104 protein-coding genes, 1 tRNA gene, 1 rRNA gene and 1 riboswitch are annotated in these 115,343 nt (G+C 48.5%); of the genes, 51 read left to right on the top strand and 55 right to left on the bottom strand.

Annotated features, from left to right (window positions below; translation table 11 throughout):
* Nucleotides 1-89 precede the first annotated feature (89 nt).
* From rny to G499_RS0109300, 3 genes are all read right to left on the bottom strand, one after another.
* Nucleotides 90-1,670, bottom strand: coding sequence for a ribonuclease Y (gene rny, locus G499_RS0109310; RefSeq protein WP_026999719.1), 1,581 nt, complete (start codon nt 1,668-1,670; stop codon nt 90-92).
* A gap of 137 nt (nt 1,671-1,807) precedes the next feature.
* A complete protein-coding gene (locus G499_RS0109305) occupies nt 1,808-2,104 on the bottom strand; it encodes a cell division protein ZapA (RefSeq protein ID WP_026999718.1) in 297 nt (98 codons plus the stop codon).
* A gap of 101 nt (nt 2,105-2,205) precedes the next feature.
* Nucleotides 2,206-2,502 carry a hypothetical protein gene (locus G499_RS0109300; RefSeq protein WP_026999717.1) on the bottom strand — a complete coding sequence of 99 codons (297 nt, stop codon included), beginning with the start codon at nt 2,500-2,502 and terminating at the stop codon, nt 2,206-2,208.
* Nucleotides 2,503-2,704: 202 nt separating this feature from the next.
* On the opposite strand from G499_RS0109300, the gene G499_RS0109295 reads away from it, so the two are divergent.
* From G499_RS0109295 to G499_RS0109255, 8 genes are all read left to right on the top strand, one after another.
* Nucleotides 2,705-4,759 (top strand): thioredoxin domain-containing protein, encoded by a 2,055-nt coding sequence (locus G499_RS0109295; RefSeq protein ID WP_026999716.1) that lies wholly within the window; start codon nt 2,705-2,707, stop codon nt 4,757-4,759.
* Between the two features lie 165 nt (nt 4,760-4,924).
* Nucleotides 4,925-5,626, top strand: coding sequence for a leucyl/phenylalanyl-tRNA--protein transferase (gene aat / locus G499_RS0109290; protein ID WP_035727090.1), 702 nt, complete (start codon nt 4,925-4,927; stop codon nt 5,624-5,626).
* Between the two features lie 246 nt (nt 5,627-5,872).
* Entirely contained in the window at nt 5,873-7,669 is a 1,797-nt protein-coding gene (locus G499_RS0109285; RefSeq protein WP_026999714.1) for an acyl-CoA dehydrogenase family protein, read from the top strand.
* Nucleotides 7,670-7,999: 330 nt separating this feature from the next.
* Nucleotides 8,000-9,028 (top strand): ribose-phosphate diphosphokinase, encoded by a 1,029-nt coding sequence (locus tag G499_RS0109280; protein WP_245576720.1) that lies wholly within the window; start codon nt 8,000-8,002, stop codon nt 9,026-9,028.
* Between the two features lie 42 nt (nt 9,029-9,070).
* Nucleotides 9,071-9,388 (top strand): hypothetical protein, encoded by a 318-nt coding sequence (locus G499_RS0109275; protein ID WP_026999712.1) that lies wholly within the window; start codon nt 9,071-9,073, stop codon nt 9,386-9,388.
* A gap of 126 nt (nt 9,389-9,514) precedes the next feature.
* Entirely contained in the window at nt 9,515-9,961 is a 447-nt protein-coding gene (locus tag G499_RS0109270) for a DUF3592 domain-containing protein (protein WP_026999711.1), read from the top strand.
* On the top strand, nt 9,954-10,451 hold the full coding sequence (locus G499_RS0109265) for a hypothetical protein (protein ID WP_026999710.1): 498 nt from the start codon (nt 9,954-9,956) through the stop codon (nt 10,449-10,451). The genes G499_RS0109270 and G499_RS0109265 overlap by 8 nt, the downstream gene beginning before the upstream one ends.
* Before the next feature lie 125 nt (nt 10,452-10,576).
* Nucleotides 10,577-11,107 (top strand): hypothetical protein, encoded by a 531-nt coding sequence (locus G499_RS0109255; protein WP_026999709.1) that lies wholly within the window; start codon nt 10,577-10,579, stop codon nt 11,105-11,107.
* On the opposite strand, the gene G499_RS0109250 is transcribed toward G499_RS0109255, so the two are convergent.
* Nucleotides 11,088-11,735, bottom strand: coding sequence for a phosphoribosylanthranilate isomerase (locus tag G499_RS0109250; protein ID WP_051296125.1), 648 nt, complete (start codon nt 11,733-11,735; stop codon nt 11,088-11,090). The two genes, G499_RS0109255 and G499_RS0109250, sit on opposite strands and share 20 nt — an antisense overlap.
* 212 nt (nt 11,736-11,947) lie before the next feature.
* On the opposite strand from G499_RS0109250, the gene G499_RS0109245 reads away from it, so the two are divergent.
* Nucleotides 11,948-12,571 carry a hypothetical protein gene (locus G499_RS0109245; protein WP_026999707.1) on the top strand — a complete coding sequence of 208 codons (624 nt, stop codon included), beginning with the start codon at nt 11,948-11,950 and terminating at the stop codon, nt 12,569-12,571.
* A 138-nt stretch (nt 12,572-12,709) separates the two neighbouring features.
* Here G499_RS0109245 and G499_RS0109240 read toward each other — a convergent pair whose 3' ends face one another.
* The 4 genes from G499_RS0109240 to G499_RS19400 are packed head-to-tail and all read right to left on the bottom strand — an operon-like array spanning nt 12,710 to nt 18,547.
* A complete protein-coding gene (locus tag G499_RS0109240; protein ID WP_026999706.1) occupies nt 12,710-14,179 on the bottom strand; it encodes an efflux transporter outer membrane subunit in 1,470 nt (489 codons plus the stop codon).
* Nucleotides 14,180-14,200: 21 nt separating this feature from the next.
* Complete coding sequence (locus G499_RS19405) at nt 14,201-17,368, bottom strand: efflux RND transporter permease subunit (protein ID WP_051296123.1); 3,168 nt, start codon at nt 17,366-17,368, stop codon at nt 14,201-14,203.
* A gap of 41 nt (nt 17,369-17,409) precedes the next feature.
* Entirely contained in the window at nt 17,410-17,553 is a 144-nt protein-coding gene (locus tag G499_RS22410) for a hypothetical protein (RefSeq protein WP_483782863.1), read from the bottom strand.
* Nucleotides 17,495-18,547 (bottom strand): efflux RND transporter periplasmic adaptor subunit, encoded by a 1,053-nt coding sequence (locus G499_RS19400; RefSeq protein ID WP_161627724.1) that lies wholly within the window; start codon nt 18,545-18,547, stop codon nt 17,495-17,497. Before G499_RS19400 ends, G499_RS22410 begins: the two co-directional genes overlap by 59 nt.
* Before the next feature lie 189 nt (nt 18,548-18,736).
* On the opposite strand from G499_RS19400, the gene G499_RS0109225 reads away from it, so the two are divergent.
* The 4 genes from G499_RS0109225 (at nt 18,737) to G499_RS21805 (ending at nt 21,916) form a co-directional block, all read left to right on the top strand.
* Nucleotides 18,737-19,123: a hypothetical protein gene (locus tag G499_RS0109225; protein WP_026999705.1), complete on the top strand. Its 387-nt coding sequence runs from the start codon at nt 18,737-18,739 to the stop codon at nt 19,121-19,123.
* A 485-nt stretch (nt 19,124-19,608) separates the two neighbouring features.
* The gene (locus tag G499_RS0109220) at nt 19,609-20,598 is read left to right on the top strand and encodes an alpha/beta hydrolase (RefSeq protein WP_035727087.1); all 990 of its coding nucleotides are present in this window, start codon (nt 19,609-19,611) and stop codon (nt 20,596-20,598) included.
* A gap of 131 nt (nt 20,599-20,729) precedes the next feature.
* The gene (proC, locus tag G499_RS0109215) at nt 20,730-21,545 is read left to right on the top strand and encodes a pyrroline-5-carboxylate reductase (RefSeq protein WP_026999703.1); all 816 of its coding nucleotides are present in this window, start codon (nt 20,730-20,732) and stop codon (nt 21,543-21,545) included.
* Between the two features lie 203 nt (nt 21,546-21,748).
* The gene (locus tag G499_RS21805; RefSeq protein ID WP_154658388.1) at nt 21,749-21,916 is read left to right on the top strand and encodes a hypothetical protein; all 168 of its coding nucleotides are present in this window, start codon (nt 21,749-21,751) and stop codon (nt 21,914-21,916) included.
* A 41-nt stretch (nt 21,917-21,957) separates the two neighbouring features.
* Here the strand turns inward: G499_RS21805 and G499_RS0109210 are convergent, their stop codons facing one another.
* The 5 genes from G499_RS0109210 to G499_RS19395 all read right to left on the bottom strand — a co-directional run bounded on the left by G499_RS0109210 (nt 21,958) and on the right by G499_RS19395 (nt 26,710).
* Nucleotides 21,958-22,266 (bottom strand): hypothetical protein, encoded by a 309-nt coding sequence (locus G499_RS0109210; RefSeq protein ID WP_026999702.1) that lies wholly within the window; start codon nt 22,264-22,266, stop codon nt 21,958-21,960.
* Between the two features lie 19 nt (nt 22,267-22,285).
* Nucleotides 22,286-23,386, bottom strand: coding sequence for an o-succinylbenzoate synthase (locus G499_RS0109205; protein ID WP_035727152.1), 1,101 nt, complete (start codon nt 23,384-23,386; stop codon nt 22,286-22,288).
* A gap of 174 nt (nt 23,387-23,560) precedes the next feature.
* Entirely contained in the window at nt 23,561-24,235 is a 675-nt protein-coding gene (locus G499_RS0109200; protein WP_026999700.1) for a pseudouridine synthase, read from the bottom strand.
* A gap of 293 nt (nt 24,236-24,528) precedes the next feature.
* Nucleotides 24,529-26,046: an outer membrane protein assembly factor BamB family protein gene (locus G499_RS0109195; protein ID WP_026999699.1), complete on the bottom strand. Its 1,518-nt coding sequence runs from the start codon at nt 26,044-26,046 to the stop codon at nt 24,529-24,531.
* 37 nt (nt 26,047-26,083) lie between these two features.
* Nucleotides 26,084-26,710: a DUF7935 family protein gene (locus G499_RS19395; RefSeq protein WP_211231605.1), complete on the bottom strand. Its 627-nt coding sequence runs from the start codon at nt 26,708-26,710 to the stop codon at nt 26,084-26,086.
* A gap of 83 nt (nt 26,711-26,793) precedes the next feature.
* Here G499_RS19395 and G499_RS0109185 point away from each other — a divergent pair, with 83 nt between their 5' ends.
* Entirely contained in the window at nt 26,794-27,090 is a 297-nt protein-coding gene (locus G499_RS0109185; RefSeq protein WP_026999698.1) for a HesB/IscA family protein, read from the top strand.
* A 10-nt stretch (nt 27,091-27,100) separates the two neighbouring features.
* Here the strand turns inward: G499_RS0109185 and G499_RS0109180 are convergent, their stop codons facing one another.
* A complete protein-coding gene (locus G499_RS0109180; protein ID WP_026999697.1) occupies nt 27,101-27,928 on the bottom strand; it encodes a transglutaminase-like domain-containing protein in 828 nt (275 codons plus the stop codon).
* A gap of 622 nt (nt 27,929-28,550) precedes the next feature.
* Between G499_RS0109180 and G499_RS0109175 the strand changes: the two genes are divergently transcribed.
* Entirely contained in the window at nt 28,551-29,414 is an 864-nt protein-coding gene (locus G499_RS0109175; protein WP_026999696.1) for a glycosyltransferase family protein, read from the top strand.
* Nucleotides 29,415-29,609: 195 nt separating this feature from the next.
* Here G499_RS0109175 and G499_RS19390 read toward each other — a convergent pair whose 3' ends face one another.
* Nucleotides 29,610-30,242: a leucine-rich repeat domain-containing protein gene (locus tag G499_RS19390; RefSeq protein WP_051296122.1), complete on the bottom strand. Its 633-nt coding sequence runs from the start codon at nt 30,240-30,242 to the stop codon at nt 29,610-29,612.
* Between the two features lie 204 nt (nt 30,243-30,446).
* Entirely contained in the window at nt 30,447-31,976 is a 1,530-nt protein-coding gene (gene guaA / locus G499_RS0109165; protein ID WP_026999695.1) for a glutamine-hydrolyzing GMP synthase, read from the bottom strand.
* 295 nt (nt 31,977-32,271) lie between these two features.
* Between guaA and G499_RS0109160 the strand changes: the two genes are divergently transcribed.
* Both G499_RS0109160 and G499_RS0109155 read left to right on the top strand, forming a co-directional pair.
* The gene (locus G499_RS0109160; RefSeq protein WP_026999694.1) at nt 32,272-32,829 is read left to right on the top strand and encodes a SiaB family protein kinase; all 558 of its coding nucleotides are present in this window, start codon (nt 32,272-32,274) and stop codon (nt 32,827-32,829) included.
* 24 nt (nt 32,830-32,853) lie between these two features.
* Entirely contained in the window at nt 32,854-33,231 is a 378-nt protein-coding gene (locus G499_RS0109155; RefSeq protein ID WP_026999693.1) for a DUF1987 domain-containing protein, read from the top strand.
* 159 nt (nt 33,232-33,390) lie between these two features.
* On the opposite strand, the gene G499_RS0109150 is transcribed toward G499_RS0109155, so the two are convergent.
* The gene (locus tag G499_RS0109150) at nt 33,391-33,828 is read right to left on the bottom strand and encodes a peptidylprolyl isomerase (protein ID WP_026999692.1); all 438 of its coding nucleotides are present in this window, start codon (nt 33,826-33,828) and stop codon (nt 33,391-33,393) included.
* A gap of 266 nt (nt 33,829-34,094) precedes the next feature.
* On the opposite strand from G499_RS0109150, the gene pheA reads away from it, so the two are divergent.
* On the top strand, nt 34,095-35,171 hold the full coding sequence (gene pheA / locus G499_RS0109145) for a prephenate dehydratase (protein ID WP_026999691.1): 1,077 nt from the start codon (nt 34,095-34,097) through the stop codon (nt 35,169-35,171).
* Here pheA and G499_RS0109140 read toward each other — a convergent pair.
* Complete coding sequence (locus tag G499_RS0109140) at nt 35,163-35,552, bottom strand: hypothetical protein (RefSeq protein ID WP_161627723.1); 390 nt, start codon at nt 35,550-35,552, stop codon at nt 35,163-35,165. The two genes, pheA and G499_RS0109140, sit on opposite strands and share 9 nt — an antisense overlap.
* 338 nt (nt 35,553-35,890) lie before the next feature.
* Here G499_RS0109140 and G499_RS0109135 point away from each other — a divergent pair, with 338 nt between their 5' ends.
* Nucleotides 35,891-36,250 (top strand): MmcQ/YjbR family DNA-binding protein, encoded by a 360-nt coding sequence (locus G499_RS0109135; RefSeq protein WP_026999689.1) that lies wholly within the window; start codon nt 35,891-35,893, stop codon nt 36,248-36,250.
* 40 nt (nt 36,251-36,290) lie between these two features.
* Nucleotides 36,291-36,503: a PD-(D/E)XK nuclease family transposase gene (locus tag G499_RS0109130; protein WP_026999688.1), complete on the top strand. Its 213-nt coding sequence runs from the start codon at nt 36,291-36,293 to the stop codon at nt 36,501-36,503.
* Nucleotides 36,504-36,813: 310 nt separating this feature from the next.
* On the opposite strand, the gene G499_RS0109125 is transcribed toward G499_RS0109130, so the two are convergent.
* The 10 genes from G499_RS0109125 to rsfS all read right to left on the bottom strand — a co-directional run bounded on the left by G499_RS0109125 (nt 36,814) and on the right by rsfS (nt 47,018).
* On the bottom strand, nt 36,814-37,380 hold the full coding sequence (locus G499_RS0109125; protein ID WP_026999687.1) for an anthranilate synthase component II: 567 nt from the start codon (nt 37,378-37,380) through the stop codon (nt 36,814-36,816).
* Between the two features lie 18 nt (nt 37,381-37,398).
* On the bottom strand, nt 37,399-38,820 hold the full coding sequence (locus G499_RS0109120) for an anthranilate synthase component I family protein (RefSeq protein WP_026999686.1): 1,422 nt from the start codon (nt 38,818-38,820) through the stop codon (nt 37,399-37,401).
* A 257-nt stretch (nt 38,821-39,077) separates the two neighbouring features.
* Nucleotides 39,078-39,154 (bottom strand) — tRNA-Ile (locus G499_RS0109115).
* A gap of 185 nt (nt 39,155-39,339) precedes the next feature.
* Nucleotides 39,340-40,026 (bottom strand): hypothetical protein, encoded by a 687-nt coding sequence (locus G499_RS19385; RefSeq protein ID WP_051296121.1) that lies wholly within the window; start codon nt 40,024-40,026, stop codon nt 39,340-39,342.
* A 286-nt stretch (nt 40,027-40,312) separates the two neighbouring features.
* Nucleotides 40,313-41,134, bottom strand: a complete 822-nt coding sequence (locus G499_RS0109105; RefSeq protein ID WP_026999685.1) for an outer membrane beta-barrel protein — start codon at nt 41,132-41,134, stop codon at nt 40,313-40,315.
* 380 nt (nt 41,135-41,514) lie between these two features.
* Nucleotides 41,515-42,801, bottom strand: coding sequence for a citrate synthase (locus G499_RS0109100; RefSeq protein WP_026999684.1), 1,287 nt, complete (start codon nt 42,799-42,801; stop codon nt 41,515-41,517).
* A gap of 293 nt (nt 42,802-43,094) precedes the next feature.
* Nucleotides 43,095-43,916, bottom strand: a complete 822-nt coding sequence (locus G499_RS0109095) for a UDP-2,3-diacylglucosamine diphosphatase (RefSeq protein WP_245576719.1) — start codon at nt 43,914-43,916, stop codon at nt 43,095-43,097.
* Entirely contained in the window at nt 43,906-44,547 is a 642-nt protein-coding gene (locus tag G499_RS0109090; RefSeq protein ID WP_026999682.1) for a LutC/YkgG family protein, read from the bottom strand. Before G499_RS0109090 ends, G499_RS0109095 begins: the two co-directional genes overlap by 11 nt.
* A complete protein-coding gene (gene ftsH / locus G499_RS0109085) occupies nt 44,547-46,577 on the bottom strand; it encodes an ATP-dependent zinc metalloprotease FtsH (RefSeq protein ID WP_026999681.1) in 2,031 nt (676 codons plus the stop codon). The genes G499_RS0109090 and ftsH overlap by 1 nt, the downstream gene beginning before the upstream one ends.
* A gap of 60 nt (nt 46,578-46,637) precedes the next feature.
* Nucleotides 46,638-47,018 carry a ribosome silencing factor gene (rsfS, locus tag G499_RS0109080; RefSeq protein WP_026999680.1) on the bottom strand — a complete coding sequence of 127 codons (381 nt, stop codon included), beginning with the start codon at nt 47,016-47,018 and terminating at the stop codon, nt 46,638-46,640.
* Nucleotides 47,019-47,058: 40 nt separating this feature from the next.
* On the opposite strand from rsfS, the gene G499_RS0109075 reads away from it, so the two are divergent.
* From G499_RS0109075 to G499_RS0109060, 3 genes are all read left to right on the top strand, one after another.
* Nucleotides 47,059-47,817 carry a biotin--[acetyl-CoA-carboxylase] ligase gene (locus G499_RS0109075; RefSeq protein ID WP_026999679.1) on the top strand — a complete coding sequence of 253 codons (759 nt, stop codon included), beginning with the start codon at nt 47,059-47,061 and terminating at the stop codon, nt 47,815-47,817.
* A 150-nt stretch (nt 47,818-47,967) separates the two neighbouring features.
* Nucleotides 47,968-49,026 (top strand): PorP/SprF family type IX secretion system membrane protein, encoded by a 1,059-nt coding sequence (locus tag G499_RS0109070; RefSeq protein WP_026999678.1) that lies wholly within the window; start codon nt 47,968-47,970, stop codon nt 49,024-49,026.
* A gap of 263 nt (nt 49,027-49,289) precedes the next feature.
* Entirely contained in the window at nt 49,290-51,509 is a 2,220-nt protein-coding gene (locus G499_RS0109060; protein WP_026999676.1) for a PP2C family protein-serine/threonine phosphatase, read from the top strand.
* Between the two features lie 6 nt (nt 51,510-51,515).
* On the opposite strand, the gene G499_RS19380 is transcribed toward G499_RS0109060, so the two are convergent.
* From G499_RS19380 to trpD, 5 genes are all read right to left on the bottom strand, one after another.
* The gene (locus tag G499_RS19380; RefSeq protein WP_035727083.1) at nt 51,516-52,337 is read right to left on the bottom strand and encodes an SDR family NAD(P)-dependent oxidoreductase; all 822 of its coding nucleotides are present in this window, start codon (nt 52,335-52,337) and stop codon (nt 51,516-51,518) included.
* 20 nt (nt 52,338-52,357) lie between these two features.
* Complete coding sequence (locus G499_RS0109050; protein ID WP_245576718.1) at nt 52,358-52,795, bottom strand: septal ring lytic transglycosylase RlpA family protein; 438 nt, start codon at nt 52,793-52,795, stop codon at nt 52,358-52,360.
* A gap of 125 nt (nt 52,796-52,920) precedes the next feature.
* The gene (locus tag G499_RS19375; protein WP_035727081.1) at nt 52,921-53,544 is read right to left on the bottom strand and encodes a metallophosphatase domain-containing protein; all 624 of its coding nucleotides are present in this window, start codon (nt 53,542-53,544) and stop codon (nt 52,921-52,923) included.
* Nucleotides 53,545-53,563: 19 nt separating this feature from the next.
* Nucleotides 53,564-54,331, bottom strand: a complete 768-nt coding sequence (gene rlmB / locus G499_RS19370; RefSeq protein ID WP_035727079.1) for a 23S rRNA (guanosine(2251)-2'-O)-methyltransferase RlmB — start codon at nt 54,329-54,331, stop codon at nt 53,564-53,566.
* Nucleotides 54,332-54,579: 248 nt separating this feature from the next.
* Nucleotides 54,580-55,575 carry an anthranilate phosphoribosyltransferase gene (gene trpD, locus G499_RS0109035; RefSeq protein WP_026999674.1) on the bottom strand — a complete coding sequence of 332 codons (996 nt, stop codon included), beginning with the start codon at nt 55,573-55,575 and terminating at the stop codon, nt 54,580-54,582.
* Between the two features lie 151 nt (nt 55,576-55,726).
* Between trpD and G499_RS19365 the strand changes: the two genes are divergently transcribed.
* A complete protein-coding gene (locus G499_RS19365; protein ID WP_051296120.1) occupies nt 55,727-56,701 on the top strand; it encodes a DMT family transporter in 975 nt (324 codons plus the stop codon).
* Nucleotides 56,702-56,804: 103 nt separating this feature from the next.
* Here the strand turns inward: G499_RS19365 and G499_RS0109025 are convergent, their stop codons facing one another.
* Nucleotides 56,805-57,578, bottom strand: a complete 774-nt coding sequence (locus G499_RS0109025) for an SDR family NAD(P)-dependent oxidoreductase (protein WP_035727075.1) — start codon at nt 57,576-57,578, stop codon at nt 56,805-56,807.
* A 220-nt stretch (nt 57,579-57,798) separates the two neighbouring features.
* On the opposite strand from G499_RS0109025, the gene G499_RS0109020 reads away from it, so the two are divergent.
* The gene (locus tag G499_RS0109020; protein ID WP_026999672.1) at nt 57,799-58,434 is read left to right on the top strand and encodes an O-methyltransferase; all 636 of its coding nucleotides are present in this window, start codon (nt 57,799-57,801) and stop codon (nt 58,432-58,434) included.
* Between the two features lie 6 nt (nt 58,435-58,440).
* Here G499_RS0109020 and G499_RS0109015 read toward each other — a convergent pair whose 3' ends face one another.
* Both G499_RS0109015 and G499_RS0109010 read right to left on the bottom strand, forming a co-directional pair.
* Nucleotides 58,441-58,725, bottom strand: coding sequence for a hypothetical protein (locus G499_RS0109015; RefSeq protein WP_154658386.1), 285 nt, complete (start codon nt 58,723-58,725; stop codon nt 58,441-58,443).
* A gap of 74 nt (nt 58,726-58,799) precedes the next feature.
* Nucleotides 58,800-59,036, bottom strand: coding sequence for a hypothetical protein (locus G499_RS0109010; protein ID WP_026999670.1), 237 nt, complete (start codon nt 59,034-59,036; stop codon nt 58,800-58,802).
* 119 nt (nt 59,037-59,155) lie between these two features.
* Here G499_RS0109010 and G499_RS0109005 point away from each other — a divergent pair, with 119 nt between their 5' ends.
* Nucleotides 59,156-59,485, top strand: coding sequence for a cyclic nucleotide-binding domain-containing protein (locus G499_RS0109005; protein ID WP_026999669.1), 330 nt, complete (start codon nt 59,156-59,158; stop codon nt 59,483-59,485).
* Between the two features lie 285 nt (nt 59,486-59,770).
* Nucleotides 59,771-60,640 carry an alpha/beta hydrolase gene (locus G499_RS0109000; RefSeq protein ID WP_051296119.1) on the top strand — a complete coding sequence of 290 codons (870 nt, stop codon included), beginning with the start codon at nt 59,771-59,773 and terminating at the stop codon, nt 60,638-60,640.
* A 27-nt stretch (nt 60,641-60,667) separates the two neighbouring features.
* Here the strand turns inward: G499_RS0109000 and G499_RS0108995 are convergent, their stop codons facing one another.
* Together G499_RS0108995 and G499_RS0108990 are read right to left on the bottom strand one after the other, a co-directional pair.
* Nucleotides 60,668-60,886: a hypothetical protein gene (locus G499_RS0108995; RefSeq protein ID WP_026999667.1), complete on the bottom strand. Its 219-nt coding sequence runs from the start codon at nt 60,884-60,886 to the stop codon at nt 60,668-60,670.
* Between the two features lie 302 nt (nt 60,887-61,188).
* Nucleotides 61,189-64,923 (bottom strand): hypothetical protein, encoded by a 3,735-nt coding sequence (locus G499_RS0108990; RefSeq protein WP_026999666.1) that lies wholly within the window; start codon nt 64,921-64,923, stop codon nt 61,189-61,191.
* A 253-nt stretch (nt 64,924-65,176) separates the two neighbouring features.
* Here G499_RS0108990 and G499_RS0108985 point away from each other — a divergent pair, with 253 nt between their 5' ends.
* The 9 genes from G499_RS0108985 (at nt 65,177) to G499_RS0108945 (ending at nt 76,622) form a co-directional block, all read left to right on the top strand.
* The gene (locus G499_RS0108985) at nt 65,177-68,578 is read left to right on the top strand and encodes a fibronectin type III domain-containing protein (protein WP_026999665.1); all 3,402 of its coding nucleotides are present in this window, start codon (nt 65,177-65,179) and stop codon (nt 68,576-68,578) included.
* Between the two features lie 256 nt (nt 68,579-68,834).
* On the top strand, nt 68,835-69,389 hold the full coding sequence (locus tag G499_RS19360; RefSeq protein ID WP_211231604.1) for an Eco29kI family restriction endonuclease: 555 nt from the start codon (nt 68,835-68,837) through the stop codon (nt 69,387-69,389).
* Complete coding sequence (locus tag G499_RS19355; protein ID WP_051296118.1) at nt 69,376-70,587, top strand: DNA cytosine methyltransferase; 1,212 nt, start codon at nt 69,376-69,378, stop codon at nt 70,585-70,587. The genes G499_RS19360 and G499_RS19355 overlap by 14 nt, the downstream gene beginning before the upstream one ends.
* 339 nt (nt 70,588-70,926) lie before the next feature.
* Nucleotides 70,927-72,006, top strand: a complete 1,080-nt coding sequence (locus G499_RS0108970; RefSeq protein ID WP_081413739.1) for an RluA family pseudouridine synthase — start codon at nt 70,927-70,929, stop codon at nt 72,004-72,006.
* Between the two features lie 54 nt (nt 72,007-72,060).
* Nucleotides 72,061-72,510 carry a YbjN domain-containing protein gene (locus G499_RS0108965; RefSeq protein ID WP_026999663.1) on the top strand — a complete coding sequence of 150 codons (450 nt, stop codon included), beginning with the start codon at nt 72,061-72,063 and terminating at the stop codon, nt 72,508-72,510.
* A gap of 63 nt (nt 72,511-72,573) precedes the next feature.
* The gene (gene gldF / locus G499_RS0108960; protein WP_026999662.1) at nt 72,574-73,302 is read left to right on the top strand and encodes a gliding motility-associated ABC transporter permease subunit GldF; all 729 of its coding nucleotides are present in this window, start codon (nt 72,574-72,576) and stop codon (nt 73,300-73,302) included.
* Entirely contained in the window at nt 73,275-74,948 is a 1,674-nt protein-coding gene (locus G499_RS0108955) for a hypothetical protein (RefSeq protein ID WP_026999661.1), read from the top strand. Before gldF ends, G499_RS0108955 begins: the two co-directional genes overlap by 28 nt.
* 55 nt (nt 74,949-75,003) lie before the next feature.
* Entirely contained in the window at nt 75,004-75,651 is a 648-nt protein-coding gene (locus G499_RS0108950; RefSeq protein WP_035727071.1) for an acetyltransferase, read from the top strand.
* Between the two features lie 59 nt (nt 75,652-75,710).
* Nucleotides 75,711-76,622: a hypothetical protein gene (locus G499_RS0108945; RefSeq protein WP_026999659.1), complete on the top strand. Its 912-nt coding sequence runs from the start codon at nt 75,711-75,713 to the stop codon at nt 76,620-76,622.
* Between the two features lie 69 nt (nt 76,623-76,691).
* Here G499_RS0108945 and G499_RS0108940 read toward each other — a convergent pair whose 3' ends face one another.
* The 4 genes from G499_RS0108940 to G499_RS22010 form a co-directional block, all read right to left on the bottom strand.
* A complete protein-coding gene (locus G499_RS0108940) occupies nt 76,692-77,072 on the bottom strand; it encodes a hypothetical protein (RefSeq protein ID WP_026999658.1) in 381 nt (126 codons plus the stop codon).
* A gap of 195 nt (nt 77,073-77,267) precedes the next feature.
* Complete coding sequence (locus tag G499_RS0108935; protein WP_026999657.1) at nt 77,268-77,741, bottom strand: DUF4920 domain-containing protein; 474 nt, start codon at nt 77,739-77,741, stop codon at nt 77,268-77,270.
* Between the two features lie 131 nt (nt 77,742-77,872).
* Complete coding sequence (gene deoC, locus G499_RS19350) at nt 77,873-78,544, bottom strand: deoxyribose-phosphate aldolase (protein WP_035727066.1); 672 nt, start codon at nt 78,542-78,544, stop codon at nt 77,873-77,875.
* 18 nt (nt 78,545-78,562) lie between these two features.
* On the bottom strand, nt 78,563-78,715 hold the full coding sequence (locus G499_RS22010) for a hypothetical protein (protein ID WP_211231603.1): 153 nt from the start codon (nt 78,713-78,715) through the stop codon (nt 78,563-78,565).
* Between the two features lie 16 nt (nt 78,716-78,731).
* Between G499_RS22010 and G499_RS0108925 the strand changes: the two genes are divergently transcribed.
* Nucleotides 78,732-79,157 carry a hypothetical protein gene (locus G499_RS0108925; RefSeq protein WP_026999656.1) on the top strand — a complete coding sequence of 142 codons (426 nt, stop codon included), beginning with the start codon at nt 78,732-78,734 and terminating at the stop codon, nt 79,155-79,157.
* Between the two features lie 345 nt (nt 79,158-79,502).
* Here G499_RS0108925 and G499_RS0108920 read toward each other — a convergent pair whose 3' ends face one another.
* The gene (locus tag G499_RS0108920; protein ID WP_026999655.1) at nt 79,503-79,898 is read right to left on the bottom strand and encodes a hypothetical protein; all 396 of its coding nucleotides are present in this window, start codon (nt 79,896-79,898) and stop codon (nt 79,503-79,505) included.
* A gap of 161 nt (nt 79,899-80,059) precedes the next feature.
* On the opposite strand from G499_RS0108920, the gene G499_RS0108915 reads away from it, so the two are divergent.
* The 3 genes from G499_RS0108915 (at nt 80,060) to gap (ending at nt 84,329) form a co-directional block, all read left to right on the top strand.
* Nucleotides 80,060-82,234, top strand: coding sequence for a tetratricopeptide repeat protein (locus G499_RS0108915; RefSeq protein WP_026999654.1), 2,175 nt, complete (start codon nt 80,060-80,062; stop codon nt 82,232-82,234).
* Nucleotides 82,235-82,305: 71 nt separating this feature from the next.
* Nucleotides 82,306-83,190, top strand: a complete 885-nt coding sequence (locus G499_RS0108910) for a hypothetical protein (protein WP_026999653.1) — start codon at nt 82,306-82,308, stop codon at nt 83,188-83,190.
* Nucleotides 83,191-83,333: 143 nt separating this feature from the next.
* The gene (gene gap, locus G499_RS0108905; protein WP_026999652.1) at nt 83,334-84,329 is read left to right on the top strand and encodes a type I glyceraldehyde-3-phosphate dehydrogenase; all 996 of its coding nucleotides are present in this window, start codon (nt 83,334-83,336) and stop codon (nt 84,327-84,329) included.
* 348 nt (nt 84,330-84,677) lie between these two features.
* Here the strand turns inward: gap and G499_RS0108890 are convergent, their stop codons facing one another.
* Both G499_RS0108890 and G499_RS0108885 read right to left on the bottom strand, forming a co-directional pair.
* Nucleotides 84,678-86,063 carry a C1 family peptidase gene (locus G499_RS0108890; protein WP_026999651.1) on the bottom strand — a complete coding sequence of 462 codons (1,386 nt, stop codon included), beginning with the start codon at nt 86,061-86,063 and terminating at the stop codon, nt 84,678-84,680.
* A 43-nt stretch (nt 86,064-86,106) separates the two neighbouring features.
* Nucleotides 86,107-88,350, bottom strand: coding sequence for a tetratricopeptide repeat protein (locus tag G499_RS0108885; RefSeq protein ID WP_026999650.1), 2,244 nt, complete (start codon nt 88,348-88,350; stop codon nt 86,107-86,109).
* Nucleotides 88,351-88,757: 407 nt separating this feature from the next.
* Here G499_RS0108885 and G499_RS0108880 point away from each other — a divergent pair, with 407 nt between their 5' ends.
* From G499_RS0108880 to G499_RS0108870, 3 genes are all read left to right on the top strand, one after another.
* Nucleotides 88,758-89,285 (top strand): NUDIX hydrolase, encoded by a 528-nt coding sequence (locus G499_RS0108880; RefSeq protein ID WP_026999649.1) that lies wholly within the window; start codon nt 88,758-88,760, stop codon nt 89,283-89,285.
* 202 nt (nt 89,286-89,487) lie between these two features.
* The gene (locus G499_RS19345; RefSeq protein ID WP_051296117.1) at nt 89,488-90,306 is read left to right on the top strand and encodes a hypothetical protein; all 819 of its coding nucleotides are present in this window, start codon (nt 89,488-89,490) and stop codon (nt 90,304-90,306) included.
* A gap of 43 nt (nt 90,307-90,349) precedes the next feature.
* Nucleotides 90,350-91,399: a 2-dehydropantoate 2-reductase gene (locus G499_RS0108870; RefSeq protein WP_051296116.1), complete on the top strand. Its 1,050-nt coding sequence runs from the start codon at nt 90,350-90,352 to the stop codon at nt 91,397-91,399.
* Here the strand turns inward: G499_RS0108870 and G499_RS19340 are convergent.
* The 6 genes from G499_RS19340 to G499_RS0108840 all read right to left on the bottom strand — a co-directional run bounded on the left by G499_RS19340 (nt 91,386) and on the right by G499_RS0108840 (nt 100,757).
* The gene (locus G499_RS19340) at nt 91,386-93,299 is read right to left on the bottom strand and encodes an acyl CoA:acetate/3-ketoacid CoA transferase (RefSeq protein WP_051296115.1); all 1,914 of its coding nucleotides are present in this window, start codon (nt 93,297-93,299) and stop codon (nt 91,386-91,388) included. The genes G499_RS0108870 and G499_RS19340 overlap by 14 nt on opposite strands.
* A gap of 256 nt (nt 93,300-93,555) precedes the next feature.
* Complete coding sequence (locus G499_RS0108860) at nt 93,556-94,812, bottom strand: glycosyltransferase (protein ID WP_026999647.1); 1,257 nt, start codon at nt 94,810-94,812, stop codon at nt 93,556-93,558.
* A gap of 76 nt (nt 94,813-94,888) precedes the next feature.
* On the bottom strand, nt 94,889-95,269 hold the full coding sequence (locus tag G499_RS0108855; RefSeq protein WP_035727060.1) for a nuclear transport factor 2 family protein: 381 nt from the start codon (nt 95,267-95,269) through the stop codon (nt 94,889-94,891).
* A gap of 134 nt (nt 95,270-95,403) precedes the next feature.
* Nucleotides 95,404-96,363: an SPFH domain-containing protein gene (locus G499_RS22305; protein ID WP_245576716.1), complete on the bottom strand. Its 960-nt coding sequence runs from the start codon at nt 96,361-96,363 to the stop codon at nt 95,404-95,406.
* A 30-nt stretch (nt 96,364-96,393) separates the two neighbouring features.
* On the bottom strand, nt 96,394-97,926 hold the full coding sequence (locus G499_RS22300; protein ID WP_245576709.1) for a hypothetical protein: 1,533 nt from the start codon (nt 97,924-97,926) through the stop codon (nt 96,394-96,396).
* Nucleotides 97,927-98,318: 392 nt separating this feature from the next.
* On the bottom strand, nt 98,319-100,757 hold the full coding sequence (locus tag G499_RS0108840) for a heavy metal translocating P-type ATPase (protein ID WP_026999645.1): 2,439 nt from the start codon (nt 100,755-100,757) through the stop codon (nt 98,319-98,321).
* A 687-nt stretch (nt 100,758-101,444) separates the two neighbouring features.
* A riboswitch (SAM riboswitch) is annotated at nt 101,445-101,556 on the top strand.
* Between the two features lie 155 nt (nt 101,557-101,711).
* On the opposite strand from G499_RS0108840, the gene metH reads away from it, so the two are divergent.
* The 3 genes from metH (at nt 101,712) to G499_RS0108825 (ending at nt 107,445) form a co-directional block, all read left to right on the top strand.
* On the top strand, nt 101,712-105,479 hold the full coding sequence (metH, locus tag G499_RS0108835; RefSeq protein WP_026999644.1) for a methionine synthase: 3,768 nt from the start codon (nt 101,712-101,714) through the stop codon (nt 105,477-105,479).
* A 464-nt stretch (nt 105,480-105,943) separates the two neighbouring features.
* Nucleotides 105,944-107,020, top strand: a complete 1,077-nt coding sequence (locus tag G499_RS19330; protein ID WP_051296114.1) for an alpha/beta hydrolase family protein — start codon at nt 105,944-105,946, stop codon at nt 107,018-107,020.
* Nucleotides 107,021-107,103: 83 nt separating this feature from the next.
* On the top strand, nt 107,104-107,445 hold the full coding sequence (locus tag G499_RS0108825) for a hypothetical protein (RefSeq protein WP_026999643.1): 342 nt from the start codon (nt 107,104-107,106) through the stop codon (nt 107,443-107,445).
* On the opposite strand, the gene G499_RS0108820 is transcribed toward G499_RS0108825, so the two are convergent.
* Nucleotides 107,432-108,004, bottom strand: a complete 573-nt coding sequence (locus G499_RS0108820) for an acyl-CoA thioesterase (protein WP_026999642.1) — start codon at nt 108,002-108,004, stop codon at nt 107,432-107,434. The genes G499_RS0108825 and G499_RS0108820 overlap by 14 nt on opposite strands.
* Before the next feature lie 277 nt (nt 108,005-108,281).
* On the opposite strand from G499_RS0108820, the gene G499_RS0108815 reads away from it, so the two are divergent.
* From G499_RS0108815 to G499_RS0108800, 4 genes are all read left to right on the top strand, one after another.
* Nucleotides 108,282-109,034: a phosphodiesterase gene (locus G499_RS0108815; RefSeq protein WP_026999641.1), complete on the top strand. Its 753-nt coding sequence runs from the start codon at nt 108,282-108,284 to the stop codon at nt 109,032-109,034.
* A 101-nt stretch (nt 109,035-109,135) separates the two neighbouring features.
* On the top strand, nt 109,136-109,558 hold the full coding sequence (locus G499_RS0108810; RefSeq protein ID WP_211231602.1) for a hypothetical protein: 423 nt from the start codon (nt 109,136-109,138) through the stop codon (nt 109,556-109,558).
* 275 nt (nt 109,559-109,833) lie between these two features.
* On the top strand, nt 109,834-110,679 hold the full coding sequence (locus G499_RS0108805; RefSeq protein WP_026999639.1) for an SPFH domain-containing protein: 846 nt from the start codon (nt 109,834-109,836) through the stop codon (nt 110,677-110,679).
* Nucleotides 110,680-110,685: 6 nt separating this feature from the next.
* Nucleotides 110,686-110,883 (top strand): type II toxin-antitoxin system antitoxin, encoded by a 198-nt coding sequence (locus G499_RS0108800; RefSeq protein ID WP_026999638.1) that lies wholly within the window; start codon nt 110,686-110,688, stop codon nt 110,881-110,883.
* Between the two features lie 20 nt (nt 110,884-110,903).
* On the opposite strand, the gene G499_RS0108795 is transcribed toward G499_RS0108800, so the two are convergent.
* Nucleotides 110,904-111,878 (bottom strand): radical SAM protein, encoded by a 975-nt coding sequence (locus tag G499_RS0108795; protein ID WP_026999637.1) that lies wholly within the window; start codon nt 111,876-111,878, stop codon nt 110,904-110,906.
* 244 nt (nt 111,879-112,122) lie between these two features.
* Entirely contained in the window at nt 112,123-112,947 is an 825-nt protein-coding gene (locus G499_RS0108790; RefSeq protein WP_026999636.1) for a 2,3,4,5-tetrahydropyridine-2,6-dicarboxylate N-succinyltransferase, read from the bottom strand.
* Nucleotides 112,948-113,193: 246 nt separating this feature from the next.
* Here G499_RS0108790 and G499_RS0108785 point away from each other — a divergent pair, with 246 nt between their 5' ends.
* Nucleotides 113,194-114,939: a phospho-sugar mutase gene (locus tag G499_RS0108785; RefSeq protein ID WP_035727058.1), complete on the top strand. Its 1,746-nt coding sequence runs from the start codon at nt 113,194-113,196 to the stop codon at nt 114,937-114,939.
* 162 nt (nt 114,940-115,101) lie between these two features.
* Here G499_RS0108785 and rrf read toward each other — a convergent pair.
* Nucleotides 115,102-115,214 (bottom strand): 5S ribosomal RNA (rrf, locus tag G499_RS0108780).
* Nucleotides 115,215-115,343: the final 129 nt, after the last annotated feature.

Here is a 115,343-nt window from a genome sequence, read left to right as displayed (position 1 = left end):
GCTCTTCCAAACAATAAAACCCGTCTGGAAACATTGTTTCCCAAACGGGTTTGTTTTTTTACCCAAGAAGTAGATTATCTCTTGAGCCACTATTTGGCATAACTCACGGCGCGCATTTCGCGGATGACCGTTACTTTTACTTGACCCGGGTACTGCATTTCCGTTTCGATTTTCTTAGAGATTTCAAAAGACAGCATGCTCGCTTGCTCATCCGATACGTGGTCGGCATCTACAATGACACGCAGCTCTCGTCCGGCTTGAATGGCATAACATTTTGTAACCCCATTGAAGGAGAGCGCCAGCGCTTCTAGGTCGTGTAGGCGTTTGATGTATGACTCCATCACCTCGCGTCGAGCGCCCGGGCGTGAGCCGGAGATAGCATCACAGGCCTGTACGATGGGCGAGATGAGCGAAGTCATTTCGATTTCGTCGTGGTGAGCACCAATAGCATTACACACCTCTGGGTGTTCTTTATACTTTTTGGCCAGCTCCATCCCAAGGATGGCGTGTGGGAGATCGGTTTCGTCTTGGTATACCTTGCCGATATCGTGTAAGAGGCCGGCACGTTTGGCCAGTTTTGCGTTTAGCCCTAGCTCCGAAGCCATCACTGCGCAAAGCTTGGCTACCTCGCGAGAGTGTTGGAGTAGGTTTTGGCCATACGAAGAACGGAAGCGCATCCGCCCAACGAGCTTGATGAGCTCGATGTGTAGGCCGTGAATGCCTAGGTCGATCACCGTACGCTCTCCAAGTTCTAAGATTTGCTCTTCGATGCTTTTCTGTGTTTTGGCCACTACCTCTTCGATGCGGGCAGGGTGAATACGCCCATCGGTAACGAGGCCTTGTAGGGCTTGGCGGGCAACCTCTCGGCGCACAGGGTCAAAGCCTGAAATAATGATGGCTTCGGGGGTGTCATCCACAATGATTTCTACTCCGGTGGCGGCTTCGAGCGCACGGATGTTACGCCCCTCGCGGCCAATGATTTTACCTTTTACATCATCGCTATCGATATGGAAAATCGACACACAGTTTTCGATGGCGTGTTCGGCAGCCGTGCGTTGGATTGTTTGAATGACGACCTTTTTTGCTTCCTTGGTGGCAGTCAGGCGTGCTTCTTCCAGCGCGTTTTTGATATCGGAGGCGGCTTGTGTTTCGGCCTCTTGTCGCAGCGCCTCCATCAGTTGTTGTTTGGCTTCTTCGGCGCTGAGATGCGCTATTTTCTCCAGTTGTTTTACTTGCGAGAGTCGCAAGCGTTCGGCCTCTTCTTTTTTCTTATTGACCAAATCGGCTTGCTCTTGCAAGCTTTCTTTGAGGGCATTCAGCTCCGCCTCGCGGCGTTTGGTCTGTTCCATCAGCTTGGTGAGGTTTTGCTCCCGTTGTTTGAGCTTGTTTTCGTTGCCGATGATTTGGTTTTTCTTGCGGTTGGCTTCTTCTTCAAACTCGGCCTTGAGTTTCAGAAACTTCTCCTTGGCTTCGAGCAGGCGGTCTTTCTTTTGGTTTTCGCCATCTTGCACAATGCTTTTGGCTTGCATTTTTGCCTGTTCGATTAACTGTTGGCCTTTGGCTTCGGCTTCTTGCTCTTTGCGTTTGAGTACTTTCTTGAGCAAGCTGCGGTCTATCGCGATTCCTATCACGATAGAAATGAGGGCAGTGAGGGTTATATATACTATCATTGACGGGGAGTGGACTTTTAAATCATTCTACCATAATACACCATAGGTGGTAGCGGTGCGATCCCGATAACAACGACAGAACGAATGAAGAGAGGATGAGAACAAACTAAAAAACTAATACAAGTACCCGCTGAGGCCTAGTCCAATTTGAGGGCTGAGGTAATCAGCTCGTCCCATTTTTGAAGCTTTTGATTCAGGAGCGATTGGGTCGATTCGCTTTCTGTCTGCTGCCCCAGCAGCGCTACCATACAATCAAAGGCCACCATTGCGAGCAGGTCTTGGCGATCTTCGATTTGATAATTCTCGCGGTAGCTTTGGATGCGTTCATTGAGTTGTCGACCAGCTTTGCGGAGCAATTCTTCAGTATCGACACTGGTACGCATCGGGTATTCCCGTTCAGCAATTTTTATTTTTATAGAAAGCTTTTCGCCCATACTTGCATCGCTTCTTTCAACGATTAATAAACTAAATAGTGCTAAGCGTGATTTGGTTGAAGCGTCATACCTTAAATAAGACCAAACCACAAAAGCATATATTATTTACCCAAAAGGGCAATACACTTGTCTACTTCGTCGATATATTCGTCTAGTTTCTTTTTAAGTTCTACGGTATCTTCTGTTCCGGTTGCTATTGAGGCAACAATACTACTAAAATTTTCTTGATTATGAAAAGTATCTAATTCTTCTTTTTGTTTTTTGACGGTTTCTTGTAGTTGAATATTTTCTTCTACCAATCGTTCGTTCTCTTTTTGGTAGGTATTGCACTTGATGACCAGTTTATGGAGCTTTTTTTCGAGTGCTTGCAATTGCTCTACTAATATTTCTTGAGACATAGGGCTTGCAAGGGGTTTTTAGGTGAGAGAGAATAATAGGCAATAAAGCAAAAATACAGGTTGTAACCTAGAAATGCAATTAAAATTTGCAATATAGCCAAAACCTGCTTTATACTGCCCCTCGTGTCGTCTTGTTTGTATGGTGAGTGTTTGTACTGCTCGCCCCTATTTATTATCTTGAGCCATATTTAGCCACACCAATATGAAACCCAATAGCAGCCCCAACCGACTCATCCACAGTGCCAGCCCTTACCTCCAACAACACGCCTACAACCCCGTCGATTGGTATCCTTGGGGCGAAGAGGCGCTCCAACGTGCCAAAACAGAAGACAAACCGCTGTTGCTCAGTATTGGGTATTCGACCTGCCACTGGTGTCATGTGATGGAAGCCGAATCTTTTGGCAATGAAACTGTAGCTACTTTGATGAACCAACACTTTGTCTGTATCAAAGTAGACCGCGAAGAGCGCCCCGATATTGATACGGTGTATATGGATGCGGTATCGGCCTTGGGGCAGCGGGGCGGGTGGCCGCTCAATGTGCTCCTAACCCCAGAGGGCAAGCCTTTTTATGGAGGCAGTTATTTCCCTCCTGAAGAATGGATAGCGCTTTTGGCCAATGTGGCAGACGTTTTCCAGACGCGCCGCCAAGAGCTAGAGGATAGCGCAGAGGAGTTGGCAAAGGCTATTCAAAGTAGTGAAGTGCAAAAATACCAGCTCTTTCCGGCTGCAGTACAAACATACAAGCCCGAAGTCCTCAGGGAGATATTCCAAAAACTGGCCGAAGATTTTGACCCTGAATATGGGGGGCTGCGCCAAGCGCCCAAATTCCCAACGCCTACGCTCTATTGGTTTTTGATGTATTATTACGAAGCTACCCAAGACCCGATGGCCAGGCATCATCTCTTACTTTCGCTAGAACGGATGGCCAAGGGGGGGATTTATGACCCTGTCGCCGGCGGATTTACCCGCTATTCGGTAGATGCGTCTTGGTTTCTGCCACATTTTGAAAAAATGCTCTACGATAGTGCCCAATTACTCGGCCTGTATGCGCGTGCCTATACCCTTGAGCCTAGTCCGCTATTCGCTCAGGTCGTAACTGATACCGCCGATTTCTTGTTGCGGGAGCTACAAGCACCACAAGGGGGCTTTTATACCGCCGTCGATGCTGCTATTGATGGGGTAGAGGGGAAATATTATTGCTGGACTTATGCCGAGCTACAGGCCTTGTTCTCCGAGGCAGATTTGGCACAGTTGGCAGCCTACTATGAGCTTCGCCCAGAAGGCAACTGGGAAGAGGGCAAGAATATTCTGTACAGTAAGGTCGATGATGAAGCCTTTGCCCAAGCTCATCGGCTAAGCCCTGAGGGCTTACAGGAGGTCAAAACCTTTTGGCACCACACCCTGCGCCAAGCACGCTCCCAACGCCCACGTCCACATACCGACCAAAAGCAGCTCTGTGCTTGGAATGCGCTCGCAATCACAGGATTGCTCACGGCCTACCGTGTCTTTGGCCAAGAACGCTGGTTGGAGGCGGCTCTCAGCTGTGCTCAAATGATTGAACAAACCTTGCGCAGCCCCAAAGGAACGCTGTACCGAAGCCCCAAATCTGATAATGGGCCGGCTATCGAGGCCTACCTAGAAGATTATGCCGCTCTCATAGAAGCGTATACTGCTTTGTACCAAACTACCTTCGACAGCTCTTGGCTTGCTAAGGCAGAGGCCCTTGTTCGGGGCGCACAAACACATTTTTGGGATGAGACTGAGGGGCTTTTCTTTTTTACTGCTGCCCATGCAGCCCAGCTTATTGCCCGCAAAAAAGAAATATTCGATGGGGTTATGCCTGCATCCAACTCTGCCATGGCGCTTAACCTACACCGCCTAGGCCTGCTGCTCGACAAGCCCCAGTGGCGCAAACAAGCCGCTGATATGCTCAGCCTAGTATCGCCTCAGCTCAGTACCAATGCCGAATACCTTAGCAACTGGGCCTGCCTCTATGCGATGTTGGCAGTGCCTACTGCCGAGGTCGCAATGGTAGTTGCCGACCCACAAACGGCCTCCCGCCAGCTTGACCGTCAGTTTGTGCTCAACTACCTTGTGGCCGCCAAAACACCTGATGCGCCCAGTGCGTTACCTCTCCTACACCAAAGGCAAGCCCTCAACGGACAGGACACCTACTATGTGTGTTTTGAACAAGCTTGTCAGTTGCCCGTACATACGCTCGAAGCAGTGCTAACCCAAATACAAAAGCGAAATTGACAACCTGTATACGACCTCTCTCTGTGATTGTCAGAACATACATTACCCAATTTTGATTCGGTATAAAGTAGGGATTTTTGCCAATATAAGCCTCAATCTCGACCATAGGCTTGCCATAATAGTTCCGTGGTAGGGTTATTGGCTCTGTTACACCAAACGATTACTATGTATTATTTCCTAGACCAAAACCTGTACTTCCCCCCCGTAGAGCTAGCCGACGAAGACGGCATTTTAGCCCTTGGTGGCGACCTCTCCCAAGAGCGCCTTTTGTTGGCCTACCGCTCGGGTATTTTCCCGTGGTATTCGCAAGGCGACCCCATCATCTGGTGGTCGCCCAACCCGCGCTTTGTCCTCTATCCAAAGAACCTGAAGGTTTCTAAAAGTATGCGCACAATTTTGCGCCAAGGGCGCTTCCGTGTCAGCTTCGACCAAGCCTTCGAGCAAGTCATAGGTGCTTGCCGCCACATCCCCCGCTCCGGCCAATATGGTACTTGGATTACCGACGAAATGCTACAAGCCTACCTAGACCTACACCACCAAGGCTACGCACACTCCGTAGAAGTATGGCAAGATGAGCAACTCGTCGGGGGGCTGTATGGAGTCAGTATGGGAAGGGTCTTTTTTGGCGAATCGATGTTCAGCAAGGTCAGCAATGCCTCTAAAGCAGGATTCTTGACACTGACCCAAAAACTCGCCCAACTCGACTTCCAACTCATCGACTGTCAGGTACATACTACCCATCTCGAAAGCCTAGGCGCTATACATATTCCTCGAACAACATTTGTGCAACAACTTCACCATCTCTTGCGAATTCCTACTTGGCGCGGGAACTGGCAAAGCCTAGAACAGGTAGGTATCGATTATTGATGATGTCGGAATCAATACCAAGATTCAAATCATTAAAGGATTGGATAGATTTGATTTTCAGGGATTTTCAGCGTACATTACCCAAACTAATGCTGACTAGGTGTTACTTCCAAACTACCTCCCCCATAACACACAAACAATTTGGATATACAGCCAGTCTAACAAATCAAGGATATAGTATGCACGCATACCATATTTTTTGTATATTTGCCTACCCTCATTCCAAACAAAAAATCATTACTCTATATGCAAGCAATAGAAAATAAAGAGTTGGTCAAAGGCGGTGAATTTCTTGTCAAAGATATTCCTGCGACACAGGTATTTATCCCCGAAGAGTTTGACGAAGAGCAGCGGATGGTAGCGCAGTCTTGTCTCGATTTGTTGGATAAGGAGGTTTTGCCTATCCTTGATAAAATTGACAAGGCCGAAAGCCCCGAGCTGATGGCCTCGCTATTGGACAAATCAGCCGAGCTGGGGCTTCTGGCCACTGGTGTTCCTGAGGCATACGAAGGTTTTGGGATGAACCTCAACGCTACAATGTTGGTAACAGACTACCTTGGCGGCGGTCATTCGTTTACGGTGGCCTTCTCGGCACATACCGGTATCGGCACGCTCCCCATCCAGTATTATGGTAACGAAGCCCAAAAAACCAAGTATTTGCCCAAACTAGCCACTGGCGAGCTCAAAGCCTGCTACTGCCTCACTGAGCCTGATTCTGGCTCGGATGCCAACTCAGGCAAAACACGCGCAACCCTCTCTGCCGACGGCAAACACTATGTCATAAATGGGCAGAAGATGTGGATTACCAATGCCGGTTTTGCTGATTTGTTTATTGTATTTGCCAAAATAGACGATGACAAAAATCTGTCGGCCTTTATTGTAGAAAAAGACTTTGGTGGCATCACGATGAACGCCCCCGAGCACAAAATGGGCATCAAAGGCTCTGACACACGCCAAGTTTTTTTCAACGACTGCCACGTGCCGGTCGAAAACCTACTTTCGGAGCGCGGCAATGGCTTCAAGATTGCCGTCAACATCCTCAATATTGGGCGCATCAAGCTAGGGGCTTCTAATGTTGGTGGTGCACGCGCAGCCCTCAACCACGCCATTCGTTATGCCAACGAACGTAAACAATTTGGGACGGCCATTGCCAACTTCGGTGCTATCAAACACAAACTGGCAGAGCAGGCCGTGCGTATCTACGCCAGCGAATCGGCTGTATACCGCGCCGGGCAAAATATAGACGACTGCATCGAGGCTTTCCAAGCCCAAGGGATGGAAGAGGCCGAAGCCAAGCTCAAAAGTTTCGAGCAATTTGCCATCGAGTGTGCCCTGATGAAAGTTCACGGCTCTGAAGTATTGGACTATTGCGTAGACGAGACCGTACAGGTTTTTGGTGGAATGGGCTACTCTGCTGACGCTCCGGCAGACCGCTGCTACCGCGATGCACGCATCAACCGTATTTTTGAAGGTACCAACGAGATCAACCGCATTCTCGCAATCAGTACCATCCTCAAGCGCGGCCTCAAAGGTGAGCTTGACCTGATGAGCGCCATCAAGGCTGTGCAAGCCGAAGTACGCCAAGGTATCGCCCCACGCCAAACTGATGGCACTGCGCTAAGCTATGAGGAGGCTGCCACCAAACAACTCAAAAAAGCGCTGTTGCTCATGATAGGCCATACCGTCCAGCACGTCGGAGAAGCCATCAAAGACGAGCAAGAGCTGCTTATCAGCCTAGCCAATATGTTGGTAGAGGTGTACGCCGCCGAGTCGGTAGTGTTGCGTACCCAGAAACTCATCCAACAACGCGGTACAGAGGCTTGTCAATACCAAGAGATGATGGCCAAAATTTATCTACAAGAGGCCGCCGACCAAGTCTACCTCAATGGCAAAGAGGTGCTCAGCGCCATTGCTCAAGGTGAAGCTTATGCCCAGGCCCTAGCCGCCTTACGCCAATATACTGAGCTGAACCCAATCAATGCCAAAGCCCTACGTCGTCAGATTGCCGACCGCCTGATTGCCGAAGGTAAATACGCTTTCTAGTCCCAAGCAAGCTGCTTTTGAGTAACTCAAAGGTTTTCCTATACGAGCCATTCCAATTTTGGAGTGGCTTTGCTTATTGCCTACGCCGCTGGACATTTTTCAAACCCACAGTTAAAACTGTGGGCTAAGTCTTATCTTATCCCCAAAAAAAATGAGGCCTCGGCTTGTCTCGGATCTCTAGCTCCGAGCTACTTTTCCAACAATGTCCAGTGGCGCACCTACAGTGTTAATTCGCGGTAGGGGCTATCTTTCCAAAAATATCTAGTAGCATAAACATCTTTTATACCCCCGCGCCTGCGTCAGTCTCAAGCCTGCCAATCTTTCAGGCTGATGCAGGTTTTGACTTCTGTCAGCGGGAATGGTACGATTCTGGTGGCAGATGAGCTATTGAGCATCACCCCTAGCATTGTTTTCAAGTCTATGAACCGACCCATACTCTTTGCCACACAGGCCTACCAATACCTTCTCGAAGAACTACTAGCCCAAGCCCCCGACCGATGGGAGCGCGGGGAAGTTACTGTCAAATACTTCCCTGATGGGGAGCGCTATCAGCGTATCCTGACCGAAGTAAGGCAGCGCACTGTAGTGCTTGTAGGAGGTACTATAGACGACCCCAACACTCTCGAACTCTATGACTTGGCCTGCGCCTTGGTCAAATATGGGGCTGAAACACTGACCTTGGTTGTCCCTTATTTTGGTTATGCGACAATGGAGCGTGCTGTCAAGCGCGGGGAAGTAGTAACTGCCAAAACCAGAGCACGTCTCTTATCTTCTATCCCCTATGCAGACAAGCACAATAGGCTAGTAATGATTGACTTACACGTGGCCGGGATGGAATATTATTTTGAAAACCACGTCCGCCCCGTACATCTCTATGCTAAGGAGCTGGTCATCGAAGCAGCCCGGGCTTTTGGCGAAACAGACTTTGTGCTGGCCTGTACCGATGCGGGGCGCGCCAAGTGGGTAGAGTCCTTGGCCAACGACATTGGCGTAGAAGCTGCCTTTGTGTTCAAACGCCGTCTAAGCGGCAGCCAAACCGCCATTACAGGCATCAATGCCGAAGTCCGTGGTCGCAAAGTTGTCATTTATGATGATATGATTCGCACGGGAGGCTCCCTAATCAATGCCGCCCAAGCCTACCACCAAGCCGGCGCAGAAGAAGTATATGCCATCACAACCCACGGGCTATTCAGCAATAACGCCCTCGAACGCCTCCAGCACAGCGGCTTGTTCAAACAAGTAGCCTGTACCAATACCCACGCCACCGTAGAACAGTGGAGAGACAACCCTTTTCTGTTGATTAAAAGTGTCGCCCCGTTGTTGAACCAATACCTCATCGAAGATACTCACAATTTTTAACCAACTTTTTCGTTAATCACCTAATTATCAATATCCAGTGTTATGAATGCAAATTTACTCCTCTCCCTGCTTTGTGGGATATACATCTGGTTGGGAGCCTCCGACATAACATCCAACAACCGGCAGGTTGTCTTTGTAAATCAAAGCGGCGAAGACCTCATCCGTATTGTCATTGAAAATGATAATGGCGAGACGTTTACTGTTTATGACCAAAAAACAGCCCTCAAACAAGGCGCTAACTTCAGCTATCAGCTAAATAGCCAAGAATGTACTTGGGAAGTACGTGTAAGTAGCGCTGCCGACAGTTGGAGCTACGGCCCCATCAACCTCTGTACAGAAAGCAAGATTATTCTGAATTGAGGCCTTCGACTAGGTTTTAGGGCTACAACTTTTGCGTCTATGCCTGCGTTTATGTAAATAGCATCAGCTCAGGCTTTGCCTCAAAACACGCTTAGAAACCCCACTGATTGGCCAAACACATGTACGATGGGTGGATACAAAAAAGCTTCTTTCGTCGGGATTGCCATCGTTATATTGGGTGGAGCCGTATTGGGTTATGGTCTGTGGTTTTTGGTTCAACAAATAAACCTCGAAGCTGGCGGAGAACTGACCACCGGACAGGTATTTGAAATCGAACACAAAGCCATTTACCAGTCGCCTTGGGTTAGATTTATAACCAAGGAAGGACAAGAAGTGGTTTTCAAAAGTGAGTTAGCACAAAATGTGGATATTTTCCCTTATAGCATTGGCCAAGAGGTAACGGTCATATACAATCCCCAAAATCCTCAGCAAGCCAAGATGTATGCTTTTTGGGAACGCCACTTTGAACCTGTATTTTTGAGCATTGTAGGGCTGTTTATGCTTTTCTTCGGCTTTTTTTACGCTGGCTTTTTTTGCGAAAAGCCTAAAAATATACCTCTAGTTTATGATTAGCTATATCGCCCTCATATTGCCCTTATTGTTGGGTTGGAGCAGCAGTGAACCCATTGATAGCGCCAAATTGGCCAATACTACTGCGTTGCGCCTGCAAGTGATTACATTAGAAAAATCTAAGGACACACACCGTACCGAGGAGCGTTGGGAGCTTCGGCAGTCGGTGCTTACTTATGAACAAGAGCACTACGGTCGTAATGCTGGCAAGCGCCCTACGTCTTTGCTGCAAACCAAACTGACCCCGGAGCAGGAAGAGGGGCTGCGTACGTGGCTAGAGCAAAATACCTTCTGGGTAGATAGCCGCATAGCGCCACCGCTCAGCCTCACTCCCCCATACCACGTAACCAGCATCCGGCTGGAGGTATCGCTGGCGCGCCAACCCTCCCGAATACTCAGCTGGTATGCGCCCAGCAGCGAAATAGCCCAACAACCGGACTACGACAAAGTGATGGCTTTGAAACAAAAGCTAGAAGCACTACTCCCCCATTAAAATATTCCTCCAATGTCTGTTGTTCAAAACCCAAACATCGACATCATCACAATGCTCGTGCCGGCAATCCTCTTTGTAGGTTTGGGCTTGGGAGTATTGCTGGTGGCATCCAACAACTCTAAAAAATGAACTCTTTAGCTCGCCTACTTTTTCTGTTTCTCATACTTTGGGCTGTGGATGCACACGCACAAGACACCCCGTGGGATACCTTGAGGACTGCCCAATACCAAATATGTTATCCTGCCGACTGGCAACTAGACCAAAGCGGTCTGATGGGTACCCACTTTATTGTTTTTGACCAAGTACAGCCCGATGGTTTCAGACCGAATGTCAACTTAACGGTACAGCAATTCCCCACAGAAAACGCTGTTGGCTTGGGGGAAATAGCCGAGCTTTCGCTCACACAAATCAAAAACTTTATCACGGATGCCAAAATATTGTATGCCAACTTCCGCCAACAAGACACCGACCAGTTGTATGAAGTCATCTTCTCTGGTACACAAGGCATACAAAAGTTGTTATGGCGGCAGCATTATTACCTCAAACAAGGAAAAATATACGTATTGACTTATACCAATACCTTGGAAGCATATATGCCCACACCCCAAACACAAGCTTTGGCCGAGGCTATATTGCTCAGTTTTGCGCTTCGGTAGTATGAAAGGTATCAAGTTGTTGGCGCAATTGTGCCAACAACTCGGTGTTTTTGAGTGCAGGAGCCAACTCAAAGCGGCTGTTGACATCTAGCCCCTGAAGCGGCCAGCGTTGTTGTTGGGCCAATAACAAGGCCTCCGCGATATTGTCCAAATCTAACCCACCACTCAACCAGAAAGGTGTTTTGAGAGGGTAGTCTTGCAATATCGACCAATCAAACCGCCTTCCTGTGCCACCGTGTTGAGCCGAGGGCGTGTCAAACAAAAAAGCAACTATGTATGGCTCATAGGCGGCCAAGGCCTGCCAATCAGTATCAGGGGTCGGCCCCCAAGCCTTCAAAATATTACAAGATTGGGGCAATAAAGCCCGCAAGCGAGCACAAAAATCGGAAGACTCTTGGCCGTGAAGCTGAACAAGCTCCAGCCCAAAAGCAGCTTGGTGCTCGATGATGGTGGCCTCTGCCGCATTGACAAAAACCCCGACCTTCTTTACCCCACCAAAATCAAGGGCAGAAAGCGCCGCCGCCTCTGAGAGGGGGACAAACCGAGGCGATTTGGGGTAAAAAATCAGGCCTAAGTACTGTGGCGCGGCAGCGCTTATCACGTTGGTGATGTTTTCGGGAGAACGCATCCCACAAACTTTCAGGGCAAACTTCATTGGCAAACAAACTCGCTGGACACAGAACGTAGCCCTATAGTACTACGTTCTGAAAATGTATGCTTAACTTTACCAAAGGTAATGCTTATACCTCAAGCAAACAACCTGTCGTTATGGATACGGTATGCTTTTTGACCAAGCCTATAAACCCTCATCGCTATTCACCACAAACAGCCCTAAGTCTTATGTTGTATACACTGATACCCCGCTCCTTACGCCCAAGTATATACCTGTTGTTGGCCGCAGTATTGTTGACTGGGTGCTTGCCCCCTCGCTGCCGTATCCCCTCTTGTGGTATTTTGGTAGACCATACCCACCCCAAATATGGCAAAGAAATCGCAGTGGTTACGAAGAATACCGTGGGCTTGAACAAACGCCAATCACGCCGTGCCAACCGGGATGCCAACCTCACAGGAATGGAACTGGGTCAGGGGCGGGCCAATGCCGAATCGCCCTACAAGATGTATCGTGGCTTGCCTTGGTTTTATTTTACTTTCCGCAAAAAAACAACAGCCTATGACGCACAACAAGCGCCCATAGGAAAGTTTAGGCCTATAGACGAGCGCGAGGTGCAGAAACACCGCCGGTATGTACAAATCAACCGCGAACGTAACCGCGCCTACGACCAACGCCTGCAAGCCAAACGCAAAAAAGAGCAAGCCAAGCAGGAGCGCCTAGCCGCCAAAAACGAAGCCAAGGATGCTAAAAACCTAGAAGCCCAACAAAAAAATAAGGATGAAGGGCCTAAGCGCCGCCGCAAAGACGAGTTTGAAGAAGGCATCAAGACCTTCGGAGGCGATGGGAATTAAGCGTCCCCTCAGCCGCTGCTTCATATTGCTCAAAATATAACATCCATTCCAACAACAGATTCCCCCATATCACAAACCCCGCCACTTTTTAGGAGTTGGCGGGGTTTATTGATGCTAGTCAATAGGCTGATTATAGGTTTACCAGCCCCCGCCGAGCGCTCGGTAGAGCTGTATGTACCCTTGGAATTGTTGTTTGCGAATATCGACGAAGCTCATTTGTGCTTCGAGCACACTTTTTTGCGCCACAATCACCTCTAGGTAGCTGGCATATCCGGTTACGAAGAGGTCTTGTGAGGTCGTAACGGCCTGATTGAGCACCTGCACCTCTTGTTGGCGGAGGCGTTCTACGGCGGCGAGGTTGTCAATGAGTTGGCGCTGGTTAAGCACTTCGGCGTAGGCTTGCAACAAGGTTTGTTGTACCTGTAGGGCGGCGATTTCGGCCTCGGCCTTGCTCACACTTTTTTGTACTTTTAGCTGGTATCGGTTGAGCAAAGGCGCTATCAGTCCGGCAAAGGCATTGTAAGCCAAGGAGGCCGGGGTGTTGAAAAGCACCTCTCCTCGGAAGGCATTGTAGCCGGCTTGGGCTTGGAGGTTGAGTGCCGGCAAGAAGGCCAACTGTGCCATACGCAGCTCGGCTTCATTGGCATTGAGCAACAACAAGGCCTGGCGGATGTCGGGGCGGCGCATCACCAGCTGTTCGGGGCTGCCTATATTGCCCAAATCGGGCAGGGCTTGGGCCATAAACCCTTGGCTGCGGGCAATGGGCTGAGGAAAGCGACCTAGCAAGTAGTTGAGGTAGTTTTCGAGCACCACAATCTGCTGCTGGAGGCCAAAGGCCAGGCTTTGGGTATTGTAGAGTTGGGCTTCGGCCTGTTGTACGGAAAGCGCCGTTACATTGCCCCCTTCTTTTTGAATGCGGATGAGCTGTAGCAAGCTCTCTTGTAGGGCGATGTTGCGATTGATTACGGCCAGCTCCTCGTCCAAGGCCATCAGCTCATAGTAGGCCGAAGCTACCTGTGCTACTACTTCGGTAGTGCTGAGGTTTTGTACTTCTTGAGAGGCCAACAAGCGCGCTTGGGCTGATTTTTTGGCTGCGCCCCACTTGCCCCAGATGTCTATTTCCCAGCTACTACGAAAGCCCAAGAAGAAATCAGGGACAGGGTTGGGAATCACACGGCTGCCCGTAACATTGGGGGAGAAATTGGTATCAAAATTACCGACTCCGTCGATGGTGAAATCACCGAAACGGGTAACTCCGGCAACAGCCAAGGCATCGAGTGTAGGGCGGCGAATGCCCTTGGCAAACTGTAGTTGGGCTTGTGCTTGCAAGATGCGCTGTTGGGCAATGCGCAGGTCTTGGTTGTTGCGCAGCGCCTCCGCAATCAGTGCTTTGAGGGCGGAGTCTGTAAAAAACTCCTCCCAAGGGCGCGCACCAAGGGTATTGCTGGTATCGGCCGCCGCACGATCGCCGTACCGCTCGGGCGTGCTGAGAGTGGCGGTGTCGAGGGTGATGGGTCTGAAGCTGTTGCAAGCGCTAAACAGCTGCAAGCCCATCAACAACAGCCCCAATATGGGGGCTATAATTGATTTTGGAAGTCTGAATGACATTTTTTGGGAATCAAAAAAGCGTTAAGCGTTGGTTTCTGTTAGGGTTGTTTCGGGCACTATATCGGCAGCGGAGGCATTGCGTTTCTTGCCTAGCTCGGCAAAGATGACATACAGCCCGGGAATGAGGAACACCCCGATGACCGTGCCGATGAGCATCCCTCCGGCGGCGGCCACTCCGATTGATTTATTCCCCAAAGCCCCTGCGCCAGAGGCGAGGCAAAGCGGAATCATCCCGGCAATAAAGGCAAACGAGGTCATCAGGATAGGGCGTAAACGCAAAGTAGCTCCTTCTACAGCAGCTTCAAAGGCCGATATCTGTTTCTTTTGTTGCTGCTGCATAGCAAACTCTACAATCAGAATGGCGTTTTTGCCCAACAAGCCGATGAGCATTACCAGAGCCACTTGGGCGTAGATATTATTTTGCAGCCCGGTGATTTGTAGGAAAAAGTAGGTTCCGAACACCCCTACTGGCAAAGACAACAATACGGCCATCGGAAGGGCAAAGCTCTCGTATTGTGCGGCTAAGATGAGGTACACAAACAGCAAACAGATGGCAAAAATATAGATGGTTTGATTGCCAGAAAGGATTTCCTCCCGTGTCATCCCCGACCATTCGATGCTGTAGCCCTTGGGCAATACCTCTTTGGCCACCGCTTCTACGGCCTTAATCGCCTCCCCACTGCTGTAGCCTTTGGCTGCATCTCCGTTGATCATTGCGGCTACATACATATTGTAGCGGGTGATTTGCTCAGGGCCATAGACGCGCTCCATCCGGGCAAAAGTGGCATAAGAGACCATTTCTCCCTGATTGTTTTTGACATAGAGCTGCATCAGGTCTTCGGGTTTGAGGCGGTACTCTGGCGAGGCCTGTAGCATCACCTTGTACATTTGCCCAAAGCGCACAAAATTGGTAGCATAAAAACTTCCGATGAGCACCTGTAGGTTGTCCATCGCTTTCTCCACAGTCAGCCCCTTTTTGGCTACCAAGGCCGGGTCGAGGTGTATGAGGTATTGTGGGAAACTGGCATCGAAACTCGTAAAAGCACCGGCAATCTCTTTGCGTTTGCGCAGGGCTTCTAAGAATTGTTGGGTAACCTCGGCGGTCTTGTTGAGATCAAGGAGGCCGGTTTGGTCTGTGAGGCGCAGCTCAAAACCGCCGGCATTCCCAAAGCCCGGTACGGCAGGTGGGGCAAAATATTCGATATTGGCTTCGCCCAAGTCCTTGGTTTTTTCGCGCAAGACCTGCATCAGGGCTTCGTCGGTGAGCTCGCGCTCGTCCCAAGGTTTGAGGTTAATCATTCCCATCCCATAAGAAGCACCATTGGCCTCGGTCAACAAACTGAAACCCGCCAGGGTAGAGACCGACTCCACCTCTTCGAGTTGGGCAGCCACTTGTTGGATTTTGCGGAGGGTTTCGGCACTGCGCTCCAGCGTAGCGCCGGCAGGCGACACCACATCGACATAAATCATCCCTTGGTCTTCATTCGGAATAAAGCCTGTAGGTAGTATTTGGCTCATCAGCCCCGTGCCCACGACAAAGGCCACCAAGACCAAGGCCGTTACCAGCTTGCGCCCGGCCAACTGTATCACGGTTTGGCGATACCCATTTTCCACCTTCATATACTGGCGGTCGAAGCCGCGCAAGAAACGGGCAAGGAGATTGCGCTTGGGTGGCTCGCCGTGGGTGTTTTTCATCCAAAGGGCACAAAGTGCGGGCGCAAGGGTCAGGGCGTTGATACCCGAGATGACGATGGCAAAAGCCAAGGTCAAGGAAAACTGCCGATAAAATACCCCTACAGGGCCGGAGAGGAAAGCCACCGGTACAAATACGGCAGACATCACCAAGGTAATGGCGATGATAGCCGCCGTGATTTCGCGCATCGCGATAAAGGTTGCCTCGTAGGCCGATACGTGCCGGGTGAGCATGGTGGCGTGGACAGCCTCCACCACCACAATGGCATTATCGACCACAATCCCGATGGCCAGTACAAGGGCAAAAAGTGTCAGCATATTGATAGAAAAACCCATCAGCTGCATACATGCCAAAGTACCAATCAAGGCCACTGGCACCGCCAGCGCCGAGATGACGGTGGCGCGAATGTCTTGTAAGAAGATAAACACAACCAAGAATACCAGCAAGAAAGCCTCAATCAAGGTCTTGATTACCTCGTGGATAGAGGCATCCAAAAAGCGCGACACATCGTAGGAGAGGCTATAATCTACCCCTGCCGGAAACTTGGTGGCCTTGAGCTCGGCCATCCGGTCTTTTACGTTCTGGATTACCTCGGAAGCGTTAGACCCCGGGCGCTGCTTAATCATAATCGAGGCCGAAGGTTGTCCATCAGTTTCTGACATCATATTGTAAGTAACAGAGCCTAGTTCTATTTCGGCTACATCCTTGAGGCGCAAGATAGATCCATCTTCATCAGCTCTGATTACGATATTGGCATACTCTTCGGGCTTGGTGAGCTTACCGGTATATTTGAGTACATACTCCTTGATTTGTGGTGCCCGAGCTGAGCTTTCGCCGGTTTTGCCGGGGGCGGCCTCGATGTTTTGGGCGCGTATGGCCGCAATTACCTCTTCTGCATCAAGTTTGTAAGCCACCAACCTATCAGGCTTGAGCCACACACGGATGGCATACTCCCGCGAGCCTAAGATTTCGCAAAAACCTACCCCATCAATCCTTTTAAGCTCTTGGAGGATATTAATATCGGTGAAATTGTAGATGAATTTTTCGTCTACCGTCGTGTCTTCGTGGGTGATGTTGAGGTACATCAACATACTGTTGACCTCTTTCTCGGTGCTCACTCCGGCGCGTATTACCTCTTCGGGCAGCTCATCAATAACAGTAGCTACACGGTTTTGGACACTTACGGCAGCCACATCAGGATCTGTTCCTACCTGAAAATAGACTTGTATCAGGGTAACACCGTTGTTGCTGACCACGGTGGTCATATAGGTCATTCCGGGTACACCGTTGATGGCGCGTTCGAGTGTTGTGGCGACGGCCTTCATCGCTACTTCGGCGTTTGCGCCATTGTATTTGGCCGTAACTGTAACAGAGGGCGGGGCGATGTCTGGGAATTGGGTAACAGGCAATGTAATCAATGCCAGCAATCCCAAAAGGACAAAAAAGAGCGAGATGACCAATGACAGGATTGGCCGCTTGATGAAAGTATCTACCATAAAGGCGTGATGATAATGTTTAAGTCAGTTGGAAGTACTGGTTATCGGCTGATGCTTTGGTAGAGGCTATCGAGATTGGCGGCTTTGGGGATGACCACATCGCCGTCGCGCACTTTTTGGATGCCCTCATAGAGGATTTTGTCGCCGGGTTTGAGGCCTGAGGCCACCAAATAAAAATTGGGCAGGCGCTGCTGGGGGACAAAAGCCCGCGACTGTACCTTGTTGTCTGACCCCTAGGACAAAGACATAGCTCTTGTCTTGGATTTCGAATACGGCACGTTGTGGCACTACCAGCGCCTTGTCGACAGGGGTCGTGATGATGACCTTGCCGGTGGCATTGTGGCGGAGGAGGTGGTCAGGGTTGGGGAATTTGGCTCTGAAAGCAATCGAACCGGTGCTGCTTTCAAAATCACCTTCTAAGGTTTCGATTTGCCCTTTGTATTCATAGATTGTTCCATCAGCCAACAACAGTTCTACGGTATTGATGTTGTTATCGCCTTCTTTTTTGAGGCGGCGCATATAGTGCAGGTATTGGGCTTCAGATACTTTGAAGTATGCATATACTGCTCCCAATGAGGAGATGGTCGTCAGGAGTGTGCCATCTTGTAAGAGGCTACCCTGCTTGAAGGGGATACGGTCGATAGTGCCATCAAAAGGTGCTTTGATGATGGTATGCGAAAGGCGGAGCGCAGCTTGGTCGGCCAGCGATTGTGCTTCTGCTACTTTGGCCTGTGCGGCGGCCATTTTGGCTTGCGCCATCGCCAACTCTGTGTTCGAGACGACCTTCTTATCTACCAATTGCTGGATACGGTCTACTTCGAGCTTGGCGGCTTGGGCTTCAGCCTTGAGTGTTTGTAGGTTGGCGGTAGCTGTTGCCAGCTGAGCGCGGTATTCCGAATCATTGAGTTGGAATAGCACTTGGCCTTGAGATACTTTTTGCCCTTCGTCTACAAATATCTTTTCTATAAAGCCCGATACCTTATTGCGTACTTCCACGTTCTGGACAGCCTCTATGTCGGCTACATACTCCTGTTTTACTTGAGTGTCTACGGTTTTCAAACTAATGACGGCAAGGCGCTCTTCTGCCTCTTTTTGAGGGGCTTTGCCACCACAGGCCTGTAATAATATTATGCATGTTATCAGGCTAAAAACGCCTAATTTGTTATGGGTGTTAATCATAATGATTTTCGTAACTAATATTTTCACAAATATACAATTACTGTGAGGAAAAAGTTTAACTACTGGCGCAACATTCGACAGGAACATTAAATATTTGGCAAACAGCCAGAAAGCAGTATTTTTTGTACTTGCGATGATAATTTGCTAGTTTTGGTCTCACAGCCATTATTCCTGCTGTGCTCAAGAGTTATGCGTCAGACATTCAACTTCCTCAGTATTTTGGCTTGCCTGTGGGTGCTTTTTTGGGTGTTTTTGGGTGTTTTTGAGCTCGGTGTCTCCCCAGAAGCGCTCGACCATCTACCGCGCAGCCTAGCTTTATTGGGCTGGGCTGGGTTAAGTATATTGGTCTTGGTATTGTGCCTGTGGAATATCGGCAGGCCTCGTGTGTTGGTGGGTTGGCTGTTGGTGCCCTGCGCTGGGCTGTGGGCTTGGCTATCAGGGGAGGCGCTTCAGCTGTGGAGCCAGTGGTCATCGTGGGCGCTCGTCGCTGGGTGGGTTTGGCTGTGGCTAGTATTGTTGTTGCTAAGCCTAACGACCATCTACCAAGCGCATAAGCCCAAAGTTCCTGAGTTTTAGATTATTTAGGCCAAAATACCTTCACGTGTCTGTTAATGAATGTGTTAGACTATCTCCAATGAAGATTAACTTGCGCCATTGATATTCTAAAAAAACTACCACACCTCAAGAAATCTCTTAATTCAAACAACTATTTGTAATTATAAATAAAAATTTATATTTATTGTGTAATATGTTAAAAAATCAATAAACCAACTAAACACTCGAAACCAAATCAATAAAACGTAACTACCTAGGTGATATTATTTGCCGTAAATCTCTTATTATCAAATAGTTATCTTTTGTTGTATAGTTCAGCTTTAAATAAGCTTATTTTATAAATCACTAATTATCAAGCAGTTGTATTTATGCCAAATTCCTAAAGTTGAAACCTATTTTCCTTCAAGTATCTAATAATCAAGCATTTGAATCTCCTGAATAGCTATCAAAATTAAAAACTAATAACTACTTGTACTTTTTCGCACCAAAACAAACCACACACCCCAATGACTTTCAAGCGCCTGTTACTCGTTTTTGTTATCCTATTTTCCTGCCTTAGTGTTGGGTATCTGATGGGTCCCAAGCCTCCTAAGCCCGATATCACGGTACAGCTGCCGGCACAGCCCTCAGACTTTGATGCGCTCGAAGAACAGATAGCCGCACACGAAGCACAATATAACCTAAAGCCTGATAACGAAGCACGCATTGTATGGGCAGACAGCACCCGCCGCAAAACCCCTTACAGTATTGTGTATCTGCACGGATTTTCGGCCAGCCAAGGCGAAGGCCACCCTGTACATCGGCGCTTGGCCGCCCAACTTGGCTGCAACCTCTACCTAGCGCGCCTAGCAGGCCACGGCCAAGGCGATAAGGATGCGATGAAACAACTTACCCCTGAGCAGCTGATCGCTTCGGCTGCCGAAGCGCTGGCCATCGGCCAACAACTGGGCGAAAAAGTGATTCTAGTCGGTACTTCTACCGGAGGCGCACTGGCCCTGCACCTAGCCGCACAAACCCCCGAGGCAGTGGCTGCGCTGGTACTCTACTCTCCTTTGGTAGTCTTTCGAAAACCTTACATTCACCTACTCAACAACCCTTGGGGAAGACAAATTGGAACAATGGCTCAAGGCGAATACATCCAAAATAACGGCACGGGCAAAATTGCCCAATATTGGTCACAACATTACCATCTCCAAGGAGTGATTGCCTTGACTTCCTTCGCAGAGGCAGTGATGACCGAAGAAACCTTCTCTAAAGTTACTCAACCCTGCTTTATGGGGTATTATTATAAAGACGAAGAAAACCAAGACCAGACCGTCTCGGTAGAAGCTGCCTTGCAAATGTTTGAAATGCTCGCCACCCCCAAGTCCCAAAAACGTGCACAAGCATTTCCCGATGCCGGAGCACACGTCATCGCCTCGCAATATACCAACCCACAGTACAAAAAAGTACAAGAAGCTACGGTAAAGTTCTTAGAAGAAGTGGTTTTCAAATAGCCTGTTGTCAGCAGTAGAAATGCGCTAGCTTTGATTTGCTAGATGCGAAATAATTTCCAGCACACACACTTCCCAAACTGTTTTTGATTGGGTATGAGCAGCTTTTATCAAACATAAATCTAATTACTACAATGGAAATACTTATCGCCGGAGTTGGCAGTATGGGCAAGACCTATGCAGACAGTTTCTTACAATCGCAAGCCATTACCAAAGACGACCTATTGTTGTTGGAGCATTCGGATGAAAAAGCTGATATGCTGCGCCAAGCGGGTTTCCCCCACGTGATTCAGCAAGCCGACGCTTCCGTCAGTGCAGTTCGATTGTTGATTCTGGCCGTCAAACCACAAGACACCGCCTCGCTCTATGCCCAACTACGCCCCTGGCTCAAACCCGAGCAGCTGGTGCTTTCTATTATGGCCGGTGTGCAGCTCTTCACCCTGCAACAAGCCTTGGGCATTTCCAAAATCATTCGGGCGATGCCCAATCTGCCCGCACAAATCGGGATGGGGATGACTGCTTTTACGGCTGATGCTTCTGTGAGCCGCCAAGAGCTGCTCTATGTGCACAACCTACTCAATACGACGGGCAAGTCGCTCTACTTTGATGAAGAACACAAGCTCGATGCCGTTACGGCGATCTCAGGCAGCGGCCCTGCCTATGTCTATTATTTTATGGATGCAATGATGCAGGCAGCCAAACAAATGGGCTTTAGCCATACCGAAGCCGAACTACTAGTAACCCAAACATTTATGGGAGCCGTACACCTCGAAAACCGCAGCAGCCTCAGTTGCCAAGAGTGGATTGGCCGGGTGGCTTCCAAAGGAGGGACTACCGAGGCCGCCCTCAAAAGTTTTGAGGCCGATGCCCTGCGCCAAAGCATCATCGAAGGGCTGGAAGAGGCCCGCAAACGGGCACAAGTCTTGGGCGGGATTATCCCCAAAGGATAACAAGCTAAATCAGGGGCATTTTTCCCAAAAAACAAAAAAACGGTGAAACAAAAAACTTTGGCAATTGGTTCTACTCATATGGACTAATTGTAGTAACTTGCTCTCCGAAAGCGTGAGCAATAGCTAGCAGTGATGTTGCCCTAGTGTTCAAAAGCCTTTTGGCTGATGATTATCCGATTCTTCCGCTTGCCCCTGATTGCCTTATGAGCCGAAAAACCAAAGATAAAGTAGCCCAAGCGGTAGCCCGCAAATCTAATGAGAAAGAGACTGTTACTTGTCAGTCTCCATTAATGTGTTGGGATGTGTTTATGATGTTTGTACACGAACGTAAAGAAAGTTGCCCCATACAAAAGCGGCGAAAGAAGTGTTAGCCCCCTTCGCCTTTGCCCCCTACCCTTCTCCATCTCAATGATTAGGCTTGTGAGCGGTATTGTTGCCTGTATTTTACCTTCTGAAGTGTCCGCTCAATCACCAACTCCGTAATCAAATCTGCATCTTGCGCAGCCAAGGCATTGACAAAAGCACATTCTTCGATATCTATGCGGTAGGCTGCTTGTAGCAACCTGTCAAAGTCTGTGTGCATTAGCTTTAGGATGATAGCGCGCAGGCTATCGCGCAGCTCATCTATTGATTGGATAGAACGACAAGCGATAGGCATTCCGGTTTCTTCAGCCACAAAGTGATTGTCTATCCAGTGGGCGGCTAATTGTAGTTGTTCCATTCTTCTCGCGATTGGTATTTTAGTTGCTATACGAAACCAACTGCGTTAAGTTTTGCCATTCTTTGTTTGGGTTGTAATAAAGGTGTTGATTTTGCAAACTCAGGGGGGCTTCTAGGTTATTATGATACAGCCCTCCAGTGCCTAGGCCCTGTGGTAGCGTAGGCTGATAGGTTGCACAAAACTGGGCGATAGCATTCAGGCCTATGTTTGATTCGAGTGCCGAGGTAATCCACCAGCCTATATTTTGTGCTTGCGCCAACTGAATCCATTCTGCCGTTTGCGCCAGCCCTCCCACAAGGGTAGGCTTCAAGATGATGAAGGCTGGCTGCACTTGCATCAGTAAGTTTTGTTTGGCTTCTGTAGTACGATGTACTATCAGCTCCTCGTCGAGGGCAATGGGCACAGGGCTTGTGCGGCATAGTCTGGCCATATCCGCTAACTGGCCAGCCATAATGGGTTGTTCGATAGAATGGAGTTGGTATTGTGCCAACCGCTGTAGTTTGGCTTCAGCCTCTTGAGGGCTGAATGCGCCATTGGCATCTACCCTGAGGGTAAGGCGATCCGGGCTATGTGTTTGGCGTAAGGCAGCCAAAAGCCCACACTCTTGTTCAAAATCAAGCGCCCCTATTTTCATCTTGACACATTCGAAGCCTAGGGCTATTTTGTCCTGTGCTTGTTGGTACATTTCGGGCAAGGTGTTCATCCACACCAAGCCATTGGTGAGCAACCCCTCCTTTCCTTGGGCAAAAGGTGTGTCAAAAATCAGTCTTTGTCCTCCGTTGAGCCAATCGAGCAAGGCCACCTCTAGCCCAAAGCGTAACGCCGGCCAGTCGTTATTGACAAGCTCTTTGGCCAAGACATATACCTCGTCAATGCTTTTGGGCGCATTAATGCCCCTCAGTCGCTGGCAAAGGTCTTGAATGGCTGTTTCGAGGTCGGGGCGGGCATCGGGGCTGAGGCCAAGCAAGGGCGCAACCTCTCCAACACCGACACAGTCGGGGTTTTGTGTCGTAGCCAATTGTAGGTAGTACACTTGATGGTGGTGTAGTATGCCACGTGAAGTGCCGGCAGCAAAACGAAACCGGAGGCGATGAGGTTGGTAGGTAGCAGTTAGGGTCATTGGGGACTGGGGGTTGGTCATCAAGGAGAGGCAGGTGTTTGGTATATCCGGTCAAAATCAGCTGGGGAGATATATGGTCTGAAAATCAAAACTAGTGAACCCTCAAGCCAAATAAACCTTGGGTATAACAAGCCCTGCTTCATCAAAAGTACAACCACAAAAGTAGGGTTGTGGTTATTTGCGAGGTTTGTTTTGAGGCCGTTTGTACTGTCGTTTGCCGGTATTTTTGGGCTTTGCATAGGTGCTGTTTTCGGGCGCTATACGACAAGCCTGATAGGCTTGTGCCTGTGAAAGGGGGTAGACTGCGGTCTGGCTAAAATCAAAATCTTGTAGTTTCAGGTCTTCAATGGCATTGCGCACCAACCTGAGTGTAGGGAAGCCTACTGCTGCTGTCATCCGGCGAACTTGCCTGTTTTTCCCTTCTACCAGCGATATTTCGAGCCAAGCCGTAGGGATGTTGGCCCTGAAGCGTATAGGAGGATTGCGCTCCGGTACGGGAGGCGCTTGGGCGAGCAGCCGGACTTTGGCCGGAAGGGTTTGATAGGGCTTTTGTTGTACGCTGATTGTTACCCCTTGGCGGAGTTGTTCGAGAGCCTCAGGGGTTGGCACTCCCTCTACCTGTACCCAATAGCTGCGCCAATGTTGCTTTTTGGGATTGAGAAGGGTTGTTTTGAAATAGTTGTCATTAGTGAGCAATAGTAGTCCCTCACTGTCTTTATCTAGGCGGCCTACCGGATAAACTTGAGGAGGGAAATCGGCTAGCTCGGCCAAGGTATGGTCTTCGGGGGCTTCAGGAGTAAATTGCGAAAGCACCAAAAAGGGTTTATATATCAGGTAGTAATATTGCACGTTGGGTCGCAGGGTTTTTGCTCAAGAGACTATTCAATAAATAATTTACCCATTTCCAGAGAGGGCAAAGTAGTGATATATGTATTCCTCATCCCTTCGGGTTGCAATGTTTATCGCACTTTAGGGCGTTGAGCGTGAGCTCCCTACGGAGCCGATTAATGGCGTGGCTTTTTTTGAATGCTCCAAAGAATATAGCCAATCCAGATTAGTTTGGGAAATGTATTACTAAAACTCCTTGATAATCAAGAGAATAAAATACTTTGAATCCTTAAATTTGGTATAATCATCCAATGTTATGGCCAAGAAGCCTCCCATTTGCCCCCTTCCAGCTCTAGGGAGTAGAGGCGTTGGAAGGTAATCAGCACCCTGTCAGGCAACCACAGTACTCCCAGCCATTCTTTTTGTTGTTCATTGCTAGATATCATTCCGGTGTAGGTATTTAGGGCTTGGCCACTACGCCAGTCCAGCTTCTGGAGCTTGACCTGTCCCTTTTCGGGCCCCTCTTGCAAGACATACAGAAACCCGCCTACGCTCTGAAAAGACCATTTCAAGCCTTCGGGTTGCTCGCTGATAGGGGCATTGGCGCGGACATAGTTGTTGGCATCAAGGGCGTAGTTCCAAATACGTTGACCATTTTGGACATTCAAACACCAAAGTTGGCCATAACTATCGTTTTGGAGATGTCGGGCTTTGACCAACAACATCCCGCTCACCTCCTGTAATGGCACAAGGCCATAGGTATCTGATTCGGCCAACTGCATCATCTGCCCATTGCGTGCATTGAAGCGTAGGAGCGCATGACGGCCTTCCATCTCTACACCCACATACAAAAACCGCTCTTGTACCACTGCCGCCAACACAGAGGTGTAGCGATGGAAGGTACGCACACGGCTTTTAGCCGGCAGTTTAGCCTCCCACTGTTGCTTTGTTCCGATGATGCGCCAGCAAGAAATTTCTTGTATCTCATCTTGACTATCAATAAGATAGACAAAATCTTTGAAAGGGTCAAAAAGCCATTGATACAGGGTAGCCGCCTTGCCTTTGGGCAAAGCCGGAGTAATGGCACGGGCTAGGCTGCCATCGCCAATATAGTGAAAGAAGACGGTGGTCTTGCCCTCGCGTATGTCCTGAAAAGCAAGGGTGTTTTTGACTAGCTCAAACCCTTGTTTGGCGGCAGGGGTATGCTGAATTTGCTGCTGCCATTGGACTTGCCCTGTATTGATATTGAAGGCCTTGAGTGCGCCATCTTGCGTAAGAACAAAAAGCGTCTCGCGCTCCAAGGTAAAACACTGCGTGCAAGCAGGGTCAATGCTTTGGCTCAGGTTCAGCTCCCACACTTGAGAGCCATCTGTGCGGCGAATCGATTGGAGCTTACGGTCAGCAATAATAAACAAGGCATCGGCACTGCCTGCCACCCTCAAACCTGCCAACTGATGTACATTGGCGTATCGCAATGGCTCTTGCCAAGCAATCTCGTATTGCGCGGCCTTTTTGTGGGTCAACAAAATAGGCAGTAGGCCATCATCAGGGGTTTGGTAGACCTTCTTAATCACCTCTGTTACAGGCGATGCCGTTACTTGGGAATGCAACAAGAGTATCTCCCGCTCTCCATTGCGTTGGGTAGAGGGCGGTAGTAGAATGGCACTGCCCCAAACTTGGGTGGGGCTTTGTCGGATGTATTTGTTGATATATGTCGAAAACCTACCGAAGTTGAAGTCGTTAGGAATCCAAAGCCAAGCTGCCAAAAGCAAGGCCAACATCGACAGGAGTATTTGGAGGCCGCCGGTACAGCCTACTTTTTCGCTGCTCATAAAGAGAGGGTATCAAAAAAATGGATTGTATAAACCACTAGGCCTTGGCTACGGCCTCCTGCGGAGAAGGCGTTTCTCCGGGTTGGTGAACACCGTTGGCAGAGGTGCGGGTAGCGGCAGGAATGTAGTATTGACGTAACTCTTCTTTCAGGGCTTCAAGCGCTTCTTGCGTAGGGTATACCCCTAGCTGGCTGGTGTTTTCAAATATACGTTTGGCCAACACCAAGGAGTCTGCCTCTTCGTCTACACCATTCATAGAGTTATTGATTAAGAAGATAATTTCTTCCATCCCCTTCTTAATCAGCAGCCACACTTCACTGCTCATATAGACTTGCTGGGAGAGGTTGTGGGCAAATTCGGCTCTGATTTCTTGGTTGAGCAAATACTGCAAAGCGCCGGCAGTAAGGCCTGGCTGGTTGATGCGGGGGATGAGCTGTGAAGGCGAAATACGCTCCAAAAACAGGGCCATCCGCTCATAAGCTTGCAAGCGTGTTGCCAAAAGCGTATCATTGCTTTTGAGCAAGAGTTCGGTTTGTTTAAGGCGTAGCTCGGTCTGGGTTTTTTCTAGCTCTTGTTGGATAAAAGATTTGACCGTCAAGTACATCGCATAGAGCACCAAGGCGGCTGGCAGGGTTATTTTGAGGAGTTCTAAGAGAAATTCCATCGTTTTATGGCTATTGGGTCGTGTCTGAAGCGTAGTTGCTGTATTTTTGCAAATTCAAAGGTAATAAAAAAATTGGTTTTCTGATGTCTCACACAAACATTTCGCTCGTACAGCTCACCCCCTCGGCCATTGCTCAAGTACATCTGCTGATGGCTCAAAAGCAACTTGACTCTAGCTACGGACTGCGCCTGACTGCTAATAGCCACAGCGGATGTGCGCCCGAGTTAGGACTGGGCTTTGACCGACCCAAGGAGCAGGACTTGGTATTCGAATTGGACGGCCTGAGGGTAATGCTCCAAAAAACTGCTGCCTTACACCTAGCTGGCAAAACCCTAGACTACCAAGAACAAGACGGACAGGCGGGGTTTTTGTTTTTGTAAACTACCAACGCTAAAAGATGTCTAACAACTGCCTGATTTCGTCTACGCGGTGGGCTTCGCCGAGCTTCTCAAACGAGATACTAAGGTTGCGCAACACCCGACGGATGATGTCGATGTGAGTGCAAGGTTCATAAAAAGTATCTGATGGCGCTAGGTTGAGCTGCGCCACATACTGATCTATGTCAGCCTTGGCAAATACAATCCCCTTGTTGAAGACATTGATATAAAACTGGGTGTCGGGCGATTTGTAAGTCAACACAAAGAGGTTGGGCAGATTGACCCCATACACTGGCATCCGCAGCTGATTGGCCACCAACATATACACCGTACAGAGTGAGATTGGGTTGCCCCTGCGCGCCTCCAACACATTGTTTATCATTGAGTTGGAAGGAGCGTGATAGTTTTGGGTATTGGCTACAAAGTTGAATTTGCCAAAAAACACATTGTTGAGGTTCTTGATTTGGTCGAAGGGGCTGGCATACGTACGGTGGCTCATCCACACTTCATAGTAGATTTTTTCGACCTCCTTCCGTATGCGTGCTAGGGGCAAATCAGGATACTGGTAAGTCGCCACTAGCCATATCCCCTTGAGCAGGTCGTCGCTCTCATTGTCGAGCCATTCGCGCAGCCTGGTTTTCAGTAGGTTAAACTGTAGATTGTGTAACAGGTCTTCGATACGTTTCTGCACATTGGCGTTGAAATTGCTCTCCCACTCTGTTTCGAGGAAGGGAATCATCACTTCGCCCATCGCCATAATCTTCTGCTCTACGTGGCTGCGTATTTCAAAATCGTCGTCTTCTAACAACGATACGAGTGCCTTGATTTCGTTGTTGTTCATCAGGGTGTCGGGGTTTTAGCATTCTCAGCAGCGGGGAGTTGTGCCCAATGACTTTGCGTATAACCCCCCAAAGCGCGCCTTTGTTTGGAAGGCAAGATACCGATTTTATGTGGCTAATGGAAATCAAAACCTCAAAACTAATCCAATATAACTTACTTGTTTTGGTTTTTGACACCATGCCAAAAAGAAAAAACATCCAACCATAACATTGCTCAACAAAACATTGTTGATGAGGATTTTCAACAACTGCGAAGGTCGTCTTAAGCTTGTTTACTGAGACGACATACCCATTAAGTATCGAAATAGCGCTATATGCTAAATCACAGCTGAAATAGAATCTTCAGCTATTTATGTTATTTATGTGTTTTTTACAAATCCTTGTATCTTCTGCTTGGGGGGGTAATTGACATAAAATAACATACACGATATCAATACATTGATAACTAGCTCACAACACATCAATTATTTGAGTGCTAAACCCTTGATGTATCTACAGTGGAGATGATAATTTTTATATTTTTCCGTATCTTTACCACAAATATGTCGTAATCTGTTCACAAGTTCTTATTGTAAAACCCGTCATTGTAGTAAGTTTAATTCGTTACAAAACACCAAAATCTATATGAATGTTGTTGGATTTACTTTTGTGCGTAATGCCGTAAAACTAGGATATCCAATTGATGCTGCTATTCGGTCAATTCTTCCACTTTGTGATAAAGTGATTGTCTTAGCAGGTAATTCTGAGGATGACACAAATATTTTGCTAGAACATATAGCCTCGGATAAAATCGAAATATACCATTCTGTTTGGGATGACTCTCTGCGTAAAGGAGGGCAGGTACTGGCACAAGAAACAGACAAAGCATTGGCTCTTGTTCCCAAAGATACTGATTGGGCTATATACATCCAAGCAGATGAGGTACTGCCTGAAAAATATCACAAGAATTTGTTAAACACTATGTTACGCTATAAAGATGCGCCAGAGGTTGATGGGTTACTCTTCGATTACCTACATTTCTATGGTTCTTATAAATACATTGCAGACTCTAGACAATGGTATCGTCATGAGGTGCGTGTGATACGCCCCGGGCGCGGTATTTATGCTTATAGAGATGCGCAAGGGTTCAGAAAAGGTCGTAATCAGAAACTACGTGTTCGACACAGTAATGCTTTCATTTATCACTATGGTTGGGTTCGTGAGCCTCAGAAACAACAAGCAAAACAACATGCCTTTCATCGTCTATATAACAGCTCTGAATACACATCTCAGAACCAAGCTTTTGATTATAGTCACATTGACTCTTTAAAACTTTTTACTGAATCTCATCCAGTAGTAATGCAAAAATATATTCAACAGGCTGACTGGGATTTTACCCATGATATTAGCAAAAAAAACTATACATTACGTGTTTGGTTTCTGATGTGGATTGAACGCCTTACGGGGTGGCGTATTGGGGAGTACCGCAACTTCAGGCGCTTGCGATAGTTAGGGAGAATGCAAAAAACAACCTCCCTTATTCTTATTTTCAAGAAATTAATAGTCAACTACTTAGCACAGCTAACAATTGAGCATTACTATACCCAACCAAAACTGGTTTGGGAAATATGTGCGCCTAGAGTCCTTGAGAATCAAGAAAATCAAAGCCTGTCAATTGTCAAATCTTGTAAATCTTGGTGTAATTTACTCCATAATAATCTTTAGGCCATCCTTGCTTTCGAGGCTTTCGGGTATGTGGTCAATTTGGTTTTCGTACAAATCCAATAGTTGGAGTTGTGGAATTAGGGCTAACGCTTCTGGAATCTCTTCGAGGTCATTCCAACTCAAGTACAGCTCTTGGAGTTTTTGAAGTTTGGCTATTGCTTCCGGAATTTCTTCTATATTGTTGTAGCTCAAGTCTAAGATCCGCAGCTTTTGAAGCAGCTGGATATCTTCCCCCAATTGTGCGAGTTCATTTTCGTTGAGGTGTAGCTCTTCGAGCAAGGTTAGTTGAAAGATGGCTGCCGGAATACCCCTGAGCTGATTTTCTCCCAATCTCAATACCTTTAGTTGTGTACATTTGCCCAAGCTTTCGGGTAAGTGCTCTAACGCATTGGCGTTTAAGATAAGGGTATGCAAGTTGGTCAACAGCCCCAAGTTTTCGGGCAATGTTGTCAGGTGATTGTGGCTCAAGTCGAGCACTTCGAGCTGAGTAAGGGCAAAAAGCGCTTCTGGTAGGCTATCTAGCTTGAGCCAAGAAAGGTTGAGGTTGTGTGAGGCACTTTGACGGGCTTCTTCAATACGTTGATGGGCTTTTTCTAGCGCTTGTGTGTCCATATAATCAGGCTTTTGAGGTGGATGGTCTAGGTGGTATTGGTGATAAGAACAGGGTTGCAGAAATAAAGTTCAAAATACAAAAAATCTACTCTTTGTGCTACTTTCTAGAAACAATATTTCCTGTAGTGATTGGGAGATGTAGCAAAACTCCCCTGCTATTGATGGTTCAACAACAGGGGAGCGTATTTAGGCTGTAGGGCTTGCTTATTCCCACTCGATAGTGGCTGGTGGTTTGGAGGAGATATCATATACGACACGGTTGACTCCCTTCACACGGTTGATGATATCATTGGAAATCTGCGCGAGCAGCTCATAAGGGATATGCACCCAGTCGGCAGTCATTCCGTCTTGGCTAGTAACGGCGCGCAAAGCGACTACCTGTTCATAGGTACGCTCATCGCCCATTACACCCACGCTGTGTGCGTTGAGCAAGATAGCCCCTGCCTGCCAGATTTGGTCATACCATCCGCTTTGGCGCAGGTGGTTGATATAAATCGCGTCGGCATCTTGTAAAATACGGACTTTGTCGGGGGTGATGTCTCCCAAAATACGGATAGCCAAGCCCGGCCCCGGGAAGGGGTGGCGATTGAGGATAAAATCAGGCAAGCCCAATGCTTTGCCCACTCTGCGCACTTCATCCTTGAACAACATTCGCAGCGGCTCTACAATCTTGAGCTTCATCTTTTCGGGCAGCCCACCTACGTTGTGGTGTGATTTGATGGTAACCGAAGGGCCATTGACCGACACCGACTCAATCACGTCAGGGTAGATTGTCCCTTGCCCCAACCACTTGATATCGGGCAGCAAATTGGCTTCATCCTGAAAGACATCAATGAAAGTCTTGCCGATGGCTTTGCGCTTGGCCTCTGGGTCAGAAAGCCCTTTGAGGGCTGTATAAAATTCTTCTTTGGCATCGACAGCGATGAGGTTGAGGCCGAGATTTTGGTAAGAGGCCACTACTTGATCAAACTCATCTTTGCGCAGCAGGCCGTTATCTACAAACACACAGTACAGGTTTTGGCCAATGGCCTGATGTAGCAACATCGCCGCCACCGACGAATCAACCCCGCCTGAAAGCCCCAACACTACTTTGTCACTCCCCAGTTGTTGGCGCAGTTGGGCTACAGTTTCTTCTACAAACGAGGCTGGTGTCCAGTTGGGCTCGCAGCCACAAATCCCAATGACAAAGTTGCGCAAAAGCTGCAAGCCTTCTGTAGTATGGGTTACTTCGGGGTGAAACTGAATGCCATACACCGGTCTGTCTTTGAGCGCATACGCGCCATTGGCAATGCTTTCTGTGCCAGCAAGACGCTCGATATTTTCAGGCAGGGCAGTAATGGTATCGCTATGGCTCATCCAAACCTGTGTTGGCATAGCCAAGCCCTCAAACAACGGACTCGTTGCAGCCAAATGCAGCTTGGCACGGCCATACTCGCGGTGCTCCGAAGGCGCTACCGTGCCTCCTAGCTTTTTGGCTATCAACTGCGCCCCATAACATACGCCCAACACCGGCACTTTCCCTTCGAGTACTTCCGGCAAAATATCCGGAGCACCTTCCTGCCTTACTGAACAGGGGCTTCCCGACAGGATAATGCCCTTCACCTCCCGCCAATAATCCGGCAGTTGGTTAAAAGGGTGTATTTCGCAATAAACATTCAGTTCGCGTACACGGCGGGCTATCAGTTGGGTGTACTGAGAGCCAAAGTCTAAAATAAGGAGTTGAGGAGCTGTCATAATTTCTGAGGAACCAAAGGGTGTTGAGCGCTACCCGGTGGCAGCAATATTTTTGCAAAGTTGCTAAAATATAGGGGCTTTTCTACAAGTTAGACACAAAAAGATGTGGACATACTTGTTTCAAGCCGGTAAAAAACATTATCTTTCAGAAAAATTACTGTGGCATTGCTTTTGCACTTCAGATTCTATAAATTTGTCAGCAAAGCACACAATCTTTTCAAAATACCATTATTAAATGCCCTCCAAACACGTCTACTTTTTTTAGTCCCGATGGCTATCCAAACCTTATACCACAATGTCTATGATGTTAGATGTCTATGATTACTTCAAAAAAATGCAAGATGAGCAAATCATCCTGTATTTCAAGGGCGAGATTACTGATAGCCTCTTAACCTCTATCCTCCAACTCATTGACGATAAGCTCGACAAGGGAGCCGAAGATACCAAGGTCAAAAAAAAGGTGTTTAACATCCTTTTAGAGTGTTTGCAGAACATTTATAATTACTATCAACATCAAGACAACGACAACCCAAAGTACCTCTCTGCCGTACTAATGATTAAAAAAAGCCCAGAAGCTTACTATGTACTTACGGGCAACTATATGAAGGCCAATCGCATCGAAAAGTTGCAAACGCGCCTCGATCACGTCAACTCATTGGATAGCCAAGCACTCAAAGCGCTCTACAAAGAAGTCCTCGAAAATACCACCGAAGAGCCTACTTCTGATACCGGTGGCGCTGGTCTTGGGCTGATAGATATTGCGCGTAAATCAGGCGAAAAAATTGACTACCACTTTGATGTCATCGATGATGCGTACGCATTTTATAGCATACAAGTAAAAGTTGTTATTTAACAAACCATTAGCAATCTATTCTAAATGGAAAACATTCATATTGAAGGAACTGCACGCTCTCCATATGTGCATTTCAACGCAGAGACGGGTGAACTAGAAATTTCAGGTAGATCTATCCCCGAACACGCAATTAATTTTTATAAGCCGCTGCTCGACTGGCTAGAACAATATATGAACAATCCAAAGCTGCAAACCAAGATGGTTTTCAATTTGGAATATTTCAACACCGCCTCTTCTAAGTGTATCTTAGACTTGCTGCGCCAACTCGAAAAGGTACAAGAAACCAACAAAACCGAGGTCTCTGTCAAATGGTTTTATGATGATGGAGATGAGGATATGGAAGAATCTGGCAATGACTTCAAATCGTTGATTAACCTTAATATCGAACTACACTCTAAGTAGAACTTACCAGCCTAAGCCAAAACCTATAGTGCTTTTGTAAAAGCCCTATAGGTTTTTGTAACTGTATTTTTGCCCACTCCCTTAACAACAGGTTTGCCAACCTCTCATTAAGGGAGTTGTTGCTGACTTTATAGGTCTAAGTCGCGGTAGCATCATTTTTTAGCTGCGCTCAATCACAATTTTCTCGATTTTGTCGCCTTGCTTAATCTGGTCAACAATATCGATTCCATCTACTACCTTGCCAAAAACAGTATGTTTTCGATCAAGGTGCTGTGTGTTTTGGCGGTTATGGCAGATAAAAAACTGCGACCCTCCGGTGTTGCGCCCTGCGTGAGCCATCGAAAGCACGCCACGGTCGTGGTATTGGTTGTCGCCAGTAAGCTCACAGTCAATACGATAGCCCGGGCCTCCCCTTCCTGTACCCTCGGGGCATCCAGCCTGCACAACAAAGTTGGGAATAACACGATGGAAAGTCAGTTCATCATAAAATCCTGATTCAGAAAGCTTTACAAAGTTTTCTACTGTCTTAGGAGCATCTTTTTCAAAAAATGCCACTTCCATTACTCCGTAGGCCGTATGGATAGCTGCTTTAATCATAGTTATTAATAGTTTGTGGGTAAACAATCATTAATCAACAACAAAGCTACACTTTTTCGTTCAACTTCCGTCCGCTATGCTCTTGCTTTTGGTAAATGAACCTGACAAGCAAAACTCTATAAAGTACCATTGTTACTTGTATTAGCACAAACACGACGGTTAATTTGAATCACGCCCTCGTTTTTTGCTACACTTTGTTGCGCTTGCCTTTGGGTAAGTCTTACTTTGAAGCAATTTGTAGCCAAATATTTGATAGAGAGAAGCTAATGAAAACGCTCGAAGCCCTACGCCAAACCATAGACCAGATAGATGATCAATTGGTAGAGTTACTCAACCAACGGATGGAGGTAGTTCGCCAAGTAGGCGAACTAAAACGCACCAATAACGCCATTATCTATCGTCCTGAGCGCGAAAAAGACATTATCGACCGCCTGAGCGGTAAGCTTACAGCCAACGCGCCCCTCAACCGTGCGGCCATCGAAGCAGTATTTTTAGAAATATTTGCCGCCAGCCGCAACCTAGAACTGCCCGAAAAAGTAGCCTATCTTGGCCCTGAAGGCAGCTACACACACCAGGCCGCCGAAAGCCGCTTTGGCGTAATGAGCCAATATCTACCCTTACCTTCTATTAAATCTGTTTTTGAGAATGTCGTTACAGAAAGGGTTCGCTTTGGTGTCATCCCGATAGAAAACAACCAGGCTGGTGTAGTCGCTGAAAGCCTTGATGCACTCATGGAGCACGATGTCAAAATTGTTGCTGAAATTTTGCTGCCCATACATCATACTTTTGCCAGCCGCTACGACAACCTTAAAGACATTCGTTATATCTTCTCCAAAGACCAAGGTTTTTTGCAATGCCAGAAGTTTTTGGAAGAGTATTTCCCTCAGGCCAACGCAGAGCTGGTGCCAGTAGAATCAACCTCAAAAGCCGCTCAACTCGCTATGGAACGCGACAACAGCGCCGCAATCTGTGCTGCCATCGGCGCTAAGCTCTATCAGCTGCCTATCTTGTTTTATAACATCGAAGATAGCCCCAACAATCGTACACGGTTTTTGATTCTTAGTAAGGATTTCAACAACCAACCTAGTGGTCAAGATAAAACTACCATTGTCGCCCAGCTCCCCGACCAACCCGGCAGCCTAGCCTCTTTCTTGAGTGAGTTTGACAAGGCACGCATCAATCTTAGTAAAATTGAAAGCCGCCCGGCGCGTGAACAACATAAATTCAACTCTCGTTTTTATATCGAAATCGACGGCCACGCCGAGCAAGACAACTTAAAAGATATTCTGACACGCTACGCAGCCAATATACGCTGTCTTGGCAGTTATGTCAAGCTATGCTAAGAGGCATCCCTCCGGATATGACTCACACCAACCATCACACAAACGCTTGGCCAGAAACTGGGTCAGGCGCTTGTTCAGTTCTTGATGGTTTTGCTCATAAAACAACGCCTCTTCTTCGGTCAGCATCCCCCAAATCATCCCAAACAACATATACTTCAGGGGTTGATTACGGTTTAACATCTGTGTAATATAAGTTATACGGCTGCTGAGGGGTATTTTGGCCAAATCAGTATGCGTCCGTTTGAGATGCGCCTCAAAATATTGCATCAGCACCTCGTGCTGAAACTTGAGGATGGGGCGCAAAACATTGGTCTGGAAATGCGCCAACGCATGCTCTGCGCTAGGCACTTCTATAGGTAATTGGGGTCTTAATGCTTTCACCACAGAATCTCTATTGCTTAATGTTTCCAAAAATCTATTGTTTAGCGGTTTGGGTTTCAGACAAATACTTGTTTGATAACTCGTCCCAAAACGATTTGTTTCGAGATTTAGACCGCGATACTCGGCTTGCCGAATACCGTACTTTTGAATTCCCTTGTAAGCACCTAAGTAACTCTATACGTAATAAATAAGGTGTTTTTGAATATATCTGGACTCTCAACATAGCCATTGCCGGCTCGTTTGGCTGGCATCTGAGGGGAGGCGGATGGGGTTTAGCTCAAATTTTTGTATCTTTCTACTTCCGACGATTTCTCCCTAACCCAAGTTGCTTGCCGCTTATGAATATAGAAGAGTTTAGAAACTACTGCCTAGCCTTTCCCGAAACAAGTGAAAGCCTCCCTTTTGATGAGAATACCCTCGTTTTCAAGGTGTTTGATAAAATGTTTGCCGCAACTGACCTCAACGAATTTGAGAGTATCAACCTCAAATGTGATCCCGAAAAAGCCCTTGAACTACGCGAAATGTATGAGGCTATACAGCCGGGTTATCACATGAGCAAACGACATTGGAATACCATCCTGATGAATGGAGAACTCACCGACGATGAAATACGACATTGGATACGACACTCCTACGAACTTGTAGTAGACAAGCTACCCCGAAGGCAGCGAGAACTGCTCAATTGGTCAAAAACCTAAACTACTGCCCAAACCCTACATCTCCCTAACCTCCCACACAATGGCTCACGCTTCATCCATAGGGCGCTGTATTGACCTCTTTACTGATTTCGGATTCAAGCGTATCTTTGATACCGAACGCAACAAAGATTTACTGACTGATTTCCTCAATAACCTGCTTGCCAATGAGTTGCCATCTGTAAAAGCCCTAAACTACCGCGACAAAGAAAAATCAGGTAAACACTATAGTTCAGACTGCCCAAAAAGCGATTAGAGAAGGATTGGATGAGCATATTATCCAACAACTCACCGGGTTGGCAATAGAGACCATACAACAACTGCGAAAAAAATAAACCATCAATAACCCTAAGCCGACACCAGTTTATGAAATAACGCTGGCTTCAGGATAGTAAGAAATCTTATTTTTTAACCCACGGCTTCACCCGTGGGTTTTTTTATACTCAACCACAATTGGTTTGGGAAATATGTGTGCTGAAAATCCTTGATAATCAAGAAAATCAAACCCTGTACATCCTTAAATCTCGTGCGTCTTGATATAAATGAGCCAATAGTGGGAGAGGCGCTTAGATTCCCAACCAATTGGCCAGCATTTCTCGTCCGTGGGCGGTCATCACCGACTCAGGGTGAAATTGCACGCCACGCACATCATATCGGGTATGAGCCAAGGCCATTACGTGGCCGCGCTCATCCGTTGCGGTGATGCGCAGGCTTTCGGGTAGACTTCCTGCTTCTACAACCCAAGAATGATAGTGGCCGATGGAGAGTTGCTCAGGCAAGCCGGCAAAAAGCGGCTCTGAAGTATCTGTGATGTGCATCGTAGAACTGATGCCATGCAAGACTTCGGGCAAATTGTGAAGTTGGGCACCAAACGCCTCTCCGATGGCCTGATGGCCTAGGCATACGCCCAAGATGCTTTTCTGAGCAGCATACGCTTCGATGATTTGCGGCATCAACCCTGCTTCGGAGGGGATGCCCGGCCCCGGCGAAAGCAGGATTTTATCATAAGCTGCCACTGCCTCCAAGGGCAGTTTGTTGTTGCGGAACACCTCAGGGCTATGCCCTAGTTCGCGCAAAAGATGTACGAGATTGTACACAAAAGAGTCGTAGTTGTCGAGTACTAAAATTTTCATATTGATTTCTCAAAGGGATTAGCGGATATTTTGCGCTTCTTGAAGGGCAGTACGCAGGGCGCGAAGCTTGTTATGCACTTCTTCTAGCTCATTCTCAGGAACAGACTTAGAAACAACCCCCGCGCCGGCCTGATAATGCAGCCGGTTGCCTTGGCTCAAGAATGAACGAATCATAATAGCGTGGTTGAGCTCTCCCTCGAAGCTCATAAAGCCAATAGCGCCGCCATAATACCCTCGGTTCGAAGGCTCGTAGCGGTTTATCAGGGTCAGGGCTCGGTGTTTGGGAGCGCCGGAGAGCGTGCCGGCGGGAAAAGTATCGGCAAATAACTGTAAGGCCGCTGTTTGTGGTGGGATATGTGCCGTTACCTTCGACACCAAGTGGATGAGGTGTGAGTAATACTGGATTTCTTTGAAGGTCTCGACCTGTACCTGACTGCCATTGCGGCTGAGGTCGTTGCGGGCTAAGTCTACGAGCATCACGTGCTCAGCGTTTTCTTTTTCATCGGCGGCGAGTAGGCGGGCTAGCTCTGCGTCGGACTCGTCGTTGCCGGTACGTTTGAACGTCCCCGCGATGGGGTGTATCTCGGCCTTTTGCCCTTTGACCACCAGCTGCGCTTCGGGCGAAGAGCCAAAAATCTTGAAGCTACCATAGTCAAAATAAAACAAGTAGGGCGAGGGGTTGATGGAGCGCAGCGCTCGGTACACATTAAACTCGTCTCCTTTGAAAGCTTGCGAAAAGCGCCTAGAGAGCACTATCTGAAACACATCGCCCCGCTTACAGTGTTGTTGCCCCTGAGCAATCATCTTCAGAAAGTGGGCATCGTCCATATTGGCCTGTTCTTCGCCAACACAGCTGAAGCTGTAGGCAGGTACATTTTTGTTGTGTAGGAGCGCCTCGATGACCTCTAACCCATTGGTAACCCCGGGCAGCTCCGGGCAGCTATGCTCAAAGAGATATAGCTCGTTTTTGAAGTGGTTGATGGCAATTACATAGCCGTAGAGGTGATAACGCATCTCCGGAATGTGAGTGTCGGCATTGCTTGGGCGCTGAATCGAAACTTCTTCAAAATACTGGACAGCATCGTATGTCGTATAGCCAAACACCCCCTGGGTGATGAAATGGAAGGGCAGCTTTTCGGCCTCAAAGCTGTCCAAAAAAGTTTGCAAAGCCCCGATAGCCTCTTGGGGTTGTGTTAGCTGACGCTGGATATTTTGGCCATTGGCGTAACTATACGTAACCTTTCCTTGGCTGAGACTAAAGCCTGCCATTGGTGCGAAGCAAATATAGGAAAAGGTGTTTTCGGCTCCGTGGTAGTCCGAGCTTTCGAGCAAGATGGCATTGGGAAACTTGTCGCGCACCTTGAGATAGATACTCACCGGCGTCAGTGTGTCAGCCAGCAAGCGTTTGTGTTGGGTTTGGAGTTGGTAGCGTGGGAGCATTGTGTTGGGTAGAAATAGGTGATAAGAAGTGTTTTGGGGAAGCTGTAATCAAGTTTGGACAACAAAAAAAGCTCACTGCCGAGGCAATGAGCTTTGTAAGTTTTTGGGAGTACACAAACACACCTGTCGGTGTGCTGCTTTCCTCACCGTACATACGCAGGTCTTTCGGCAGCAGTCAGGTCTTGACCGCGCCACCAACTTCCTGAAGTATGTAGTATTGTTTGAGGCATTTGTATTAGTCTGTTTGGCTAACAGCTTGGTGGACCCAGCTGGGCTCGAACCAGCGACCCTCTGATTATGAGTCAGATGCTCTAACCGACTGAGCTATGGGTCCGGAGGCTTTCGAAAATCAGGTGTTTCCAAAAGCGATTGCAATATTACAGAGTTCTAATGAACTATCCAAGCTTTTGCCTAGATTTTATACCAAGATTCACTTGATTTGAGGGTTTGTAAGGGTTAATTTTCTTGGGTCTCAAGGATTTTCAAATACATTTCCCAAACCAGTTTTGATTGGGCCTATTATGCTTCATCTTCTCCAGTAAGGCGTGGATAATCGTGCCATTTGCCATTCCAGTCATAAAATTCTAGGCCATAGAAGCGTTTTTTGTAGTCATAATGTGAAGACTCACGGTACGCATACCCTAGGTAGACATAATCCATTTGATGGGCAAGGGAAAACTCTATCTCGGCCAAGAGTGTGTGTAAGCCGGGGCTGAGCTGGCCATAGGCCGGGTCAAACATAGCGTATACACTAGAGCTGGCCTTGTTGCCCTTATCAAAAAAGCTGACTGCATACATCCGCCCTTCCCTCAACAAACAACACTCCAACATCGGGGCTGGGATTTGTGAGGGGTCTTGGCCCAAGAAATCGTGGATAGAATCGGGGACATTGTCTTCAAACCGATGAATGTGTTTGAAAAACATTTCGTATTTAGCGTCATCAATATGTGCTGTCCGTATCAGTACTTCGCTGGCGGCTTGTCGTTTGAGCAGCTTTTGTTGGCTCTTAGAAAAACGGAACTTGTGGAGATTGATACGCAGCGGCAAGATAGGGACTTTCTGACCGCGATGAAACCCAAACTTATCCCGGAAAAAAAAGCTGCCAAAATGCCGCCATCCATCTGCCCACAAGATGTCGAGATAGTGTGGCGACACCTTGTTCAGCTCCATATACAACCAAGAGTTTTCCTCCATGGGCATCTGCATAGTGCTATCTATTTAATGGGTGTAGGTTTAGCATAGCTTTGCGGGCGATGCGGCCACCTATCGATACCTTCCCGCTAAAACCTTGCAAATTTATTTTTACCAAAGATAAAAAACTCCGCGTTCAAACAATACCTCGAAGGCTTTTTTTGAGTGTTTCCTCCATAAGCCTACGCTTCTTTGTCTTTGAACTGATTTGGCACGTTTTTGTTACTATTTTTTTAACGCAACAAAGCACCCCCAAGGGGTGCTTTGTATGGTTGTTTGTATTACTAGCGTTATCGCTCGCTTACATACCAAGCTTGAAAAGACGCTTGCTTACAGTGAGCGATGTGATGCCCAAGAAGCCTTTGATGTCTTTGTTTTCGTATACACCCGTGATGGCTGGCACGCTATAGCGCAAGTCTACACCCAAACCACCTACAGGTAAGTTGACACCTACACCTACCTCAACGCCTACGATGAAGCTCAAGACCTGACGGTTGGGGTCCAATGTAGGTTGTGTAAGATCGTCTGTACGAGTTTCGCTAAAAGCTAATTGTAATTGATTATTTTGGGCAGCTAGAGCACCAGTAGCTCCAACATATTCATAATCTGCTTTTTGCTCCGCGCTGCTCAAAAACAGAAAATTAGGGCCTAAGTAGGCACGTACCAATCCACCGGCAAAGCTTTTACCGAAGTGCAAAGGAATATTGAAACCGGCTGCATTAGTAGTAGATTCTACTCCTGCAAATCGAATTTCACTGGCTACATTGCCTACACCCTGTACAGGTACGACAGTGGTAAACGCAAAAGGCGCATCTACTTTTTGGTTTAATTGGATTCTTACATAGTCCACCTCAGCCTGAACAAAGAAACCCAAGGGGAGTGTTAAACGTCCATAAACACCGGCTACAAAACCAGTGCCTGCCCCATTACCACTGTTATTAAGTGCGGGGATACCAAAAGGAAGTGGGTTAGGAGCCAGTACCTGAACTCCTTGAGCGGCTGGCAGCTCAGTTCTGCCGCTGGTAAAAGTACCGCCAGCGCGGATGCCTAGTTCGATGCCTTGCGCCCATACAGTGGCTGAAGTAGCGAAGAAGAGGGCTGCTGCAAATAGTAGTTTTTTCATAGCAATGTAGTGTGTAATTGAAATTTAAGAGGGTTTAACGATTAGTTCTCGTGTGGTAATCAATGGCGAAAATACGTAAATCTCCAATAGATGCAAAGATTTTGAGTCAAAATACAGCAAATTACTCAGCTAGCCGAGCTTTGGTTTTGAGCGAATTTCTTGGATAACTTCAAAAATATCTATCAAAAAAATAAAATAGGCACACATACCTATTCTATTTGTACAAAAAGCTTGCTAGAGTGAAATTTTTGTGTCAATATGTCCAATGTGTACCATTATGGCCTATTGAGTCTGGTTTTGGTATAGCTATTTTAGAAAAAAACCGCCGGCGCAAAAGCTTGCGGGGCGGTTTGTACGGGAAAAATTAATGTATCAGACAACTAGCGTTGCTCCATCGGAACATAATCACGCTTGGTATGCCCAGTGTAAATCTGACGAGGGCGACCGATAGGCTGCTTGTCAGTGCGCATTTCGAGCCACTGCGCAATCCAGCCTGGTAGGCGGCCAAGCGCAAACATTACCGTAAACATATTGGTCGGAATACCAATGGCTTTGTAGATAATGCCTGAATAGAAGTCTACGTTCGGATAAAGCTTTTTCTCTACGAAGTAGGGGTCATTGAGGGCGCGCTCTTCGAGTTTTTTAGCAATTTCGAGCAAGGGATCATTTACTCCTAGCTTGTTCAATACATTGTCGCAGGCTACTTTGATGATTTTGGCGCGGGGGTCGAAGTTTTTGTACACACGGTGTCCGAAGCCCATTAGGCGGAAGCCGCTATTTTTGTCTTTGGCCTTTTCGATAAACTTATCTACGTTGCCACCATCTTGGTGAATGGCCTCCAACATTTCGAGCACCTCTTGGTTAGCTCCGCCGTGTAGAGGGCCCCATAGTGAGCTGATACCACCTGATACGGCAGAGTACAAGCTTACTTGTGAAGAACCTACCAAGCGTACTGTTGAAGCAGAGCAGTTTTGCTCGTGATCGGCATGCAGGATCAGCAGCTTGTCTAGCGCATCTACCACCACTGGGTCTGGGGTATACTCTTCTACCGGCAGGCTGAACATCATATACAAGAAGTTCTCGATGTAGTTGAACTTGTTCTGCGGATAGTTTACGGGGTGTCCGTTAGAGTTTTTGTACGCCCAAGCGGCCAGTGTTGGCATTTTGGCAATCAGGCGGGCGATACGTAAGTTGATGGCATCAGGGTCGAGGTTAGGGTCAATCGCGCCAGGGTAGAAAGTAGCCAAGGCAGAAGCCAGAGCAGCCATTACGCCCATCGGGTGTGCATTGACAGGGAAGCCGTCAAAAATTTTGCGCATATCCTCATTGACCAAGGTACGGCGACGGATGCCGCGTTCAAACACTTCAAACTGCTCCTTCGTAGGTAGCTCCCCGTGAATCAAGAGGTAAGCTACTTCCAAAAATGTAGATTTCTCGGCTAATTGCTCGATAGGGTAGCCACGGTAGTGCAGGATTCCTTGTTCTCCGTCCAAGAACGTAACGGCACTTGTAGTAGAGCCTGTGTTTTTGTAGCCTGTATCTAGGGTGATATAGCCTGTCATATCACGAAGCTTGGTGATATCGATGGCGTGCTCTCCCTCAGTACCTACAATTACTGGCAATTGGTATGTTTTCCCGTCTAAGGTGAGTTCAGCAAATTTAGACATATACTTGAGAGTTTAGATTTACACTAAGTACTGATGTGTGTTAAGTATTGATTGCCAAAACGTTATGCGGTTTTAGCGCCAACAAGCAAAACGAAACTTAAACTACCAGCGAATTTATGCAAAAATAAGGTCATTCAAAACCCTTGGGCTGTACTTTTTGAGCGAGCGGTCAAAAAAAGTATGATATCCCAAGATTTACCTGATTGGCGGGTTTGCTGGATTTGATTTTCTTGAGGCTCAATGGTTTTGAGCGCATCTACTTTCCAAGTAAAATATCACTGATTTTCAGAGATTTAAGAGGCTACTGACACGGGTTCAAAAGTCTGCAAATGTACTTGTTGGCCGTCATAGCTAGCATAGGTATAATGGTGCAGCCATTCGCCCAAGTTGATATAGCGGCTTTGTGTGCCTACGGGCAAGTCAAGGGGCAAGTGCCGATGCCCGAAGATGTACCAATCGTGGGGGTTGGTTTGTTCTAAGCTGCGGCAATACTGCCAGAGCCATTCTTTTTCGCCCATAAATTGCTCTTCTCCTTTTTTCTGATTTCGGGCGCGGCTGCTTCTCGACCAAAAGAGGGCCAAGCCCACTCCCCAGTCGGGATGTACAAGCCGCGAAAAGAGCCATCGTGCCAATCGGTTTTCAAATACCCTTTTGAGCAACTTGTAGGTATAGTCGCCCGGCCCTAAGCCGTCGCCGTGGCCGATGTATAGTTTTTGGTTGGCGATATGGAGGCTTTGTGGCTGACGATAAACGGGTATGCCCAGTTCCTCCCAGAAGTAGCGTTGCATCCACATATCGTGGTTGCCAGTAAAAAAAGCGATGGGGATTCCGGCATCACTCAACTCGGCCAGTTTCCCTTGGAAGCGCACAAAGCCTTTAGGGATAACGTGGCGGTATTCGTACCAAAAATCAAAAATATCTCCCACCAACACAATAGCAGCAGCTTCGGGGCGGATTTGCTCCAACCAATCGATAATATCCAACTCGCGGCGGCGGCTTTTATCCGCATTAGGTGCGCCCAAGTGGAAGTCAGAGGCAAAAAAAAGCCGCTTTCCGGTATTCATCTTCGGAAAATGCGGCGCTAAAAAAGATTGGAGCGAGATATCAGGACTCATCAATGAGAAAGAGTGTCAGTTCTTTGGGGCCGTGTGCGCCCAATACCAAGGTTTTTTCAATGTCTGCCGTTTGGCTGGGCCCACTGATGACCGAAAGCATCGAGGGGAAGTTGGGAGTATATTGTTCCTGTACGAAGGTCAGCGCTTCTTTGAGGTCGGGTTGGATTTGGGAAGTAAACGCCACCACAATATGTGCCGGAGGATAGATACTCAGCCGCCGCCCTGCCTGCTGGCGAGAGGAGACCAAGATGCTGCCTGTGCGGGCGGCTAGGGCTTCGCAAAGTGTGATGCTTACTTCAGACTGCAATAGCAGCGCTTCGTCTTTTTGGTAGGGCAATTGTGCCACATCCATCAGTTTTTGCAAATATTCTTCCCATACAAACACGTGTTCATAAGCCTTTTCTTGCAAGTAGCGTTTGAGTGTCAGCAGGGCTTCTTCGATGCTTTGACAAAAGAAGAAAGTGCTTTTGTTCTTCTTAAAATTTTCGGCAAAAGCGACATCCAAATACGGCGACACAGGGGGGATATATACCGAAGCCGAGAAGTCGGGCTTAGGCATCGGCTTCTCGGTTGGTTTCTGTAGCGCTTGTTGGATATTGCGCAATATCTGTTCGCGACTATTTTGGCTCATCAGGCAGCGTTTTCGTTGTCTGAGGGGGCTTCCTGTGTGGCCGTAACTTCGTTAGCAGGCGCAGCGGCTTCGGCCTCAGGGCTAGCCGCATTGGTGTAAGCCTGATAGGTAGTCTGGCGGTCAAAGGGGCGTTTGCCAATGAGGTTTTCCAAATCTGTTTGGAATAGTATCTCCTTGGAGAGCAGCTCTTGAGCTACCTTTTCGAGCGCCTCGCGGTGCTGGGTCAGGAGCGCCTTAGTGCGCTCATAGGCCGTATCTATCAATTTGCGTACCTCTTCGTCGATGGTTTGAGCCGTCGCATCAGAGTATGGTTTGTTGAACGAGTAGTCCGATTGTTTGGAGTCATAAAACGACACATTGCCTATCTTATCGTTCATTCCATAGATAGAGACCATACTATAGGCCATTTTGGTAATGCGCTCCAAGTCGCTGAGTGCACCGGTGGAGATTTTCCCAAACACAATGTCTTCGGCAGCGCGTCCGCCAAGAGTCATACACATTTCGTCCAAGAGTTGCTCTGTGGTATAGAGGAACTGCTCGCGGGGGAGGTATTGGGCATATCCCAAGGCGGCTACCCCACGGGGTACAATACTGACCTTGACCAAGGGGTCTGCGTGTTCTAAGAACCATCCGGCGACAGCGTGGCCTGCCTCGTGATAGGCTACGGTACGTTTCTCTTCGGGCAAGATGAGCTTGTTCTTCTTCTCCAATCCTCCAATCACACGGTCGATGGCATCTTGGAAATCTTGCATATCGATGGCCTTTTTGTCGCGTCGGGCGGCTATGAGGGCAGCCTCGTTACATACGTTGGCGATTTCGGCACCGGCAAACCCAGGGGTTTGGGCAGCTAATTTCTTAGCATCTACGCCTTCGGACTTACGCAAAGGCTTGAGGTGTACCTTGAAGATGGCCTCGCGTCCTACGATATCGGGCTTATCAATGCTGATTTGGCGGTCGAAGCGTCCTGGACGCATCAGGGCAGAGTCGAGTACATCAGGGCGGTTGGTAGCTGCTAGGATGATTACGCCGGTGTCGGTCGAGAATCCATCCATTTCTACCAAGAGAGAGTTGAGTGTATTTTCGCGCTCATCATTGGCACCGGGCATTGCGCCACGCCCACGAGATCGCCCGATGGCATCAATCTCATCGATGAATACAATACAAGGCGCTTTCTCTTTGGCTTGTTTGAACAAGTCTCTGACGCGAGCCGCACCCACTCCTACAAACATCTCCACAAAGTCAGAGCCTGAGAGCGAAAAGAAAGGGACATTGGCTTCGCCGGCTACAGCCTTGGCCAATAGGGTTTTGCCTGTGCCCGGAGGGCCTACAAGGAGTACCCCTTTGGGGATTTTGCCCCCTAGGTCGCGGTATTTTTCGGGGCTACGCAAAAAGTCTACTACTTCTTGAACCTCTTCCTTGGCCTCATCCAACCCGGCGACATCATTGAAAGTGATTTTGACGCGGTTTTCGGCATCAAAAAGTGTTGCCCGAGATTTGCCGATGTTGAAAATCTGCCCTCCGGGTCCACCTGCACCTGACATCCGGCGCATAATAATCCAGACTACAACAATCATCGAAATCAACAATGCCCAGTTGAGCAGTTGTAGCCCGATATCAGAGCGGCGTTCGGAGCGGAAGCCAATGCGTTTGTCTTCGGGGATTCCGGCCTCAGCCTGTACTTTTACGAAGCGGTCAGAGAAATTATCTGGGGAAATAATCCGGAACTTGAAATGTGGACCTCGCTCTGTGGGGAAAGGCGAGCGCTGCATCGTAAGGCGCGATTCGTATTCGGGCAGGGCAGCCGGCTTGAGTGTAACCTCTACTTCTTCGCGGTTGTAGACGACCACCTCTTGGATTTTCTCAGTGGCCAACATCTTGTGAAATTCGCGCTCTGTAATTTCTACGGCTGCTCCACTTTTACTAAAGTAGGTAACCCCGATAATGACTACGACAATGCTTACGATAATCCAAAGCTGGTAGCCCCCTCCACGCGGTGGGGGAACGGGTAGTTTTTTCTTATTATTGCTCATTTTATGCTAATACAGGTCGTTAGAGTATTCAAAACAAATTCGAGGTCGGGTTTGTTCGGTTTAGTCTTTTTCTGACTCGATGGCTGTGATGCGAGCGTCACCCCAAAGGTCTTCTAAGGCATAGAAAGCGCGGCGGTCGCTTCGGAACACATGTACCACCACGTTAGAATAGTCGATGATAATCCATTCGCCATTTTGGCGGCCTTCTTTGCGCCAAGGGTGCTCTCCGGTAGCTTTATAGATAGCATCTTCTACCGAATCAGCAATGGCATCGACTTGGTTGTGTGTGCCACCCGAACAAATCACAAAATAGTCGGCAACCGCTTGATGTACCTGCGTGAGGTCTAAGAGTAAAATATTTTTGCCCTTTTTCTCCTGCATCCCTTGTGCAGCCAACATCCCTATTTCCTTCGAATTTGTTGCCAATTTGGTTTGTTTCATTCTTTATCGTTAAATTTGAGGGTAAAACTACAAAAATTCTTTGAACAACGGCTCATTTGACACATTATTTGTAGGGAAGCGCCGATTTGTCCTGCCAGAGTGTCAGTCAACCAGCAGTACACTCCGCCAGTTGGCTTCCCAATCCGACCTACCCGAAGGGACTTTGGTCGTTACCCCTGTACAAACAGCAGGCCGAGGCCAGCAAGGTAATGGGTGGGAATCGGCTCCATATCAAAACCTGACTTTCTCTATCTTATTGAAACCCAAGTTTTTGGAGGCCTCCAGTCAATTCCAGCTCAGCATTGCTGTTTCGTTAGCCCTACAAGAAGTATTACAACAGTACTTGCCCCAAATGGTTTGTTATATCAAATGGCCTAATGATTTGTACGTAGAGGAACAAAAACTGTGCGGACTGTTGATTGAAAACAGCTTGAAGGGTAGCCGTATTGAGCAGTGTATTGTGGGTATAGGGCTTAATGTCAATCAGACCAATTTTGCGACAGCACCCCATGCGGGTTCTATCAAGCAGCTCAGCGGTCAGCAAGCCTATACTGAAGAAGTATTGGAGCGTCTCCTCAAAGCTATCGAACAACAATATCTTTTGCTACAGGCAGGGGCGGCGAGCCAACAAAGGGAGCGCTACTTGAGCCTATTGTATCGAAGGGAGCAAAAACATCTTTTCCGTACCGATGTTGTATGGGAAGGGACTATCATCGGGGTAGATGCTTATGGGCGCTTGCAGATTGAGCGCGAAGGAGCTATACAAACCTTTGGGGTCAAGGAAGTGGCCTTTGTATAGAATGCCGCAGGATACTAAAAGATTGTCAACATAATCTCCCAAACCTAGGTTTGTGGTGGTATACCCCAAGCCCTTGTACTGAATGGAAATTAGTTTGGGAAATTGATTTTCTACAAATCAAATAAACCTTGGTATAAATCTTTCCAACTTATGCACACTGATTTCCGCCGATTCCTTGTTGTAGTAGCCTGTATTTGGGGGAATATACTGCTCATCCCTAAGGGTTTGCAGGCCCAAGATCCGCAGTTTTCACAATATTACGCAGCACCTCTTTTTACCAATCCGGCATTTGCAGGTTCTACTCATCAGACTCGCTTGGGGCTAAACTATCGCAACCAGTGGACTAACCTCGAAACCAATTTTGTTACTTATTCGGGTGGGGTAGATGTGTTTTTAGAGCGTATCAACAGCGGCATTGGGCTGCTCATCACACAAGACATGACCGCCGCCAGCGGCGGGGTACAATCTACTGATATTGGGATACAATATGCTTATGAGTTGGCCATGAGCGACCGGTGGACGGCGCGCTTCGGGATGCAAGGAAGTTATGTGTTGCGCTCTAGCAGTTTTGCCGGGTTGCTCTTTGGGGATCAGTTTGTAGCCAATCAGCAAAATTTCGCCAACCCTACTGCCGAAGCCCTACCCGACGGCAACTTGGGCTATTTCAACCTTGCCGCTGGCGGGCTGGTCTATGATGAGTATTTCTGGATAGGCCTTTCGGCCCATAACCTTACCCGCCCCAACCAAACTATCGGCGCAGGACAAAACCGCCTGCCAATTCGCTACACCTTACAAGTAGGTCGCAAAATTGTATTTGAAAAGGCTGCCAACTGGCGCGACAAATACCGCCCTGGCTATAAAGAAATCAGCCTTACCCCTACGCTACTCTACAAACACCAAGGAGCATTTGACCAGCTCGACCTTGGCCTCTACTATACCTACAGCCCTATTGTGTTTGGGCTATGGTATCGAGGTTTGCTCTTCAAAGCACCCGAGGGCACGCTGCTGAACCAAGATGCCTTGGTCGGCTTGGTGGGAATGCGTGTTGGCGGACTGGCGTTAGGTTATAGTTATGACCTGACCATCTCGCGCCTCAGTCCCGCAACTGGTGGCACTCACGAGCTGTCACTGGTGTGGAATATCCCTAGTGCTGAGCGCCGAGGAGTCAAACCCAAAGTACGCAAAGGCAACCCCTGCCCTGATTTTTAGCCCTTAGCTACGGCCTGCACTGTAGCCCCAAAGCCGGTTATATCAAGTTGATTTGTCTGCTGGTGTTTTGCTAGCACCAACAGGGTGTGGGATTTGTTCGAATCACTCAAAAACCTTACATAATTAAGTTTTTTTATTTTAACGGAATATGCTTTATATTGCGTGCTACACCATCGGTGTGCTGTTATTTTGAAGCTTGTATCACATTTCGAGCTTCGAAATAACAGTCTCCTGACTATCTTGATGCTAAAATCACCGCTACCATGAGGCTCTACTACCATTATCTGATACTGATTAGCTTGTCTTGTTGGAGCTTTATGCCGCTGATGCTCTTTGGGCAATTTAAAGATACTCCTCCGGGTGCATACCAACTTTCGGAAGGCGCAGCCAACCTCAATACCCAATGGAGCTTCGTAGCTGAGCGCTTCGATACCACCTATGCTTCTACCAATGACCGACGCAAAATTGTGCGTTTTGGCCGCTTACCACAAGGAGTCCGTTGGGGGACTTTTCATTTGCGCGTTATCTTGCCCAAACACCAAGCCGAAGCCTATGCGCTGAGCCTACCCTATCTCCAAGGGGGCTATCGGCTCTATGTCAACGGGAAACTTTTGCATAGCTCAGGCCACGCTGCTACTGATATGGCAACAGAAGTACCGACATTCAGCATTCCTCAGATGCTACTATTACCCCGTGCCGATACCTTGGATTTTTGTTTGCAATACTCCAACCATCATTACTATTTTAGTGGCAGCCGCCGCCCTGTTTGGGTAGGCGAATACCAAGTAGTGGACAAAAATCGCAGGGCACGCCAGTTGGTAGAAATGTTTTTTTTGACAACGGTCTTGGTCATGGGTATCTACCACCTGATTCTCTACAGCCAACGCCGCATAGAGCGCCAAGCACTGCACTATGGCCTGCTTTGTCTGTCTATCGGTATCCAACTTTCGCTTTTGGGCGAGAGCCTCTTATTAGAGTTTGTTCCCTTGTTGTCTTGGGAAGCGGCACACAGCCTGAGGGTCATCAGCTTTAGCTTGGCCTTTTATCTAGGGTTGTTGTACTTACATGAGCTGTTTGCCTTTGAGGCCAAGCTGTGGATGGCCAAGGTCGTGTTGGTAGCTGTGGTTTTGATGATTGCCGCCTCCATCCTATTGCCCACACGCCATTCATCCCTGCTATTTTTGTATTTCCAATGGTTTTTGCTGGGAGGGTTTGTATATGTTTTTTGGCTTTCGGGTAGGGCTTGGTACTTCAAGCGCCCCTATGCCGGCCTGACAACCCTCGGCCTGGGAGTGCTGATTTCGGCCTATGTGATTGATTTCATCACCGTAGTATATGCCCCCTACTATGTATCAGTGTGGATTTTTTGGACTGCCTTGTTGGTATTTTTCTTTATCCAATCGTTTGTTTTGGCTAGGCGATTTTCAGATGCTTTTCAAATCATTGATGAAATTAGCCGTGAGCTACGCCTGCGCAATCAAACCTTGGAAGAGACCGTGCGCCAACGCACTGCCGAAATCAATGAAGCATATGACAAGCTTCAATATGCCAACCAAGAACTCACATTGGTAGCGCAAAAAGTGCAAGAAAAAAACCTGATTGTAGAGGAGCAAAATGTCCATATTGTAGACAGTATCAAGTATGCCAAACGCATCCAAAATGCGATATTGCCCAGGCTTGAAGACATTCAGGCACATCTACCCAACTCCTTTGTGTTTTTCCAACCCCGCGATATTGTCAGCGGCGATTTTTATTGGTTTGCTCAGAAGAAATACAAAGTAGTGTTGGCAGCAGTAGATTGTACCGGACACGGTATCCCGGGTGCGTTTATGAGCCTTATCGGCAATGATATTCTACATGAATTGGTCAACATACGCAACATTACCGAGCCGGATAAGATTTTGAACGAGCTCCGGACGAGCGTCCAGCGGGTATTGTCACAAGAGCATACCGGCAACCAAGATGGCATGGATATCGCCATCTGTACTATCGATACCTACCCAGTAGAGTATTACAGCCTGCTGGGTCTGCCCAAAATTCAGTATGCCGGTGCCTCGCACCCCTTGGTATATATCCAAAACAATGAGCTGCACCATATCAAGGGCGACCCAATCATTATTGGGGGCTTCAACAACTATGTCCAAAAAGACAGCTTCGACCTACACACCATCCAGCTCTCTGAGCCTACGAGCTTCTACATTTTTTCTGATGGATTCCAGGATCAATTTGGGCAAGTAGGCAGCCGCAGCAAAAAATTTGGCAGCCGCCGCCTGCGCGAGCTCCTACTCGAAATCCATCAGTATGATTTTGATGAACAGGCCAAGATACTAGAAAAAACCCTACGGGAATGGCAGGGTGATATCAAGCAGACGGATGATGTGCTCATCATTGGTTTTAAAGCCGGTAAGAAAATATCGCTGGAGGAGAGTGCGCGTATAGTCGATTTTGAACAAACACTCAACTTGGAGCAAGACAATGCCTAGCTCCTACTAGGCTTTTGCCTGTTGGGCTCGTACCAAAGCACGGCGATTACGTTCTTGGCCTCTTCGTACCATTTTGACCACCACTTTACGCGGCAATAAACGCTGTAAAAACACCAAAAGCTTGTTGACTGTGCCGTGTATGGCGATGGTAGTTCCTCGCATCATGGCGCGGTAGCCGTATAGCGCTACCTCTTCGGCAGAGGCATAGGCCCACTTCTTGTCCGACATCTCGGGGGTTCCGGCTCCTACAGCAGCCTGAAAGCCCGTACGGGTAGTTCCCGGACAGAGCACGGTTACACTGATGCCGTGGGGGCGAAGCTCGCTCGACAAAGCCTCCGAAAACGATAACACAAATGCCTTGCTGGCAAAGTAGATAGACATCAAAGGGCTAGGCTGAAACGCTGCCATAGAGGCCACATTCATTATTCGGCCTTGTTTTCGGGCTATCATTCCCGGGATGAGCAGGTGGGTCAGGTGAGTCAGCGCCAAGATATTAAGCTTGATAATGGTTTCTTGTTTGGGCCAATGGGCTTCGGCAAAAAAACCAAAATCTCCCAACCCTGCATTGTTGATTAGTATATCAACTTGTAAGCCCTGAGCTTCTAGGGTTTCATAAATACGCTGGGCAGCCTGAGCCTCAGTAAGGTCTTGAGCAATAGTATGGAGAGGCGCTTTGGCCAAAGGTGTGAGCGCCTCTTGAGCGGCAGCCAAGCGCCCAGCGTCAATGTCTACCAAGATGACTGTATGGCCGTCGAGACAGAGTAGCTTGGCCAACTCAAAGCCAATACCTCCGGCAGCGCCGGTTACGAGGGCTGTTGCTAGATTCATTACAAAAAATAGGGTTGGGGTTAGGGAAGTATAGTAATCTCGACAGGCACTACCCCATCGCGAATCATTCCGATAGTACTGGCGGCCTTGTAAGAAAGGTCAATTTCTCGCTTGGAAGTACTCGGCAAACGGTCATTGATAACCACTGTTACTTGTTGGTTATTTTTCAAATTTCGGACGCGCACTTTCGTACCAAAGGCCAAAGTTTTATGAGCTGCTGTCAATTTATTTTTATCATAACGCGCCCCGCTAGCAGTTTGCTTGCCCTGGAACCGGTCGGCATAGTATGATGCTTCCCCTTTGAGCACAGCCCCCGAGCGTTGGCCGCTGGTAGTAGTACGGCCGCTCCCTGTGTTGGTATTGCCGGTATTGAATATCGGCAGGTCTACCATACAAGACTGCAAGAGAAAGGTTAACAAAATACAAGGGACGATACTGGTGAGAAAGCGTAATCTCATTGGTAAAATTTTAATTGAAACTTGGGTACAAGATGTACACCTCTACTGAATGAAGACACGCAAAGATAAGAAAACCCTTGAAATCTGCTAGTAGATTGCCAGAAAGCCACACATTTCCAGTATGGCTACAAATCAAAGACTTGCGCCTGATGTACCACCCTATATAGCGCACCCAATACAGCTACATTGGCAAAGGTACAACTGCCTTTTTGGCGTTTCCCTTGGGCTTCGTGTATGTGCCCAAAAACGTGTAGACGTAATTGCCCAAGAACCTCCAAGCGCGCTTGAAGCATTTCGCAGCCTACGTGCTTGCCCAAGAAAGTACGGTCTAAGATGCCCATTGGAGGGCCATGGGTAATGAGCACCTCTGTGTTTGTGGGTATTTGCGCCCAAGTTTGGCCAATCTCATCCCCTCTTTTTTGGTTGAATGCCAGATTAAAAAATGTAGGGGTAACCGGCGAACCCCAAAAATGAAACCCTTCCAAAACAAGCGCCTCGTCTTCGAGATAGTGTGCCGCTGTCAGAAGTGCCCGCGCTTGTTCTGGTTGGCGCTCAAAGCAATGATCGTGATTGCCAGCGACCACTATTTTGTGCCTATGAGGCAAACCCATCAACCACTGATTGAAATCCTGTACTTCTTCCAATTTACCTTTGCGCGTGAAATCCCCTGCGTGGATGAGTATATCCCCTTCGGGCACAGTAACTTGTGCGTGTTTTCCATGAGTATCTGACAAGCAAACGAGGCGCATGGTTGTGGGGTTCTAGGGTTTAGAAGTTGGCGGGTGGTTGCAGCCTTTGGCGCACCACTTCATACATCAAAATTCCGGCAGAAACTGCGGCATTGAGGGAGCCTATCTGCCCAAACATCGGTATCTTGGCTTTGGCATCTACCAATGCCAAAATTTCTTCTGAAATCCCATCTTCTTCTGAACCAATCACCAGCGCCGTAGGGCCTTGGTATTGGTGTTGGTACATCAGGGTATCGGTTTTTTCAGTACAGGCAACTACCTTCAAACCTGAGTTTTGTAGAAAGGCAACCGTATGTGCGAGGTTTCCTTCGCGGCATACCGGCATATAACCAAGCGCCCCAGAAGAAGTTTTCATAGCATCATTGCCAATGCGAGCGGTTGTTCTGTTGGGGATGACGATGGCATGTACCCCAGAGGTCTCCGCAGTACGGGCAATCGCCCCAAAGTTGCGCACATCCGTCAGGCGATCTAAGATAAGGACAAAAGGTACATCGCCGCGCTCATAAGTAGCCTGAATTACCTGATGGAGATTAACAAATCGAATAGGCGACAGAAAAGCAATGACTCCCTGATGGTTTTTGCGGGTAATCTGGTTGAGCTTGGCTAGGGGCAACTTATGAATAGGAATATGCCGTTGGCGTGCTTGCTGTACCAAGGCACGCACAGCCTCTGATTGACTCAGCTCCTGCTGTATCCAGAGCTTGTCGATTTGTTGGTCGGCTAAAAGGCACTCTTCGATTGCGTGAATGCCATAAATAAAATCTTTGGGGAGAATGGGAGGCTGCATAAAATGTTGTTCCTAATAATGTTGCAAAGATAGCATAATTTTATGGCTTGCCCTTAGCTCGCCACTCTGCTTCGCACAAAGTCCAAAAAGGTTTTCAAAAAAAGTACAGGGAGCATAACAACTACAGCCTTGGGTCAGGGGGTATTGCGGTGTGAAAACCATAGTTTACAAACTGATATGGGTTGTATCAAGTAAGGTCTCATCTGACGAACAGCTGATTTACAAATATGCCCTACCAGCCCCCTACATCAGGAAGCCAAGGCCACAAATCGCTCAAAGGTTTGCAGAGCTTGCCCACTGAGGAGGCTTTCACGCGCCTGCGTGAGGCAATCCAACAAGGAGGTGTCAGGGCGGGCACAGTGGATGGCCATCCCTGCATTGGCTACCACGGCATCTGTTTGGGCAGCTGTACCTTGGCCTTGCAATACTTGGGCGAAGATGGCTGCCGCATCGGCTACGGTAGCCCCGCCAAAGAGGTCTTCAGGTCGGTATTGGGGCATCCCCAAGGCATCGGGTTCGAGGATGCGCTCCCCTTCATTACTTAACCATTTGAAAGCGCCTGTGAGTGATATTTCGTCGTAACCATCAAGGGAGTGCAAGATACTGAAGCGTTTGTTGGTCTGTTGGTAGAGGTAGGCATAGAGCCGTGCCAACTCTGCGCTAAACACACCCACGAGTTGGTAGGGTGGCGCTGCTGGATTGACCATAGGCCCCAGCATATTGAAAAAAGTCTTGATACCCAGTTCCTTACGGATAGGCCCTACGTTTTTGAGCGCCGGATGAAACAGTGGTGCGTGTAAGAAGCAAAGCCCGGTAGCATCCATCTGGCGGCGGAGCTGGTCGGCATCGTTGCTAAACTTTACCCCAAAATACTCCAACACAGTTGAAGAGCCGGAGATAGACGACACGCCGTAGTTGCCGTGCTTGGCCACGGCGACCCCGCTGGCTGCTACTACAAACGAAGCGAGGGTAGAGATATTGAAGGTGTCCTTACCATCGCCTCCGGTGCCACAGAGGTCTATGGGGCGGTAATCGCTCAAAGGAGCAGGGACACAAAGCGCCAGCATGGCCTCACGAAAGCCGTCTAGCTCTTCGACGGTGATGCTGCGCATCAAGTATACAGTGATGAAAGAGGCTATCTGCGCCGGATTGTAAGCCCCTTGAGCAATATGGGTAAGTACCTCGGCAGCTTCGGCTTTGGTGAGGGTTTCGTGGTTAAAAAGTCGATTTAAGAGTGCTTTCACGGGTAGGGTCTTGGTTATGAAGTATGCAGTGAGGGGTGGGCGTAAGGAATTGAAAGACGCTATAAGCGGTCTTCACATTACTTTGACTACCTTTGCAGTCGGTTGCGCCAAGTGTGGCAAATATACGTTTTTGGGCGCACATACAAGACTTATGAGCAACAAACTGAGTGGCGTATTGATGATCTTGGTGGCGGCAGTGGGCTTTTCGACCAAGGGTATTTTTGTAAAATTGGCCTATCCTTATGGCATCGATGGCCTAAGCTTGGTTACCTTGCGGATGTTGATGGCTTTTCCATTTTTTGCTTTTATTGCTTGGCAGAGCAAGCCTCCTGCGGCGGTACTTGCCCCCAACCGCAAGGAATGGCTGGCCGCCGTAGTTTTGGGCGTAGTGGGCTACTATTTGGCCAGTATGCTGGACTTTATCGGCCTACAATATATCTCGGCTTCGATGGAGCGGCTGATTTTGTTTACCTACCCCACCTTTGTACTGCTGTTGTCAGCCTTGTGGCTGCGCAAGAAAATCTCCATAGTGCAGATTGGAGCAGTGGCGCTCACCTACCTCGGCATGGGTTTGGTCTTTGCAGGACAGGGCAACGCCGCACCGCAACCTTATTTCTGGTGGGGAGTGGCTTATGTGCTCTGCTCGGCGTTGACTTATGCCGCTTACCTTGTAGGCAGCGAGCAACTGGTGCCGCGCTTTGGTTCGGCGCTTTTTACGGCCATCGCCCTGATGGGCGCAGGGCTGACTACCTTCTTACACTACCTCTGCGCCCTACCCTTAGCGCAGCTCTGGGCCTACCCTTGGCAGGTCTATGCCCTGAGCGTAGGTATTGCGGTGGGGGCTACGGTAGTTCCGGCCTTGCTCTTTTCGTCGGGTATCAAGCGTCTCGGCGCTGATAATGCCTCCATCGCCGCTACCTTAGGCCCTATCGCCACTCTGTTGATGGCCTATAGCATCTTAGGCGAAACTATCAACGCCGTACAAGGGCTGGGAGCTGTCGTCATCATCACAGGAGTACTCTGGATGAGTCGCGCCGGGCGTAAACCCAGCTCCGTTGCGGAAAAACCAGCCCCATCGGAATCACAAAACATCGCCTCACACACAGAGGTGGTGTTAGAAAAGTAGTTGAACTGTACTTTTTTGGTCGACGCTTTTGTTTTCCACCACGGACGCACGAATGGCTGGGTTTTATCCGTGTAGTAGTGGCTGATTTTCGCCACGGATGTTTTCAGACCGTGTATCCTCCGTCGGCGGTGATAATAGCACCAGTGAGGAATTTGCCCGTACCGGCGGCCAACATCAGAGCTAGGCCGGAGAGGTCTTCGGGGTTGGCTTCGTAGTTCATACATTGTTTGTGCATCACTTCCCGGAGCAGGGCTTTGTCTTGCCAGACCATCTCGCTCAGTTTGGTGCGGATATAGCCCGGGCAGATGGCATTGACACGGATGTGGTCTTCACCCAGCTCTCGTGCCAGCACCTTAGTCAGCATCACCATTCCGGCCTTGCTGATGCTATAAGCCCCTAAGTTGGGGCTGGGTGACAGCCCTTCGATGCTGGCAATGTTGATGACACAGCCCTGCCCTGAGGCTTTGAGATGTGGATGGGCAGCCTTGGTCAGCAGCCACGCACCCTTTAGGTTCACATCCATAATTTTATCATAGGCACTCTCTTCCATCTCCATCATTGGACTGTAGACAGGGTTGGTGCCGGCGTTGTTAACAATGATGTCGATGCGGCCAAAGTGCTCGATGGTCTTGCTTACCAAGGCTTCGATTTCGGCAGCCTTGCCCACATTGCAGGCAATACCAATTGTTTGTTTGAGGCCGACACTTTTGAATTTACGGGCCACAGCCTCTACTGCCTCTTGCTTGCGGCTACTAACCACTACTTGCGCTCCGGCTTTGCCAAAGGTGTAGGCCATCGCCTCGCCTATGCCTTTGCTGGCTCCGGTAACGAGGGCTACTTTGCCCTGAAGACTAAACATTTCTGCTATAGTAGACATTGTTTAAAGGTTGTTTGGGGTTTGAAAAAATAGAGGAAAACCTCTGTGTATACACTGAATAGCAGAGAAAGATAAATCTATTTGATATAAAAACAAAATATAGCGTATATCCGTAGGTATATTCGCCAAACATCTACTACATCGTAATAGATAGCAGGCTTGTTGATTTGGTAGATACAACAAAGGTAACCTATTCAGAACAGTATTAATTTAGGGAGGTATGGGTTTTTTTAACAGGTTTTTGCGCCTCAGCCCTTTGGGAGCGGCTTTTCATTTGTATTACAAAAGCGGCCTTCAAGAAGATGGGTGGTTTAGGAGCTATTGTCGCAAACAACCCATCGATGCCCAAGGCAATCCTTTGCCGTGGTATAGCTATGCCGCGATTCGCTTTTTAGAACCCCGCCTCAGTCCTGATTTTCGTGTGTTGGAGTATGGCGCTGGGAACTCTACCCTTTGGTATGCACAGCGGGTTCGGTCAGTATTGGCCATTGAGCACGATAGTGCTTGGGTAAAAGCCCTTACTCCGCTGCTTCCAGACAACGCAAAGATCTTGCACAAGCCCTTAGAGCCTAAGGAAGCCTACACACAAGCCGCCGAAAACCCCTCACAGCCTTTTGAGTTGATTATTATCGACGGGCGGCTACGTAATCGTTGTGTAGCCGCCGCACTACAGTGGCTGAGCGATGATGGGGTGTTGATTTTGGACAATGCCGAGCGAGCGCATTATGCCAAAGCCCGGCGTTTACTGCAAGAAAAGGGGTTCAAATACTTAGAGTTTTGGGGAATGCCAGTAGGTGTGCCTGTCAATAGCAGTACTCATATTTATTATCGACCCAACAACGTACTGGGTATTTGACGGTCATCAGGGGTTCAAAAAAATCCAAAAACCTACCCAACCACAAAGCCCAAGCCCATAGCCCAACATCACCCACATGAGGGCATGGCCAAAACGCCATTGGGTGTATACCTGTAAACCCTGCGTCAACAACAGCCAATATAGCAACTCAAAAAAAGTAAAAGTGGATAACAAAGTGCGTACCCAATACCCTACTTTTCGGTAATCGTCGTACGGCTCTACCAAGGGCCCTAAAGAAAACAAGTTATACTCGCTAAGGGTGAACTGCCCGCCTAGGCTGAGAAAATGCACAAACTTGATCAGGTGTGGGATAAAAAATACCAAATAAGCCAGTAGCGAAAGCCGTCAATCTGTCTAAAAACCCATTAAAATACGCTGTACCAAGGCGATACAAGCTCGTAGTGAGACGCATATTGGGTACGAATACTTTGAAAAGTACAAAATATCTTTCCTATAAGTGGCTTAAAATTAGCCAAAGGAGCTAAGTCTAAACTTTCTACAAAAAGGTCTATGCACCGCACCACATTGTCGGGCGAAATGAGTGCTTCCAGCAGGTCTGTGAGGCTGTAAGTAGCCCTGTTTTTGCCGAGTATAGATTTCATTCCCTAAGCCATGAATTTTTCTCGGCTTTTTGCTATCTTCGCAAGAGTTGGTTTTTGGACAGATTGCCGTTAAACGTAATATTAACAAACAGTCATTTCATAAAATTACTTAAATTAAAATGAATATAGAATTTCCCTCTGACTTTTTAAATAAAGGCAAAGAAGTAGATTATCCTAAAAATTTCATTTTACAAAAGGAGGGTAAAATGGCAACTAAGTTTTGGTTATTAAAAAAAGGCATTGCTCGATATATTTATAATCAAAATGATAAAGAGTACTCTGGCTGGTTCGACTTTGAAAATGAAATTGTAGGTTCAATATATAGCCTTGCAAATTTGGGTGTGGCAAATGAAACAATTCAATTAATTGAAGATGCTGAACTTATTGAGTTTGACATTAGATATATTAACATAAATGATGAAAAATTTATACATTTAAAATACAAATAATTCAACATTATTTTATTGAATTGGAAAAGCGAGTAAAGTTTTTTCAAAGTTTTGATGCCAAACAACGTTATCAATATTTGCTTGATCAAAAGCCTCATTTTATTCAACGAATACCTCAAAATTTATTAGCTTCTTTTCTTGGAATTACTCCTGAGTCGTTGAGCCGCCTCAGAAGTTTTGTTTCTTAACATATATCAATATCATTCTTATCAAATGTTAAGAGTACTCTTTTGGTAGCAGTTTAATTTTGCATCATATAAATTAATTCACTTAAAAATAAAAAAGATGCAAAAGTTAATGTTTAAAGCTCTGATTATCTGTTTTTTTCAATTTGCAATTACAAGCATTGCTTATTCACAAGGTGAAGTGAATAATGGAAAAACCAAAACAATTGTCCTCATTCATGGAATGTATCAAAACAATCATAGCTGGGAAAAGTGGAAAGCATATTTTGAACAAAAGGGGTATACTGTTTATGCTCCGTCCTACCCATATCACGCTGGCACTCCTCAATACTTACACGAAAATATTGACCCAAAATTAGTGTATTTAACATTCAAGCCTGTCTTAGAGTATATGACAGCATTCGTAGATTCGCTACCAGAAAAGCCAATTATTGTAGGTCACTCCATCGGTGGGCTGATAATGCAAAAATTGGTCGAGGCAGATAAAGCCGCATTGGGTATAGCTTTGGCACCTGCCAATCCTCCTAAAGTATCTGTTTTCAATTGGCGATATTTTCGTTCCAATTTTAGAATGGTAAGTCCATTTAGAAGACGAGACATTGTATGCATACCGAAGAATGAATACAAATGGTTGAAATTTACCTTTTTTAATACCATTGATGATTCAACCGCTAAAAAAGAAATTGAAAAATATTTTGTTCCTGAAAGTAGAAAACTTGCTAAAAGTACAGCAAAGGAATGTTCTCCAATAGATTTTTCTAAACCACACGTTCCTATGCTGTTTATATCAGGTGAGAAGGACAATGATCTGCCTCCACCATTGATATATAAAAACTATTTAGCCTATTCACACAAAGAATCTATAATTGATTATTTTGAGTTTCCGAATAAGTCACATTATATTGCAAGCGAACCTGGTTGGGAAGATGTTGTAAAGTATATCGAAGATTGGATTGGGAAAAATAGGTAATACGGATGAGAAAGATGTTCCTGATTGCTATTTTACTTGAAACGCATCCGCCCCTCTTGCAAAGACAGCAGCCCCAAAATCGCTTTGATGAGCGTAGTGTTGCCCGCCCCCCCCATTAGGTCCCAGCAAGGCATAAATCCTGCCTTTTTTTAGGGTAAAACTGACACTACGCAAGATGGTCTTTTTATTGGCCGAATAGCCGACATTTTGCGCCTCTAACACAAGAATGGTAGCAGTATTGCTCATCGGGAAGGTATCGGTTTGAGGTTTTTGAAAAAGGATGCCCGCAGTTTACCCATTACATATTTGTAGCCAATAAAAACACTTAAGTAATTAAATAAATAGTTATTTTAATTAAAAAAATTGTAAAGTAAGTATAAAAATTTTAATAGATAGTATATTTGAAGTTAAAAATTATCATTCTTTAAGCCTTAAAAAACGCTTGGCCCTCCAAACACCCCCCGTTTGGGAGGTAGTTTTGGAAATTAGGTATTTCTACGTCGTGATTTTAGCGCTTCACCACACGCTCCACCATATTTTGCCTACCCTCAAAACAACGCCGTAACCTGTACTCTGCCGATATGGACGATGGGCAAGTCGGGGGACTGTCGACCTTCGTAGTTGAGGGTGAGCTGGAGACCGTTGAGCAGGGTTTGTTTCCAGTTGAGGTTCCAAATCCAGTTTTGACCGGGCTGCAAGGCTTCGAGCAGTTCATAGCTGGCGGGGGTATTGAGTTCGCCTTGGTAGCGGATATCGAGCCAACGGAGCGAGGCCAAGAGGTTGATTTTGTTGAGACGGTTCCAACGCAGCTCTCCCAGCACTTGTTGTTGTCGGGCGTTTTCGGTGCTTGTTTCGGCAGTGGCGAGGCTTTGGCGAAGGGTGAAGCCGTACCCTACTGTCAGGCGGAAAGTAGTAGAGGGCTGCCAAGCCCAAGTGGGGCTGAGCTCTTGGGTTTGGATGCGGAAGTTGCGCGCCGTCAAAAAATCGGAGGCATTGCCCCGCTCCCGCAGCAAGGCCGTCAGACTGAGGTTGCTGGCTGCCAAGAGGTTTTTGCTTACAATCCAACGCCACTCTTGCGTGTCGGCAGCCTCGAAACCATTGGTGAGTAGCTGCTTTTGACGGCTGTTGAGCCAGGCCAGCTCCATCCGAAAGCTAGGATTGCTGCGATTGAAAAACAAAGAACTGCGCAAGGCCGCTTGATTGGCCAGCACGTTGGGATTGTCGTTTTCGGTCAAGAAGGGCAGGAGGCGCTCGGCGGTATTGGCCTCGCTGATGCGTTGGTTGGCTGTCCAGGAGAAGGTCTGCGAAAACCTGCCCAGCAGTCCTTTCCAGCCCTGTGCTTTGCGCCAGGTCCGGGGGGCATCCCAGCTCAACCTGAAAGACAGCAGGGTGTTGAAAGACTGCACATAGTCGTTGGTGGGCAAAAAGATTTTGATGAAGTTGCGCTCGTCGGGGTTTACGGCCAAGTAAAACTCATTGAGGTCTTGGATGCCATCGCCGTTGTCGTCGCGCCAAGTATGTGTACCCTCACCATTGTTAACGGGGATAAAGACAAACTCACGCCTTAGCTCCCTGCCAGTGGCAGTCTGCCAATTGAGCTCGGTACGGAGCAGGCGTTGAAGCCAGTTGGCCGTCCAGTCTAGGCGGGCACTGAGTGCGGGCGGCTCTTCCATCTCGGTGTTTTGGCGGTCTAACAGGCTGCGGTAAGTCAATACTGTTTGGAGGCGCTGCTGCTCTTGGGCAAAAAGCCAACGACTTTGTAGGCTGAAATTGTGGGAGCCGATAAAGGGGGCTATTTCCCCATCGAGGGGCAGGTAGTCTTCTCTAAAGGTGTAGGAGAGTTGAAGTTGTACAAGCTTGGCTTCGGGGCTGCTTTGCCAGTAGGCTGTGTGGGAGTCAAAATACATCAGGCTGCTGAGTACGGCCTGCGTGCTGCGCTCACTAAAGCGGTGTTTGTCAGACTCAAACCGATAACCTATGCGCCCAAGGGCAGTATTACGGCTTAGGTCGGCCAGCAGGCGCTGCCAATCGGCTCGCAGGGTGGGCAGCTCGTTTTCGAGCTGCCAGAAGTTGGCTCGCAGAGCCCAGGCTCCGGCGGTTTGGTAGATGTCGGCCTCTTGTTGCCAGCCACTGATTTGCCCCCCCCGCTCGCGGGTGCTGAGGCGGTAGAGCCAGCGCTCGCCCTGAGGGCTTTGTTGGGAGAGCAAGGGTTGGGCGATTTGCTCCTGTCGGGCGGCGATGCGCTGCACTTCGGCCAGCCCATCGTCCCAGAGGCCGAGGCTGTCGGTCAGGGTGGGGGTTGCCAAGGAGTCGAGCGCATCGCGAGGGGTGGGCTGTACCTGCGGGCGACGCTCGATGCCGAGGGTGAGGTTGAAAATACGGTCGGCGGTGGGCAGCGAGTCCGCCAGATTCGGCGACCAATCGCGCTCAAACTCGATACTACGGAAGCGGTCGATGGGGGTGAAGCTTTCTTCATTGTACTCATAGTCGGTGGCCAAATACCAGCTAAAGCCCGGAAGCCAACGCCCAACCGCCCTGCCCTGACTCAGCAAGCCTGTCTTGAAAGCCCAGCGCTGTTCGGCAGCTTGGGAGAAGAGGTTGTTGTCAAAATTGGCCCAGGCGGCCTGTCCCGTCAGGCGCTCATAAGGGCTGAGCTGCCAATGTGCCCCAAACTCTGTCAGTTGCCGCCGCTCAGGCAGGGCTACCGGACGAACCGCCTCAAAGTCGCCCTGTGGGATACCGTTGAGGGGGGCTACCCACCGAAAAACCTGCCCATTGACCGTGCCTTGGGCGCGTACGTAATTGCCCTGCCCCTGCCCTACTTGGGTAAAAGGCACTTCAAACACAGCTTGCGTAGGGTCAGTGCTAAACACAAACACATTGGCGTATACAATGCCATTGACCAGCGTGTCTGTCCGGCGGTACAATACTCGGTTGGGCGAAAACCCAACCGAGTCGGCCAGCGGCAGGAGGGCTTGGCGCTGCCCTTGCTCCACCTCGGCCAAGGTACGCCTTGCGGCCTCGCCCAACTCAAAGCCAAGCGGGTTGCGCGGATTGTCGGCCTCTTGATAAAAATTGACCCACACCTGATGCTGTTGCTGCTCGCCAAAGGTCTGTGAGTGTCGGGCAGTGGTAGCAGTGCGGCCATAGTTGCGATCGGAGTACTCATAGTCGATACGCAAGCGCGAAAACCGGGTGATGAGGATATGCGGATTGAAGGTAATCTCGGCAGTGTTGTAGTTGATGACATAGTCGAGGTCGAAGCCCCGTTGCAGCTGTCGCCCATCAAGAAACACTTTTTCGGAGTTGGCCAGAATAAGCAAAAATAACTCTCCGGCTACCCCCGGGATGCGGTATGGCCCCTGCACTCCTTCGAGCGGAGGGATTTCGACAGAGGCAAACTTGCCCTTGGGGATGGCCACCCCAATCGCGCTGCGGGTTTGCTGCCCCTTGAGGGCTTGGTATTGGGTTTCGAGCAGGGCTCCCTGCACATTTTTGTAATAGCGTGAGAAGTAGGTGTATCGTGGATTTTGCAACACAATATCCCCAATGCTGAGCGTGCCATTGCGGTGGGCAAATTGGATAAAAATACGGTCAAAATCTTGGATAAACTGTGTATTGCCCTCCGGCTCAAAGGGAACATTTTGATCGGTGATGGAAGCCCGCACACGGATGTCGGGCGTGAGTTGGCCATCGAGTTGTAGGTTGAGGGTCGAATTGACAAAGACATTCTGATTGTTGGCAAAGCGAATCCCCCTACTGATTGCCCCGCTTTTTTGGAGGTTGGGTACATCAAAAAGGGCTGTAGGCTCTACCCCGCCCAAGGCTTGTAATTGGCTTTGTTCGAGCAAGAGTTGGGCTTCCAAAATCTCAATCGAGTCCTTAGGGTCGGGCAGTTGGCGCAGACTGAAGGGCTGATCCAGCGCCGCCGGCAGCACCCGATAGCGTAGCCGTACTGTGGCGGGAGGCGGCACAAGGTTGTTGGGGTCAAGAGGAAGCCACTGCGCTTGGCGCGTTTGGGGATTGTAGTCTAAGCGCCAGCCAGATACTTCGGCCTCCAACGTGGCCGGGATGGCCGTCAGGGAGTCCAGCACAAAAGGCTCGGTCTGAAAAGGTACTTCACGCTCTCGCAGGTTGGACTGCGCCTGCGCCTCTGCCCCCAACAAAAAGCAATACATCCCAAACCCAAGGCACAGCCGACATAGCCAAGGATAAAGCCCGCGACCAATACCGTCATCATACACAGAAAGGATGCTTCTCAACGCATCGCCGCAATTACTCATAGCCCTATGCTTCCGTTAGCCTCTTCTTGACAGAAAGCATTGCTGCAATATACAAATTTCGAACACTTTTTTGGATTTGGGTAAAATGTACCCCGCTACCCGCATTACTGACGATTTTTTGCATTTTGCCCTCCTCGGTAAATTCATTTGTCGTATTGATAAAGTCTCTACCTTACTCAGAACACATTTTGCTTAATTTTGTCGTATCATTTGATTAAAATGCCCTTAGTATGTTTGAAAAACCTCTTGCCTTATGAAATTGACCTATAAATTGCCTTTCAACTCCCACTTTTGGTACTACGGCCTCTGCCTGGGACTATGGCTTCAGCCACTTCTTTGTGCAGGCCAAGCAGGTCGTGGTAATACTATTTCTTTTGATGGTAGCACTATCGTCCAATTTGCTGGAGACTACACTTCAGGATTGAGTGAAGGTAACTTCACCATTATGTTTTGGGTAAAACCGACGCAAGGGGGGGTTGGACAGCTACTTTTTCAGGCAGGGTTCAATCCTGCAAATATCCGCATTGGGTTGGCCAGTAACGATGAGATTACTGTTTTTATTTATAATGATGGGACGAATGACATCGATATGACCTCCAATTTTCCCATTCCTTTGGATGTTTGGAGTCATATTGCGGTGGTAGTAAAAAACGATCTGACGACTTCACAGGCCTTTATTTTTATCAACGGTAAATTGGCAGGAGGACAATCCCAATCCGCCTTTGGAATATCCTTACCGAATCCGGGATCTTTGACACTTGGTGGTGTTTTGAACATTCCACCTGAAAGTCTTTTTCAAGGAGAAATGGATGAACTCAAGATTTACAACAGCGCCAAAAGCTACGAGGCTGACTTTGGTCGACTCATCTATGGTAGGCCGGATTTAAGTGATGGTAACTTGATTTTTTATACAGATTTTTCTACCCCTGAGGCGAACTTTCCTGACTTTACTCCTGACTCCTTCATAGATGTAGAAGGCAGCGCAGCGTTGATTCCGTCTACCGCTCCGGTAGGAGCGCAGCCCGGGTTTGTGAGTGATAGTACTGTCTTCTTTGGAGCAGATGCACTCACAATTCTTGCGGGGTTGAAAGCTGACTTCCCATTTACGGACGGCACGGATGCCTTCGCGGTTTATGCCTTTGACAACACCGCCAACCCGCCTGCCAATGCGCTGGGCACGCGCTCTTGGGTGGTAATCAATAGAGAGTCGCCTATACCACCGTTGAGTAGTATCAATGCCCTCAACCTGAAGGTAAATGGAGCAAACCCTCTCCCTAGCGGCAACCTATCGGACTACCGGCTATTCTACCGTCCTCCAAACGATATCAACGGTACTTGGACTCCTTTTCCAGACCCACCGGTGTTGTTTTTAGATTGTGAGGGAGGTCAACCTGAATGCCTTATTTTTGCAGGTACTATTCCTTACAGTGATATTACCGGGATGCAGTATATGATAACATATACCCCTACAGCCCTTCCCCCGAATACTTTAGCGCCCCCTACTAACCTGACAGCACAAGCTACGAGCAGTGGGATAGAGCTTTTCTGGCAAGATAATTCATTGGATGAGCTCAACTTTGCTGTCTTACGGGGTACGGATAGTGTAAATATCAACACCACAGTGGCTACTCTGGCGGCCAATACTACTTTTTACTTAGACGATACAGGCGTTCCGGGCACGAGCTACTTCTACCGCATCGTGGCACAGAACGGCCCACTCAACTCTAGCCCTAGCAACATTGCGACAGCGCGCACCTTTCGTGCAGCACCAAACACTTCTCCTACGGGTCTCGTAGCCACAGCACTAAGTGCTACCCGCGTGCGGCTAACTTGGACATACGCCGGAGCAACCCATTTAGGCTTCAGTATCCTGAGAGCTCCTGACGGAACCGAGAATAACTTTAAGCTAATTGGTTCGACACTGAGCAATCAATTGATCTTTGAGGATAATAATTTACAGCCCGGCGTGATATACCGGTATCAGGTTCGTGCTTTTAATGAAGGAGGAGAGTCTCCTCCGAGTGCTGAAAGTTCCGTCCAGACCTTGTCTACCCCGCCCTTCCGCCCCACGGGCTTGACGGCAGCGCCTCTGTCTTTGTCTTCTATTTTGTTGACTTGGCAAGACAATTCCTTCGATGAAGAGGGCTTCCGCCTAGAGCGCTCTACCAATCCTAATGAAGGTTTTGCCGCAGTACAGACCCTCAACCGTGGGGCTACGCGCACAACCGATACCAACCTCTCTGCCAATGTGACTTATTATTATCGCATTGTGTCTTTTAACACCAGTGGTGGAGATTCTGACTATAGTAACATTGCCGCAGCCACTACCGCAGATGTTCCCTTAATACCGGTCAACCCTGTGTTGACAGTTTCAAGTTCGACACAAATGGTCCTTAGCTGGACCAACACAGCCAACAATGTGACCCAATTTAGTGTAGAAATGGCCTCTATAGAGACTAACGACGGGCGCTTTGTGGAAGTGGCCATACTGCCCGCCAATACCACGAGTTACAGCGCTACCGGTTTGCGTCCCAACCGTTTGTACCGTTTCCGTATTCGTGCCCGCAATGCCAATGGCAGTTCTCCGGCCAGCGAAGTAGTGCGTGCCTTTACCTTGCGCAATCCGGAGGTGGCTCCCCCAAACACACGTCCTACCAATCTGAGTGTTAATGAAGTATCAGAACAAGAGCTCAACATTACGTGGAGTTTTCAGGAGGTGCGTAATTTTGGTAATGAGGACCTCTACTACCGCCTAGAACGCTCTGCTTTGGATACTAATAATTTTGTAGAAATCGCCCAAATCAATGGTGATCAAACCTCTTATCAAGACCTGAGTCTACAGCCCCGTACGCTATACTTCTACCGTATTCGGGCTGCTAACGAAGGAGGAGAATCACCCTATAGTGAGCCTTCGTTTGGGCGTTCGGTATGTAACATCCTCGTGTTGCTGACCAAGGACAACAACGACCGCAGCATCTGTACGGACAAAAGCGTATTGCTCAGCCTGACGACCAATGTTACCCGTGGTAGCATCCAGTGGGCACGCAATGGTGTCCTGATTCCGGGGGCTACCCAACGGGATTATTACGCCACTCAAGACGGAGAGTATACCTGTACCGTGGCATCAGGAGACTGTATCCGCTCGGCCAGCATTCCGCTGATAGCCATTTTCAACCAAGCTCCCCCATTACGTGTCATCCGCGATGGCGATTTACTGGTAGCATCAATCTTGGGCGCTACCCGCTACCAATGGTTCCGCAATGGGCAGGCGATTGAAGGAGCCAACCTCGACAGCTTCCGCCCTACCAACGCCGGAACGTACTTTGTCGTTGTTACGACGGGCAACTGCTCGGTTACCTCTGCGGCAGTGGTCATCACCGTTACCGGCCTTGCCGAAGGGGTGGAGCCTAGCGCCGATGCCTACCCCAATCCGGCGCAAACCCAAACGACCCTGCGCCTGCAAACGCCTGACCAGGGTGCATACCGGCTCTACCACATCAGCCCGACAGGAGCCAAAACCTTGCTCCAAACCGGCGAAAAGCTAGACTATCAGTGGGAGCAGCGCATCGACATCAGCCGCTGGCCTGCCGGAATACAGTTTTTGGAGTTTGTGTGTGGCCAAGAGCGCTACCTCGTAAAGGTGTTGAAAAATTAAAGCGTATTTACATCTGGACTTTTCCATCTCCACACCCCGTGCGCTATAAGTACGGGGTGTGTTGCTATTAATACACAAAAACTACGCTGCTTTAACAGGCAGTATTTGTTCAAAAATCGATATTTTTACGTGTTGTTTACAAGCAAATCAAATACTCGCTCTTTTGAATCGACAGGCACATATCTACCATAACAAGCTACTGTAAACTGTTATTCAGGAAGCATTGGCTTTTTTTGTCAGTACTCCGGCTTACCCTTTGCCATCATTAGAGCGTTTTAGTGGAGCAAGGGTATATGCGTTGTACTATACCGGTGAATTTACTCCTTACCAAACACTCAGTAAAGAAAATCAACACGCCTTTCGTCGGGCTATTTATGTTGGTAAAGCCGTTCCTAGAGGCTGGAGACAAGGCATTCCAATTTCAAATATCTCAGCCACTTCTTCTTTTGAACTATACCAACGGCTCAAAGAGCATCTCAAAAGCATTAACCAAGTACAGAGCTTGTCCTCAGAGGACTTCTATTGTCGTTTGATGATTTTGGAGGGCAGCACAAGTTATCTCATCAGCACCGTAGAGGCTGCCATCATTCAAAGTCAAAAACCGCTTTGGAACGCTGTTATTGATGGTTTTGGTAATCACGACCCTGACTCAGGACGCTACAATCAAGCCAAATCTGATTGGGATGTATTACACTCTAGTAGGCCTTGGGCTGAAAAATGCTTAGGTGTATCATCGAATTATTCTGAAATTTTATATAAAATCAACTCTTATTTTCGAACATTTCTCAACCAAACCAATGCGAAATCTTGAGCTATTTTCTGGCGCTGGTGGTTTGGCCGCAGGGTTTTCCTTAGCAGGTTTTGAGCACTGTGCCATGGTAGAGCACCAAAAAGATGCTTGTGAGACTTTACGATACAACTACCCCCAAACATCCATATTTGAGGGAGATGTTCGCAACTTTGATTTTAATACCTTGTCTGATGTCGACGTAATCACCGGCGGCCCTCCTTGCCAGCCTTTTTCGTTAGGAGGGAAGCATCAGGGCTATCAAGATACACGTGATATGTTTCCGGCAGCAGTCCAAGCAATCCGTACCCTAGCACCCAAAGCCTTTGTATTGGAGAACGTGAAAGGACTTTTGCGTAGTAACTTTAAGCCCTATCTTGACTATATTCTGTTACAACTTACCTACCCCGAAGTTGAGATAATCAAAAATGAGCCTTGGCAATCACATTATACCAGATTACTGGCATTGACTCCTCATACATATCAAGGGCTAGGATATAGCGTCTCTTATCAACTAATGAATGCGGCGGATTATGGTGTGCCACAAATCCGTGAACGGGTGTTTATCGTAGGTATCAGGACTGATTTGGCCTGCCAATGGCAGTTCCCGACTCCTACACACGATGTTGATGCGCTCAAGTGGATACAATATGTTGAAACAGATTACTGGGATCGGCTATCGACTCCCGTCCCTGAAAGTATTAAAGCCCAAATACATATGGTTGGTACACGGCTCAAGCGCAAGTATGGGCTATTTGCCCCCCCTCTAAAGCCGTGGGTAACACTCCGAGAGGCTATTTCTGATCTTCCTTGCCCTGAAAGCTCGCCTCACTATCACCCTGATCATTACTTCAGAGCAGGGGCAAAAATTTATCCGGGACATACCGGCAGCTATATCGACCTTCCGTCCAAAACCATCAAGGCTGGCAACCATGGTGTTCCTGGTGGGGAAAATATGATTCGCTGGGAAACCGGCGATGTCAGGTATCTCACCATATTGGAGGCCAAGAGGTTGCAAACTTTTTCTGATGACTATCATATCAGTGGTGTTTGGTCTGAGGCTATGCGACAGCTTGGAAACGCCGTTCCTGTAAAGCTTGCACAAATTTTGGCGAATGCATTAATGGCTTGTTTACAAACCGCTACCCCTCTACTCCGTCGTGGCAGACCACCTGAGCCTTTGGCTTGTGCTAACGTATCATCCATATCCAATCAAAATTAGCCTAGCACTTGTCTAAAATTATCTTCATCGACACCAAAACACTGCTTTTTGACTGCTAGTTCGTTAAAAATATTCGTCATAGCCCTCCCACGATTAAAATCGTGGACTATGCATAAAGCCTGCGCTTTTTGCCTAGTTTAGTAATAATACGAAAATCAACTGTTTTGAGTGCCGCGCTGAAAATTTAGACAAGCTCTTAAACCGTATATGTTGAACACCCTCAAGAAAATCAAATAAGCCTTGGCATAAAATCCTTCTAAAAACCCACCCAAGGTATCCGCTCTATACAAAAACCCAATCCAGATACGTTAATCATTCGGCTTTTTGTATTTTTGTATTATGAACAATACGAGGGATATACCTGCTGCCGATGAATGGCTGGATGTAGACGGCGTGGCCACACTCGACGAGGAGCACGAGGGCTTGTTTGAGCATCACCGTATCCGCGCCGATAAGGGTCAAGGATTGATACGCATTGACAAGTTTTTAACCGAAAAACTAGCCAATGCCTCCCGCAACAAGGTGCAAGCTGCTATCAAACTGGGTTTTGTACAGGTCAATGGACAAGGTATAAAGGCCAATTACCGTATCAAACCGTTGGATGAGATTGTGGTGGCGCTGCCACAGCCCCCACGCGATAATGAGATTATCCCTGAAGACATCGTACTAGAAGTAGTACACGAGGATGAGGAGGTGCTGCTTATCAACAAGCCTGCGGGAATGGTAGTGCACCCGGCTTATGCCAACTGGACGGGCACGTTGGTCAATGCCTTGGCACACCGCTACCGTAATCTGCCACCCAATGGCGATGGACGCCCGGGGATTGTGCACCGCATTGATAAGGATACCTCCGGCCTGCTGGTAGTGGGTAAGACCGAATGGGCACTTACACACCTTGGAAAGCAGTTTTATGACCATAGCATCGAGCGTACGTATTATGCCTTGGTGTGGGGAGATGTAGCCCAAGACAAAGGGACAATCAATGCCCCACTAGGCCGCAGCCCCAGAGACCGCCGCGTGATTGAGGTCTACCCCGAAGGAGAAGGCAAACACGCCGTCACACACTACGAAGTGCTCCGGCGGTTTGGTTATGTAACCTTGGTTGCCTGCCGCCTCGAAACCGGACGTACCCACCAAATTCGCGCTCATTTCAAACATATAGGGCATCCACTCTTTGCTGACGCTACTTATGGGGGGGATAAAATCCTGAAAGGCACTCCTTTTAGCAAATACAAACAGTTTGTAGACAATTGCTTCGCCCTGATGCCCCGACAAGCCCTCCACGCCAAATCTTTGGGCTTTGAGCACCCAACCAATGGCAAAAAACTGTATTTTGAAACCGATTTGCCCGACGACTTCAAAGCCGTGCTGGATAAGTGGGAGCAGTATAGCCATCAAAGCCAAACAACAGGGCATTGAAATACAGCCCCCAATCATCAACTATATGATTTTAGCACCTAAACTAACCACCATATGAAAAGTATCAAAGAAATTCGTATTGAACTGGTAGATGCGATGATTCAGAACTATGTCGAATCTGTCGGTATGACCAAAGAAGAAACCTACGATGCCGAACGCAAAATTTGGCATTGGCAACACGGCTCTGCCACCATCGAAGTATTTGTACACTCCGTAGACATAGGCAATGACAAAACCCGCGAATATCTCCGTATATTCTCCTTTTTAGCTCCATTGCCAAAGGTTAGTGACTTACAACTGAATCAATTTTTGATACGCCTGCTGGAAATGAACGACGTAAACCTAGGTGTAAAGCTGACTGTCATGCAGGGAACACAAAAAGTATATGCTACCTACGAAAGGGACATCCGTGGGATGGACTATGTCGAGCTGGCTACCTGTATTGCTGACCTCGAATGGTGGGCAGACAAACTCGATGATGAGCTTAAATTATATTACAACTAATCTTATTTTTATTATCATAATTTATTTTACAAAAATCACCGCCCCCCTCCATCCAAATCGCTTATGTTAGCCATCTTACGCAAAGAATTTGTCAGTTTCCTTAGTTCGCTCATTGCCTATTTGGTAATGGCGGTGTTCTTGACAAGTATCGGTCTTTTTATGTGGGTATTCCCCGAAACCAATATTTTCAACGCCGGCTATGCCGATATGGAAACGCTCTTCAGCCTTAGCCCTTATGTATTTATGTTCTTGGTACCGGCCATTACGATGCGCTCCATTGCCGAAGAAGCCAAGACCGGTACCTTAGAATTGCTATTGACACGTCCATTGCGTGACTGGGACATTATCTTGGGCAAGTACCTCGCCTGCTGGCTGTTGGTATGTGTGGCCTTGGCTCCTACTTTGCTCTACTACTACAGTGTGGTGCAGTTGGGCAACCCTGTTGGGAATATTGACACAGCGGCTACAATCGGCTCTTATGTGGGTTTGCTCTTACTAGGGGCGGTTTTTACGGCCATCGGCTTATTTGCTTCCTCTCTGACAGAGAGCCAAATTGTGGCCTTTGTATTGGCTGTTTTCTTTTGCTTTTTCTTGTTTGATGGTCTTGGTTCGCTAGCCAATATCAACGATACCAGTGCATTTTCTTATTATGTCAGTCAATGGGGAATGAACTACCATTACCAGTCATTGCGACGCGGGTTGATTGACTCTCGCGACATACTCTACTTTTTGAGTATCTTGGTGCTGATGCTTTGGGCTACCCAATGGCGCTTAAGCAGCCGCAGAGCTTGATTCGCTCCACCCTACGGCTAGGGGTGCTCTTGGTCGGCTGTAGCAGCTTGGGGCTATCGGTATATACAGGGTATATTGGATATGAAGGGTTTACGGCGACCATCGCTAGCTTCTTTAAGCGCCCCGAAGTGTTGGATCGCCTTCGAAGCGACTACCTGTCAGCCCAAGCTTTCTTGGCATTTGTCGTGTTTATGGGATTTGTCGGCCTCGGCCTCATCAGCTACTATAGGGGTTTGGCCGCATATCTCTATCATCTGTGGGCAGGCCATAGGCGTTTAGTGGTAGCCGAATTACGACTTTTGCACACACATTGGTACAACAGCCCCCAATCTCATCAAAACAGTCTTTTGTTGGTTTGGGGTCTGGTGGGACTAGGGCGCTTGGCAGCTATTGCACAGTTTCCTGTCCTCCTCGACGAAGCCTTTACAGCCGTCTATTTTGTACATCCCGGGGTATTGGTTAGCGCGGTATATTACCCCGGCCCCAACAACCATCTACTTTATAGCACCTTGTCAGCCATACTGTACCAAGTCAGTGGCCAGTACCTGCCCCTTCTATGGTCATTGCGTCTGCCTACTTGGGTAGCCAACCAGCTGCTGAGCTTAGGGCTGGCTTGGTATGCCTACAGGCGTTTTGGACAGCAGCTGATGCCTGCTTTATTGGCTATGTTGCTTTGGCAAGCCCTGCAAGCGCCGTTGTTGTATGCGATTTTGGGGCGGGGCTATATGTTGGCCTGGTTATTTTTTTGGATGGCATATCTACAACAAGCCCATTGGCACAAACCCCAGCGCCGCCGCCGCTGGATACTCTACAATCTATTGGCCCTATGGGTCATCCCGGTGATGTTATATCCTTGTTTAGCACTGTGGCTATTGGCTTTAACAGATGCCTACCGACGTAAGCAGCTCTCAGTATGGATGGTGATGGGACTTCGGGTTGGTGTGGGCACAGCCTTGGTCTATGCTCCGGTGGTGGCTTTCAATGGCGCTGTATTATGGCAAAACCACTGGGTAAGCAGCCCCTATAGCCTCGAACAATGGCTGGTGGCTTTTCCTGCATATTACTTACGCCTATGGGATTATCTAAGTGCCGACGGTCTAGGTTGGTTACTATGCCTGTTTTGTTTGTTCCAATGGCTGCGCCGCCCAGCCCAATACCGCCTAGCATTAGGATTTCTGATTTTGAGTACTTGTTTTCTGGCTGTACAACAGGTGCTCCCGCCGGAGCGTGTTTGGGGCTGGATGTGTATCCCTGTATTGCTGACCATAGTAGATACGTCCGCACATTGGCGCTCAAAAGTATCCGTTATCCTACTGATAGCTCCTTTGCTATTGTTGGCTTGGGGTGCAATACAGCTTCAACACGAAACCCGTAGTTTGTCACACTGGCACCGACTCTGCCAAAAAGCTGCCCAAACTCCGGCAAAACAAATCTATTGCCCTGAAGACGAGATGTTTGTGTTTTTAAAATACCATCAAATCTTACAAGCAACCCAACCTAGCGCCATAATTGACCGTATGCCCGAAAAAAAACCGTATGATTTGTTAATTTTGAACCAAGAACGAACAAAAACTTTTAATTTTACACCCGCAAGTTACTTCCTGTTATCTCAGGCGGAGCCTTGGCAGCTTTGGCAACGACAGTGAGTAACTCGTGCGTTTTTTGGCCTTTGTACACTCTTTTTAAAGCTACTTAATCCCTATGATTGATAAAAAACCTGTCTTGATTTTTGGTGCCGGAGGATTAGGCGCTACCACTGCCGAAATTTTTCAAAGCCACGGGGTGGAAGTATATGGCTTTTTGGATGATAAAGCGTCGTTGCACCAAACAGAAATCAACTATATCACTGTTTTGGGCAATACAGACGATGAGCGCTACCTCGGTCTGCTCAGTGGTGAAAGCTGCGGCGCATTTGTGGCCATCGACGACCCCAAACAACGCAAACAACTGACCAAAAAACTCATCGAGCAATACCAAACTATGCCCACCAATGCCGTACACGGCCATTCAATCGTCTCCCCTTCGGCCACGCTGGGCTACGGCAACCTACTCAGCGCCGGCGTACAACTGGGTGCTGGGGTAACACTAGGCAATCACTGTCAGCTGCATACCCGGGCTACCATAGACTATGAGGCCAAGCTCGGAGACTTTGTACACATAGGCGCGGGCAGCGTAGTGGGTTCTGGCGTAGTAATTGAAGATGATGCCTTCATAGGCGCAGGGGTAGTCATTATCTCAGGCGTAAAAATTGGCAAAGGAGCCAAAGTCGCTATCGGCTCTGTGGTACTTTCAGACATTAGTGCCGGTGATACTGTTTTTGGGCATCCTGCGCGTGTTATCAATACCTAATGTCTACTGTTTTTCCTCTTATTTATTCCCCCTTCAGAACCCTTTTATACCCTTAAAATATGGCTAACGAAGCACCAAAAAATAATCGCCGTTTACTCTTGGGCATTATTGTCGCGCTGGTAATGCTCAATTTTGTATTACTTTTCTTTAATATCCGCAACCAATCGGTCATCAAAGACCTACAAGGCAAGCTCCAAAAACAAAAAGAATTTGCCGAAGCTGAATCCAAATCAGCGTCGCTCAAGCTCGACTCGCTCTCCTTCGAGTTAGAGCGCCAAATCGAAGAAGCGCGTGAGCTTGGCCTTGACTATGCCGAGCTAGAAGAGGTAAAGCTCAAACTCGAACAGGATAAAAAAGACCTAGAAGAGCGCGTAGAAAAAGAAATTGGCTACTATCAGCGCAAACTAGCTGCCTATGAGGAGCTGTTGGTACGCAAAGACCAAGAAATGGAAAAACTGCGTGAGGCTAACAAGGAGCTATATGCCCAAAACCAAGACCTACAGACCAAGGCCAACCAGATGAGCGCAGACCTGCGCGATACCCGCCAAAGCGTAGACCGCCTCCAAACCAAAATCAGCAAAGAAGGTGCGCTGCGCGTATCGACCATCTCGGTCAGCGCTGTTAGCTCTGGCGGGCGCGAGCTCAACTCTGGCTCTTACCGTGCCAACCAAGTCGATAAAATCAAGGTCTACTACCAGTTTGACAAAAACGCCCTTGCCGCACTCGGTATGCGCGATGTCTATATGCGTGTGGTAGAGCCTAATGGAACAATCCTCAGTGTAGGAACTTTCAAAACCAACGACGGCCAGAACCTCAACTATACTTCGCGCCAACAAATCTTATTCGACAACTCGGGGCGCACAGAGGTACTGCTCTATGACAAAGGCTCCGAATACAAAAAAGGACAGCATAAAGTAGAGCTATATGCTGACGGTGCCTACCTTGGAGAAGGCTATTTTACCGTAAAATAACCTCCCCACATAGCCCTTCAAAACCCCTTGGAGCAAACTTCAAGGGGTTTTTGTTTGGCCAATGGGCAATTAGTCTTTGAACAATAAGGCTGCTATTGACCTACTAATAGACGACAACTCGCTCTCGACACTGCTCAGCTCCGACTGGCAGATGAAGTACAGTGTCTGCTCGTAGGCTGTCCAGAAAATACAACCTTCCGGAAGCATATATTGTAAGTTGGTAACAGGAAGTTGGTTGGTGAGTGTTTGATAGATGCGCTGAATCTTACCTTCAGCATCTACGACCTTAATCCAAGTCAGGGCATTGGGCGAAGCCCAAAAATTAGAAGGCACAGGGTCCTCGTAGCGTAAGTTCAAGTCTGTTTCTTGAGCTGTAGGTGGGGCGTTTTGTTGGGCGTGTAGTGCCAATCCGCTCAGGAGGCAAGCTACAATAATGAGTATCCATCGCATAAGGCAAGAATAGGTTTAGGGGGTGAACGGCAACGCGCCTGTTATTCTCCTCAAGCCTATTGCCGTATATTTATTTGGCTAATTGGGGTTAATTTAGTGAAAAAATATAAAAAATCAAAATTAATCCGAATTTTATACCAAAACAAAACCCACTGCTTTGGCAGTGGGCATAGGTTGGCACAGCCCTTCGGGCGGTTATTCCATTCCGTTGGAATTGTAAATGATAACCCCTACGGCCTCAAAAGTGAATTTTTCTTCTGGCTCAGTGATAGCAGCTATTTCTTCGAGGCTTTTGCCCGCATCTTCGGCATAGTGTTGTAAGCGCTCAACAGGGACAAGCTCGCGCTTGGCTACTCCTTGGATAACGACTTCTTTGCCATCATCTGTTTTGGGAACAAAAAAACCATAGTCCTTAAATTTGACCAACATAGTTTGGTTGTTGCCCATATCGAGCGTCATCCAGCAGCCTTTTTTCTTACAAACCTCGACAATAGTACCTCTGAGGGTGATATTGCCCAGCTCTGTTTCTTGACCAATCATCTTAGGCAGGTCTGACAGGTTTTTTGCCCCTGCATCGCTGATTTTCTCACCATAAAATCCTGTTGTTTGGGCTTGTAGCTGGCCATAACATAGGCCACATAGCACTAAAAGAGACCAAAGATATCGCATAAGCAATTGAGTTGAGAGTTTGGTAAATACATTATATATCAGGAACAAATATCGGTATTCTTCAGCTTATCATAGCAATATAGCAACTATTTAGGATTAGACTAAAGGGGCTCAACCGAGATAAGGCCAGTTTATACAGCTCCTCCTCCTGCTTGCTGAGCTTCGGCAACGATGCTTACTCCTGCCGAAGTACCGATACGTTCGGCTCCTGCGGCTATAAACGCTTGGGCTTGCGCCAATGTTCGGATACCACCAGAGGCTTTGATGCCTACTCCTGCCGGAATACTTTCTTTGATAAGGCGGATTCCTTCGAGGGTGGCGCCTTCGGGAGCATAACCAGTAGAGGTTTTGATAAAGTCTACCCCTGCTTCTACACATACCTTACACGATTGAACTATCTCTTCGGGGCTGAGATAGGCCGTTTCGAGGATTACTTTGAGCAAGCGTTCGTGTTGATGCGCCTCTTGAGCCAAGGCTGCCATCTCTTGTTTGACCCAAGGGTATGCGCCGGCTTTGACAGCGCCTACATTCATCACCACGTCCAGCTCGTCTGCACCATCACGAATACAACTCTGTAGCTCATAACGTTTGACTTCGGATCGGTTATACCCTAGTGGGAAGCCAACAACGGTTACGACGGCTATATCGTGTTGGCGTAGGTCTCTTTTAACTTTTTTGACCCAAAAAGGAGGGACACAAACCCCCACAAAGTGGTGTTCGATGGCTTCGGCTACGAGCTTGTCCATCTCGGCAAAAGCTGCTGTAGGACTGAGGAGGGTATGTTCGAGGTATTGTGCTATCATCTTGCAAAAATTTATTGGCTACTCCCCCACTAAGATAGAGGGGAACAAAATCACTTGGGGGCTATGTTTGAATAATGGCTGTACACCCGGCTGTTTGGAAGCAAAGCCCATCGTGTTGAGGGCATATTTTCCACAAACAACCCGGTAATGCGCCAAAAGGTTGGGATACAAAAATAACAAATCTGAAATGAAAATGGTCTTATGCTGGGCTTTGAGTGTGCCTTTGTCGTTTGGACTGCTGGCACAAAATCGTCAACATTGCAATCCTGTAGATGACTTCGAAAAAGTCTGGGACTACATCAGCCACCGGTTGAGGGTATCAGGGATGGGGAAATTTTATTTTGAATTAGCTCCTGATAACCAAGACCGAAGAATGGAGAAAAAAGTACCGGCAGACAATGCAATAGTGTATGAAGCACGCACCAATCAGCCCGATGTGATGTTGGCGATGCCTGCTGAGCCCAACGATGAACCCAAAAAACTGTCGGTATACCGAGGGCGAGAGCTGCTCTTTGAAGTGGTCCAATACCAAGGTTTAGAAATGGCTGAAGGCCAATCTGCCGAAGAGGCCTGTGATGTGTGGGAGAAGCTCTACCATTGGGCCAGCAAGTAGTTGTCGTCGGTGGCCGCTGATATACCCTGCTAGGCATTGTGTTTTTTGTCGTTGTAGCACTTATACTCAATCACAATTGGTTTGGGGAAATCTACACACTGAAAATCCTTGATAATCAAGGAAATAAAATCCTGTAAATCCCCAAATCTTGTGAATCTTAGTATATTTTGCTCCTTAGGTCTCACCGCACAGGAGGGAGATAATGACTCAGTGAGATTGGAGAGGTATGTGCTGAAACTCCCTGAGCATCAGAGCAATTCACTTTAACAATCCTTGGTATATAATACAACAAAGCCCTTAGCTGAGAACTCAGTTAAGGGCTTTTGAACGATAGCGGAGGCAAACCTATTTGGCTTCGCGCAGGCGCTGCAAGAAAGCTTGCTCGTCGGCGGTATGCGTTTCGGGTTCGCCCAACATTTGCTCAGCAATGTCCAGTAAGATTTCGGCTAGCTCTTCATCTTTTGTACAAAAATCCAACAGCTCTTCCATAGCATATGGGTTTTCGCGATAAGTTTCTTCCAAAATATCCAAGACTTCTTCTTCTTCTTCTTCAGACAAGAATCCTTCTGTAAAAAGCCCTTCTTCAGGGTCGAAAAGGTTTTCTACGATGGCATCGGCAAGGTCTTCGTCATCCTCATCGATTTTGCCATCCAGCATAGCGACGTGGTGGGCAAGGCTGACAATTACTTCTGCCAAACCGATAGAGGCATCTTTGAGTTCTTCGCGTTCTTGTGCGTTCATTAGACAACGGCGATTAGGTAAACGAAATATTGATACAACAAAGGTAAGGGTTTTAGAATTGGTTTGAGACTTTGTGAAAAATTATTTGTACTTGAGTATGCTGAGGCTTTGATGGAGAAAAAAAATAGTTAGATTTGTAACTAAACATTACTTACTTGCGTATGAGGCTTCGGCTTTTCTTATTGGGCTTATGGCTAAGTTTTGTTGGGGGACTAGGCTTAGCCGAGCGCTTGCCGGCTCAAACCTCAGGGCGGTCTGTGATGTTTATTCAAGATACGGCTCAAATCAATGCGCTCAATCGTAAAGCTTGGGAGTGGCGCTCCAATCACAGCAAACAAGCGATTGTGTATGCTGAGCAAGCCAAAGAAAAAGCCATCGCCATCCAATATTATGAAGGGCTGGCCTATGCTTATATGTATGCCGGTGTAGCCCATAATTATGCTGGTAGCCCCCTGAAAGCGATGCAAGAGTATGAAATGGCGCTTAAGATTTTTAAAAAACAAGGGTTGCTTTATGGACAGGGCTTTGTGCTCAATCTCTTGGGCGAATACCACATGGAAGCCGGCGACAACAGCATAGTTCTAAACTTACTATTTGAGTCTTTAGAAATTCGCAAGCGACTTCGTGATGATGTAGGGCTTGGGCATACACTCAAAAATATTGGCAAGTTTTATTTCCAAAATCAAGAGTACTTACAAGCCCTCAAATACCACCAACAGGCGCTGGCACTACGAGAACGTATTCAGGACGCACGCGGGCTGGCAGATAGCTACAATTATTTAGGAGAAGTGTTTCTCATCATTGATAGTTTGGCACAGGCTACTGTCTGTTTCAAAAAAGCCTTATCAATACATCAAGCTCACGGACACCAAGCCGGTGTAGCCATTAGCCTAAATTTTTTGGGCAGGGTAAACAGCCTCCAAAACAAACCGGCTATAGCAGCTACCTATCTCCATAGGGCATTGGCCATCAACCAAGACCTAAACCACGAAGAGGGCATCTTGAGAGACTATCAGGGCTTGGGGCAGATGTCTATGCAACAAAAACAATGGGAGCAGGCCGCCGATTATTTGCTCATTGCGCTCAATATAGCCCTCCGAACAGGATTTAAAAAATATACCCGCGACCTGTATGCCGACTTGGTAACCTGTGCTGAAGCCCGACAAGATTACGCGCTGGCCTTGGCCTATCACAAAAATTATAGCGTTTATCGTGATTCACTCCGAGACGAAATAACTACCCAACGCATCAATGATGCGCGCATTCGCTACCAAAGTGCCGAGAAAGACCGACAAATACAAGAGCTTAACGCCCAACATACCATCCAAACCCTACAATTGGCACGCCAAAAAGACGAAATTATACGGCAATATTATATCATTCTTAGCTTGGTTTTGCTGGTGTTGTTGGTGTCGGTGGCGGGCTATTTCTGGAGAAAAGCCAACAAGCGCATCCGGCGATATAACCACCTATTACAACTACAACGCCTACACCTGCGCGACAAAAACGAGCAAATCAGCACCCAAGAAAAGCTTCTGCGGCAACAACAACACGATTACCTCAGCTCGCTCAACAACGCCAAACGCATACAACACGCTATCTTGCCGAGTATGCACGAAATCCGTCGGCATATCCCGGAGCTATTTGTGTTGAACCTACCCAAAAATATCGTATCCGGCGATTTTTATTGGTTTACACACCTTCAGCTCCCCAATCAAGCGCCCAAAACCGTACTGGCCTGCGTCGATTGTACAGGCCACGGCGTCCCCGGTGCGTTTATGTCATTGGTAGGCAATGACCTACTCGACCAGATTGTACGCTTCGAACACCACACCCAGCCGACAAAAATATTGACCGAGCTAAACAACCGCATCAACCACGTACTCAAGAAAAAAGAGCTGGACAATATCGAGGGGATGGAAATAGGGCTTTGTGTGATTGATGAGCAAAACCAAACCTTGACTTTTGCCGGCGCCAACCTGCCTATGGTCTATTTTCAAAACGGGAAGATGCAGCTATTCAAGGGTACTCCGCAACCCGCAGGCGGGCTGATGCACGAACAGCGGCAGCCTTTCGAAGAGTATACCCTCCTGCTCAATCAGCCAACGCAATGTTACCTTTTTTCGGATGGATACAAAGACCAGTTTAATGGCCAAACTGGGCGTAAAATTAGCGTTACGCAGTTCAAAGAATTGCTCAGTGAGGTACATCATCTGCCTTTGGAGGAACAATCTGCCTCACTTTTTGATTATTTTATGAAATGGAAGGGCGAGCACGCGCAGATTGACGATGTGTTGCTCATTGGCTTCAAGCTGGGCTGCACTCCTCATCCATAAACCTTATCTCAACTCTTGAACCTTTTTGGTATGATACTGCTATGAAACACTTCCTGACTCCATACACTCCAATGTTATACTTGCTGTTGAGTATCATCGTTGGGCTTTCGGCTTGCCAAATGCAACACGAGCTTATGTTTGAACCCGACAACCGCCGCCAAGATCCCCGGCTAATGGTTACGGTTGTCTTGCGCGATGGCCAACCTTACCAACGTTTCGAATACCAACAGCGTAAGCTCAGCACCCGCATCACCTATAGCGCCAACTTAGACTCGCTCACAGAGCGCTGGCAATACAACGAACAAGGCCGCCCAAGCCGAAAATCGCTTTTTGATGCCCAAGGTGTAGAACGTGAGTATGAAACCTATGAATACAACAACCGTGGTGCGCTCTTGAAAACCATACACTACAAGGTAGTGCCTTCTGACTGGACTCGGTTTGAGCGCCACCACGAAGAGCTGTTCTATTATGACACCCAAAGCCGGCTTGTAAGGCGAGAATATTACCACGCCCACGAAGAGCTGGATAGCCCCCCTACCACCCCACCCCAAGGACACGGCGGGCACAACAGTATGAAGCCCGGTGCAGGGCTAGAAATCGATAATTACCAAGAGTTTGAATATGATGCCTACAACAATATCACCCTACACCGTACCTATGCCCACCCGCTGGGTAGCCGTGAGCTAGGGCCGGTCTTGGTAGGGAATCTGCGCTATGATACTCAAGCTCCCAACGAACGCCGCCGCTCGGGTATCTACCCCATAGAAGTCTGGGACCTGTCGGACAATGTAGTCTTAGAGGCGCAATACCAAGTCGTGAATCAGGGATCGGTATATACCCCCTTCTCCTTTCGACAAACCCACCTCTACAACGCCTACGGATACCCTTCCGAAACTACCCGCACCTACCACAACGGCCACATCGAGCGCTGGACATACCAATACCTGATACCTTGATGTAGACTGCCAAAGTATCTGCCCAAAAACTGCTTCTACTGATATGCGCTTTTTTCAGCATTGGTTAATTGCGCAAAACTCCCTAATTTTGTCATGCCTTTTGAAGGCACGTTCTTATTTGAATCTCATCAAACCCCGTCGACATGTCCAAAATAAAAGTTGCTATCAACGGATTCGGTCGTATTGGCCGCATCGCTTTCCGTGCATTGCTCCATAAATCTAATGTAGAAATTGTCGCTCTCAACGACTTGACCGATACAGCTACCTTGGCTCACTTGCTCAAGTATGACTCTGTACACGGTCGCTTTCCTGCCGGAAGCGTAAGCCACGATGACTCACACATCATTGTTGATGGCAAACCCTTGAAAGTATATGCCGAGCGTGACCCCAAAAACCTACCTTGGGCAGCGCTTGGAGTAGATGTAGTATTGGAGTCTACAGGTCGCTTTACGGATGCTGCCTCTGCTGGCGCACACCTAGAGGCCGGGGCTAAGCGTGTGGTCATCTCAGCGCCTGCCAAAGGGGATATTCCTACGGTGGTTTTGGGAGTCAATGACAACATCCTGACCGGCAACGAGACCATCCTCTCTAATGCTTCTTGTACTACCAACTGCCTCGCTCCTATGGCCAAGGTCTTGGATGAGGCTTTCGGTATCGAAAAGGGCTACATCACTACCGTACACGCCTACACTGCTGACCAAAGTCTGCAAGATGCGCCTCACAAGGACTTGCGCCGTGCTCGCGCTGCTGCCGTGTCTATTGTGCCTACTTCTACTGGTGCGGCCAAGGCTGTAGGTTTGGTACTGCCCCACCTCAAAGGTAAGCTTGATGGCGTGGCAATGCGTGTGCCTACTGTAGATGGTTCTTTGACTGACCTCACCGTAGTGCTCAAAAAAGACGTAACCGTAGAAGAGGTGAACGCCGCGATGAAAAAAGCTGCCGAGTCTACCCTCAAAGGTATCCTAGAATACACCGAAGACCCTATCGTATCGGTAGATATCATCGGCAATCCTCACTCTTGTATCTTCGATGCTGAGTTGACTTCTGTCAACGGCAACTTGGTAAAAGTAGTGGGTTGGTATGACAACGAAGCCGGGTATTCTAACCGTGTCGCTGACCTTATCGCTAAAATTGGTTAATCCAAAAAACGATACCCCTCATACATACCAAAACGCAGCCCCTTGGGGTTGCGTTTTTTTATCTGTTTGGTAGATTTATATCCTTCTAGTCTGGCGTTCAGCATATATTTAAACACAAAGGGCAGAGAGTACAAACCTCTAACCTCAACATCCTTGATAACCAAGTACTGTCAACTCTCAAATCAAGTGGATTTTGGTATATACTCAACCACAATTGGTTTGGGAAATCTTGGTGCTGAAAATCCTTGATAACCAAGAAAATCAAACCCTGCAAATCCCCAAATCTTGTGAATCTTGGTACAATAAGGGCTTGTTAGTCAAGGCCAACTTAGCAAATGTTCAATAGTATTAGTCTACGTGTTTGATGGCCACGATAATGGGCACAATCGTATTTTTATCACTTTCTGAATAAAAGCCAATTTCTCCATTGCGCAGGTAGTCAATAGATTGCATAGGGGCTAATCGCCCTTTGAGAGCCAGCTCAAGGCGCTCTTTGAATGTACCCGAGAAGCGTTTCATTTGTGATATGACTTCTTCTATGGGAATAGGCTCCGAAGAATATAAAATACAAAAATAATCTGTGCCAATGGTTTTGTCCATTTTGACATAATGCTCTGCACTGGGCAGGGCTACGGTGCTATTGTCTTGTCCCAAAAAAGGGGTAGTATGGGCATCTTGTGGGAATATTTTGTAGGCCTTGTTGACCGCATCTGCCCCGATAACATAGACATAGGCTGGGCGATGATTAGACACCTGTAGGCGAAAGAGTGTGCCGGAGTGGTAAGGCTCTCGCATCTCATAATATCCCTCTTTGTATACGGCCTTCATATCATATCCGGCAGACAAAATAAACCGGATATTGCCTGACATGGTATAGAGGTTAGGCTTTTCGATAGTCATTTCATAGGCTTCGAAGCAAAGTGTGGCCATATCTTGGTAACGCACCCATATGAAGCCTTGCTCCCCCCAAGTAGTGCCCCAGCTGTTCATCAGTTGGAAAGCACCTCCATACTTATGGTCATCATAACCCACGATAGCCACTGCGTGTCCGCTACCTTTATTAGGGTTTTCCCCTTGTATAGGATTCCAGACAGCAACGCCTTTGGCATTTCGGAAAGAGGGGAAAATGGCCGTAAGGCCAACCAATACAGGTTTGTGGTTGGCCAACACTTCCTTGATGGCGGCTATTTTGCTGGCATTGGCTGCCCTGCTGTCAAACAACCGATGATAATTTTGGATACGAAACTTACCGGCGTTGGCGCGATCTTGTGCGGTAATCGGTTTGCCACAGCTTTCAGCAAAATCTGAGAACTTAACCACGCCTACGTTTTTCAGCTCTTCGAGTGCGTGTACTAGCAGTGTGCCCTCCTTACAATCAATGTCTACTCTTGATTTAGCTTGCTCATATACAAAAAAAGGCGAAAGTGCATTCTGGGTTGTCAGCACAGGGTCACGCCAGTTTTGTTGATAAGCCAACATAATGGTACGCCCTGCATAGGCGGTTGTCCAACCCACACAATTACCATAGGCTCCTTGGTCTTTGGGGATAGGGGCATATGCGCGCAACGATGCATAGCTAGGCAAGTTGCCACTACGCATCAGGGGTTTGAGCGGTACTTGCGCATACGCTTGTTCATCCAAAATACATCCTTGTGAAAAAGCAGCAGGGGTTTGCCACAGCCCGACATACAAGATACAGGAAAACAGGACTATAAAGCGCAAGTAAAGTATCATTTTAGGTAGGTTCAGAGTCTAACAGAATTTTCCGATATGGGTTTTAGCGTGCGATGAAGAGAAAGTCGCTGCCTGGCTCATTGCCATCAAACTCTCCGGTAAGAGGCTGCGGTTTGGCAGTAGACATATAGCTCATCACCTCGTTGATGGTCAACACACCATCTTGGCCTCCCTCGCTACGCAAGGCTTCCAAGAAAGCGCGCGCAAAGGGCGAATGTTGGCCTGGGCGGCCATCCGGCACATATTCTTTACCGGCAGAAGTGATATACCGACGAGTACGGTACTGCATTTTTTGGTTGATAAAGTCCCACTTGCTGCGGTCTTCGGGGTCGAGGCCGCGCATAGCCACCAGTTGGTCAAACGTACCACTGAAACAAGCGTCCAATACCAAGAGCACGTGGTCGCAGTGGATACGGCTCAAAACACTCCGCAGCTCGCTATAAGAGTAGTAAGAGCTGCGCGACTCATCCCTGATTTTAGAGTCTTTAGCTACTAGAAACCCTTCGCGATAAATCTCATCATAGATACCGTGGCCAGCAAAAAATACCAGCAGTTGGTCCTTATTGCTGTATTGTTGGGAGGCATAGCGACGAAGGGTCAGCGCTATTTGTTCGCGGGTAGGGTTTTCGACAATTTCGACCTCAAAGCCATAGATTTCTTCCAAATTACGGGCGATGGCGTGTGCATCATACACAGGGTTGATTAGCTGTGTCCAACTATCATATTGATTGACAGCAAAAAGCAGGGCACGATGTCTGCCCAATTGGGGCATCGTTTCTCGGGTAGCGGCTTGTTGGCCGTTGGTTTGTCGTGTTTGGCTTGCATAGCTGGCTGTTTGTTGGCCATTATTTTTGCGCACCACAAAGGTCTGCTCAGAAGTATTGCCACGCTTGTCCGTTGCCCGGAGGGTGATATAGGTTTCATAATCTTCCAAGACCACATCGCCACGGAAGCGGCCATTGGCCTCTAGTCGGGCGATATTGCCATTGACCAACACCTTAGATACACCGCTTTCATCAGACACTTGGCCTACGATTTCTATTTTCTCACGTTCTTCTACCACTACAAAGCCGCGATTGGCCATTGAGGGCGTAATGATTTGTATTTCGGGCGGGGTACGGTCCAGCGATGCCGAAGACTGAAGTTCTTGCAATAATTTCGTTGCTACCGCATTGTCTTCACCACTATGGCGGGCAAGCTCTATGGCTTTTTGAGCGTATTTTTGTGCTTCGGGGAGCTGTAAAACAGCATAATGCAATTGCGCACACAGGGTATTGTTACGGGCATTGTTATTCAATTCGACGGCCTTTTTTGCCCAAGCTACCGCCTTAGTATAGAGTTGCTGGTCGTGGGCGTGGCGATAAACCATCCCTGCAATGTAATGAAAATCAGAGGCTGTACGAGCGTTTTCGATATAGAATCGGAAATCTTCTTCTGCTTTGGCCACGTCACCCAGATGTGTATGTACCAAACCTCGCACCACATAGGCGGCGAAGTGTCGGCGGTTGAGCTGAATAGCCTTGGCAGCATCGCTCATAGCCGTTTGGTAATCCTTGCCTCTCAGATAAAGTGCAGCCCTACCGGTATATGCCTCGTGGTGTTGTGAGCTAGGTTCATACTGGAGTGCCTCATTGTAGTGATTCATGGCCTCGTTGTAGCGTTCCATCTGTACATACAAATCTGCCAATAAGGTCTGATACTTAGGCGAATAGCGGTTATGGTGTATGGCTGCTTGGTAGTGAGTCAGGGCTTGCGGGTATTGTTGTTGGGCTTCTGCAATACGCCCTTTGATGCTGTAGGCAAAAGCGTAACCGGGCATCGCTTTGAGCGCTCTATCACAATCACGTTGGGCTTGGGTATATTCTCCTTGGTGATAATACGCCAAGGCGCGGTCAGCCAGCATGCGTTCGTTGTTGGGCGAGATTTGCAACGCCTTGGAGAAGTCTGCTATTGCCTCAGCATATTTCAACATTTCGAGATATACCAAGCCTCTTGAGTGATAGGTGATGGCTTGTGAGGGGTCTATCTGGATAGCTTGGCCAAAATCATTGAGGGCTTTTTGATACATTCCCAAGCGGTAATGAGCCTCACCACGGTAGTAGTAAGCTTCCTCATAATGCGGGTTTTGCCCCAAGGCTGCATCAAAGTGTCGGACGGCCTCAGCATATTGCGCTGTTTGGCTTTTCTGCTGGCCTTTAGAAAGGTGCTCCTGCGCGCTTTGTGCTTGGACTTGGTAGCCTATCATCCCGATAAGCGCCACCGCCATTATTTGTTTTAGTGCCCTCATACAACGATTAGTAAATGTTTTGGATAGATGCTAGTTTAGTTAACGGTGCCTTGATATGTTTCAAAGGTGCTGGGTATGGTATTCTGCCTGCAAAATACAAAATATTCTCACTTATCCACACCTGAGAGCCATACATTTATTTCCAATATTTCCAAGGAAATGGGGGTAGCCTTGCTTAAGCAAAAGTACCACCTTGTACTCTTGATAGCATTGCTACGGTCAATGTACTATGATTCAACAAAATAGATACCAAAAACCTATCCAATTGTAACTTAGTCGAAAACAAAACGCAAAAAAACTTACTTTCGTGTATAACTGCCTTGGGTCTTGGCCAAAGTATAGGTCGGTTCAGGGTTTTTTTTATAGCTTTACTCCATTCTAGTTTCACTTAGCCCAACAACTAAACGATGCCTACTTTCAAGTTTTGTCCTGTTTGTGCCAGCCCTTTTGGGCTGCGCCAACTCCCCACCGAAGACCGCCAACGCTTGGTTTGCTCAAATGCCAGTTGTGGATATGTTCATTATGACAACCCCACGCCTGTAGTGGCGGCCATTGTAGAGCAAGACGGGATGGTCGTCTTGGCACGTAACCAACGCTGGCCTACCCACTGGTATGGGTTGATTACGGGCTTTTTGGAGAAAAAAGAAACGCCTGAAGAGGCCGTGTTGCGCGAGGTACAGGAGGAGCTGGGCTTGACAGCGGAGCTGGTATCGTTGGTAGGTCTGTATACTTTCGATTGGATGAACCAACTCATCATCGCCTATCACGTACGGGCAGAAGCTGGCGCACCCATTACGCTTAACGAAGAGCTAGCAGACTACAAATACATCACCCCTCAAGACCTTCAGCCTTGGGATAGCGGTACGGGGCACGCAGTGCGTGATTGGCTTGCCGCAAGGGGTATTGTGAATGAGACCATCAGCTTAAAACGTTGACACGCTACTGGACATTTTTGGAAAAGTAGCTCGGAGCTCTAGCTCCGAGACAAATTGAGGCCTCATTTTTAACTGTGGGGGCTGGAAGATGTCCAGTGGCGTGAAACGTTGATGTACCAATGTGGTTTCGATGAGCCTAAGACACAGGTCGGAATCTATAGTACGTTTAAAAACAACTTAGTCCCTTTTCACTTCCCATAAAATGCGTATACACCTTTTTGAAATTGAAGACTGGCCATACTACCCCGACCGTTTGCGTCAGGGGCAGACCGACTACCTACGCTGGCTAATGGAAACTTTTGATGTGTTCCGCGCCGTGATTCCACGTTTTGCTGAAGCCTTGGTACATACACAGGCCACACACATTCAGGATTTGTGTTCGGGCGGTGGCGGCTCAGTCTTGCCTTTGCGGCGACATCTGTCGCAACACCTGCCACACGGTGCGCCAGACTTTGTGTTGAGCGACCTCTACCCCAACCTTCCGGCTTATGAGGCGTTGGCAACCCAAAGTGGGGGGCATATCCGGTATGTAGACACTCCGCTCAACGCCCTCGATGCAGCCGCAGAGCCGCAGAGCTTTCGTACGATTTTTAATGGATTTCATCATTTCCGTCCGCCTGAGGCACAACAATTGCTCCAACAAGCAGTAGCCCAACAGATGCCCATCGGTATCTTCGAGCCGCTTGATAAGTCGGTGTGGCAGTTTGTAGTCAATACCTTGGCGCTGACGGTACTGATGTGGGTGGCTACGCCGTTTATACGTCCGTTTCGGTGGGACAAGATGCTGTTTACCTATCTCATCCCGCTGATTCCACTCTGTACGCTTTGGGATGGCTGGGTGTCTATCCTGCGTTTGTATAGCCCTCAGCAGCTCCGCCAAATGACCACCCAAGCCGACCCAAAAGGACTTTACCACTGGGATATTGGCAAGGCAAGGCACGGTTTTGGTGTTGTGATTTATGCCATTGGATACCCCAAAAGCTTGAAAGAGGCGGGGGAAGCCCCAAAACATCGACACTAACTAAACTATTTCCATCACAACGACATACTAAACACCAACTAAAATGATTACGCCCGATTTTTTACGCAAGCCCATTGGTCTGATGGGTGCCGGCAGCATTGGTTGTTATATTGGGGCACACTTGGTGCGCATTGGTTTGGACAGTGTCTGGGTGGGGCGTGCAGGGTTGCAAGAAGCTATCCTGACAGAGGGGCTGCGCATTACGGATTATAAAGGGGCTGATTGGCACCTCAATGGCTCATCAGTGCCGTTTCATACTGACCCGAAGGCCTTGGCCGCCTGTGGGGCGGTGTTGGTTTGTGTCAAGAGTACAGACACGGAAACCGTGGGCAAGGCCTTGGCAACAGTGCTGGCAGAGGGTACTTTGGTGGTGAGCCTGCAAAACGGCATCCGCAACAAGGCGATACTCCAAGCCCAACTCCCACAGGCCAAGGTCTTGGCCGGGATGGTGCCCTTTAATGTAGCCCAACTCCACACCAACCACTGGCACAGAGGTACTAGTGGGGCGATTTTGTTGGAAGAGGGGAGCGAGGCCTCGGCTTTGACAGCGCTCTTGCACGCATCGGGTATTGAGGCGGCCACACACCCACTGTTGCCCGAGGTACAGTGGGGCAAGCTTGTGTTTAACCTCAACAACGCCCTCAATGCCTTGGCAGGCATTCCGCTACGAGAGGAATTGTCGGAACGTGCGTTTCGGCTGTTGGTTGCGGCGATGATGCGCGAGGCCCTGCTGGTGATGCAGAAGGCCGGCATCAAGCCCCGCCGTTTGGGTACGATGATTCCAAGCATAGCACCCTGTGTGTTGGCCTTGCCCGATTTTTTGTTTTTCAAGGTGGCGGCCAAGATGGTACGCATCGACCCGCAAGCACGCAGCTCTATGAGCGAGGATTTGGCCAAAGGCCGCCTGACAGAGATTGACTTTTTGAACGGCGAAATTGTGGCGCTGGGGCAAGAAGTGGGCGTGCCTACCCCGCTGAACGAAACCATCTGCCAACTCATCAAGGCTGCCGAACAAGCCAAGGAGGGGTCACCGCGCTATACGGCCACCCAACTACAGCACTTGCTCTATCCGGAGCGGTTTATAAATGCTTGATGGCAGCCAAGCGACTGTCGTACAGTTTGGCATTGATGGCGGCAAAGGCAGCCGCAGCGCTCCGCCTAAAAAAAGCATTGGTAGAGTAGCGTGTGGCCGATAAGAAGTAGTGCTCGGTGTTGTGCCGAACAATCTCGAAATAGGCTGGCTCGGCATCCTTACCAATGAAAAAGTTGTCGTAATTGACCACAATGTTGAACTTGCGCCCCACCTTTTCATATTCCGCCACAAAGGCCGCCTGAAGGGGCGCTACATCGGCAGCCGTGAAGAGACTGATGCCTTCGAGGTTGAGGAAGAGGGTGTTTTCGGTTTCGTCGTAGTGGACACGGGCGCTGAAGTCGAGCTTTTCCTCCCGCCGCAGCCCCATCAAGGCCGGATTGAAGAGGCGGCGATCCATCAACCGGATTTGTGGAGAGACCATCGGTCGGAAGCCCATCTGCTGCAAAATATCTCGTTCTACATCGAGCCCTTCAGCAATTTCGAGCAGGAGCAAGCCCCCTTCTACTAACTGAAAAACAGCCCTTTCGGTGATGTAATACACGACTTGCCCCTTGGCCTGCGCATAGGCTCCGCTGAAGGTTACCTGCGAGACCTTGGGCACAAACTTGCTGTGGCTGCCCTCTTGGACAATCTGCAAGTGGCCGTCAGCGATTTGGGTTTTGGCCTTAGCCATAAAAGTACCCATAAAATACACGGCTTTGGCATTTTGGCTGATATTGATAAATCCACCTGCGCCGGCGAGTTTGTGGTGAAAGCGGCTTACATTGACATTGCCCTCAGCATCTACTTCGGCCATTCCGAGGAAGGCCTGATCGAGCCCACCACCATCATAAAAATCAAACTGCGAGGGTTGGGAGATAATGGCCTCCGCATTGGCCACGGCTCCAAAACTCAGCCCTCCGGCAGGAATACCCCCAATGCCGCCCGGCTCTACAGTTAGGGTGATATAGTCGAGGATGTTCTCTTCGTTGGCTACGGCGGCGACACCTTCGGGCATTCCGATACCTAGATTGACGACAGCGTTGATTTTGAGCTGCATGGCTGCCCGACGGGCGATGACCTTGCGCTCGTCGAGGGGCAAGGGCTTGAGCTGCGAGCTGGGTACGCTGATTTCGCCCGTGTAGGCCGGGTTGTAGGGTTCAGCAAAGGTTTGGGGATGGTGTTCGGGTTCGGCTACCACTACTGCATCGACCAAGATACCCGGTACGACGACCATCTGCGGATGGTGGCGGTGGCGGGTAGTGAGCCGCTCTACCTGTACAATCACAATACCACCGCTATTTTTGACGGCTTGCGCGATGGCCAAAGCCTCAAGCGAGAGAGCCTCCCGCTCCATGGTAATATTGCCGCCTTTGTCGGCAGTAGTGCCTCTTAGTAGCGCAATATCGAGTTTGGGGGCTTTGTAAAAGAGCATTTCTTCTCCGGCTACGGTGAGCACCTCTATCAGATCTTCAGTGGTGCGGCTGTTCATCTTGCCTCCTTCGAGGCGGGGGTCTACAAAGGTATGCAGCCCTACTTTGGAGAGCGTGCCAGGTTTGCCTGCGGCAATGTCGCGAAAGAGATGCGATATCACCCCTTGAGGCAGGTTGTAGGCTTCGATAAGGTTATCGAGCGCCATCTGCCCCAGTTTGGGCACCAGCCCCCAATGCCCGCCAATCACCCGTCGCAGCATCCCTTGGTGTGCCAAGTGGTTGAGGCCGCGCCCTTGCCCATCGCCCTGCCCGGCAGCATAGAGTAAAGTCAAATCGGCGGGAGTACCGGTTTGTACAAATCGCTCCTCCAAGGCAATCGCCAAGGCTTCAGGAAAACCAATACCTACAAAACCTCCGGTTACGAGGGTATCGCCGGATTGTATGAGTTGGGCTGCATCAAGGGCAGAGACAAGTTTGTTTCGGTTCATACCACTATGAGTTTGGGTCGGATAAAGTATCAGAGATGTTTGGAAGTTAGCGTCGCTTCGAGGGAGCTTAGCGCGCTAACATGGGTTAAAATAAGCCCGAATCATCACAAAAGCAACAATCTGTGCAAAATTGCAATCACATACAATTTTACGACTTATACCAAGATTCACAAGATTTGATTTTCTTGATGCTCAAGGATTCTCAGCACACACATTTCCCAAACCGATTTTGGTTGGGTATATATTTATAATTTTTTCAACTGATTATTGTGGTGTAAAGCATCTCTTCCAAATGCTCTTGCTGCATTTGCGCTGCCATATTAACTGCATTCATTTTGTATATTTGATTCTCAAACAACTCTAGTATAAGGGGTTTGAGGTTTTGTTCAGTAATTTTATTGACTGGTATTCCCTTGGGGCCTAATTCATTTTTGGCAATCAAATTATTCCAACCATATTGGTCAAAAATATGCGGGATAATCATCGACACACACGCATGTTTGAGGCCACAGTGAGTAGTTCCTGAGCCGCCGTGATGGATAATGGCATAACATTTTGTCAGGGCCTGGTCGTATGGGACTTGTTTCGTGAAATAGAACAAGGGATTTTGCTCAAAGGCTTCAAGAAGTACGAGTCCTCCCGCAGCTGTGTTGATGAGGGTGGGGATTTGAAGCTCCCTCAGTACATTGAGTATGATGCGGGTGGTCTTTTCGGGATTGGGGTTAATCATACTGCCAAAAGTCAAAAACAGTATTTTTGGATGTTTTTTGAAAAAATTGGAAAGGTTTTCGTCGGGCTGCCAGCCTGTTTGTTGTGCTTTTTCGTGATGTCCCAATACCTGAATATTTGAAGGCCAACCCTTGGGTCTGGAAAATAACGCGGGGGAAATGGTATAAATCAGTTTTTGGGAAAACAGGCCTCCCCTAATTTGTTTTCTAGATGCTTTTTGATTGTTGTTTGGCAATGCCTTTTGCGCATCATAAATGGTTTTGACAAGACCGAAGTTGGCCAGTTGGTAAGTAAGTTTGTTTAGCAATTGGCCATAATCACCAGAAAAGCCAATATGCGCCTGCCCCTCCACATAATGCATAAAATACGGTACAGGACTAATCAGTACTATTTTTTTGGCTATCAATATTTGCCACAATACCGGATAATTACACTTACCGTTGTGTACAATCAAATCAGGGCTCTCTTTTTTTACGACATCATATTGCTCTTCAACAAGTATTTTATTGACAATAATACCTTGTTTGTAAAGCCTTAGAGCAGCCCTCATTTTTTTGAAAATACCCGTAGCGCCCCCCATCAACGCCCTACCATCTTCCCCCTCAATCAATCCTAAAAACTTGGCTGTGAAAGGGTAATACAGGCTATTATTCGGGACAAGGTGTCCGTATTGCTCAGGAAAAGCATACACCACTTGATGCCCTTTATTGGCGAGTATTTCCCCAATGGCCAAAAAAGGCTCTATATCACCGCGTGTTCCGATGGACATCAGCAATATCTTCATTTTTTTAGGTTTTTCTGTGATAATAGGTATGCACTAGGTAGGATGCGGTAAGCAATGTTGTCAAGTACTCCTATGCCTAACTCTCATCCCGAATCAGCACGATTGCCTCCCCTTCAAACTCAAACCTTGAAGTCCCCTGCAAAGTAAGCGTATCCCCGTTTTTCATCCCATTGGGCAGGTCTATGGCCAATGCCGCCTTGTATTCAATACTGACTGTAACCACATTGCCCTCAAACATCCAATTTGTGGGTATTTGTTGGCGTTGACTGAAATACGCAGTGGCGGCTTCAGCTTGTTGTCGGAATGCCTCTATGCCTTCGAGACGGAGGTCTACGATTCCGTTAGTTACATTCTCAAAGACGACTCCTTCGCTAAGGTTGGCCATCATTCCGGCTATATCAAACTGATTATAGGCTTGGATATAGGCTTCGATAATTTGCTGTTGTTGGGTTGGCATCAAAGTACTGTTAGTGGTTTAGTAAAATATGATGGTGTACCCACGCCTCAAGGGGGTATGTCTACAAGCCTCCAAGCATTGGGCACAGTTGGTGGGTAATTGGGCGAAGCCGGAGCTTCGCCCTTGCCTTTCGGCTAGTCCTGTTCTTCGTCGGCTTGGTCAAGTAGCTCGGCACTGCGTTTGAGCACGTGGGCTACTTGTGTACCTTTGAGAAGGTTGGCAAAGACTTCGGCGATGCTCTTGCCACCCAAGATGGCGAGGGGAGCCATCGAGTCGGCCATTTTTTGTGCCAGGGCTTTGTCGGAGAAGGCCTGTAGCGCTGCTACCAAGTCGGGGGATACCGCCTGTGCTTTTTCGACCACTGCCTTGACCTCTGCCCGTACCTCTTGGATGTACTGCTCTAGTTCACGTTGGGCGACTTCGAGAGAGAGCTCGACCTCTTGGCGCTCGCGTGCCAGTTCGGCAGTTTTGACTTGGTCGAGGTGCTCCTGTTCGGCCACTTCGGCTTTGAGTTGCACGTGCCTAGCCTCTATTTCGGCCTGCAAGCGGGTGAGCGTAGTTTGTAGCTCTTGGGTGATTTCTTGCGCTTCGAGCGTCGCTTTTTTCTGCTTGGTAGCTGATTCGGCCTCGGCGATTGATTGGCTGATTTGCTCGCTCTCTTGGGTAAAGGTCAATTTCCGCTTTTCGGCCTCTATACGGAGTGTCTGCTTGACTACATCTTGCTGCGATTGTACGAGCAGGCTTTCGAGTGTGGCATCACTTAGACGAATATCAAGTACCTCTACATCGTAAATGCGCATTCCGTTTTCTTCAAAAATGCGCCCTTGGCGCTTGCCATCCTTGCTTAGTTCTTTGCCCAAGACTGTGTCGCGCAGGATGTCAATACCATTGGCATAGAAGGCCATAATATCGTGTTTCTTGACCGCATTGCGGACAAAAGAGCGCATATGGTCAGTCAGGAACTTAACGTAGTTTTCGACATTGAACCAAAGCTCAGGGTCGCCCTCAAAATTGACCCGGTATGAGAGGTAGATACTGACTTGGGTATAGTCTTTGGATTCGGCACGGATAAGGTCTGAGATTTTGTTGTGCAATACGCGCAGGTAGACCGTCCGGAGAGCATCTTATTCGGTTTTGGGAACACCAGTTGAAAGCTCCATTGCTTCGAGGCTTTCGTCATATTCCAACAGATAAGTCTGTGGGCCTACAATGACCTTGCGCGTGCCAGTTTTGCTGACCACCTGTACAGCATAGCCCGTCCAGAGGTTGATGGTAACAGCTCCTTCGTACTTGGTATCGAGCACGATGCTGCGTGGCTGTGTGAATGACTGTGAGCGGCTAAACTCATCGGAGGCCATCTCCTCAGAAGTCGCCTCTTTCTTGCGGAGCTTGGGAGCTTCAGAAGCTTGTGCCGGAGCCGGAGCAGCTTCACTCTGTAACGCCTGTAACTCAGAGTCTTCGATATAAAACTGATCGCTACGCTGTTTCCGCTCCAGTTCTGCCTGTAGTTGTCGGTTATAAGCCAAAGCCTCGGCATTGCCCGGAAACCAAAGGGCGACTTGTTTTGGGTGTAGTACCCGGCGTACGAAGACCTCCTCGCGGGGGTCGGGAAGAAAAATCGAAGGCCCCTTTTTGAGGTAAATCTGCCCGGTGTTGCGATTCATATAATAACGTCCTTCACCCGCCGGAATAGCAACGGCGTAGTGTTTTTCGCGCCCTCCGTACTTGATAATAGCGTGTTCGGGGCGGGGGTAGTATATCATCGTGTCTTTGCCTGTGATGAATAATTCACTACCGGCATCATACTCTGTTTTACCTTCTTTGTATGGAGCGATGACCTTGATATAGAGACCGCTGTTTTCGTTGAGTTCGATGGCCTTGAACTTACGGTAGCCATTGAGCTTAACAAATTCCTCAGTAGGTTCTGGAAATACCACGGCAGGGCCTTGGATGTAGCGCTTGTTGCCGCTTTCGTCCAGCAGAATACAGTACTCCAAACGCTCTAAGGTGACAGCCTCACGGACATAGTTGCTGTAGCCATCACGCACGACCTCTACCCCTGTAGGGGGGATATAAAACGAGACCATATCGCCTTTGATGACCAAGGTCTTGCCGATGGTCAGGTCAGGGATTTCTTCTTTGCCCGTAACTTCGTCGGGGGTTTCAGACTCGAGGTCAGCGCCGCTCTTGGTCTTAATAACAGCCTTCCCCCAGTTGCGCCGCGCCTCCTCTTCGTCGTATACCCGTACGAGCAGGTATTGGTTGGAGCGCAGGTGATGCCCAGGAATCACACGAACCATCTGCCCGGGCCAAAGGGCAAAAAATACGGGCCCGGGGATATTGACCTTACGCCCTATCTGTAAATCGGGTAGGCTGTTAGAAGTGCCTGTTTTGGGCTGTTTGTTGTCTAATGGAGGGTTTTTGAGTACCAAATACCAGCCTTCGGGCGCAGTGCTGAAAGTCTGGATAGACTCTTCAAGGTTGCATTTTTCAAACCGCTTGAGCAGCTCATCAAAAATAACCGGCTTATCCGTATTGGCTAAGCTGGTTTTGTAAGGCCCTACATACACATTGATATTGCCCTTGGTTTGGTCGGAGATAAAGGCAAACTCATTGGGAGCTAACACTAGGTCGCGTTCTCGATTAGTATCTGACATAGGTTTATCGTGGGAAAAATGAAAAAGAGTATCAATTGTCCAACAAGTTAATAAATCTTGGCAAAAGCGCCAGTAGCATCAGTCGGGATTTAGGTAATTTTAAAACCTCTGGATATTTGCAATTTTTGGTGCTATGTTGCATATTTTGACACCCCGGGTTCTCAGTATAATACATTTAACCAAAAAAGGTGTAAAGTATTCACAAAGAACGTAAAGGGGAGAGTAAAGGATAGTGGTTTGATGATGAGAAACCTGTTGCGTTAAGGTCAAATTATACCAAGATTCACTTGATTTGATTTTCTTGATAATCAAGGATTTTTGGTGCCAGAAATTCTCCAAACCAATTTTGATTGGGTATAAAAGACATCCGTGGGTTGGGTATTGTATGTGGCTTATGCTCTTTGGCCAATCCACCGCAAGCGCAGGCTATTGGCCACGACACTCACACTGCTGAGTGCCATCGCTGCTCCGGCCAACATAGGGTTGAGCAAGAAGCCATTGAAGGGATACAAAATACCCGCCGCAATAGGGATGCCGATCAGATTGTAGATGAATGCCCAGAAGAGGTTTTGGCGGATGGTGGCTACAGTCTGCTGTGAGAGCTTGATGGCTTGGGGGATTTTGCCTAGGTCAGAGGAGATGAGGGTCATTTTGGCGACTTCCATCGCAATATCGCTGCCTTTACCCATCGCGATGCTTACGTCGGCTTGGGCCAGGGCGGCGCTGTCGTTGATGCCATCGCCGACCATTGCCACCACTGCCCCTTGGGTTTGGAGGGCTTTGACAAACGCAGCTTTTTGCTCGGGCAGGGTTTCGGCCTGATAATGGGTGATGCCCACGGTTTGGGCAATGGCTTGAGCGGTGGCGGCATTGTCGCCGGTGAGCATATAGACCTTGATGCCACCTGCTTGGAGGGCTTCGATAGCGGCCTTAGAGCCCGGCTTGATGGGGTCGGCAAGGGCAAATACGGCAAGGGCTTGGGTGTTGTCTGCCAGCCAAATGACCGTCTGAGCGGTAGCACCCCAAGCTTGGGCTTGTTGCACTAGCTCAGGGTGGAGGTGTATTTGCTGCTCGGCCAGCAGGCGTTGGTTGCCCACAAAATAGGTTTTGTCGCCGTAGTGTGCCTTTGCGCCCTTGCCCGTGATGCTTTCGAAGGCTTGGAGGCTGGCACTGCTTATGCCTTCATAATGCGCCAAGACAGCCTCTGCCAAGGGGTGCTCTGATTGTTGCTCTATACCCACCAAGATTTGCTTGAGCAGGGCTTGCTCCGCTTCGGGGACTTGCCAATACTCCGCGATGAGGCGAGGGCGGCCTTGGGTGATGGTTCCCGTTTTGTCTAAGACCAGATGGGTGATTTTTTTGGCCAATTCGAGACTTTCGGCATCTTTTATCAAAATCCCTTGCGAAGCGCCTTTGCCCACTCCTACCATGATGGCCGTAGGGGTAGCCAGCCCCAAGGCACAGGGGCAGGCAATGACCAAGACCGTAATGAGTGCCAAGATGGCCTGCGTAAGAGCATTCTCCCCACCAAAAATCAACCAAAGCCCTGCCGAAAACAAGGCTATACCCATCACCGTGGGTACGAATACCGCCGCGATTTGGTCCACCAGTTTTTGTACAGGTGCTTTGCTGCCTTGGGCTTCTTGCACCATCCGGATAATCTGCGCCAAGAGGGTCTCCTTGCCGAGCTTATCAGCGCGAAACTGAAAGCTGCCTTTTTGGTTGATGGTGCCTGCAAATACTGCGTCCTTGGCCTGCTTGAGTACGGGTAGCGGCTCACCACTAAGCATACTCTCATCTACATACGATTGGCCACTGAGTACAGTACCGTCTACGGCGATTTTTTCGCCCGGCTTGACCCAAACGGTGTCGCCCTGCTGTACGGCATCGATGGGGATGGTCTGTGTCTGTCCCTCCCTTATCACAGTCAGGGTTTTGGCCTGCAAGCCCATTAGCTTTTTGAGGGCTGTAGAGGTATTGCCTTTGGCTTTTTCTTCTAGCAATTTGCCCAGCAAGATAAAGGTAATGATGACGGCTGCGGCCTCAAAATAAACGTGTGCGTGTAGCCCACGAGCGTGCCACACCTGCGGAAAAAGCGTGTTGAATACACTAAACAAATAGGCCACCCCTGTGCTCAGCGCCACCAAGGTATCCATATTGGCCGTGCCGTGGCGGGCTTGCTTCCAAGCATTGACAAAAAAGCCGCGCCCCAACCATAGCACCACCGGCGTACTCAGCAACCACATCAGCACATTGGCATAGGGCATATCCATCAGCCACATCCCCAGCACCACCACAGGCAAGGACAACACCGAAGCCCAGAGGGTCTTTTGGCGCAACTGCCGGTATTTGGCTTCGTGAATTTGTGTCAAGGTATCTTGCGTCTGCTCACTGTGACCCTCATCCGTGAGCAACAAGTCAAAACCAACCGACTGTATGGCCTTTTGCAAATCGGTGGGTTGTATGGCCGTGGGCAGATAGCGTACACTAAGCATCTCAGAGGCAAAATTGACCGATGCGCTCAACACGCCTGCCTGTGCCTTGGTGATGCTCTCGGCGCTGGCCGCACAAGAAGCGCAGCTCAGGTGCAACACAGGGAGGTGCGCCTGCCGTGTTTCTACCCCATAGCCCAGCGCTTCTATCTGAGCGACGGCCTGCGCCAAGGCTTCCTTCTCATCTAAGCCCAGCACCACCCGCTGATTGTTAAACTCCACCCGATGGGTAGCCACACCGGGTACTTTGTCGAGAGCTTTGCTGATGATCAGGGCGCAGTGTTCACTGCTCAGCCCAGTGAGATGGAGGTATATGGGCGTATCTGTCAGAACATTCATCTGTTTGGGGATTACGATTGACGAACTACGATTTGGGATTTTAGCTGTTACTTCGTCATTCCAAGATTGTCCGTAGGCCACCGTAAATCCCAAATCGTCAATTACTAAAACACAGCCCTTGGGTCAGATAATTCCTTCGGCAAGCAAAGTGCTGCTGGGCGTGTTTTTAGCTGCCTTCTTCTAACGAAGATGCTATGTAAGGATTTTCATTGTACATATAATCCATAGAATGCAGAGATTTTTTAGATATCTCAGCTAACAGTTGTATTATTATCAAAGTGGGCAATAATCGTTTGAATTGATGCTGTCTATTTGAATAGTGATGACTTTGATACTTATTACAAGGTCTTACCAATGAAGTCTTATTGCACTCAATTATCGCAAAGACAACATATTTCGAAAAATGACTTAGCGAAAACCCAATGGTTTAAAACAAACATGGAAGCATTGCTCCGCATAGGGCAATAAGCTCCAAATATAAAAACCCGTGGCGCTTTGGCTTCGAATCAAACGAAGAGAGCTTCATCCTAGGTATACCCCCCTAAGTCATCATCAAGCCTTAGAAAAATACTATTTTTTTGAATTAAACCGCCTTCTATAGAACTTTTTGGGGCTGAGATGGGTTTTTGGGAAAAATTGCCTTACTTTTGTAGGCTAATTATCCGTCTCCTCTTTTTCGCAAGAGAAGACTTATACAGAAGCGCGAAGAGAACAGGCTCTGTGAAGCGCTGGCAACCTGCCGCTCGGCAAGGTGCTAATTCCTGCCCAATAAGGAGGCCTCCTTGGGGACATATAAGTCTGAATTCATCAAACCCAATTTCTGAGTATTCAGCACTACCGCAAGTAGTCGGCTTTTCCGGCTACTAATTGAAGCGCTGCGTTGCCCTTTGTTACTTTCTGCATCGGGACGGCGCGGTTTGATGTTAATTTTTGGTCACTCAAAACCCCTATTCGATGAGCATTTACGACATTCTCCAACATCGTATCCTAGTCCTTGATGGTGCTATGGGCACGATGATCCAACGTTACAACCTTACTGAAGAAGACTACCGCTCGGAACGCTTCAAGGACTACGCCCACTCGCTCAAAGGCAACAATGACCTGCTCTCGCTCACACAGCCCGAAATTATCAAGACCATCCACCGCCAATACCTAGAAGCCGGTGCAGACATCATCGAAACCAATACTTTCAGCGGAACGACCATTGCTATGGCCGATTACCATATGGAAGACTTAGTGTATGAGCTCAACTATGAGTCGGCACGTATTGCCAAAGAGGTGGCTTTAGAAGTAACGGCCTTAAACCCCGACAAGCCGCGTTTTGTAGCCGGCTCGATGGGCCCTACCAACCGTACAGCCTCCCTTTCGCCTGATGTAAACAACCCCGGATACCGTGCCGTTACCTTCGACGAACTCGTAACAGCCTATTATGAACAGGCCAAAGCCTTGGTAGAAGGTGGGTCAGACTTGCTCTTGGTCGAAACCGTGTTTGACACCCTCAATGCCAAAGCAGCACTTTTTGCCATCGAAAAATACTACGAAGATGCCGGAGTGAGGCTGCCAATTATGGTATCTGGCACCATCACCGATGCCAGTGGGCGTACCCTCTCAGGGCAAACCATCGAAGCTTTCCTATACTCTATCGAGCACCTGCCCTTGCTCAGTGTAGGCGTTAACTGTGCGCTAGGTGCTGACTTGATGCGGCCTTATATCCAATCGCTGTCCAAAGAATCACACTTTATGGTTTCGGCTCACCCCAATGCGGGCTTGCCCAACGAGTTTGGGGAATATGACGAAACCCCGCAGGAGATGGTGGCAGTCATTGAAGAATTTTTGCAAAATGGCTGGCTCAACATCATCGGTGGCTGCTGTGGTACTACCCCCGATCACATTCAAGCCATTGCAGAGGCCGCTGCCAAATATAGCCCCCGTACCCCCAAAGAAGCCGACAAATACCTCAAGCTTAGTGGCCTAGAGCCGGTAAAAGTTACCGAGATGACCAACTTTGTCAACATCGGAGAACGTACCAACGTAACCGGATCTATCAAGTTTAAGCGCCTCATTCAAGAAGAAAAATACGAAGAAGCCCTCAGTGTAGCCCTCGACCAAGTAGAGGGTGGGGCACAGGTGATAGATGTCAATATGGACGAGGGGATGCTCGACTCCGAGCAGGTCATGACGACCTTCCTCAACCTGATGGCTGCCGAACCCGAAATCGCTCGTCTGCCTGTGATGATTGACTCCTCTAAGTGGACAGTCATCGAGGCCGGCCTGAAGTGTATTCAGGGCAAGGGTATTGTCAACTCTATCTCGCTCAAAGAAGGAGAAGAAAAATTTAAAGAGCAAGCCCGCCTAGTGCGCCGCTATGGCGCTGCCGTAGTAGTGATGGCCTTCGATGAACAAGGTCAAGCCGACAGCTATGAGCGCCGCCTCGAAATCTGTAAACGCGCTTATGATATTTTGGTCAATGAGGTTCACTTCCCTCCCCAAGACATCATCTTCGACCCCAACATCCTGACCGTCGCGACGGGTATCGAAGAACATAACAATTATGCTGTGGACTTTATCGAGGCCACACGTTGGATCAAGCAAAACCTCCCTCACGCCAAGGTGAGCGGCGGGGTGAGTAATATCTCTTTCTCTTTCCGTGGCAACAATGTGGTACGCGAGGCTATGCACGCGGCCTTCCTTTATCACGCCATCAAGGCAGGGCTGGATATGGGTATTGTCAATGCCGGGATGATAGAAGTATACGAGGATATCCCCAAAGATATGCTCGAACTCATCGAAGATGTATTGCTCAACCGCCGTCCCGATGCCACCGAACGCTTGGTAGACTATGCCGAGACGGTCAAAAACCAAGGCAAGGAAAAAGTACGTGACGATGCTTGGCGCAACGCTCCAGTAGAAGAGCGCCTCAAACACGCCCTGCTCAAAGGCATTACCGAATACATAGACGAAGACACTGAAGAGGCTCGCAAACTATACCCAGAGCCGCTACACGTAATCGAAGGCCCACTGATGGCCGGGATGAACGTCGTAGGCGACCTATTTGGAGAGGGCAAAATGTTTTTGCCCCAAGTAGTGAAAAGTGCTCGGGTGATGAAAAAATCGGTGGCCTACCTGATGCCTTTTATGGAAGAGGCTAAGGCCGCCGCCGCCGCCCGTGGTGAGCTGAGCAACCAAGGCGGAGGCAAGGTACTGATGGCTACCGTAAAAGGAGATGTACACGATATCGGCAAAAACATCGTCGGTGTAGTACTGGCCTGTAACAACTACGAAGTGATAGACTTGGGTGTAATGGTCTCTGCCGAAAAGATTTTGGAGGAAGCCAAAAAACACCAAGTGGATGTCATCGGCCTGAGCGGGCTGATTACCCCCAGCCTCGACGAGATGGTGCACGTAGCCGCCGAAATGGAACGCCTAGGTTTTACCATCCCGCTACTCATTGGCGGAGCAACGACCTCCAAAATCCACACTGCCGTCAAAATAGCGCCCAAATACAGTGGCTCCGTTGTACACGTGCTCGATGCCTCGCGCAGCGTGCCCGTAGTGAGCAACTTGCTCAGCGAAGACAACAAGGCTACCTATGCAGCACAAATCCGCGCGGAGTATGACCGGATGCGCGAAGGACACGCCAACCGCAAGAAAGACAAAAGTATGCTCCCTATCGAAAAGGCGCAGCAAAACAAATTTCAGATCGACTGGGACGCTACCGAGATTGTCAAGCCGCAGTTTCTGGGTAAAAAAGTACTGGCCGATTACCCTCTCGACGAGCTGGCACAATACATCGACTGGACTCCTTTCTTCCAGACTTGGGAGCTACACGGGCGCTTCCCCAACATCCTCGAAGACGAGGTAGTGGGCAAGGAAGCCACCAAGCTCTATGCAGATGCACAGCAGATGCTGGCGCAAATCATTGAAGAAAAATGGTTTACAGCCAAGGCCGTCTGTGGGTTCTTCCCGGCCAATACGCAAAACCACGACGAAATCGCAGTATACCGTTATGCTACTGCCGAACTAGAAGCTACCGCTGCCCGCCAAGCCAATAGCCACACCCACGGCAACGTTTCGGAGCTGGCCTATCACGAAGACCGCAGCCAAACGATCGCCACCATCCAGTCGCTACGCCAACAGGCCCAAAAAGCTGACGGTGTACCCAACCTCTCCCTCTCAGACTTTATCGCCCCAGTAGGTAGCGGCAAAGAAGACTATATCGGCGGTTTTGCCGTGGCCATCTATGGCGCAGAGGAAAAAGCCAAAGCTTTTGAAGCTGACCACGACGACTACAACGCCATTATGGTCAAGGCTCTCGCCGACCGCTTCGCCGAAGCTTTTGCGGAGCGCCTCCACGAGCGCGTCCGTAAAGAATTTTGGGGGTATGTGCCCGAAGAAGCACTTGATAACGACGCACTTATCCGTGAGAAATACCAAGGTATTCGTCCTGCTCCGGGCTACCCTGCCTGCCCCGACCATACCGAAAAGCTGACCCTCTTCGGCTTGCTCGAAGTAGAGGAGTCAATCGGCTTATGCCTCACCGAAAGCTTGGCGATGTATCCGGCAGCCGCCGTATCAGGATGGTATTTTGCCCACCCACAATCCAAGTACTTTGGCCTGGGTAAAATCGAAAAAGACCAAGTCCAAGCCTATGCCGAACGCAAAGGGGTAAGCATAGCCGAAGCCGAACGCTGGCTCTCGCCCAACCTCAACTACGACAACTAAAATACCTCTACGCTGACAAGACGACCAACTTGTCAGCGTTTTTTCTTATCATTGACACACACTACTAGACATTTTTGGTTGTTGTCATTGTTATACTCATTTCACCCCCTGTTCTTGACACATATTTAACCACAAAGGCCACCAAGGAGCATCCCTATTGCGGTTTTTTCGGAATATCTTATCTGATTCAGCGCGCCCTAATACTGAATTTTGGTATACATTTGCCACAAAAAGTCAGTAGCTTTTTGTGGTTGTACGCCCTATCTAGACGCTAAAACTAGATGAATCCAGCCCTGATTAGGAAATATGCAATATTTTATACCAAAACAGCGTAAGCGCCATTAGGTGATCCAGAAAATACCCGGTAACAAAACTTAAACAAACTTTAAAATACCCCTTATACACCAACAATTTCTTAGGTTTTTGTATATTTCCTAAAATTACTCCTAACTAACTTGATACTGATGCTACGCCTACGTATTTTTTGTTTGTGGATTGTTACTACCCTACCCTTCTCATATCTTTGGGCACAAGATACCCTTTACCGTAGTGAGGAAGTACGCATTGAGGTCGAAGATTTTGTGTTAGCCGGTACCCTGACCTACCCGCCGGAGGGGAAACCTCCAGTCTTGGTGCTCATCAGTGGCAGTGGCCCCCAAGACCGCGACTCAAACCTCTTTGGGTTCAAGCTTTTTGGGGATTTGGCACACTACCTAAGCAACCGAGGAATAGCGGTTTTGCGCCTCGACGACCGGGGTGTGGGCAGCTCTACCGGCTCTATGGCCACCGCTACTTCTGCCGATTTTGCCCAAGATATTGGCGCTGCCGTACGCTGGCTGAGTCAACATCCACACATCGACCCGCACCGTATCGGACTCTATGGGCATAGCGAAGGCGGGGTAATTGCGCCAATGGTGGCTACTCAATATCCTGAACTCCAGATTGCCTGCTTGGTGTTGGCGGCGCCGGTTGGCGTGCGTGGCGACAGCCTGCTGATGGAACAGAGCCGCCTTATCCTTGGTGTTAGTGGGCAAAATCCTGAGCAAATAACAAAAACACTGGCATTCAATAGATTGGCTTATCAAGCCGCCATCGACGACCAAGGCTGGGACGAGTTGGAAGGCTTGTTTGGGGAACTAGTACCTAATGCCACCGAACAAGCGATTAAAAATCTATTTGAGCAACAAAAAGCTACGCTTCAAAGCCCTTGGATGCGCTTTTTCTTGCGCTATGACCCCGTGCCGACGCTCCAAAAAGTTCGATGTCCAACCTTACTACTCTTTGGCGACAAAGATCTGCAAGTCCCTCCAGACCAAAACGAAGCTCCAATGTTGGCTGCCTTGCGCCAAGGGTACAACCCCACACACGAAAGCAAGCGCTTCCCCGAAGGAAACCACCTCTTTCAGGCAGCCAATACCGGCAACCCGGCAGAGTATATGTTCCTCGAAAAAAGCTATCTCCCCGGTTATTTGGAGTATCTACATCAGTGGCTGGAGCAAACAGGCTTCGCCCAAAATAAAGGTAAAAAACGGAAAAAATAAATCACTCGCTGTGCAACCCTCAGCAAACGGCTTGGTCTTTATATTGCGAAATGTTACTAATCAGCCTTTAAACACCCTTCCTTATGCAAGATGTACTTATTATACTCAGCATAATGTCTGTGCCTTTAGCGGCCATTTTTGGTCGCACCTACATCCGTGTCAAGCGCATACAAGCCGAGAACGGTGGGCTTAGCAAAACCGAAAAACTAGCCCTGCAGGAGTCTCTGGGCAAACAAATGGATTTGCAGCAGCGTGTAGAGGCGCTCGAAAACATCATTATCAGTATGGATAAAGAGATTTTGAGCCTCCACGGCTACACCCACGAACTACACAAAAGCCCCCAAGAGCAAGTCAAGCGCCTCTCCCACGAACTGCGCAACCAAATCGCCGTTACCAAACAAAACGGTCAGGTTACTCAGTCTTGAGTTGAAGCTGGCAGCGCTCTTCAGCCAATAGGGTATCTAACTGGCTGTAGTCAATATGCTGGTCTACCTTGTCTAGCTCCGTACGTATGTGTTGGCGTAAAGTACGCAAGCGGATAGCCTTGAGGTATCGGCGGACATCATCGTGGGTTTCGAGCAAAAGACCGGGTACTGTAGAAGGCCGCCCCTCGTCGTCCTTGGCAACCATCGTAAAGTAGGAGGAATTGGTGTGTTTGGTGGTGCCGGTTTTGAAGTTTTCGGTGATGACTTTGATTCCCACCACCATCGAGCTTTTGCCTACATAATTGACCGAAGCCAACATATTGACCATCTCGCCCACCTCTACAGGTTCCAAAAATTCGACCCTGTTTACCGCTACTGTTACACAATAAGTACCAGCGTGTTTGTAGGCACAGGCATAGGCCACTTTGTCCATCAAAGAAAGCAAAATACCCCCGTGTATCTTGCCGCCAAAGTTGGCATAGGCCGGAATCATCAATTCGTTGAGTGTGGTGCGTGAAAACCGCACTGGTTTGTAGTTTTTCTCTAAATCTTGTTGCATATCCTCTTGGGAATAAATATGTATGTACTCAATGAAGGTACAATTATCTTCTAAAAAATCAAATGTTGGAAAGCGCAAATATTTGTACCCCTATACCTCGCCTCTTGCGCCCATCTCATCAGAAACACATTTTATGGCAAGATGTACTTGATTTAAGGGCTCAGTGGATTTGATTTTCTTGATGCACAAAGATTTTTCAGCAGATCTGTTTCCACAAACTACTTTTAGTTGCGTATAAAGCTGTTCGGTCTATCACTTACTTCTCAAAATCACGCTTATGTACTTCGTACAAATCACTGATATCCACCTATTTGCAGACACTGAGCGTATACTTTCCGGCCCTGAGGTCAACCCTGACCAACAATTTCGCAAGCTGTTGACCCATTTGCAGCACCTCAGCCCACAGCCTGATTTTGTGTTGGTCAGCGGTGATATTACAGACTTGGCCGAACAAGAAGCCTACCATCATTTTGATACCCTGATGCAGCCCTTGGGCATCCCTTACTATTGGCTGCCCGGCAATCACGACGATGCGCTTTTAATGCGGGCGCTTTGCCCCGGCCTGCAAGTGCGCCAAACGGGTTGTGTGGCGATGGGTCAAGTAGCCCTGTGTATGCTTGATAGCAGTGTACCCGGTAAAAGTCATGGCCTGCTCAGCAGCCAGTCCCTAGCCCAACTCCAAGAAAACCTCACCCGACACCGCGACAAAACCTGCCTCTTAGCGCTCCATCACCCTCCTATTCCGACAGATACCTGGATGGATCCGTTTATGCTCCAAAATAGCGCTGAACTGTTCGAAGTCATTGACCAACACCCACAGGTGAAAGCTGTGATGTTTGGGCATATCCATACCGACAGAACTTGGCAACGTAATGGTGTGCAATACTGGGTTACCCCTGCCAGTAGTTATCAACTCCAAATGACTCCCAGCACGGCACAATATGCCGTCAGCAGCACCCAACCGGGCTACCGCAAGGTATGTGTTTTGCCCGATGGTCGCCTACAAACAACGGTGGTCTGGGTTGCTTAAATACTGGGTATAGGACACACTACTGGATATTTTTTGGCAAACACTCCTGTCTTTTTGTAGTTTTGGAAGAAATACTTGCTCAAACCCAAAACTGTCGTACAATGATGAAAAAACACTTTGTGCTCCTCCTCGTCTTACTGTTCCATATCCCTATGCTTCAGGCCCAAGACGAAAGTATGGCCGAGCCTGCCAAAAAATCGGTAAAATCAGGTTTTGAAGCCTTCAATGGCATCATCGCCACCGGATATGTAGACCAAGGAGCTTACCTCAATTTTACTGGACCGTGTTTTTTCTACAAATTTGGATACAGCAAATTAGTCTTAGGAATGTTGCCCTCACTTCGCTTCAAGGAAGACCAAGGCGATACCCGAAATGCCTTCGTAACCCCTACCCTAGGCTTCGGGCTGACTTATGCTTACAAGCATCTCGTGTTCCAGCTACCACTATACTACAACCCCAAAACAAGCACCCAAAACGGGCAATGGAACCCAGGCATAGGGTTGGGCTTCCGCTTTGATTGGTAACACCCTAAGATAGGATTTTCAGATACACTTCCCCAACCAAGCTTGATTGGGTATCTGTTCGTAGGCCAAATCACTACAAATAAAAACCATCCGTGCATCCGTGGCAAAAGACCTCTTTGTGTAAAAACAAGAGGCCTTTTTTATTTTTTCTCATTTTTTTCGCCGACCCACTGAACCTTCTGTGGCGCTGTTACGTATCTAACAATATGATATTAATTTGATATCATATCAAAATCAAAGCAAGGTAATTCATCACCATCTTGAAACATACCATTATGACAGAAAAGAATTATACCCCCGCCTCAGCCTACGGGATGTTGTTGCTGAGCTTCTTAGTTTTTGTGGGTTCTATCGCCTTGGTATTTGTCGTTAAAGTTTGGGCCGTGTTTGGCTTCTTCCTCTTAGGATTCTTGATGCCGGGCTTCTTCATCGTAGACCCCAACAGCTCCAAAGTGCTGACGCTTTTTGGAGAGTACAAGGGCACTGTCAAGGCCAATGGCTTCTTCTGGGCCAACCCTTTTTACACCAAGAAGAGTGTTTCCCTACGGGCACGCAACTTCGACAGCGAGCGCCTCAAGGTCAACGACAAACTAGGCAACCCCATTATGATCAGCATCATCTTGGTTTGGCAAGTACGTGAGACCTTCAAAGCCGCCTTCGAAGTAGATGATTACGAGCAGTTTGTGCGCGTACAAAGCGATGCTGCCGTACGCAAGTTAGCCGGAGCCTACCCTTATGACAACCTCGACGACGAAGCCGAGCTGACCCTCCGCTCTGGCACCAATGAGGTAAACCACCACCTCGAAGAAGAACTGGCAGAGCGCCTTGCCATCGCAGGCATACAAGTCATCGAAGCCCGTATCGGGTACTTGGCCTATGCTACCGAAATTGCCGGGGCAATGCTGCGCCGCCAACAAGCTGCCGCTGTAGTGGCCGCTCGCCAAAAAATCGTAGAAGGCGCTGTAGGAATGGTCGAGATGGCCTTGGACCAACTCTCCAAAAAGCAAGTCGTAGACCTAGACGATGAGCGCCGCGCCGCAATGGTTAGTAATCTGATGGTTGTACTCTGTGCTGATAAGGATGTGGCTCCTGTAGTCAATGCCGGCACACTACATCACTAAGCGCCTATGGCAAGGAAAAAATCATTTGCCCTTCGTATAGACCCCGAGCTGTTGGATGCAGTAGAAAAGTGGGCAGCTGATGAGTTTAGAAGTACCAACGGCCAACTGGAATGGCTCATCCACCGCGCACTCAAAGAGGCCAAGCGCCTCCCCAAAAATAGCCCCGATGAGCCGCCAGCCCAGCACCCCCCCTCTCAAGAGTAAGCTCTTGGGTGGGGTTTCCCTTACCCCAGCAGCTGCTTCCAAGTTCCTTTGAGGCGGTTGTATTTGAGGGTGCTGGGGAGGGCTTTCCAAAAGTAGCGGTTGACCTTGACCCCAAACGAAGGCTGCATATAGCAGTTGACCACACAGCCTTGGCAGGCAGGCAGGCGGCCTTCGAGGGCGATGAGCTGTTGTACTTCCGTGCTTTGGTAAAGGCTGTACAAGCGCCCTTCGATGGGGAAAGATTTGAGTCCGAGATGATAACAGGGGAGCACCAGTTCGTTTTCGGGGGAGATGACCACGGTTGTACTGCCGGCTAAGCATACCGGTCGGTCGGTTTGGTTGCCGCCATCGAGGCGAAGTTGGATAAAGGCATCGTTGAGGTATACACCCGGGCGCTTGCCCCAACGATGGAGGGTCTGGAGCTGCTCAGAGGTAAGTTGGGTGCCTACTTCGTTGTAGCTAAATGCCGGATTGATAATCAGCACTAGGCCGTTGGGTTGGCAAATTTGGCTGTAGACGGCCTCTAGCTGGTCGAGGTTGTTGGCTAAGACCGTAAACAGGATGTCGGGACGCTCGCCAAGCGTTTTGGCTACTGCAATGGATTCCATCACCTTGTCGAAGCAGGCTACGCCACGCATGGTGTCGTGGGTGTGGGCATCGGCAGCATCGAGCGAAAAATGCAGCATATCTACCAAGCCTCGCAGGGCTTCGGCCCGTTTGGGGTAGAGCAGCCCGTTGGTGGTGAGGGTGGTGATAAAGCCTAGGTCTTTGGCCATCTGCAAAAGCCCACCAACTTCACGGTGTAGGAGGGGTTCGCCACCCGTAAAATCGATGATGCGCACACCAAGGCGACGCAAATCGGCTAAGTTCTGAGCGGCGGCCTCTAGGGTTACATAGGGCGATGGCCGCTCCCATATATCACAAAACCCACATTTAGCATTGCAGCGGTAGGTCAGGTAATAGTTGCAAAGGACGGGCTTGTGGGTAAGGCGCATACGGAGAATGTGTGAAATAAGTAGGCGTTTTTTTAACCGCAGAGGGCGCTAAGGCGGAAAAATATTTGTGCATTCGTGGCAAACGCACTGCGGATGAAGCCGCCGTTAGGTATGCAGGCGCAAGCGGCTTAGGGATAGGCGAGCAGTACCCCACAGCACGAAGTGCGAGGAGTACAGCCGCCTAGCCCGACCCCGAAGGGGAAAGCCCCAAGAAAAAAACGTCCGGCTAGGAATGGTTCGTTCACTACACGGCCACGTTGTTCTCGCGGAGGGCATCGTTGAGTGAGGTCTTGAGGTCGGTGCTGGCCTTGCGCTGCCCGATGATGAGGGCGGCAGGCACGTGGTATTCGCCTGCGGGGAATTGCTTGGCGTAGCTGCCCGGAATGACCACGGCACGCGGCGGTACGTAGCCTTGGTGGATGATGGGCTCTGGGCCTGTAACATCAATGATTTTGGAGCTACCCGTCAATACGACATTGGCGCCCAATACGGCCTCTTTGCCAACGCGCACGCCCTCTACCACAATACAGCGGGAGCCTACAAAAGCTCCGTCTTCGATAATGACGGGAGCGGCCTGTACCGGCTCCAACACACCGCCGATGCCTACGCCACCGCTGAGGTGTACGTTTTTGCCTATCTGGGCGCAGCTGCCTACCGTAGCCCAGGTATCGACCATGGTGCCGCTGTCTACATAAGCGCCGATGTTGACATAAGAGGGCATCATCACTACGCCAGAGGCCACATAGGCACCATAGCGTGCGATGGCATGAGGCACTACACGTACCCCTTTTTCGGCATAGCCACGCTTGAGGGGGATTTTGTCGTGAAACTCAAACATGCCCACCTCGTGTGTTTGCATCTGCTGGATGGGGAAAAAGAGGATCACGGCTTTCTTCACCCAATCGTTGACTTGCCAGTTGCCGTCTTGGGTAGGGGTGGCTACGCGCAGCTGGCCATTGTCAAGCTGTGCGACAACCTCGCGGATGGCCTCGGTAGTTTGGGCTTGTTGTAGGAGGGAGCGGTCTTCCCAAGCTTGTTCGATAATATTTTGAAGAGAATTGCTACTCATAAGGGTAAATGGTCTTTGTATATTAGAAAATACCTTGTTTGAACATCAAAGTTGGAAAATAACGGGCGGATTGTCAATAAAATGGCGGGTTATTTAGCATCAAAGAGCTACGCACCTAGATTAGCATTGAGAAGCCGTTGCCATCAATCATTACCGACTCAAGTTTTGGAAAGGAGGCTATTTTTGTCTTACTTTTGTAGCCTTCTTTGTTTGAATTTCACAACTATAAAGACAATCTATAAGCCTATGGCCTCTTCTACAAACATTCCAACCGATGTCCGCAATACCATTGAACAATGGCTGCAAGGCAACTACGATGCCGCTACCAAGACTGCTATCCAACAATTGCTCGACCAAGGACAAGAGGCCGAGTTGATGGATGCTTTTTACAAGAGCCTAGAGTTTGGTACTGGCGGAATGCGCGGCCTGCGCGGCGTGGGCACCAACCGTATGAACCGCTACACTGTAGGAATGGCTGTACAGGGCTTGGCCAACTGTCTGCTACGGGCTTTTGAAGGGCAAACAATCAAGGTCGCCATCACCTATGATAACCGCATCCATAGTGATGTTTTTGCCCAAGTGGCTGCTGATATTCTTTCGGCCAATGGCATCGAGGTATACCTGAGCGAGGCCTTGCGCCCTACACCGTGGCTGTCGTTTGCAATCCGGCACTTGGGTTGCCAAAGCGGACTGATGCTGACGGCCTCACACAACCCCAAGGAGTATAACGGACTCAAGGTATACTGGGAAGACGGCGCTCAGATAGTAGCCCCACACGATGCCGAAATTGTGGCTGAAGTATCCAAAATGGATGTTTCGCAGGTAAAATTTGAGGGTAATCCGGCGCTGGTTCACCACATTGGACAGGCCGTTGACGAAGCTTTTATCAGCGAATCGCTCAAACGCTCTGTAGCTCCTGCTACCACCAAGAGCTACAGTGCCAATGTGCGTATTGTCTTTACCCCGCTACACGGCACTGCGGGCACTATTCTGCCCCAAACCCTTGCCGCCGCAGGCTTTAGCAAGGTATACACTGTAGCCGAGCAAGCCACCGTGGATGGGAACTTCACACACGCCCCAGCCCCCAACCCCGAAGATGCCGAAGCGTTAGAGCTGGCCTTGGTATTGGCACAGCAAAAAGATGCTGATCTTGTGCTGGCTACTGACCCCGATGCAGACCGTGTGGGCATCGCCATCCCCAAACCTGATGGTCAGTGGGAGCTACTCAACGGTAACCAAACCGGAGCCTTGATTACACGCTTTGTGTTAGAACAACTACAAGCTCAAGGCAAATTACCCCAAAACGCCTTTATTGTCAAGACCATTGTTACCACTGCCCTCATTAGCGATATTGCCAAAGCACACGAAGTGGCTTGCTATGAGGCGCTTACTGGCTTTAAGTATATTGCAAAAATTATCCGAGAACTAGAAGGAAAGCAGCACTTTGTGGCTGGTGGCGAAGAAAGCTACGGGTTTATGATCGGTGATTTTGTGCGGGATAAGGATGCCATCACGACCTCCTTGATTTTGGCCGAGATGTGTGCCTACCTCCGAGCGCAAGGACAATCGCTTTATACGTATCTGCTAGATACCTACCAAAAGTATGGCTTCTACCTCGAAGGGTTACACTCTCTCACCAAAAAAGGGAAAAGCGGTGCGGAAGAAATTCAAACGCTGATGCAGCGCCTGCGCCAAAACCCACCTACTTCCCTCGGTGGAAGCCCTGTAAAGGAAGTACTCGATTATCAGGCACTTACCCGCCACCTCCTCGCTGATGGCACCCAAACGCCCCTTGTGTTTGAGCGTTCTAATGTCTTGCAGTTCCTGACAGAAGCCGGAGATACCATCTCTGCCCGCCCCTCGGGTACAGAGCCCAAGATTAAGTTTTATGTCAGTGTCCGCACCGAACTGCCCTCACAAGCAGATTATGAGCATAAAAAGGCTGACTTGGAACAAAAAATCCGTCAGATGATTGTAGAATTAGGCGTATAGCGTTCCCTCGCTTTCGGGTCTGATATCACGAGCCACCTCAGGTTTTTGGGGTGGCTTTTTTGATTGCCTACGGACTGATGCCCCCCCTTCCGGTTTCTCTTGGGAGTTGAACACAAAAAAGCCTCTCAGATTTGACTCTAAGAGGCTTTTGTGATAATAGTTATCCGGCATCGACCTACTCTTCCACGTTTGACCGCAGTACCATCGGCGCTAAGGGGCTTAACGACTCTGTTCGGAATGGATAAGAGGTGTTCACCCTTGCCATTAACACCGTTTAACTTCCTTTATTGACAACATCAAGCAAACAAAACAACACCGAGCACGCATTCGATTACAACACATCTTAGCCGGATGATACTTCGAACATCAATCGATGTCAATACTCAAAGCCATCCGCAAAAGAA

Source organism: Eisenibacter elegans DSM 3317, from assembly GCF_000430505.1.
In the GTDB taxonomy this organism is placed as follows: domain Bacteria; phylum Bacteroidota; class Bacteroidia; order Cytophagales; family Microscillaceae; genus Eisenibacter; species Eisenibacter elegans.
Note: the sequence above shows the minus strand (reverse complement) of the source record. Positions and strands in the feature narration are given on the sequence as shown.

What these genes read in the sequence shown, in the direction of transcription:
- rny (WP_026999719.1), bottom strand. Translation starts at nt 1,670, where the DNA reads ATGATAGTATATATAACCCTCACTGCCCTCATTTCTATCGTGATAGGA.
- G499_RS0109305 (WP_026999718.1), bottom strand. Translation starts at nt 2,104, where the DNA reads ATGGGCGAAAAGCTTTCTATAAAAATAAAAATTGCTGAACGGGAATAC.
- G499_RS0109300 (WP_026999717.1), bottom strand. Translation starts at nt 2,502, where the DNA reads ATGTCTCAAGAAATATTAGTAGAGCAATTGCAAGCACTCGAAAAAAAG.
- G499_RS0109295 (WP_026999716.1), top strand. Translation starts at nt 2,705, where the DNA reads ATGAAACCCAATAGCAGCCCCAACCGACTCATCCACAGTGCCAGCCCT.
- aat (WP_035727090.1), top strand. Translation starts at nt 4,925, where the DNA reads ATGTATTATTTCCTAGACCAAAACCTGTACTTCCCCCCCGTAGAGCTA.
- G499_RS0109285 (WP_026999714.1), top strand. Translation starts at nt 5,873, where the DNA reads ATGCAAGCAATAGAAAATAAAGAGTTGGTCAAAGGCGGTGAATTTCTT.
- G499_RS0109280 (WP_245576720.1), top strand. Translation starts at nt 8,000, where the DNA reads ATGCAGGTTTTGACTTCTGTCAGCGGGAATGGTACGATTCTGGTGGCA.
- G499_RS0109275 (WP_026999712.1), top strand. Translation starts at nt 9,071, where the DNA reads ATGAATGCAAATTTACTCCTCTCCCTGCTTTGTGGGATATACATCTGG.
- G499_RS0109270 (WP_026999711.1), top strand. Translation starts at nt 9,515, where the DNA reads ATGGGTGGATACAAAAAAGCTTCTTTCGTCGGGATTGCCATCGTTATA.
- G499_RS0109265 (WP_026999710.1), top strand. Translation starts at nt 9,954, where the DNA reads ATGATTAGCTATATCGCCCTCATATTGCCCTTATTGTTGGGTTGGAGC.
- G499_RS0109255 (WP_026999709.1), top strand. Translation starts at nt 10,577, where the DNA reads ATGAACTCTTTAGCTCGCCTACTTTTTCTGTTTCTCATACTTTGGGCT.
- G499_RS0109250 (WP_051296125.1), bottom strand. Translation starts at nt 11,735, where the DNA reads ATGCGTTCTCCCGAAAACATCACCAACGTGATAAGCGCTGCCGCGCCA.
- G499_RS0109245 (WP_026999707.1), top strand. Translation starts at nt 11,948, where the DNA reads ATGTTGTATACACTGATACCCCGCTCCTTACGCCCAAGTATATACCTG.
- G499_RS0109240 (WP_026999706.1), bottom strand. Translation starts at nt 14,179, where the DNA reads ATGTCATTCAGACTTCCAAAATCAATTATAGCCCCCATATTGGGGCTG.
- G499_RS19405 (WP_051296123.1), bottom strand. Translation starts at nt 17,368, where the DNA reads ATGGTAGATACTTTCATCAAGCGGCCAATCCTGTCATTGGTCATCTCG.
- G499_RS19400 (WP_161627724.1), bottom strand. Translation starts at nt 18,547, where the DNA reads ATGATTAACACCCATAACAAATTAGGCGTTTTTAGCCTGATAACATGC.
- G499_RS0109225 (WP_026999705.1), top strand. Translation starts at nt 18,737, where the DNA reads ATGCGTCAGACATTCAACTTCCTCAGTATTTTGGCTTGCCTGTGGGTG.
- G499_RS0109220 (WP_035727087.1), top strand. Translation starts at nt 19,609, where the DNA reads ATGACTTTCAAGCGCCTGTTACTCGTTTTTGTTATCCTATTTTCCTGC.
- proC (WP_026999703.1), top strand. Translation starts at nt 20,730, where the DNA reads ATGGAAATACTTATCGCCGGAGTTGGCAGTATGGGCAAGACCTATGCA.
- G499_RS21805 (WP_154658388.1), top strand. Translation starts at nt 21,749, where the DNA reads ATGAGCCGAAAAACCAAAGATAAAGTAGCCCAAGCGGTAGCCCGCAAA.
- G499_RS0109210 (WP_026999702.1), bottom strand. Translation starts at nt 22,266, where the DNA reads ATGGAACAACTACAATTAGCCGCCCACTGGATAGACAATCACTTTGTG.
- G499_RS0109205 (WP_035727152.1), bottom strand. Translation starts at nt 23,386, where the DNA reads ATGACCCTAACTGCTACCTACCAACCTCATCGCCTCCGGTTTCGTTTT.
- G499_RS0109195 (WP_026999699.1), bottom strand. Translation starts at nt 26,046, where the DNA reads ATGAGCAGCGAAAAAGTAGGCTGTACCGGCGGCCTCCAAATACTCCTG.
- G499_RS19395 (WP_211231605.1), bottom strand. Translation starts at nt 26,710, where the DNA reads ATGGAATTTCTCTTAGAACTCCTCAAAATAACCCTGCCAGCCGCCTTG.
- G499_RS0109185 (WP_026999698.1), top strand. Translation starts at nt 26,794, where the DNA reads ATGTCTCACACAAACATTTCGCTCGTACAGCTCACCCCCTCGGCCATT.
- G499_RS0109180 (WP_026999697.1), bottom strand. Translation starts at nt 27,928, where the DNA reads ATGAACAACAACGAAATCAAGGCACTCGTATCGTTGTTAGAAGACGAC.
- G499_RS0109175 (WP_026999696.1), top strand. Translation starts at nt 28,551, where the DNA reads ATGAATGTTGTTGGATTTACTTTTGTGCGTAATGCCGTAAAACTAGGA.
- G499_RS19390 (WP_051296122.1), bottom strand. Translation starts at nt 30,242, where the DNA reads ATGGACACACAAGCGCTAGAAAAAGCCCATCAACGTATTGAAGAAGCC.
- guaA (WP_026999695.1), bottom strand. Translation starts at nt 31,976, where the DNA reads ATGACAGCTCCTCAACTCCTTATTTTAGACTTTGGCTCTCAGTACACC.
- G499_RS0109160 (WP_026999694.1), top strand. Translation starts at nt 32,272, where the DNA reads ATGTCTATGATGTTAGATGTCTATGATTACTTCAAAAAAATGCAAGAT.
- G499_RS0109155 (WP_026999693.1), top strand. Translation starts at nt 32,854, where the DNA reads ATGGAAAACATTCATATTGAAGGAACTGCACGCTCTCCATATGTGCAT.
- G499_RS0109150 (WP_026999692.1), bottom strand. Translation starts at nt 33,828, where the DNA reads ATGATTAAAGCAGCTATCCATACGGCCTACGGAGTAATGGAAGTGGCA.
- pheA (WP_026999691.1), top strand. Translation starts at nt 34,095, where the DNA reads ATGAAAACGCTCGAAGCCCTACGCCAAACCATAGACCAGATAGATGAT.
- G499_RS0109135 (WP_026999689.1), top strand. Translation starts at nt 35,891, where the DNA reads ATGAATATAGAAGAGTTTAGAAACTACTGCCTAGCCTTTCCCGAAACA.
- G499_RS0109130 (WP_026999688.1), top strand. Translation starts at nt 36,291, where the DNA reads ATGGCTCACGCTTCATCCATAGGGCGCTGTATTGACCTCTTTACTGAT.
- G499_RS0109125 (WP_026999687.1), bottom strand. Translation starts at nt 37,380, where the DNA reads ATGAAAATTTTAGTACTCGACAACTACGACTCTTTTGTGTACAATCTC.
- G499_RS0109120 (WP_026999686.1), bottom strand. Translation starts at nt 38,820, where the DNA reads ATGCTCCCACGCTACCAACTCCAAACCCAACACAAACGCTTGCTGGCT.
- G499_RS19385 (WP_051296121.1), bottom strand. Translation starts at nt 40,026, where the DNA reads ATGCAGATGCCCATGGAGGAAAACTCTTGGTTGTATATGGAGCTGAAC.
- G499_RS0109105 (WP_026999685.1), bottom strand. Translation starts at nt 41,134, where the DNA reads ATGAAAAAACTACTATTTGCAGCAGCCCTCTTCTTCGCTACTTCAGCC.
- G499_RS0109100 (WP_026999684.1), bottom strand. Translation starts at nt 42,801, where the DNA reads ATGTCTAAATTTGCTGAACTCACCTTAGACGGGAAAACATACCAATTG.
- G499_RS0109095 (WP_245576719.1), bottom strand. Translation starts at nt 43,916, where the DNA reads ATGAGTCCTGATATCTCGCTCCAATCTTTTTTAGCGCCGCATTTTCCG.
- G499_RS0109090 (WP_026999682.1), bottom strand. Translation starts at nt 44,547, where the DNA reads ATGAGCCAAAATAGTCGCGAACAGATATTGCGCAATATCCAACAAGCG.
- ftsH (WP_026999681.1), bottom strand. Translation starts at nt 46,577, where the DNA reads ATGAGCAATAATAAGAAAAAACTACCCGTTCCCCCACCGCGTGGAGGG.
- rsfS (WP_026999680.1), bottom strand. Translation starts at nt 47,018, where the DNA reads ATGAAACAAACCAAATTGGCAACAAATTCGAAGGAAATAGGGATGTTG.
- G499_RS0109070 (WP_026999678.1), top strand. Translation starts at nt 47,968, where the DNA reads ATGCACACTGATTTCCGCCGATTCCTTGTTGTAGTAGCCTGTATTTGG.
- G499_RS0109060 (WP_026999676.1), top strand. Translation starts at nt 49,290, where the DNA reads ATGAGGCTCTACTACCATTATCTGATACTGATTAGCTTGTCTTGTTGG.
- G499_RS19380 (WP_035727083.1), bottom strand. Translation starts at nt 52,337, where the DNA reads ATGAATCTAGCAACAGCCCTCGTAACCGGCGCTGCCGGAGGTATTGGC.
- G499_RS0109050 (WP_245576718.1), bottom strand. Translation starts at nt 52,795, where the DNA reads ATGAGATTACGCTTTCTCACCAGTATCGTCCCTTGTATTTTGTTAACC.
- G499_RS19375 (WP_035727081.1), bottom strand. Translation starts at nt 53,544, where the DNA reads ATGCGCCTCGTTTGCTTGTCAGATACTCATGGAAAACACGCACAAGTT.
- rlmB (WP_035727079.1), bottom strand. Translation starts at nt 54,331, where the DNA reads ATGCAGCCTCCCATTCTCCCCAAAGATTTTATTTATGGCATTCACGCA.
- G499_RS19365 (WP_051296120.1), top strand. Translation starts at nt 55,727, where the DNA reads ATGAGCAACAAACTGAGTGGCGTATTGATGATCTTGGTGGCGGCAGTG.
- G499_RS0109025 (WP_035727075.1), bottom strand. Translation starts at nt 57,578, where the DNA reads ATGTCTACTATAGCAGAAATGTTTAGTCTTCAGGGCAAAGTAGCCCTC.
- G499_RS0109020 (WP_026999672.1), top strand. Translation starts at nt 57,799, where the DNA reads ATGGGTTTTTTTAACAGGTTTTTGCGCCTCAGCCCTTTGGGAGCGGCT.
- G499_RS0109010 (WP_026999670.1), bottom strand. Translation starts at nt 59,036, where the DNA reads ATGAAATCTATACTCGGCAAAAACAGGGCTACTTACAGCCTCACAGAC.
- G499_RS0109005 (WP_026999669.1), top strand. Translation starts at nt 59,156, where the DNA reads ATGAATATAGAATTTCCCTCTGACTTTTTAAATAAAGGCAAAGAAGTA.
- G499_RS0109000 (WP_051296119.1), top strand. Translation starts at nt 59,771, where the DNA reads ATGCAAAAGTTAATGTTTAAAGCTCTGATTATCTGTTTTTTTCAATTT.
- G499_RS0108995 (WP_026999667.1), bottom strand. Translation starts at nt 60,886, where the DNA reads ATGAGCAATACTGCTACCATTCTTGTGTTAGAGGCGCAAAATGTCGGC.
- G499_RS0108990 (WP_026999666.1), bottom strand. Translation starts at nt 64,923, where the DNA reads ATGAGTAATTGCGGCGATGCGTTGAGAAGCATCCTTTCTGTGTATGAT.
- G499_RS0108985 (WP_026999665.1), top strand. Translation starts at nt 65,177, where the DNA reads ATGAAATTGACCTATAAATTGCCTTTCAACTCCCACTTTTGGTACTAC.
- G499_RS19355 (WP_051296118.1), top strand. Translation starts at nt 69,376, where the DNA reads ATGCGAAATCTTGAGCTATTTTCTGGCGCTGGTGGTTTGGCCGCAGGG.
- G499_RS0108970 (WP_081413739.1), top strand. Translation starts at nt 70,927, where the DNA reads ATGAACAATACGAGGGATATACCTGCTGCCGATGAATGGCTGGATGTA.
- G499_RS0108965 (WP_026999663.1), top strand. Translation starts at nt 72,061, where the DNA reads ATGAAAAGTATCAAAGAAATTCGTATTGAACTGGTAGATGCGATGATT.
- gldF (WP_026999662.1), top strand. Translation starts at nt 72,574, where the DNA reads ATGTTAGCCATCTTACGCAAAGAATTTGTCAGTTTCCTTAGTTCGCTC.
- G499_RS0108955 (WP_026999661.1), top strand. Translation starts at nt 73,275, where the DNA reads ATGGCGCTTAAGCAGCCGCAGAGCTTGATTCGCTCCACCCTACGGCTA.
- G499_RS0108950 (WP_035727071.1), top strand. Translation starts at nt 75,004, where the DNA reads ATGATTGATAAAAAACCTGTCTTGATTTTTGGTGCCGGAGGATTAGGC.
- G499_RS0108945 (WP_026999659.1), top strand. Translation starts at nt 75,711, where the DNA reads ATGGCTAACGAAGCACCAAAAAATAATCGCCGTTTACTCTTGGGCATT.
- G499_RS0108940 (WP_026999658.1), bottom strand. Translation starts at nt 77,072, where the DNA reads ATGCGATGGATACTCATTATTGTAGCTTGCCTCCTGAGCGGATTGGCA.
- G499_RS0108935 (WP_026999657.1), bottom strand. Translation starts at nt 77,741, where the DNA reads ATGCGATATCTTTGGTCTCTTTTAGTGCTATGTGGCCTATGTTATGGC.
- deoC (WP_035727066.1), bottom strand. Translation starts at nt 78,544, where the DNA reads ATGATAGCACAATACCTCGAACATACCCTCCTCAGTCCTACAGCAGCT.
- G499_RS0108925 (WP_026999656.1), top strand. Translation starts at nt 78,732, where the DNA reads ATGAAAATGGTCTTATGCTGGGCTTTGAGTGTGCCTTTGTCGTTTGGA.
- G499_RS0108920 (WP_026999655.1), bottom strand. Translation starts at nt 79,898, where the DNA reads ATGAACGCACAAGAACGCGAAGAACTCAAAGATGCCTCTATCGGTTTG.
- G499_RS0108915 (WP_026999654.1), top strand. Translation starts at nt 80,060, where the DNA reads ATGAGGCTTCGGCTTTTCTTATTGGGCTTATGGCTAAGTTTTGTTGGG.
- G499_RS0108910 (WP_026999653.1), top strand. Translation starts at nt 82,306, where the DNA reads ATGTTATACTTGCTGTTGAGTATCATCGTTGGGCTTTCGGCTTGCCAA.
- gap (WP_026999652.1), top strand. Translation starts at nt 83,334, where the DNA reads ATGTCCAAAATAAAAGTTGCTATCAACGGATTCGGTCGTATTGGCCGC.
- G499_RS0108890 (WP_026999651.1), bottom strand. Translation starts at nt 86,063, where the DNA reads ATGATACTTTACTTGCGCTTTATAGTCCTGTTTTCCTGTATCTTGTAT.
- G499_RS0108885 (WP_026999650.1), bottom strand. Translation starts at nt 88,350, where the DNA reads ATGAGGGCACTAAAACAAATAATGGCGGTGGCGCTTATCGGGATGATA.
- G499_RS0108880 (WP_026999649.1), top strand. Translation starts at nt 88,758, where the DNA reads ATGCCTACTTTCAAGTTTTGTCCTGTTTGTGCCAGCCCTTTTGGGCTG.
- G499_RS19345 (WP_051296117.1), top strand. Translation starts at nt 89,488, where the DNA reads ATGCGTATACACCTTTTTGAAATTGAAGACTGGCCATACTACCCCGAC.
- G499_RS0108870 (WP_051296116.1), top strand. Translation starts at nt 90,350, where the DNA reads ATGATTACGCCCGATTTTTTACGCAAGCCCATTGGTCTGATGGGTGCC.
- G499_RS19340 (WP_051296115.1), bottom strand. Translation starts at nt 93,299, where the DNA reads ATGAACCGAAACAAACTTGTCTCTGCCCTTGATGCAGCCCAACTCATA.
- G499_RS0108860 (WP_026999647.1), bottom strand. Translation starts at nt 94,812, where the DNA reads ATGAAGATATTGCTGATGTCCATCGGAACACGCGGTGATATAGAGCCT.
- G499_RS0108855 (WP_035727060.1), bottom strand. Translation starts at nt 95,269, where the DNA reads ATGCCAACCCAACAACAGCAAATTATCGAAGCCTATATCCAAGCCTAT.
- G499_RS22300 (WP_245576709.1), bottom strand. Translation starts at nt 97,926, where the DNA reads ATGTCAGATACTAATCGAGAACGCGACCTAGTGTTAGCTCCCAATGAG.
- G499_RS0108840 (WP_026999645.1), bottom strand. Translation starts at nt 100,757, where the DNA reads ATGAATGTTCTGACAGATACGCCCATATACCTCCATCTCACTGGGCTG.
- metH (WP_026999644.1), top strand. Translation starts at nt 101,712, where the DNA reads ATGAGCATTTACGACATTCTCCAACATCGTATCCTAGTCCTTGATGGT.
- G499_RS19330 (WP_051296114.1), top strand. Translation starts at nt 105,944, where the DNA reads ATGCTACGCCTACGTATTTTTTGTTTGTGGATTGTTACTACCCTACCC.
- G499_RS0108825 (WP_026999643.1), top strand. Translation starts at nt 107,104, where the DNA reads ATGCAAGATGTACTTATTATACTCAGCATAATGTCTGTGCCTTTAGCG.
- G499_RS0108820 (WP_026999642.1), bottom strand. Translation starts at nt 108,004, where the DNA reads ATGCAACAAGATTTAGAGAAAAACTACAAACCAGTGCGGTTTTCACGC.
- G499_RS0108815 (WP_026999641.1), top strand. Translation starts at nt 108,282, where the DNA reads ATGTACTTCGTACAAATCACTGATATCCACCTATTTGCAGACACTGAG.
- G499_RS0108810 (WP_211231602.1), top strand. Translation starts at nt 109,136, where the DNA reads ATGATGAAAAAACACTTTGTGCTCCTCCTCGTCTTACTGTTCCATATC.
- G499_RS0108805 (WP_026999639.1), top strand. Translation starts at nt 109,834, where the DNA reads ATGACAGAAAAGAATTATACCCCCGCCTCAGCCTACGGGATGTTGTTG.
- G499_RS0108800 (WP_026999638.1), top strand. Translation starts at nt 110,686, where the DNA reads ATGGCAAGGAAAAAATCATTTGCCCTTCGTATAGACCCCGAGCTGTTG.
- G499_RS0108795 (WP_026999637.1), bottom strand. Translation starts at nt 111,878, where the DNA reads ATGCGCCTTACCCACAAGCCCGTCCTTTGCAACTATTACCTGACCTAC.
- G499_RS0108790 (WP_026999636.1), bottom strand. Translation starts at nt 112,947, where the DNA reads ATGAGTAGCAATTCTCTTCAAAATATTATCGAACAAGCTTGGGAAGAC.
- G499_RS0108785 (WP_035727058.1), top strand. Translation starts at nt 113,194, where the DNA reads ATGGCCTCTTCTACAAACATTCCAACCGATGTCCGCAATACCATTGAA.